Origin of the sequence: Anaerobiospirillum sp. NML120511, assembly GCF_023050955.1 — a bacterium.
Taxonomy (GTDB): Bacteria; Pseudomonadota; Gammaproteobacteria; order Enterobacterales; family Succinivibrionaceae; genus Anaerobiospirillum.
On sequence record NZ_JALKIK010000015.1, the window covers coordinates 1 to 105,779 of the forward strand.

At 51.6% G+C, this 105,779-nt stretch carries 53 protein-coding genes, 2 tRNA genes, 2 rRNA genes and 1 pseudogene; 32 read left to right on the forward strand and 26 right to left on the reverse strand.

Translation table 11 applies throughout. The features are described from left to right. Positions 1-64 precede the first annotated feature (64 nt). The 6 genes from rrf (MXE39_RS05840) (at position 65) to MXE39_RS05865 (ending at position 8,650) form a co-directional block, all read left to right on the forward strand. Positions 65-180 (forward strand): 5S ribosomal RNA (rrf, locus tag MXE39_RS05840). Between the two features lie 15 nt (positions 181-195). After that, a tRNA-Asp gene (locus MXE39_RS05845) sits at positions 196-272 on the forward strand. A gap of 41 nt (positions 273-313) precedes the next feature. Next, positions 314-429 (forward strand): 5S ribosomal RNA (rrf, locus tag MXE39_RS05850). Positions 430-1,156: 727 nt separating this feature from the next. Then, positions 1,157-2,710 carry a mannitol dehydrogenase gene (locus tag MXE39_RS05855; RefSeq protein ID WP_246977160.1) on the forward strand — a complete coding sequence of 518 codons (1,554 nt, stop codon included), beginning with the start codon at positions 1,157-1,159 and terminating at the stop codon, positions 2,708-2,710. Positions 2,711-4,143: 1,433 nt separating this feature from the next. Then, entirely contained in the window at positions 4,144-6,276 is a 2,133-nt protein-coding gene (locus MXE39_RS05860; RefSeq protein WP_246977161.1) for an MATE family efflux transporter, read from the forward strand. Positions 6,277-7,453: 1,177 nt separating this feature from the next. Continuing rightward, on the forward strand, positions 7,454-8,650 hold the full coding sequence (locus MXE39_RS05865) for an amino acid aminotransferase (RefSeq protein ID WP_246977162.1): 1,197 nt from the start codon (positions 7,454-7,456) through the stop codon (positions 8,648-8,650). A gap of 247 nt (positions 8,651-8,897) precedes the next feature. Here MXE39_RS05865 and MXE39_RS05870 read toward each other — a convergent pair whose 3' ends face one another. Then, on the reverse strand, positions 8,898-9,845 hold the full coding sequence (locus MXE39_RS05870) for a 1-phosphofructokinase family hexose kinase (protein WP_246977163.1): 948 nt from the start codon (positions 9,843-9,845) through the stop codon (positions 8,898-8,900). An 807-nt stretch (positions 9,846-10,652) separates the two neighbouring features. Next, entirely contained in the window at positions 10,653-11,954 is a 1,302-nt protein-coding gene (locus MXE39_RS05875) for a polyamine ABC transporter substrate-binding protein (protein WP_246977164.1), read from the reverse strand. A gap of 1,445 nt (positions 11,955-13,399) precedes the next feature. On the opposite strand from MXE39_RS05875, the gene MXE39_RS05880 reads away from it, so the two are divergent. Beyond that, positions 13,400-14,305: a DUF2333 family protein gene (locus tag MXE39_RS05880; protein ID WP_246977165.1), complete on the forward strand. Its 906-nt coding sequence runs from the start codon at positions 13,400-13,402 to the stop codon at positions 14,303-14,305. Between the two features lie 362 nt (positions 14,306-14,667). Here MXE39_RS05880 and MXE39_RS05885 read toward each other — a convergent pair whose 3' ends face one another. Together MXE39_RS05885 and MXE39_RS05890 are read right to left on the reverse strand one after the other, a co-directional pair. Then, entirely contained in the window at positions 14,668-16,848 is a 2,181-nt protein-coding gene (locus MXE39_RS05885) for a transposase (protein ID WP_247073854.1), read from the reverse strand. 594 nt (positions 16,849-17,442) lie between these two features. Continuing rightward, positions 17,443-18,362 (reverse strand): annotated as a pseudogene (locus tag MXE39_RS05890) (flagellin). A gap of 958 nt (positions 18,363-19,320) precedes the next feature. Between MXE39_RS05890 and MXE39_RS05895 the strand changes: the two are divergent. Continuing rightward, a complete protein-coding gene (locus MXE39_RS05895) occupies positions 19,321-21,159 on the forward strand; it encodes an ABC transporter ATP-binding protein (protein ID WP_246977167.1) in 1,839 nt (612 codons plus the stop codon). Positions 21,160-21,562: 403 nt separating this feature from the next. On the opposite strand, the gene MXE39_RS05900 is transcribed toward MXE39_RS05895, so the two are convergent. Beyond that, positions 21,563-22,069, reverse strand: a complete 507-nt coding sequence (locus tag MXE39_RS05900) for a phosphatidylglycerophosphatase A (RefSeq protein WP_246977168.1) — start codon at positions 22,067-22,069, stop codon at positions 21,563-21,565. Between the two features lie 1,082 nt (positions 22,070-23,151). Between MXE39_RS05900 and bioD the strand changes: the two genes are divergently transcribed. Then, positions 23,152-23,844, forward strand: coding sequence for a dethiobiotin synthase (gene bioD, locus MXE39_RS05905; protein ID WP_246977169.1), 693 nt, complete (start codon positions 23,152-23,154; stop codon positions 23,842-23,844). A 184-nt stretch (positions 23,845-24,028) separates the two neighbouring features. On the opposite strand, the gene MXE39_RS05910 is transcribed toward bioD, so the two are convergent. Next, positions 24,029-25,489, reverse strand: coding sequence for an aspartate aminotransferase family protein (locus tag MXE39_RS05910; RefSeq protein WP_246977170.1), 1,461 nt, complete (start codon positions 25,487-25,489; stop codon positions 24,029-24,031). 313 nt (positions 25,490-25,802) lie between these two features. Further along, entirely contained in the window at positions 25,803-27,146 is a 1,344-nt protein-coding gene (gene bioB / locus MXE39_RS05915) for a biotin synthase BioB (RefSeq protein WP_246977171.1), read from the reverse strand. Positions 27,147-28,115: 969 nt separating this feature from the next. Between bioB and MXE39_RS05920 the strand changes: the two genes are divergently transcribed. The 3 genes from MXE39_RS05920 (at position 28,116) to MXE39_RS05930 (ending at position 32,343) form a co-directional block, all read left to right on the forward strand. Beyond that, the gene (locus MXE39_RS05920; RefSeq protein WP_246977172.1) at positions 28,116-29,513 is read left to right on the forward strand and encodes an 8-amino-7-oxononanoate synthase; all 1,398 of its coding nucleotides are present in this window, start codon (positions 28,116-28,118) and stop codon (positions 29,511-29,513) included. A 220-nt stretch (positions 29,514-29,733) separates the two neighbouring features. Continuing rightward, entirely contained in the window at positions 29,734-30,858 is a 1,125-nt protein-coding gene (locus tag MXE39_RS05925; protein ID WP_246977173.1) for a pimeloyl-ACP methyl esterase BioG family protein, read from the forward strand. A gap of 312 nt (positions 30,859-31,170) precedes the next feature. Continuing rightward, complete coding sequence (locus tag MXE39_RS05930) at positions 31,171-32,343, forward strand: methyltransferase (protein ID WP_246977174.1); 1,173 nt, start codon at positions 31,171-31,173, stop codon at positions 32,341-32,343. 1,463 nt (positions 32,344-33,806) lie between these two features. On the opposite strand, the gene ilvN is transcribed toward MXE39_RS05930, so the two are convergent. From ilvN to MXE39_RS05950, 4 genes are all read right to left on the reverse strand, one after another. Continuing rightward, the gene (gene ilvN / locus MXE39_RS05935; RefSeq protein WP_246977175.1) at positions 33,807-34,337 is read right to left on the reverse strand and encodes an acetolactate synthase small subunit; all 531 of its coding nucleotides are present in this window, start codon (positions 34,335-34,337) and stop codon (positions 33,807-33,809) included. Between the two features lie 428 nt (positions 34,338-34,765). Further along, entirely contained in the window at positions 34,766-36,508 is a 1,743-nt protein-coding gene (gene ilvB, locus MXE39_RS05940; protein ID WP_246977176.1) for a biosynthetic-type acetolactate synthase large subunit, read from the reverse strand. A 1,258-nt stretch (positions 36,509-37,766) separates the two neighbouring features. Further along, positions 37,767-39,245 (reverse strand): ketol-acid reductoisomerase, encoded by a 1,479-nt coding sequence (ilvC, locus tag MXE39_RS05945; RefSeq protein WP_246977177.1) that lies wholly within the window; start codon positions 39,243-39,245, stop codon positions 37,767-37,769. A gap of 629 nt (positions 39,246-39,874) precedes the next feature. Next, positions 39,875-40,198: a hypothetical protein gene (locus MXE39_RS05950; protein ID WP_246977178.1), complete on the reverse strand. Its 324-nt coding sequence runs from the start codon at positions 40,196-40,198 to the stop codon at positions 39,875-39,877. Between the two features lie 1,028 nt (positions 40,199-41,226). Here MXE39_RS05950 and MXE39_RS05955 point away from each other — a divergent pair. The 3 genes from MXE39_RS05955 (at position 41,227) to MXE39_RS05965 (ending at position 43,554) form a co-directional block, all read left to right on the forward strand. Then, a complete protein-coding gene (locus tag MXE39_RS05955) occupies positions 41,227-41,595 on the forward strand; it encodes a DMT family protein (protein ID WP_246977179.1) in 369 nt (122 codons plus the stop codon). A 756-nt stretch (positions 41,596-42,351) separates the two neighbouring features. Next, positions 42,352-43,308 carry a dethiobiotin synthase gene (locus tag MXE39_RS05960; protein ID WP_246977180.1) on the forward strand — a complete coding sequence of 319 codons (957 nt, stop codon included), beginning with the start codon at positions 42,352-42,354 and terminating at the stop codon, positions 43,306-43,308. A gap of 169 nt (positions 43,309-43,477) precedes the next feature. After that, positions 43,478-43,554, forward strand: a tRNA-Pro gene (locus MXE39_RS05965). A 438-nt stretch (positions 43,555-43,992) separates the two neighbouring features. On the opposite strand, the gene MXE39_RS05970 is transcribed toward MXE39_RS05965, so the two are convergent. Then, positions 43,993-45,486, reverse strand: coding sequence for a hypothetical protein (locus MXE39_RS05970; protein ID WP_246977181.1), 1,494 nt, complete (start codon positions 45,484-45,486; stop codon positions 43,993-43,995). A 615-nt stretch (positions 45,487-46,101) separates the two neighbouring features. Here MXE39_RS05970 and MXE39_RS05975 point away from each other — a divergent pair. Then, positions 46,102-46,359 (forward strand): hypothetical protein, encoded by a 258-nt coding sequence (locus MXE39_RS05975; protein ID WP_246977182.1) that lies wholly within the window; start codon positions 46,102-46,104, stop codon positions 46,357-46,359. A 50-nt stretch (positions 46,360-46,409) separates the two neighbouring features. Continuing rightward, positions 46,410-46,883, forward strand: a complete 474-nt coding sequence (locus MXE39_RS05980; protein ID WP_246977183.1) for a hypothetical protein — start codon at positions 46,410-46,412, stop codon at positions 46,881-46,883. A gap of 62 nt (positions 46,884-46,945) precedes the next feature. Here MXE39_RS05980 and MXE39_RS05985 read toward each other — a convergent pair whose 3' ends face one another. The 3 genes from MXE39_RS05985 to MXE39_RS05995 all read right to left on the reverse strand — a co-directional run bounded on the left by MXE39_RS05985 (position 46,946) and on the right by MXE39_RS05995 (position 59,686). Continuing rightward, positions 46,946-48,961 carry a transposase gene (locus tag MXE39_RS05985; protein ID WP_247073857.1) on the reverse strand — a complete coding sequence of 672 codons (2,016 nt, stop codon included), beginning with the start codon at positions 48,959-48,961 and terminating at the stop codon, positions 46,946-46,948. A gap of 410 nt (positions 48,962-49,371) precedes the next feature. Continuing rightward, positions 49,372-54,258: an endopeptidase La gene (gene lon / locus MXE39_RS05990; protein WP_246977185.1), complete on the reverse strand. Its 4,887-nt coding sequence runs from the start codon at positions 54,256-54,258 to the stop codon at positions 49,372-49,374. A 733-nt stretch (positions 54,259-54,991) separates the two neighbouring features. After that, positions 54,992-59,686 carry a hypothetical protein gene (locus tag MXE39_RS05995; protein ID WP_246977186.1) on the reverse strand — a complete coding sequence of 1,565 codons (4,695 nt, stop codon included), beginning with the start codon at positions 59,684-59,686 and terminating at the stop codon, positions 54,992-54,994. Between the two features lie 3,593 nt (positions 59,687-63,279). Here MXE39_RS05995 and lpxK point away from each other — a divergent pair. The 9 genes from lpxK (at position 63,280) to rpoD (ending at position 84,003) form a co-directional block, all read left to right on the forward strand. Then, complete coding sequence (gene lpxK, locus MXE39_RS06000) at positions 63,280-65,145, forward strand: tetraacyldisaccharide 4'-kinase (protein WP_246977187.1); 1,866 nt, start codon at positions 63,280-63,282, stop codon at positions 65,143-65,145. A gap of 228 nt (positions 65,146-65,373) precedes the next feature. Next, the gene (kdsB, locus tag MXE39_RS06005) at positions 65,374-66,168 is read left to right on the forward strand and encodes a 3-deoxy-manno-octulosonate cytidylyltransferase (RefSeq protein WP_246977188.1); all 795 of its coding nucleotides are present in this window, start codon (positions 65,374-65,376) and stop codon (positions 66,166-66,168) included. Positions 66,169-67,200: 1,032 nt separating this feature from the next. Then, positions 67,201-68,142 carry a ProQ/FINO family protein gene (locus MXE39_RS06010; protein ID WP_246977189.1) on the forward strand — a complete coding sequence of 314 codons (942 nt, stop codon included), beginning with the start codon at positions 67,201-67,203 and terminating at the stop codon, positions 68,140-68,142. 828 nt (positions 68,143-68,970) lie between these two features. Then, positions 68,971-71,691 carry a carboxy terminal-processing peptidase gene (locus tag MXE39_RS06015; protein WP_247073858.1) on the forward strand — a complete coding sequence of 907 codons (2,721 nt, stop codon included), beginning with the start codon at positions 68,971-68,973 and terminating at the stop codon, positions 71,689-71,691. A 647-nt stretch (positions 71,692-72,338) separates the two neighbouring features. Further along, positions 72,339-75,146, forward strand: a complete 2,808-nt coding sequence (gene pepN / locus MXE39_RS06020) for an aminopeptidase N (protein WP_246977191.1) — start codon at positions 72,339-72,341, stop codon at positions 75,144-75,146. Positions 75,147-75,579: 433 nt separating this feature from the next. After that, complete coding sequence (locus tag MXE39_RS06025) at positions 75,580-75,807, forward strand: DUF2835 family protein (protein WP_246977192.1); 228 nt, start codon at positions 75,580-75,582, stop codon at positions 75,805-75,807. Between the two features lie 508 nt (positions 75,808-76,315). Further along, entirely contained in the window at positions 76,316-77,341 is a 1,026-nt protein-coding gene (pyrD, locus tag MXE39_RS06030) for a quinone-dependent dihydroorotate dehydrogenase (RefSeq protein WP_246977193.1), read from the forward strand. A 2,575-nt stretch (positions 77,342-79,916) separates the two neighbouring features. Then, positions 79,917-80,516, forward strand: a complete 600-nt coding sequence (locus tag MXE39_RS06035; protein ID WP_246977194.1) for a cell division protein ZapC domain-containing protein — start codon at positions 79,917-79,919, stop codon at positions 80,514-80,516. A 1,465-nt stretch (positions 80,517-81,981) separates the two neighbouring features. Next, entirely contained in the window at positions 81,982-84,003 is a 2,022-nt protein-coding gene (rpoD, locus tag MXE39_RS06040; RefSeq protein ID WP_246977195.1) for an RNA polymerase sigma factor RpoD, read from the forward strand. A gap of 573 nt (positions 84,004-84,576) precedes the next feature. Here the strand turns inward: rpoD and MXE39_RS06045 are convergent. Continuing rightward, entirely contained in the window at positions 84,577-85,236 is a 660-nt protein-coding gene (locus MXE39_RS06045; RefSeq protein WP_246977196.1) for an HAD family phosphatase, read from the reverse strand. 1,052 nt (positions 85,237-86,288) lie between these two features. On the opposite strand from MXE39_RS06045, the gene MXE39_RS06050 reads away from it, so the two are divergent. The 5 genes from MXE39_RS06050 to MXE39_RS06070 all read left to right on the forward strand — a co-directional run bounded on the left by MXE39_RS06050 (position 86,289) and on the right by MXE39_RS06070 (position 92,782). After that, positions 86,289-86,468: a hypothetical protein gene (locus MXE39_RS06050; RefSeq protein ID WP_247073860.1), complete on the forward strand. Its 180-nt coding sequence runs from the start codon at positions 86,289-86,291 to the stop codon at positions 86,466-86,468. Positions 86,469-86,629: 161 nt separating this feature from the next. Then, complete coding sequence (locus MXE39_RS06055; RefSeq protein WP_246977198.1) at positions 86,630-87,394, forward strand: basic amino acid ABC transporter substrate-binding protein; 765 nt, start codon at positions 86,630-86,632, stop codon at positions 87,392-87,394. 996 nt (positions 87,395-88,390) lie between these two features. Continuing rightward, entirely contained in the window at positions 88,391-89,047 is a 657-nt protein-coding gene (locus tag MXE39_RS06060; protein WP_246977199.1) for an amino acid ABC transporter permease, read from the forward strand. 402 nt (positions 89,048-89,449) lie between these two features. Further along, positions 89,450-90,169 carry an amino acid ABC transporter ATP-binding protein gene (locus MXE39_RS06065; RefSeq protein WP_246977233.1) on the forward strand — a complete coding sequence of 240 codons (720 nt, stop codon included), beginning with the start codon at positions 89,450-89,452 and terminating at the stop codon, positions 90,167-90,169. A gap of 1,233 nt (positions 90,170-91,402) precedes the next feature. Beyond that, a complete protein-coding gene (locus MXE39_RS06070) occupies positions 91,403-92,782 on the forward strand; it encodes a hypothetical protein (RefSeq protein WP_246977200.1) in 1,380 nt (459 codons plus the stop codon). A gap of 395 nt (positions 92,783-93,177) precedes the next feature. Here the strand turns inward: MXE39_RS06070 and MXE39_RS06075 are convergent, their stop codons facing one another. The 5 genes from MXE39_RS06075 to mltB all read right to left on the reverse strand — a co-directional run bounded on the left by MXE39_RS06075 (position 93,178) and on the right by mltB (position 100,489). Next, positions 93,178-94,143 carry an ElyC/SanA/YdcF family protein gene (locus MXE39_RS06075; RefSeq protein WP_246977201.1) on the reverse strand — a complete coding sequence of 322 codons (966 nt, stop codon included), beginning with the start codon at positions 94,141-94,143 and terminating at the stop codon, positions 93,178-93,180. A 957-nt stretch (positions 94,144-95,100) separates the two neighbouring features. Then, complete coding sequence (locus MXE39_RS06080; protein WP_246977202.1) at positions 95,101-95,382, reverse strand: DUF493 domain-containing protein; 282 nt, start codon at positions 95,380-95,382, stop codon at positions 95,101-95,103. 171 nt (positions 95,383-95,553) lie between these two features. Continuing rightward, positions 95,554-96,873: a D-alanyl-D-alanine carboxypeptidase family protein gene (locus MXE39_RS06085; protein WP_246977203.1), complete on the reverse strand. Its 1,320-nt coding sequence runs from the start codon at positions 96,871-96,873 to the stop codon at positions 95,554-95,556. 602 nt (positions 96,874-97,475) lie between these two features. Continuing rightward, entirely contained in the window at positions 97,476-98,720 is a 1,245-nt protein-coding gene (locus tag MXE39_RS12950) for a septal ring lytic transglycosylase RlpA family protein (RefSeq protein ID WP_281503373.1), read from the reverse strand. 704 nt (positions 98,721-99,424) lie between these two features. Then, positions 99,425-100,489 carry a lytic murein transglycosylase B gene (gene mltB, locus MXE39_RS06095; RefSeq protein ID WP_246977204.1) on the reverse strand — a complete coding sequence of 355 codons (1,065 nt, stop codon included), beginning with the start codon at positions 100,487-100,489 and terminating at the stop codon, positions 99,425-99,427. A gap of 165 nt (positions 100,490-100,654) precedes the next feature. Between mltB and MXE39_RS06100 the strand changes: the two genes are divergently transcribed. After that, complete coding sequence (locus MXE39_RS06100) at positions 100,655-100,804, forward strand: hypothetical protein (protein WP_247073862.1); 150 nt, start codon at positions 100,655-100,657, stop codon at positions 100,802-100,804. Positions 100,805-101,327: 523 nt separating this feature from the next. On the opposite strand, the gene MXE39_RS06105 is transcribed toward MXE39_RS06100, so the two are convergent. The 5 genes from MXE39_RS06105 to MXE39_RS06125 all read right to left on the reverse strand — a co-directional run bounded on the left by MXE39_RS06105 (position 101,328) and on the right by MXE39_RS06125 (position 105,642). Continuing rightward, positions 101,328-101,930, reverse strand: coding sequence for a GNAT family N-acetyltransferase (locus MXE39_RS06105; RefSeq protein WP_246977205.1), 603 nt, complete (start codon positions 101,928-101,930; stop codon positions 101,328-101,330). A 244-nt stretch (positions 101,931-102,174) separates the two neighbouring features. Further along, positions 102,175-103,086: a flagellin gene (locus MXE39_RS06110; RefSeq protein WP_246977206.1), complete on the reverse strand. Its 912-nt coding sequence runs from the start codon at positions 103,084-103,086 to the stop codon at positions 102,175-102,177. Between the two features lie 127 nt (positions 103,087-103,213). Next, positions 103,214-104,116: a flagellin gene (locus MXE39_RS06115; protein ID WP_246977207.1), complete on the reverse strand. Its 903-nt coding sequence runs from the start codon at positions 104,114-104,116 to the stop codon at positions 103,214-103,216. A gap of 126 nt (positions 104,117-104,242) precedes the next feature. Next, the gene (locus MXE39_RS06120) at positions 104,243-105,142 is read right to left on the reverse strand and encodes a flagellin (protein WP_246977208.1); all 900 of its coding nucleotides are present in this window, start codon (positions 105,140-105,142) and stop codon (positions 104,243-104,245) included. Positions 105,143-105,279: 137 nt separating this feature from the next. Beyond that, entirely contained in the window at positions 105,280-105,642 is a 363-nt protein-coding gene (locus MXE39_RS06125; protein ID WP_348647471.1) for a flagellin, read from the reverse strand. Positions 105,643-105,779: the final 137 nt, after the last annotated feature.

Genomic DNA, 105,779 nt, shown 5'->3' on the forward strand with positions numbered 1-105,779 from the left:
TAACCATTAGATAGAAAAGAGTTAAGCACAGAGCTTGTACTGAACATTTTTAAATACAGATTTGTCTGGCGACCATAGTGCTGTAGTCCCACCTGTCCCCATTCCGAACACAGAAGTGAAATGCAGTAACGCCGATGGTAGTGCAACGTACGATTGTGTGAGAGTAGGTCATCGCCAGACTTAATTTTTAAATGCGGAGCGGTAGTTCAGCCGGTTAGAATGCCTGCCTGTCACGCAGGAGGTCGCGGGTTCGATTCCCGTCCGTTCCGCCACTTATACTGATGTCAAGATTGCAATATAGTCCACCAGTTTTCCTGGCGACCATAGTGCTGTAGTCCCACCTGTCCCCATTCCGAACACAGAAGTGAAATGCAGTCACGCCGATGGTAGTGCAACGTACGATTGTGTGAGAGTAGGTCATCGCCAGGTTATGAATAAAAGAAGAAACCGCCCCAGAGGCGGTTTTTTCGTTTCTGCACCCCTCATTTTCATCTCTCCGGCCCGCCCGTACCACATTCGTGGTCCGGCCGGGCCAGGCGGCATCCGCCGCCGCTCAATACCTCCAAATCCCCGATTTTCTCAATAAATATCCGGCCTGCAGCCTCAAGAGCGCTGCCAGCCGCAAGACCTCGTCCGTCATACGCCGCAGCGCAACTTGCAGCTCACGGCGCAGCTTACACTTGCCAGATCGCAACAGGCTTCTGCCGCAGCGCAGCTGGCAGCTCCAATGGCTCTGAGTCTGCGGCTAATATCAACTGTGCGCCACGATGACGGCGGCAATGCACAGCTCAATCAACGCCATGGCCTGATTCCCTTCATCCCTGGAAGCTCAGGTAACGACAGGGCTCACAAACCGGGCATTGCATGGCTGTAAGAACCGTCTTTTTGATACCTTTGTCTTGTTCGCATGAGATGCGGGTCGTATCATTGATATGGTGCCCGCACGCTCAGGCGTGCCTTTGACTGACAGCCCCGACGGCCACATTCAGCCGCATAGCCAACAGCTGTCGCTGTGCAGATGCTGTTGATCTGCAGTTGCACTTCAGCTGCGCTGCAGCTGTGGCCTTGCTCTGGTTGCGCTGCAGCTGTGGCGACGGCCTGGCTGTGCTGCATTCAGTTGAAGAGGGTAATGAGGATTATCTGCTTTGAGGTATTTATGAAGAGTATCAGTTTCTCCATCAGACCTGACAAGAGGTCTCAGCTTCCGGTACGTGCTCTGGTATTTGGTGATGGCGGCAAGGCCCGTGGTCTGATCGACTGGCTCATTTTCAAAGCCAATAAGGAAGGTGTCTTTAATGGCCGTACCCTTACTGTCACTGATGATGTCAAAGGCGCAAGGGAAATGCCGGTACGCCGTGGACCGGCAGCTGCTGCAGCTGATGCCCAGCCTCAGGGACCCGTATGTCCTGTAGAGCTGCTCAAAAAGCAGGACTGCCTGTATACCACTTTGCTGCACGGCAGGGTGCAGGGCGGCCAGCTGGAGGAGGCTGCCGTCATTAACTCAATTGCCTCAGTGCTTAATCCTCGTGATAGCTGGGAGGCTGTCATGGGCGCTGCCATGGATGCCCAGGTAAAGTTTGTTTTCTCTGATACCACAGAAGCCGGCATTGTCTTCAAATCAGAGCAGCCTTTTAATACCGATGTCTGTCCTGATACCTTCTCAGGACAGTTGTGCGCCATTCTCTTTGAGCGCTTCAAGGCAGGTGCTGCTGGACTGTGGGTAATTCCATGTGAGTCTGTTGAGGACAATGGCAGCCGTCTTCGTGATCTGGTGCTGCGCCATGCTGCCGAGCAGAACTGCGGTGATTCTTTCACAGCCTGGCTCGACAGTGACTGCCGCTTTGTGAATACCTGTGCTGACCGTATTGTCAGTGGCTATCCTGAGCCTGTTGACTGCCAGTACTGGAATCAGCTGGGCTACGAAGATTTCAACATGGTTTGCGGTCAGACCGTGCATGAGCTCGTACTGCAGGGTGGAGAGGAAATTTTAAAGGAGCTGCCATTTGATCAGGTGGGTCTCAACGTCAAGACCACAGTTGATGTAACTCCATTTGCTCTGCGTCGCAGCCGTGTCATTGATGGCGGTATGATGGCTCTGGCCCCTGCCGGTCTGCTCAGCTCCATGGAGAATCTGTGCGATGTAATGGCCGACAAGGGACTGGGCAGCTATGGTCGAAGTGTCATTAAAGATGAAGTTGTTCCAGTGCTGACTACCGGCGCCGATCTGCCTGGTGCCTGGGTGGATGAGGCCATTGAGCGTCTTGCTGACAATGACCTCAAATATGCTCTGCCAGAGGTTCTTGAGCATGCCTCACTCAAGGTTAAGGAGCACCTGATACCTTCTCTGCTCGACGCCCGATCCCGTGGTGTAGTACCAAGAAAGCTGTGCTTTGCCCTGGCAGCCTGGACTGCGCTTTATCAGCATGCAGCTTCAAGCTGTGACATTGAGGTCAGATGCTCTGATGGCAGGTCAGTAAGCTTTAAGGATGATTCGGCACTGGCTGAGCGCATGCAGCAGGCCTGGAGCCACTATCAGAAGAGCGAGGCCACAGCCCGTTTCACTGTCAGCGCCGTACTGGGTGACACCACCCTATGGGGCTGCGATCTGTCAGCTGATATGGATGTAGTCTCCGTTACCGCCTGTCTGCTGCACGCCATTATTTCTGACGGCGTTGCCCTTACCGTTCAGGACCTGATGGAGCACGTCTAATCCCCAATCATGCCCCAGAGCTGTCCCAAGCCCCCTGGCTCATCCAGGCAGCCTCCAGAAGCAGGCATATGCCAGCATATGCCAGCATTCTTCCTGTGGAAGGAGCGCCCGTCAGGGCCGCCGCTGGGACAGCCGCTGGGGCAGCGGCAATGTGAATGTGCGGCACAAGTTCTGCCGGGCCGGCTCATCATGGTGAGCTTTAATCAGAGGCTCCTTGAGATCATCTCAAGGAGCCTCTGCTAATTTTGCAGTCCATGTTTTATCTGAGAGTTGTGCCTCGACTTAAACAGGACAATTTGTGGGCAGCCTCTTTTGTGTTCATTGCCCTGTGGCTGGCGCAGCATTGGCTCGTGACTTTTGTCGACTCCGGATCTGGAGGGCGTTATTGCAGGCATACGGGCATGAGACTGTGATTTTTGAGCTGCGGCGAGGCCGGATGTCATGGTGCTGATCCATCATGTGCTTTCTGTGCCCCAATTGTTGTTCGCATGTTAATACAGTAGAGCAATACAGTGTACTTTTTGAAGAATGCAAAAATTGCATACTGTTACCGGTTTTTTCATCTTTTACAGTGGGGGCATATTAATGAACATTGGCAAAATGGTGCGTAATCCCAGGCTTATTGGGAATGTCTGATAAAAAATGGCGTCCAATAGCCATTGGCAGTGCGGTTATTTCAGATTTGATTCCTGACGATGCACAAATATTGTGCGCCGTTTTCAGCCCCTGAAAGGTCAATAAAGAATATTTTTACGAAAACGTTATCGCTGTCATATTTGTGGCTATAATCACGCCAGAAACGAAGTCATTAACAGTGGAAATATGCCATGCCCGGGGCAGTGAAAGCCTGGGTTATGAGCCGATATTCGCGACTGTGCCACGTCGTGCTCGGAAGTGTTATTTATCCCCTTCTTCATACCACAGCCTTAAAAATACCGGGCTGCTCTCAAGTTTATATCCCATTGGTCTTGTGCCCTGAAGCCGGGCCAGCAACCAGAAAGCCAAAAGACTCATCATGTGCGCACTGTCCGTGCACGGGCCCGCATGCCTTTGTACGGTCATGCGGGCCGGCAGGACTGATAGTAACAGCATATGCGATCAGCGTCTGCGCTGGTTTGAGCCGTCAGGTGAGTATGCAGGTGGCTGCAGAATGTTATGCGGTCAGTGCAGGGCCTGACTGGGCCTGGCAGTACAGGCCGATAAGGGCTGACTGTTCAGCAAAGGGCAGGCAAGAGCGTAAAAGTGTATGAAGGTGCCAGCTGCGCAGAGGGCGCAGTGCGAAGGTCGGAGGGAGCCGGGCGCATGACCCGGTATCAATGGCATCCAGAACGTGCAGACAGTCTCAGTCGTTACAGATTTCTTTTCAGGAGCGCATCAGGCGCTGCAACAGTTTTAAGTTTTACTCTTCTTTTTTGAGTGTTTCGATAATGCATATGCAAGAGAAGCAACAGACCAGGGAAGAATCCGCACAGGATTTAACTGCTGTTTCCCCTGTACAGGCACAGGGCACATCCAGGTCAGACAAGGCAGGAGCAGATGGTCTGCATGCCCCGCTGACAGCAGCTGAAGAAAGGGTTATTGCCCATAGTATCTCTCAGGCATCAGATCTCAATGAGGCTCTGATGCTCAACGATCAGGCCCGCCTTAAGGACCTCGCTCAGGACTATGCTCAAAGTAATGATGCCGGTGTCGCACCGTCAGGTGCGGCAGCTGGCGCGGCAGGCGCAGCTGGAGCTGCAGCAGGCGCCGGTCAGGCTAATGAAGGGCAGGAGGGCTCCAGTGGCCCGCAGGGCTATCATGGCAGGGGCAGCTTTTACTATGATGCTGAGGAAGCCTCATGGCCAGCTGGCAGTGATGGAGCCGAGGTTAACTGGAATTTTGACCTTGATGAGGCTGCACGTGTAGGCGTGCAGGCTGCTGCTCCTATTGTGGTTGCATCCAATACTCAGGCTCTTGAGGCGGCCCGTATTGCGGCTGTGATGACAGCTGAGGCCGGTGGTAACCGCAAGCTTCAGGAGGCAGCGGCTGTTGCTGCAGCTGCAGCTGCCGCAGGTAACAGCAATATCAATGTTGATGTTTACAATCAGCAAAGTGAGCTGTCGGCCACAGCATCACCTGCTGAGGTTGAGCGCCTTGATGCCGAGCTGGACAAGAGTATTAACAAGCTCGACCTGCAGGAACCTAAGCGTTCGCTGCTGTCGCTCACCTGGCCAATTTTCATTGACCTGTCCCTGCACTTTGCCACCCTCATCATCAATACCATCATGGTGGGCATGGTTTCGGTAAAAGCTGTTGCTGAGCTGACCATTGGCAATCAGGTGTTTGACCTTGCCCTGATCATCTTCAACTTCTTTAATATCGGTGTGTGCGTAGTATGTGCCCAGGCTCTGGGTGCCAATAACAAACGACTGGCGCGCCGCATTATTCACGTGGGTCTGGGCGTCAACCTGATTATCGGTACGCTGGTATCTGCGGCTATCTTCTTCTCGACAGGACTGATAGTGGACATCATGCAGGTGCCTGAGGAGATTAAGGCCAGTTCGCACAACTATCTGCAGATTCTGTCACTGTCCTTCCTGCCACTGGCAATCTGTCTGGTAGGCTCAGCTATTCTGCGTGCTCATAACTGTACCCGTGATGCCATGTACGTTTCCATGCTGGTAAACGTGCTTACTGTGATTGGTAATACCCTTTTCCTCTTTGGCTATCTGGGGGTACCAGTGCTTGGCGTTGAGGGCGTGGCCATGAGTACTGTGATTGGACGTACCATCGGCTGTCTGGTCTTTATACCGCTGATTATTGCCCGTACCAATACCCGCATCATTCCACGCTTCATGTTTGTGTTCCGCCGCAATGTAATCAAATCTATCCTGAGCATTGGTCTGCCAGGAGCCGGTGAGAACCTGTCATGGCACACTCAGTACATGTTCATGACCGGTGTGATTGCCTCTATGGGCGCCATGCAGCTGGCAACCCACGGCATTTACTTCCAGATTGTGCAGGTGCTGATGCTCTTCAGCGCTTCCATTGGTATGGGTACTGAGCTGCTGGTGGCTCACTATACCGGCGCCATGAAGCTTGATCTGGCTAATCGCCAGCTCATTCGCAGCGTCAAGATTGGTGAGGTGGTAACCATTCTGCTCACCTTCTCCATGCCACTGGGCACAGGTGCGCTGCTGATCTCCCTCTTTACCAGTGATCCTGAGGTTATGGCCCTGGCCTCTACCCTCTTTATCATTACTGTGTTCCAGGAGCCGGGACGTATCTTAAACGTCATTATCATCAACTCGCTGCGTGCAACTGGTGATACCCGCTTCCCAATGATCATGGCCATTATTTCCATGTGGGGTATTTCAGTGCCGCTGGGCTGCTACCTGGGCCTGTACCTTGAGTGGGGCCTGATGGGCGTATGGATTGGCTTTACAGCTGATGAGTGGTTCCGTGGCATAGCCATGGTGCTGCGCTGGAAGTCACTTGCCTGGCAGAAGTCAGCAAAGCGCATTTACGAGCATACTCTGTCCATGGAGCGTGACCGCTCTAAAATCCATAATGCAGCTCATGCATGATGATCACAGACTGCCAGAAGGCAGCCTCGGAGCCAGATTGGCTTCTTAAACCAGGTATGCCTTAATTAATTGCAATCCAGCTTTCCGGACACAGTTTCGGGAGCTGGATTGCTGCTTTATGGATGCCTTACTTAAGCCTGCGCTGCTGTGGCCGGTGCCTGTGCCGGAGATCATTGCCTTGCTTGCGACGGCGCTCATGCCGGGGCCTGGACTGGTGCTCATGCCGGGGCCTGGACTGGTGCTCATGCCGGGGTATGGGCTGGTGCTCATGCCAGGGCCTGGACTGGTGCTCATGCCGGGACATTGCTCCATACTGTGCTGGGTAGTCAGAGCGGCCGTTATGCCGTCATGGCGTCATGTGACCGGGATGAGTAAGTCTGGCGACTGGGCTTAAGCTGCTGTCCCTGCATCTGCCTGCCCATGCCCGTGACCATGGTCCTGACTCTGACCTGGGCTCTGCGCTGAGTGACAGGGTGGGGATGGTGTTGTGTTGCTGGGGCGGAGCAGGGCCTGGGTGGCATGGTAATGAGGCATAACGCGCAATTTATGGGAAAGTGGTGGGATTTGAGGTGAGGTAAAGTCCGATATTGAACTAATTTGGTGCAGTGTTTTCTGGTATTTTATGGCTGTTTTTTGGGACTTTATGCGTGATATAGTCGCTGAACAGCGTGTTTATGAGATTTAAGCCCTTGTGCCTGCTTGAGGAGCATGCCTCATGGCTATGCCCAAATTTTGGGATAAAGGGCCTGAATATAGTAAGACTTGCATATAATAGACGCACTCGTGTGTGCACTGCCTGCACGGCTGTTGCAGCACACAGCTCACAGTGTTCCATATGCTGATTACAGGATGGAACCGGATATGAGCGCAGGACTGTCCACAGTTATACGCTGCAGCTTCAGCACTTGCTGTCTGCATGCGCCGTGTTGACTGGCTTACATAGCTTTTGTGACACATGACAGTCTTATTATCCTTGCACTGTGCAGGGCAAAGGCAAGAGCGGGACTGCAGTCCTGATATTTGCCGGCATGTTGCCACCCTCGAGTGCCGCTGACCTGTCTTAAAGCTTTGAGCTCATGGCAGTCAGGTTCATGGATAGGCGCTGTTTACAGGGCCACAGGCTCTGAATTTTGAATGATTGCAGCATCTTGAGATGCTCAATGTCAGGGATGTATATATGTTTTTTGATCACTTGGAATTAGCTCCTGCAGATCCAATTCTTGGCTTAACCGATGCTTTTAAGGCTGATACCAACCCTAAAAAAGTTAATCTGGGTGTAGGCGTCTACCAGGATGAGACCGGAGTTACTCCAGTCTTAAAGTGTGTTAAGGAAGCTGAAAAGATCCTCGTTGACACTGAAGTATCCAAGTCCTACCTGCCAATTTCCGGTCTGCCTGAGTACGGCCAGTTAACCCGTGAGTTATTATTTGGCCGTGACCACGCTCTGGTAAACGATGGCCGTGCCGTAACCTGCCACTGCCCTGGTGGTACCGGTGCCTTACGTATTGCCGCTGACTTTATCTACCAGAACCACGTTGCCAGCCGTGTATGGATCTCCGATCCTACCTGGGGCAACCACTTCCAGATCGTAGAGGCTGCCGGCCTTAAGACCGAGCGTTACCCATACTACGACCGTGCCGCTCACGCTCTGGCTTTCGACCGCATGCTCGATACCCTCGAGCAGGCCAGCGAGGGTGATGTTGTTATCATCCACGCCTGCTGCCACAACCCAACCGGTATCGACCCAACCAAAGAGCAGTGGGACGAGCTGGCTGCCTTCCTGGCCCGCAAGAAGCTCCTGCCATTAATTGACTTTGCCTACCAGGGCTTTGGTGAGGGTATTGATGAAGACGCTTACGGCTTACGCAAGATTGTTGAGCTCAACAGCGAAGTAATCATTGCCTCTTCTTACTCCAAGAACTTCGGCATGTACAACGAGCGTGTCGGTGCTTTAACCTGCGTAGCTGCTACCAAAGAGCAGGGCACTAACACCCTGTCACAGATCAAGCTGGCTATCCGCTGTGCTATCTCCAACCCTCCAGCCCACGGTGAGAAGGTAGTTATTACCGTTCTGTCCAACCCTGAGCTGCGCGCCATGTGGGAGAAGGAGCTGGCTGAAATGCGTGTCCGCATGCACCGCATGCGTACCCTGCTGGCCCAGAAGCTCAAGGATGCCGGTGCCGGTGACTTTGACTTCATCGTCAAGCAGAACGGCATGTTCTCCTTCTCCGGCCTTTCCAAGGAGCAGGTTGATAAGCTGCGTGCTGAGTACGGTATTTACATCGTAGGCTCAGGCCGTATGTGTGTAGCCGGTATCAACGACGATAACGTTGACTACCTGGCTGACGCAATCGCCAAGGTAGTAAAGGGCTAATTTTCAGCCCCTGCATATTCAGGACGTCGTCTCCAGTGCAATGGTCCTGATAACAGCCTGACCGGCTGCGTCCCCTCCTGCAGGGACACAAAAAAGCCCCGGCTCTCAATGATCCGGGGCTTTTTTGCGCTTTGAACAAATAAAATGATGTTTATAAATTTCCGGTCATGGCACGGCCGCTTCGGCAGGTCTGGTGGCTGAGCGTGCCTGGATCAGAGCGTACAGTCAAATTCTGGCTGGGTACGGTTCAGCTCAGAGACTCGCTCCAGTCGGCTGTAGTAGCTGTCATCTGAGAGCGCAGTTCCTGTACCATTTCTCTGGTCGCAATGCCGTCTGTGGTAGCCGTAGCTGAACCTGTGGCTACAGCCATATAGGCGGCGCTTTCAAGATTATGGTGCTCGATATAGTCTGACAGGAAGCCTGCAATCATGGAGTCACCGGCACCGGTACGGTCAATAAGCTCGCCACCTGGGGCTGCAATGCGCAGAGCGTTGTGGTGTTCATCCATGAAAATGGCGCCATGGCGACCCAGTGATACCAGGATATTGCGGGCACCTTCAGACTGCAGGCGCTGACAGGCCTCAAGGGCGCTGCGGGCATCGGTAATCTGCATATTCAGATAATCGCCCAGCTCCTTGAGATTAGGCTTGATTAAAAATGGCTGGTACTTGAGTACGTACTTGAGCTGATCTGCCGGGGCATCAACTATTACCTTAGGCTGAGAACCGTCCTTAAGGCTTTCAAAGAAGGTAGCGTAGATATCCTGAGGCAGTGATGGAGGTACCATGCCGGCCAGCACCAGATAGTCATCAGAGGTAAGGCCGGAGATCTTGCGCACCAGGTACTGAATATCATCGGCGCTGACCTCAGGACCAAGACCGTTGATGCTGGTCTGGGCAGGCTGCTCCTTGATACGCACATTGATACGGGTACGGCCACGACGGACGCGGATAAAGCCTGTCTTTACGCCGGTAGCGGCAGTAAGACGCATGAGCTCATCGCCTGAGAAACCGGCTACAAAGCCAAAGGCTGTAGAGGTAACTCCCAGGTTGTAGAGCATGATGGAGATGTTGATACCCTTACCACCAGGGCGCAGCTCTTCTTTAATCGCTCGATTATTCTGACCGACGCACAGTGGTGTCTGCAGCTGCATGAGCAGGTCCAGAGATGGAGAGGTGGTAACGGTATAAATCATGCGGGGTACCTCTGTGCCTGGGTCTGGCACTGTGAGCATAAGGCTTCGACAGTGAGGCAGGTAAACCTGAAAGGGTAACGCGTACTGGCCTGGCAGCTCATGCACGCTAAGACAGAGCGTGCCTGGCATGACAGGCGTGCCTGTCATGGCCGGGACTGGCCAGGCTTTTCCTGAATGAGCCTGTGAGCTCTCAAGGCCATGGTGCTGCAGGGACTGACATTTCAACTTACATGTCGGGGCTTGTTTGTGCCTGGCAGCTGGATAGGGCTGCAGCGGGCTGGAGCAGCTGTTGCCTTATGGCCGGCGCTGATATGTACAAGGCTTACTGGTCACTCATTAACCTGCAAAGATGAGATACATGCTTTGAGGGTTTATGGCCTGTAACGGACAGCTGGTGACAAGCAGCTGCCAGTGACTCCCGGTGCAGAATGGGGATTTTGGCCTTACAGAATATCTGTGAGTTCAGGTGAAGATCTTATGCTTATGGTCAGACGGGAAATAATGAAAAACCATAGCTGCAGGCGCTTTGAGGGCGGCTGCTGCATCGATGATAATGTAACATTGTTTGCATGATCTGTCCAAAAAAGGCCGGGTCTGCGCTCACTGACGCCCACAAACAAAGCAGCCCGCCAGCACAAAGATGCTCAGCGGGCTGCTCAATTGCCTGCCTGATGGTGGCCAGTCCTGGTAATGCTTGCAGGTGCCATGAGAGGGGCTGTCTCAGAACTGTGGCCAGAACAGTACCCAGGGGGCTGCCTGTCCTTAGCTTACCGTAGCGGGACAGGGCAGGGACTGTGGGCAGTGGAATTATTTTCCGGCAGAGGCGGAAACAACATTGTTCCAGGTGCGGGTCATGAGGCGCTCAACCTTGGCAGGAGGTACCACAATGTGCATACGCTTGAGAGTTTGGGCGTCATAGTAGATGCCTGGATTGGAGGTAATTTCCGGATCAATCAGAGGTGTGGCATCGGCATTGGCGTTGGCAAAGCGAACGTAGTTGGAGATTTTGGCAATGACCTCAGGACGCATGATGTAATTTAAGAACAGGTGAGCGTTTTTGACATTGGTGGCATCACGGGTGATGGCCAGCATGTCATAACCCATCAGGGCTCCCTCTTTAGGAATTACATAGACAATCTTATCCTTTTTGGCCTCAAGAGAGCGCTGATTGGCCAGCTGAGCATCACCGGCCCATGCCGGAGCAATACAGATTTCACCGGCAGCCAGATCGTTTGAATACTGGGCGCTGTGGAAGTAACGTACGTATTTGCCCATAACCTTGAGCAGCTCAGCGGCATCACGGTAGTCCTGCTTGTTCTGGGACTCAGGATCACGGCCCATGTAGATAAGAGCAGTACAGAGCATGTCTGACGGGCTGTCCAGGGATGCTACGCCACACTGGGAGAGCTTTTTGAGATTCTCTTCCTTAAAGAGCACGTCCCAGGAGTCAACTTTGAAGTCAGGGCCCATAATCTCGGCAACCTTACGCTCGTTATAGGCAAGACCGGTGGACAGCTCCATATAAGGAATGCCGTAGGTATTACCCTCATCAACTGTGGCTACCTTGGCCATCTTGCCTTTGTCCATGTGCTTGAGATTTGGCAGCTGCTTCTTATCAAGAGGCAGCAGCAGGTCAGCCTCGCCAAGGCGCTTTAAAACATGCAGGGAAGGGGCAATGATGTCATAGCCGCTCTTGCCTACCATGAGCTTGGCTTCAAGCACCTCATTGGAGTACATGACATCGTAGTGAACCTTGATGCCGTACTCTTTTTCAAAGTCAGTAATAACAGAAGGGTCGATATAGTCAGACCAGTTAAATACGTAAAGCTCAGTCTCGGCTTTGGCGGCGGTATCGCTTTTATCTGCAGCTGGAGCGGCTGAGGCACATACGCTTACGCTCATGAGGGCAGCGCCGCAAGTTATAATGGCGGCCATGCGCACGCTGCGCCAGACGCTGACGGCAGCCTGAGCCATGCTGTTTAACACTGAGCGGCCCTGTGGGCGGACAGAGGTGAGGGAGGCACGGTAAGAAGTACCGCAGAGCTGATGTTGATCCTGGAGCACCTGGTGCTCAACCATGTCACAGTTGTAGGGAAGTAAGTTATCCATAATTTTTGCCTGATTACAGCCGGACCTAAAAGTCCGAGCATGATGTTGTGCAAAATGAAGTTGCAGGGCCGGTTGTCTCCTGCACCATCTCTGATGGGTATCCTGCAGACAGCAATCCTGAAGTCTGCACGGGGCAGCACTGCTGCCACTGCACCCCTGCGCAGCTGTTGCCTCGTACAGCTGCAGCCTCATACGCAGCTGCTGACGCAGGTACAGCATCGTACAGCTGCAGTCCCATGCGCAGCTGCTGGCGCAGGTGCAGCCTTGTACAGCTGCAGTCCCATACGCAGCTGCAGACGCATGTGCAGATACGGGACATGTCTATATTAACCCAGGGCCGTACTGTGAAAGATAAGGTCTCCAAAAGGGGCACAAACGGCCACTTATGGCACAGCAAAGCTTATTCAAAGTGCATGAGCTCTGCCTGCATTGGCCAGTGCGCATGCAATGGTGCCACGAATTTCCTCATGGACCTGAACGCCCTTTGAGCAGGGTGGCGTGTCCTTAGCTGTCCTGTATGTCTGCTGGCCTGATGGTCAGCCCTGCAAGGCTGATGACCATGAATTGTAGGAGATAATTATACTGGCGCCAAAGATCTGCATCACAGTATTGCACCGTCAAAAGGCCTGCGCACCGGATGTGGCTTCACTTTCACCTTTAAGTCACAGTTATGCCGTACAGCAGTGTACTGCGTATGAGCAGCCTGCAGCGGCATCTTTATGACGTGCTGTGCGCCAGGTTAAGGCACTAATGACCATAGCCTGATCCCATTAAGACTAAGGTGCTGCACTGGGGCCGGCCCGTATACCGAGCCGTGGCCGGCATGCGGAGCACTATCCCGGATGCATAGTTCCGGTCTGAATGCGTAGCAATGGCCTGAATTCGTAGCACCGGTCTGAATGCGTAGCACTATCCCGGATGCATAGTTCCGGTCTGAATGCGTAGCAATGGCCGTTATGTCGCAAGGGGTGCCCGGGACGGGATTCAGCCGTGACCATGGCATGGGAAGAAACGATATTCTAATGATGGATACGCCCGTTAATACTGGCGGTCTGCCCCATGGTGATGCTGCTCTGGGCGGGAGCTATGACGGGAGACAGTGCCGGGAGTTTGGGGCTGTAGGGGCATTGGCGTGCCCGGGCATTTTCAGTTAGCTCATTATTTTCTAAGTATGCAGTGTTAATATATGAACAAGCATACATGCACAGTGCATGTAATATGCTGCATTTCTCGCCAGGTAATCAGCTTCTGCCTTATTCAAGCAACTGAAAGGCTGGACAGCTTATCTGATGTACCGGTTCTGCCCCGGTAAATATTTCTGCCAATGCAGCTGTCAGGAAAAGCATCAGGGCCCTTACTGTTTTGTTTGAGCGCCCGGCTCCATAGGAACAATATTTTTGCTGGTCCTTTTACATGCTTAAGGACCTTTATTCAGGGGTGATTTGATGGATAAGATTAAAACTGTACGCTATGGACTGGGCGGTATCGCAGGCCTGGTCTTATTATGGATCGTGGCTGTAGGCCTGTTCAGCACTGCTGGCAGCAAGCCATTCAATCCTGAGCCAGTAGATGGCACTGCAACTGAGCAGCAGCGCGCCACCATCATTGCTCAGGGCCTTACCTGGGCTCTTGATCAGGAGCTGTCCTCTTTCTTTGGCTTCCTGCCAAATGACCTGATTTCTCCATGGGTTATTGATAACACCACCAATTACCAGCGCGGTGTAATCTATGCAACCCGTCCAGCTTCCGATGTCATTGCCAAGGAAGTTGCCCGTTACGGTAACCGTGACACCATTGATCAACGTCTTGCTGATGCCACCTCCCGCTACTTCAGCTACTCAGAAAATGCCTGGGGCTTCCTCTTTGTCTATGACGCTGAGGGCAAGTACCGTCAGGGTATCAAGAACTGGGCTGACTGGGCTGCCTCTGTAGGTACCGACGCCAAGAACGCCGGTGTTTACAACATGAAGTCTGATGACGTATACAGCATAGTCAAGTACGCTATCCACATGACCGACTTTGCTCTGGGCATGCTCAATGACAACAACATCGGCCATTTCAACTCCGATAACAATATCTACTTTGCCAAGGGCGTATGTGCTGTAACCGGCAATCTCTTCCGTGCTCTGCTGGCCGTAGACGGCACTGTAGCCGAGCGTGGTGGTGCTGAGAACGTGCAGGAAGCCTTAAAGCGCTTTGAGTACATTGAGGAGTTCGATCCGCTGTACATCACCGCAGGTGGCAACAAGGTGGGCGACGCCATGATGCCTAACCACGTAGCCGCTCTGGCCCGTCATATCGACATCGCCAATAACCGTCTGACCGACATCCTTTCTGCTCTGGCCCGTTAATCGTAAGCTGCAGCAGCAGGAAAGAATAAACACACAAAATGCCGCTGCCACAGCGCAGCGGCATCATACACAAGACAAAAGGCCGGAACTGCCCAGCAGCACCGGCCTTTTTGTTTAGTAAAACCAGATGTCATCATTACCGCTGCTGTCGTATCACCTATACAACGATTTGATGTTTAAGGGCGAGGAATTACTTAAAATAGAGATCATCGCATAAGAACACGATAAACAGGCCGTTCGCTGAGAAGTGAACGGCCTTCATTTTTCTAGGCCGTCAATCTGAGGATGGTGGCCGTATAACATGCATTCATTATGAGGCCAACCTGCCTTGCAGCATGGGCTGTCACCTTTGCCCCTGTGTCTTAGAACTTATACTTTGGCGCAGACTTAATTGTGGATACAAAGTCACTAAGATTAAGTCCAGCAACTGCAAAAGCAGCTTGAGTTTTACCCGTACACTCAGAATAAATCTTGCCTTTGTACAGCTCGTTGTCATAGACATACACATTGAGGTTTCTACACTCGCGTAAAAGTCCAGGAATACTCCTCATGTGTTCTGGCACTGAACCTCCAAACTTCTTTGCTTCTTTTTTAAGATGGTTAGCCAGGTCACACTCTATGACTGCAGAACAAAATGCCACGAATGATCTGTAAACAACCCCACCATCGGTCTTTGCACCGAGTCTTCCAGACTTCAGATTGCCCTTCAGTCGTTGATTAGCTGTCTCAACAGGCGTTCTGTTCTGGTAGCAACGGTAAGCATCAGCAGCGCTCATACCAGCCTCATTGGTCACAAGAACCTGCAATCCAAAAAGAAGAACCGCTTCAGCCAATTTGGCGTCATCAATCTTCAAATTGGAGACAGCATCACTCTTAGGAGTGTGAGTATTGGGGTCAAAATTTGTGATACTGGTCAGTGCAATCCTTTCACGGTCAGTAAGCTCTCGACCTGCTTTAAGACCAGTGATTCCTGTTGAAGCCAGGTTAAGTAGACTCCTTTCTCGTTCAATGCAGATCTCGCGATCATAAAAAACATGACAATAAAGATTTGTCTTAGAGTCTTTAACTTTGCGCTTGTTGGTAACCGCAACTGAGTCATAACGATGCTCCATAACAACAAGCTTGTAGCCTATAAGTTTGTTCTCCTCATCGAAGTGAATCCAGCTGGACGGGGTTGTAATTGCAGAAGATTCCCTGGTCGATTTCAATGCCTCCAAGGCGGCCTCCCTGCCATAGGTACTGCTAGTATTCCAGTTCAAAAGGAAGCTCTGACCAGACCTGAGCAGCATGTCTACTACCTTGGCAGTACCGTAGGCGCGATCCGCCACATATAACAGCTTTACATCCAGGTTATGAATGCCCTCAATGCCGAACTCATTAATAGTTCGCTCTACCATTGAAATATCGTTACAGTTGCCATTTCCCAAGACATAGGTAATAGGAAGACCATCTTCACCAGTGGTCGTAAGAAGCTGAAAAACGATCTGCTCCCCATAGCCTCCGTCTTTGTGTTTACCGAGAACAACATACAGAAGGGAGTCATTCTCATTCTTAATCATGGAGCCATCGAGATTTACCTGAATAACCAGCTTCTCCCCTGATTCCGTCTGAATATTCATCACAGCAGGGCTGGATACAAGTGTGGCGCCTGCAAACTTGCTTAGTATCTTCTGTACCTTATCGTGGTCTACTTTCTTTAATGAGTTGATGCAGGCAGTTGATGTTATTCCACCAACGATCGGTACGTCGAACTGGTTCACAAAGTTATCAATGCCTTGAAGGTTAAGACTCCCTGTCAAAACAGTATTGGCAACAGCTGTCAATATATGACTTCCATGTCGCTTTCCTAAAACATTATAGATTGCGTCAGCTAAGCCAGTACGGCTTGCGCTGGCAAAAACTGCATGAGCACTGGCATTCTTCACAACTAAAGGATTGCCGCGTTTGCTGGTAGTTAAACATGCAGACATTCCAAACTTATCTGGAGTATCCATGCCTTGATTGGCAGGGTTCTGCCCCATTCTTGCGGATGCTGAAAGGATGCTCTTACCGGTCATTGACCTGGTCCCGTCAGGATAAGTATCTCCATTGCCGCTCACCCCGGTCTCACATGTAGCCTCTTCAGATGAGAGGTCATCCATCATTCTTGATGGTGCTGGCACACGTTCGCCGTCAACATCTACGCTGTCAACGCTAATCCCGTCCTTACCTTCAAGCAGGCTCTTCAGGAAGAAGTAGTTCTTGCTGCCTTTCCTGTACATCTCATAGAACTCGAGTTCAGGGTGGTTCCTGACAAACTCAGGGTCTCTCCATGCAACCCAGCCATCACGTTTACCGCCAGCAATATGTGCAACAACATGAAGGTTTTTCTGCCTTGCATGGCCCTTAATGATCTTACCGTCCTCGCCTACCTTTTCAGGGATCCACACGGAGTCATAGGAGCTGAGTACCCAGCCCTTTTTGCCGTTTCTGCGGACAGTGAGGTTCATTTGAGGTGGTGCAGGAGCCTTCATATTAAAATATCCAATAAATATCGCAATCATAGCTAGTCAAAGCCGGTCTCCATAATTATAGCATACTTTTTATTAAAAATAGGCGATGATTATGATATTTATCAGATAATTTTATCAGTTTTTCTGGGGATTACTAGGGGATTTGTTGTAAAGGTGGTCGTATCCCCGGCCAGCATTTAAGGCACCACTACTCCGCCCGTCCTCCACCATACTCCATGCTCCTTATTACTTCCTCTTTTCTTTTTGTCAGCATAAGCGAACACTGCTAATACACTACGCAATTCATACACTGAGCACGATTCATGCGCTGAAGAACTCCACGCCCTGTCAGCACGCTGTGCACAGTTCATTAATGCTCAATATCAGTATGTAAAAGGTAAGGTAAGGTAAGGTAAGGTAAGGTAAGATCAATTATAAATATTTTAGAAAGTGTCTCACTCAGGTGACCATAAAAAATACATGCACACATTTAAGTAATCTACAGTCTGAAGTCGGCGCATGCCTTTGAGCAATATTAAGCACTTGTGCAGTATCTGGAAATTATGCTTTATAAAACATAAAAAAGGCGGGGTGGTCCCCGCCTCTTGAAATGATAATGAGAGATAGAAATTAGTTGTTCAGCTGTTAGCCGAGCAGGCTCAGTGCGATAGTTGGACGCTGGTTAGCCTGAGCAAGAACAGACTGAGAGGCCTGCTGGATAATGTTATTCTGGGTCAGAGCTGCAGTCTCAGAGGCGAAGTCTGTGTCTCTTATGCGGCTGCGGGCATCAGACTGATTTTCTGAGATGTTTGCCTGATTTCGAATAGTGCTTTCCATTCTGTTTTGCAAAGCACCAAGGTTGGCACGCTTGGAGTCAACAGCCTGAATCAGGGCATCAATATTAGCAAGAGTAGCGGTAGCGCTTGATGCGGTAGATACAGTAAAGCGGATTGCATTATTGTTTCCGGCATCTTTAATCAGGCCCTTCTTTCCGTCTGCCTGGGCGGCTGCATTAAGGCCAGCCTGGTCGGCAATGCCGCTGAGGTGGAAAGCAACAGACCAGTTGAGGTTGAGGGTGTTACCGGCGTTGGCACCTACCTGGAAAGTGAGCTTGCCATCAGCAGGGATCAGTCCTTTATCCTTACCGAGCAGGATTTCCTGACCGGCGAATGTGGTCTGATTGGCAATACGGGTGATTTCCTGAGAAAGCTGAGTTACTTCTTCCTGAATTGCGTCGCGGTCTTTCTGAGAGTTGGTACCGTTGGCGGACTGAACAGCCAGCACACGGATACGCTGCAGCATATTGGTGGTTTCGTCCAGCGCACCCTCAATGGTCTGAGCTAATGCGATACCGTCATTGGTGTTTCTGTTACCCTGATTAAGACCATTTATCTGAGTGGTTAAACGGTCAGCGATCTGCAGTCCGGCAGCGTCATCCTTGGCGGAGTTGATGCGCAGGCCTGAGGACAGGCGCTGATAGGACACATTTAAGCTTAATGTGGCATTGCTCAGCTTTCTTTGCGCATTGTGATGGAGCTTACATTCGTATTGACATATAAAGCCATGTTCTTTCTCTCCCAGCTGTCTAATTGCTGCAGTCAGATCCCTAATCTGTCTGATGTGTGTGCAGGCTTAGTTGTTAATCAGAATAGTTGTATAACCTTGTAAGTTGCTACGCAGTAATTAGCATCCAATATGCCATTTCATGATATTTATGTATCTAAATTACGAATGTAATCCCGTATCTGTGGGCTTTTCAAGAAGCAAAGCATTACCTGGCAAAACACCTGATTTTTAGTGCGCATGATACATTTAGATATACCTGTGAAGCGGGTTTAAACGGGTTTAAATTCATGGATTTTACGTGGCAAATATTGCCCGTAAACTTACGGAGAGCAGTTCGATTATGTGTGGTGTGGCCTGAGGGCACTAATGACCGCCATCCCAGTGATGCCGGGCAGGGCATGCTAAGACCAAATGCCGTTCCTTTTTCAGCCCTTGGGCTGTCACTTGAGAGGGATAAGGTCCTGCCCATGGCTCATTTCAGGTAATACTCAGCATAATGTCAGGATGTGAGGCGGGGCACTGATACATTCGTCTCAGTCCGGGCGCTCATAATCGGAGCAAAAGAGTATTTTTATCGCGGCTGTCAGTGATCAGGGCATTCGTCATATAGCTGGTCCTGATATCATTCATGATGCCTGAACTGAGATTTCCTGGGGCCAGGTGATGGCTGAACCTGGGGCCATTGGGTCATGCTTATGCCTGAACTGAGGTCTTATGGGGTCATGCTTATGCTTTAAGTACCATGGCCATACTTACATAATGGTATTTTGGGAGTATCATGGCATGCCGGAATCGTGTACCAGCTGCCTGAGTTTTCAGGTTATGTATGGCCGGCGGAGATGCAAGGCGGCGGAGCTGGCCAGCTGTGCAGGCCTTGCTGGCTGGGCTGGTGCGGATGACGGTTTGGGTATGGGCTTTCAGGCCGAAGAGCTGTTCGGAGTTTTTTGATGGAGGTTGATGGTGGAAAGAGTATGGCGCTTTTTTGAGACGCTGGTCCCTCCTTTTCCCGAGGATATTAAGGGTGAGCCGCCTAAGGGCATTATCAGGTTCATTCTCTTTTATACCCGTGGTCTGTGGCCATTTCTCTTTTTCATTGCCATTCTGACTTCCCTGATGGCTGCCGGCGAAGCTCTGTTCTTTATCTGCCTTGGCCTGATAGTGGACTGGACCAGCAGCAGTCTGCCTTCTTTCTTTATCAATGAGTACGGCCGTCCCCTGGTCTTTATGCTGCTCATGGCCGGTTTTATTCTGCCGGCAGCCACCATTTTGCATTCGCTGCTGCTCCATCAGACCATTTCACCCAACTACCCCATGCAGATACGCTGGCAGGTACACCGCTATCTGCTGGGACAGTCACTGTCCTTTTTTACCGAGGAATTTGCCGGACGTGTAGCCAACAAGGTGATGCAGACAGCCATGGCTGTGCGCACCTCAGTGCTCAAGCTCATGGATGTGGTTATCCATCTGGTGGTTTATCTGGCCACCATGGCCTGGATGCTGGCTGACTCTGACCTCTATCTGGCTCTGCCTCTGATGGGCTGGCTGATACTGTACAGCTGCGCTATCTTCATCTTTATTCCCAAGCTGCGCCGTATGGCCCAGCGTCAGGCCGATACCCGCTCTGACATGGTGGGCCGCATAGTAGACAGCTATGTGAATATCTCCACAGTAAAGCTCTTTGGTGGCAGGGGCCGTGAAAGCCGTTATGCCCAGGATGCCATGAGCGAATATATACGCACTGAGTATAAGGCCCTGCGTATCCTCACTCTTTTTGATGTCTCAGTGCAGCTGATGAATTATGCACTGCTGATTTCCACTACTTCTCTGGCTCTGTTTTTGTGGGCCAAAATTCTGATTACCCCGGGCAGCATAGCCATTTCCATTGCCGTATCCATCCGTGTTATCAACATGTCACGCTGGATGATGTGGGAGATAGGCGCTATCTTTGAAAATATCGGTACTGTCTATGACGGCATCAACACCATTGCTCAGCCAAAGGCCATTGAGGATCCTGAGAACCCTGACAATCCAGGTGTCATCAAGGGTGATATTAAGTTTCGTGATGTCTGTTTTGCCTACCGCAAGGATAAGCCTGTATTAAACAGCCTGAGCCTGCATATAAGGCAGGGTGAAAAGGTAGGTCTGGTAGGGCCGTCAGGAGCGGGCAAGTCCACGCTGATAGCCCTGATGCTGCGTTTTTATGACACCAGCTCAGGTGAAGTGCTGGTCGACGGCATCAATGTGCGCAATATGCGTCAGGAAGATCTTCATGAAGGTTTTGCCATGGTGGCCCAGGATCCGGCGCTGCTGCACCGTACTGTAGGTGAAAACATTACCTACGGCTGCTCTGTGTATAACGAGGATGAGCTGCTGCGTGCGGCCACCCTGACTGACTCTCTGGACTTTATTACCAGTCTGTCTGACTTCAAGGGAGCCTCGGGCTTTGATGCCATGGTAGGCGATCGCGGCGTCAAGCTCTCAGGTGGCCAGAGACAGAAGATTGCGCTGGCCCGAGTAGTCATGAAGGGGGCGCCTGTGCTTATTCTTGACGAGGCCACCTCAGCTCTGGACTCAGAGTCTGAGGCTGTCATTCAGGAGAATCTGGACTCCATTATGGAGGGCAGAACAGTGGTAGCCATTGCTCACCGCCTGTCCACTCTGCTTAAAATGGACCGCATTCTGGTTCTGGACAAGGGCACCATAGTCGAAGAGGGCACCCACCAGCAGCTGCTTGAAAAGCGCGGCCTGTACTATCATCTGTGGCAGCAGCAGGCAGGCGGCTTCCTGGCAAGCTGACTGTCCGGATCCTGAGCCCGTACACACTGGTGCTGAGAAAAAAGAAAGGCCCCGTAATGTTCAGTCATTATGGGGCCTTTCTTTTGCGCGGGCGCTGGCAGCTGCTACTGAGCGCCTCGCCGCCCCGCTCCGTGCTGCACAGCACTGCCGTGCCGGGGCTGTAATTTACCTGGCATGATGCCAGGCGTTGCCGGGAACTTTTGGCCTGGGAACAGCCAGGTTCAGTCGGCATTGCTCTGCACAGTCATGCTGCGCATGGCCATTTTATGCCCTGCTTGCTGTCTGCTGCTCATTGCAAGGACACATGTGCCTTGCATGGCCGGGACAAAGTAGAGCTGTAATGCCGGGCGGCAGCATGTGGCGGCAGGTACTGGTTTATGGTCTGTGTTTATGGTCCCTGGGATTAGCTGAGCAGCAGCCAGTCTGAGAAGAAGTAGAGAATGATATGGCCGGCTGCCAGGGCATACAGGGCCGCAAGAACATCGTCTACCATTACACCAAGGCCGCTTTTGATATTGCGGTCAGCAATGTTGACCGGGAAAGGCTTGAGAATATCGAAGAAGCGAAAAAGTATAAAGGCCAGAATGGCAAGCTCCCAGTGGCCCTGAGGGAAGAAGGCTATGGAGATGAACATGCCGGCAAATTCATCAATCACCAGGCCGCCGTGATCGTGGGTTCCCATCGCCTTTTCAGCCTCGTTGCAGGCTTTGACGCCCAGCACAAAGGTTACGACGGCTGTAATAATGGTGACATACCATGGGCACATCAAAAGGCCCATGCAGAAAAACATGGCCAGAAATGAACCGGCTGTTCCCGGGGCCTTTGGCGACAGTCCTGAACCCAGGCCTACAGCCAGCAAATGCCATGGGTTGGCAAGGTTAAGCCTGCGTAATAAAGAGTAGTCAGCCATAAAAACCTCACTGGAAAACATGCAGTCCTTAGCAGGAGCTGCATATGCCTGTCATAGTGTCCCGGGTACCTGGTACCTGGTCCCGACGCCGGCAGCGCCTGCCATGACTGAAGTGCAGTCCCTAAGGTGGGCAGAGCCGGTTATGGCACAGCCCGTGATGGGGGGCATCGTGGGCTTTTGTACCATGGCATGAACCGAGGCGGATAGCAGGACAAATTGCGCTGTGCATTATATCAGGGCATTGGCCTTATTCAGCATGTCAGAATAAATGGCCTGGCAATGCCTGGCAAGACCCGCAGTCCTGCTGCTTGCCAAGCCTGCAGGGCCGTACCTGTCGGCGCTGTTCAAGGCTGTTCTGGGGCTGTGCCAGGAGGGCAAATGTCAGTCAGATCATGCCGGTCAGTGCATACCGGTTAGGTACGGGCCTGTCATGGGCATGGCGGTCAATGCAAGCTGGTCAGGTACGGGCCTGTCATGGGCATGGCGGTCAATGCAAGCTGGTCAGGTACGGGCCTGTCATGGGCATGGCGGTCAATGCAAGCTGGTCAGGTACGGGCCTGTCATGGGCATGGCGGTCAATGCAAGCTGGTCAGGTACGGGCCTGTCATGGGCATGGCGGTCAATGCATGCTGGTCAGGTACGGGCCTGTTATGGGCATGCCGGTCAGCGCATGCCGGTCAGGGACATGCCGGTCATGGCCATTATGGCCACTGTCTTAGAGTGCCTCCATTGCCTTTTCTCAGGAAGCATACGGAAAACATCATTCCAGTTGCATGCTCGTTATGTGTTGCCTTGTATATGGGGTACGGGCATGGCGGGCAATTGCAATGGCCTGAACGTTTACAGGGCAGCAAAGTCCCGGCTTTTCTGACCCTGATGGGGACAGCGATGCGCTTTGTTATTTGCGGCTGCAGCAGTGAATATGGCTATTGTGCGATCGGGGTGGCTTTTACTTGTCTGCAGCATAGGCTATTATTTAGGCAGCAAAGTCTGCCTGAAGTGTATGTGAGCCTGCTGGCAGACAGGGAGTATTTGTTTCGGTTAGTTTGTGCGCAAGCTTGAGTGCGCTTTTGGAGTATTTCATGAAGAGTGTGATTTTACTGGGAGCTGAGCCCAAGGTAGGCAAGACCTATATTGCATCCTTGCTTATTCAGGCGCTCAAACGCTCTGGACAGAATCCAGGATACTTCAAATTTGCTCAGGCCGGCATCAGCAGCATTGAAATGAGTGATGCAGCCGCTATTCAGAACAAGTGCAATGTAGGCCAGGAGCTCAGCGAAATGCTCCCTTATGTCTACTCCGAGAATCTGCCTGTCCATCTTGCAGCCCGCGAAAGCGGCAACTTCATCAATCCCCGTGTTATTCAGGAGCGCTTTGGCTGGAATGTGGCCACTCACCCTGTCATGGTAGTTGAGGGTACAGGAGAGGTTATCTGTCCGCTTATCATGGAGGACAACCAGGTACTGATGCAGGAGGATTTGATCTCAAGGCTCAAGCTCAATACCGTAGTAGTGCTGCGCATGTCCTCAAGCTCATTAAATCAGGCATCTCTGGCTGTCTATTACCTGAGAAACATTGGCTTTGCCCCTCAGGGCATTATTGTCAACGGCTTTGATGAGAGCAATTATGCCCATTGTGATGCCTGCAATCTTATTGAGCGCTTCACCCAGACCCGCATCATAGCCACAGTAGGCAAGAATCAGCGTTCGCTCAATCTGCGCTGCAATCTCAACGAGATTTTCAATCCACGCGCCCTGCACGGCCAGACCGTATAGTCCTGCCCGCAGCGCATAAAGCAAAAAGGAAGCCCCCCGGGCTTCCTTTTTGCGTTTAAGGACAGGCACCTGTGTGCCGGCCCTGATAAAAAGCGCAGCGGAGCCGCTGCGCTCAGCGCAGGCAGCGCCGGCGGCGGGCTGCCCGGCAGTTATGGTGCATGGGCGGGCGCTGCGTGTGTGGCGGTCAGATAAGGCTGTCGTTTACCGGCAGGGAGGTTGAGGCAATGGTGCCGTCGTCCATGGCGGCCACAATGGCCTTCATGGCTGAGCATATCTTCATCATTTCCTCATCAGTAGTAGTCAGCGGTGGCATGGCATAGAGCAGATTGCCCATTGGACGCAGCCATACTCCAAGCTTGAGACATTCCTTTTGAATGGCAGGGACATTGGCGCGTTCACTAAGTTCAATAACGCCAATAGCACCAAGAGCGCGGCCCTCAACAGCACATTTGAAGTCTCGGCACTGGTAAAGCTGCTCTTTGAAAATGCGTTCAATGGCGGCAGTGCGGCCTGCCCAGTCAAAGTTCATCAGGCTGTCAATGGCAGCACAGGCTACTGAGCAGGCCAGAGGATTGGCCATAAAGGTAGGGCCATGCATGAAGACATAAGGATCGGACTGGGAAACAGCCTGAGAAATATGGCTGCGGCACAGCACGGCTGACAGAGTCATATATCCGGCTGTCAGTCCCTTGCCCAGCAGCATGATGTCAGGCTCAATACCGGCATGCTCACAGGCAAACATGCGTCCGGTACGGCCAAAGCCGGTAGCGATTTCATCGGCAATGAGCACAATGTCATGACGATCGCACAGCTCACTTAAGCCCTTTAAGAACTCAGGATGATAAAAGAGCATGCCTCCTGCTCCCTGAACCACTGGCTCAAGAATAACGGCGGCGATTTCTGACTGGTGCGACTCCACCATGGCGGTAATGTCATCAAGGTCATGGCGGTCAAAAGCGCAGCCTGGCGCAGCAGCTGCCTGTACAGCGCCGGCTCCGGCTGCAGTTGCGCCTGCGGTGGCACCTGCAGGAGCGATGCTGCCTGTCGGGGCGGGGGCGTAGTGCGGACGCTTTTTGCTGAATACTGTGCTGCCCGGGAACGGGGTTTCAGGATTGGCGGCGAAGAGGCGCTGCTGCATGGCCTTGCCAAAGACAGTATGCATACCCTCAGGGTCACATACTGACATGGCATTCCAGGTGTCGCCATGATAGCCCGAGCGTACGGTCAGAAAGTTGGTGCGCTCCGGGCGCTGACGGGCGCGCTGATACTGCAGGGCCATTTTCAGGCTGACTTCAGTGGCCACTGATCCTGAATCGGCATAGAAGATATGCTCCATGTATGGCAGCAGCTTTAACAGTCTTTTACCCAGATTGATGGCCGGGTCATGCGTAAGGCCTGCAAACATGACATGAGGCAGCCTGTCGACCTGCTCCTTGAGCGCCATAGTAATGGCAGGGACCTGATAGCCAAGAGAGCAGCACCACCATGAGGACATGGCATCAATAAGCTCAGTACCATCACTTAAGGTAAGGGTACGCTCACGGGCGCTGACCACCTTCAGTGCCGGCAGCGGCTGCAGGGCCGAGGTATAAGGGTGCCACAGGTGTTGCTGGTCAAAGGTATCAATGAGATCGTTAAAACTCATTTGTCCTCCTGTCTATTTAGCTTTAAAAAGCACGCCACCGCTGTCAGAACCGTTTTAGCTCAGGTAATGACAATACGGTGGCGTCTGCAGTAATCTTGCACGGCCATAAGCTCAGGCCGGATCAGTATATTGGGCCATTATCTGCAAGGACCGCACAGCTGCCTGTGGGGCGGGCCGCCTGCATGCCCGCATGCGGGCATGAATGCCTGCAGAAGCGGACCGTCCGGGCGGGGTACGCCTCTGGACAGGTCCTGCAGGGAGGCCTGTAATGACAGGCCGTCAGGACGGGCCGTCAGGGCCGGCCAGATGGCTGTCAGTGGGCTGAGTCCAGAGCGGCCTGAACGCCGGCAGCGGCGGTGGCCGGGATTTCCGGCAGATCGTAGTGGTGGCGGGCAAAACGCTCGCGGTCTGAGTTGATATCAGAACCAAGGGTAGTGAGCAGATCGCCTACAATGGCGGCATTCATGCCACAGTAGATAGCCTTGTTGACCACCTCATCGCTCAGCAGGGCACGGCCGCCGGCAAAGCGCAGATGGGCATCAGGATTGATAAGGCGGAACATGCTGACAGCACGCAGCACTTCCTCATCGCTAAGAGGGGCTGAACCGTGCAGAGGAGTGCCCTCAATAGGGTGGAGCACATTTACCGGGATGGACTTGATGCCCAGCTCGCGCAGGGCCAGAGCCAGCTCCAGACGGTCAAGGCTGTTTTCACCCATGCCAATAATACCACCTGAGCACAGCTCCATGCCCACGAGTTCCGCTGCCTTTAAGGTATTGAGCTTGTCTTTGATGGTGTGGCGGGTTACCAGCCTGTCAAAATAGCTTGGGGCTGTTTCCAGATTGCAGTGGTAGCGCTCGATGCCATGAGCCTTGAGCTCAGTGAGCATGTCCTCATCAAGCAGGCCCAGGGAGGCGCACAGCTTGATTGGGACATTGGCGCGCAGGTAGTCAGCTACCTCAAGGAGCTTTTCAAAGTCCTGGCGGTTAGGCTTTTTGCCAGAGGCTACCAGGGAGAACATCTCCACGCCTTTTTCATAGCAGGCTCTGGCCTCAATAAGGCACTGCTCCTTGCTCTTGACGTCATAGACCTCAGCTCCGGTCTTAAAGTGCATGGACTGAGCGCACCACTTGCAGTCCTGAGGGCAGCGGCCGGATTTTACATTGGTAATGGAGCACAGGCTGACATGCTTTGAAGCTACGCTGGAGGTTACCTTGTGGCTAAGCTCCATCAGATCCTCAAGAGGCATCTGCTCCATACACCAGCGGGCCTCATTGGCTGTAATCTGACCGCCGCTCTTAAGGCGATCGAGAATTTCACTGCTGATTTGCTCCACGCTCATGCCGACAAAAACAGGCTCGTCAGTAAAGAGATCGGCACTGCTTTGATGTACCTGGTAATCTGAGGCACGGCAGCCACAGCTGTGGGCATGTTCAGTGGCACCACAGCAGCCATGGGCTGAATGAGATGAGCTTCCTTCAGGGGCGCTGTCAGTGCAGCTGCAACTGCAACCTGAGCTGGTCTCCTGCTCCTTCTCATTTAAAACGGCAGAAGAGTCAGGGCAGCAAGAAGAAGCAGCTTTGCTGTCCCCTTTCTGATCATGGCACTGGCAGGCGTGTACCTGCTCCATGTCTTTGGTGTCAGTGTTGGAAACCATCCAATAACATCCTTTTTGACGTGAAATAAACGGAACCCACATATTAGCACAGGCGCAAAAGTACGCCCGGCCCGCACGCCGCCTCCTGCATTTCCTTATCATTTCCCGGCCCCGTCCCCACATATGTCCGCAGAATCACTTATCTGCCCCATAACACCACGTCCCGTGCATATTCCCGTGCCTGTGTGCACATTCCAGAGAGCAGGTGTAAGACAGCACATGCCAGACAGCACATACAAGGCGCATGTACTACAGACGCGCTGTCATTATCGTGCGCGCCAGCTCCCCGGCCTGTAATAAGGGCACCTGGCATATGGGAGCTGCCTGGCAAGCTGCATGTACTGAGCACTGAGCAGGTCAAAAGATGGCTAAATTTCCTGATTTTGTTGAGTGCCTGGTCTATAAACCATATAATTTATGCGCCTGAATTTCGGGCGATTGCCGGTAACAAAATGCCTCATACCGGCATGAGCATAATATGGCCTCCATATGGGCAGACTGCAGGCTCTGGTAAGGCCATGGACAGGACTTACCGCAGGATTCTAATGCTCCATTGAGCATAAGATCAGCCTGGTCAGGCATTGCCTGCAACGACGGGCTCATTCTGGACAATGCGGGGCATTGCCCGCAAGGGCGGGCTCAGCCTGGACAGTGCGTGGCACTGCCCGCAAGGGTGGACTCAGCCTGGACAGTGCGGGGCATTGCCCGCAAGGGCGGGCTCAGCCTGGACAGTGCGTGGCGCTGCCCGCAAGGGCGGGCTCATACTGGTCAGGAATTGCCCGGCAGGGCACGGCCACCACTGGAGCATGCGTAGCAAGTCCAGGCAATGGATGGCCAGCAGGGCGATGCCGGGCAAAGGCGCACTGCAGAGGGCCTGGTATGCTGCTCTGTCATGTGGGCAGGGCATAAGGGGCAGGGTTAAATGACAGTCATGGTTCTTTTCAGATAAGGCAGGTGAATGCTGTGAGCATGCAATTTTACAAAAGACTGAGATCAGAGCTCAAAGCCCGTCAGGATGCGGGTAATCTGCGCGAACTGCCTCTTATCAATTTCCAGGATGACAATATCGTGGTTGACCACAGCCGCTATATTGATCTGTCGAGCAATGACTATCTGGGTATAGCCCGCGATACCAAATTTCTTTCATCTTTCATCAATACCATGATGGACAGCTCAGGTACTGGCAGCAATTACGCTACCCAGTTTATGCTGCGTACCCTGTGCTCGGGTGCCACCGGCTCACGCCTTCTTACCGGCAATCACCTGTCCTATGCCTATTTTGAAGATCTGGTAGCATCGCTGTTCAACGGCTGTGTACCATCCCTTCAGGGGGAGCTCAGCGGTGAAAGTCAGTCAGTATGGGGCAGAGAACTTGCCAGTAATGAGATGCGTCACCGCAGCGGCTGTGAGACTGATGACTATCAGGCCCTGGCTGAGCGTGAGTGCGCCATGGGCTATGAAGCTCCCAAGGAAAAAGAGCGCACCTGTCTGTACATAGGTTCAGGCTTTGATGCCAATACCGGTATTATCTCCACTCTTTTTACCCGCAATGATCTGCTGCTGGTAGACCGTCTGGCCCATGCCTCCATTATTGACGGCATGCTTCAGAGCAAGGCCCGCAGCATGCGCTTTGCCCACAATGACATGAAGCATCTTGAGATACTGCTTGAGAAGTATCACGACAAGTATGAAAACATAGTCATTGTTACCGAGTCCGTATTCAGCATGGATGGCGACCGTGCCCGTCTCAGAGAGATTGTGGCTCTCAAGGAGCGCTATGACAATGTGCTGGTCTATGTCGACGAGGCCCACAGTTTTGGTCTTTATGGCGATGACGGCCTTGGTCTGTGCAAGGAGCTCAACCTGGTGGACAAGGTGGACTTCATCATGGGCACCCTGAGCAAGGCCATAGGCTCCTTTGGAGCTTTTGTGCTGTGCTCCCGTGAGGTTAAGGACTATCTGGTCAATTTCATGAGGCCTCTTATCTATGCCACAGCGCTGCCGCCTTTTAATGTGACCTTCTCCCTTTATGTGGTAGGTCTGCTTGCCAGTGACGCCCTGCGCTACAAGCGCAATTACCTCAGGGAAATAACCCAGTATCTGCACAATAACCTCAAAGAGCTGGGACTGGCACCATCAGAAAGCCAGATTCAGCCTCTTATTACCGGTGACAGCCAGAAGGCTATTGAGGCCAGTGACATATTCAAGCGCTATGGCCTGCTGGCCATGCCAATACGTCATCCTACAGTACCGGCAAGTCAGGCCCGCCTGCGTCTTACCCTCAACTGTAATATCCGCATAGACGATATCGACCGCATCACCAAAGTCATCAGCCATCACCGACACTATTTTGTTGACAGCAATTAGCTCTCAGATGCACGGTGCGGGATCCACCCAAAGGCCGATCCCATCCCGTATTCCACAACAACCCGTATCTCACAATATCCATTAGCATTCCGGACGCTTTGCGATGTAAACCGCCTGTCCGTAAGGGCTTTGCCAGTACAGTTTAAATGCCGGGGCATGCTGCAGCTTCCGCAATTCGCGTTCCGTCGCCTTTCTTCTCCATTCTTTGCAAGGGTCAGTCATGGACATTTATCAGATCAGCTTCAGTGATAACAGCTGCCGTCTGCTCAGCTCTCAGCAGTCAGCTCAGATATCAGGCAGCCGTGCCCGCATGTTCTTTGCCGGCTTTGCTCAGGATGGCAAGACTTTAAGTGAGATTATGTGTGCTCATAAGGATGCTGCTGAGCCAGTGGCGGTTAAAAAGGTCTACGGTCAGGTGGCCCGTGTCCGGGCAACTGCCGCCAGCGCAACAGCAGCCGGCGCAGCAGCGGCAGGAGCAGCAGCGGCCGGAGCTGCATCCGGTGCCGTCAGTAACAGCGGCAAGGGAGCGGGCGGCGTACTGGACCTGTATATTATCTGCAACTACTCTCAGGGACTGGATGGCTATGCTGTTGCTCAGGGAGAGAGCTTTGATGTGACTGACATGGACTGCAGTGCTCTTGAGGCGCTGTGTGCTTCCTACCAGGAAATTGAGATTGTTGCCTGGAGTTTTGGAGTGCGTATTGCGCGGGCGCTGGCTGAGCACCTTGAGGTTCTGCGCAGCCGTATTGTCCATGCAGTTGCTGTCAATGGTACTGTGCTCAGTGTTGATATGAACTTTGGTATCGACCCGCCAGTTTATGATGCTACTCTGGATCGCTTCTCGGCCGTGATGCATAAGCACTTTGTCAAAAACATGTGCACCTACGCCAAAGCAGCTGAAATTGGTGTTGAGCAGGTTGAGGATGTAGACGATTCAGCAATTTACCGTGTTTCAGCCCAGTGCCGGGCTCTTGCCGATGCTGCCCGCAGCACCCGCAGCGTGGATGAATATCGCTGTGAGCTCAAGTTCATGCCTTTTGTAAAGCTTGACGATGCTCCTGATACCTGCCCTGTAAGTGATGACTTTTCCTCACTTGAGGCGGCGGCATTTTACTTTGATGAGGCATGGGTATCACTTGGCGATGTCATCATACCTCCTGCAGCCCAGTACCATTACTGGCACAGCTATGGCCTGATGCGCCTTGGAGGTCAGGCCCGTCCTGAGAGCGCACAGTCAAAGGCGGCCGGCTTTGCCTTGAAGCTGGTCCACGCTGCCCATCTGTGCCCGGAGCTCTTTGGCTTTATCATGGCAGCTCCAGAGCGCCATCGTCCAGCTGTGCTGTAGCATCAGCACTTTCAGAGCGCCAGCGTCCAGCTGCGCTGTAGCATCAGCACTTTCAGAGCGACAGCGTCCAGCTGTGCTGCAGCATCAGCACATCAAGGCACTGCCTGACGATAAGGCACTGCTCCATATGCCGCAGTGCCCCTTGCCCCGTGCCCGTTACTTTTTTGCCCTGAATGCTGCGAATTACCTGTGTATTGCTGCGGGCAACCAGCTGTTTATCCTTATGCTTTTCGATTCTGCCGACCTGCGCTGCAGGGCAGATTATCCTGTCCTGATCTCCGGCCTGTAAGAGCAGAATTAGTTTTTGGCCATATGAACATTGACCTTAACTTTCTGCAGCGTTCCTTTTCCCGTGCAGCACCAACCTATGAGCAGCATGCCCACATGCAAAATGCCATGGGTGCCCGCCTGTGCACACTGCTCAAATCTTTCCTGAGCACCAGATCCCGGCTGATACCAGCACTGACAGCTACCGGCTGCCAGGGCAGCCCGGCCACATGCAATGGTTACAGTCATGGCAGTTCTGACGCAGCGGCCCATGCAGCCGCAGCTGACTCAGCTTACTCAGCCGCCGCAGCTGGCGCCGCCGCTGCCGCCTGCTCAGCTGCTGCATGCGGCGAGGCTGGAGATAAGCATGACATGATGCCAATGGGGCATGCCGGAATGCGCGTGCTGGAGATTGGCTGTGGCCCGGGCAATTTCACAGCTCAGCTGCTCAATAATCTGCCTGTTTCCCAGCTGTGTCTTAATGACCTCAGCATGGCCATGATTGAGCATAATCTGCAGGCCATTGCCGGACGTCAGGCAGCCTCAGAGGCACAGCTGAGCAAGGAAAGCCTCAACTACCCTGTGCAGGCACATCCTGAGCTTAGCTATGTGTGCGGTAATGCCATGGAACTGAGCGCTGCTGACAGTGACGTTCTGGAGCAGCCTTTTGACCTTATCGTCAGCAATGCCGCTTTCCAGTGGTTCAGCTCACTGCCTGATGCCCTGCAGCATTGCTCAGTACTTGCTAAGGGCAGCTCCAGCCAGCCGGGCAGCAGCTCCAGCCAGTCTGGCATGGGTTGCCGCCAGTCGGGCTTCAGTTCAAGCCAGTCTGGCATGAGTTGCTGCCAGTCAAGTCGCAGCCAGGGGGCTACCGTTCTGGCATTCTCCTCATTTTATGAGGGCAACTTTGCCCAGATTCGTGATATGGCGGGCCTGAGCCTTGATTATCTCACTTGCCAGCAGATAGAACAGGCTGTGGCACAGGTTGCTCTGCCGGGCGAATATGAAATTGTCTTTGATGTGCAGCATCAGTATTTCCCTGGTGCCCTGGAGCTCTTCCGTTCTCTGCGGGACACGGGAGTAACAGCACTGAGCTCCACTCCTCTGAGTGCCGGACGGTTCCGCCAGCTGCTGGCGCGCTATGAGCAGCTCTATGCCAGTCAAAAGGGCGTATGCCTTACCTGGCACCCTTACTATGTAATTGCCATTCTGCGCTGATTCATCCCCAAAGCAGCAGGCCTCATGTTACTTTGATCACGTCCATCCAGCAATTCGCCATACAGTCATTCATTCATTCATTCATTCATTCATGCATGCATCTGCATGGCTTTCACCTGATGGCCATCCCTGGTCATTTGTAACGCCACTTGCTCATTAATTCCAGGCAAGGCCTGGAAGTAAATCCTTTTAGCTGGCTCGTTCGTCATGTCAGTGCCAGGTAATGCCGGGACAAATTAATACAGCCATCAGCGAAGTCTGTTCCATTACAACAGCTGGTCCCTGGCTGTCAAAGCGTTACCATCCCTTTCACTTTCCCCGTACGATGCACATTGCAGTGCCTCTTCAGTCACTCCCATGCATACAGTACCTCTCAAGTCTGTAAACTGATGTCCTAAATGAGTATAGCTGGCAACTCCCTTTAGTATCTCTTTACATAACATTATGTAATGAATATTCGTCAGGCTGTAATGAATTGCAGGGTATGGTATTTACATGAGCGACGGACAGGGCTCATGATGATAACTCTTATAGCAATAAGCTCTGGCACGAGCTCTTAACCAGTAGCTTCATGCCCTGGTGTTGCAACAGTACATGCGGCCATCAGCTGCAGTATTAAGTACATGAAGATATGTGGGGTATCACCTGACACAACAAAATATGCTTTACAAAACATATTATATTTATGAAATTGGGCGCATAATGGCCATGAGTTAAATGCATGACATGCATTACAACAGGGATATAAGTCACATGCAGGCAAGAGAGTACATGCGGAGCATATAGACTTAATGCATGGATGTTGGGACCATATATCCTGAGCATAGTCAGCAGCTGCAATCCTGGAAATTTCAGGGCAGACATGCAGTTTTGAACGGCTGATATGTTGGGTAAGTGAGACACAACGCAACAGTGGAGCTCTTCATTGATGATTAACAGGCCTGAGGCATGTTCAGGCATGAAGCATGAGTGAGATGGCTGTCAGTATGTATGTAAGGAAGGGCGTAAGTTAGCAAGGAAAGGGCGTGGGTATGGGCGTGATCAGGGATGTAAGTGAGTACAGCCGGATGCACTCAGGGAGGGGATTAAGTCAGTATGTCGGGCGGGCACGCTGCTGCAAAGACGGAGCAGCATTACGGGGATAAATACTGTGAGCAGAAGCTTTGTAATATATTTAGAAGAGTGTCATTGCTGATATCTGATTACCGGCGGCCTGGTAAGGGGATTTTCAGAGCGGTTTGGGGATCATGTTGGCCTGCAAAATAAAAATACCACTGGAGGTGAGTCCAGTGGTATTTGGCAGGGCATGGGCCCTGATTTAATTTTAGTCAGGTACAAATCTTTTTGGGACCCTCAGCGCGCCGGTAGAGTGCCGTACATGCCTTGCATGCCGTGCACAGCCGGTGCCATGCGCCTGCTGTGCACGTGGGCGCTGCTGCCAGGCGGAAGCAGCGGAGCCGGAATTAGTCGTCGTTGCCAGCGCTGCGGCGGTTGCCCAGGGCCTTGGAGCCACGGCTGATAGCTACGAGGCCGGAGCTTACCATCTCCAGAATTTCAGTCTGGTCCTGCAGGGCCTTGAGCAGGCGACGGGTCTTTGGGTGGCCGGCACTGAGGCATACAGTATAGGACTCACTGGAAACGTCAACAATGCGGGCATCAAAGATGTCGGCGGTGCGCTTGATGTTGTCGCGCATGGCATTGGTATTGGCCTTGACCTTGACGAACACCAGCTCGAGCACCATGTTCTCTTCGCTCTTGCCGTCGACCAGGGCTGATACTGTGTGCACATTTACCAGCTTGTGAATCTGCTTTTTAATCTGCTCAATGTCGATATCATCACCAATGGTGGAAATGGTGATGCGGGACATGCGCGGATTTTCTGTCGGAGCGGCAGAAATAGTTTCGATATTGTAGCCACGCTGAGAAAACAGACCTACCACACGGGACAAGGCACCAGTCTCATTTTCCAGCAGTATAGAGATCAAATGACGCATAGAATTATCCTTGCTTTGCCATTCCATACCTGAGGCTTTCACTTAAGCATTTTGTTGCACTTTCCTGTGACAGTCAGTGCCTGTCGCAGTTAACGGCTCTGTCAGTGCTGCGCCCTGGCGGCTTGTTGCACACGGCTGCAAGGCAGCATGCATAAGGCAATGTGCAGAAGGCAGCCGGTCATGAGTGCAGCTGCGTTGATGCTGCCGTGCACTCTGCCCTTGTAGCTCATGGCCTGCAGCCTGGTAATGGGCACTGGCTGTGAGCAGTAATGCCAGCCCTTTGCCTCTGGCCTGCGGGGCAGGTGAGGCATCATGCTCTGCATTTGCAGCGGCAGCTGCGCAGCAGGCGGGCTGGCCTGGGGGCCGGTACGGCCTGGAGGCGCATTAATTATGTTCAGTAAGTGCGCTGTGGTATGGAGGTGGTCTGGTTATTTGGCGGCTGAATCTTCGTTGTTAGGCAGTACCATTTCGTCCATGGCACCGGCAGTCTTCTGCATTGGCAGAACGTTGGCCGTTGTCTGACACATGATATCTACCACTACCAGTCTGTCCTTGATGGACAGGGCCTTTTCAATGGCAGGCTCAAGCTCTTCAGGCTTGCCTACTAAAATGCCGGTATGGCCATAGGCCTCGGCAACTTTGACAAAGTCAGGATTGAAGTTGAGGTTGGTCTGGGTAATGCGCTCCTGGTAGAACATGGTCTGCCACTGACGAACCATGCCCAGGGTATGGTTGTCGACAATGAAGATCTTTACCGGAACATTGTACTCAAGACAGGTGGACAGCTCCTGAATATTCATCTGGAATGAGCCGTCACCGGTAATGAGAATTACCTCAGCCTCAGGACGGGCAATCTTGGCACCTACTGCAGCCGGGAAGCCGTAACCCATGGTGCCCAGACCACCTGAGGTCAGGAAGGTACGTGGACGCTCAAAGTCATAGTACAGGGCTGTGAACATCTGGTGCTGACCTACGTCAGTGGCGATGATGACATCCTTGTCTCTGGTGGCGCGGGAAATAGCCTCAATAACCTGAGCAGGGTGACAGATATCAGGCTGGGCAGAGTACTGCAGGCAGTTTAACTGACGCAGGCTGTTGATGGTATCCCACCATGGCTTGAGGCGCTCGTTATCCTCAGCAGTTACGCCGATTTCATCAGCCATCTGCAGAATCTGATTGAGGATAGTGGATGCATCGCCCACGATAGGCAGATCGGCTTCAATAATCTTGGAGATGGCTGAAGGATCGATGTCGATGTGGATAATGCGGGCATCAGGGCAGAACTTCTTGACGTTGTTGGTGACGCGGTCATCAAAACGGGCACCGCAGCAGAAGATAAGATCGCTCTGTGCCATGGCATTGTTGGCAGCCCAGGTGCCATGCATGCCTACCATGCCCAGGAAGTGCCGGGATGACTTTGGAATGGCACCCAGACCCATGAGGGTACAGGCTACCGGCAGATCAAAGCGTTCTGCTACCTTCATGAGGTTATCGGTGGCATTGCCTACAATAGCGCCGCCGCCTGCCAGAATTACTGGACGCATGGCGCGGCTTAACTGTTTGACGGCACGGCGAATCTGACCCTTGTGACCACGGGTGGTAGGGTTATAGGTGACCATCTTGAGAGCATCTTCGCTCAGTGGAGGGAATACCGAGCCGTTGGAGGCAAAGCCTACGCAGTTTTTAGGAATATCTACTACTACAGGTCCTGGCTTGCCTGTGGAGGCAATATAGGCGGCCTGACGTACATACTTTGGAATGTCCTGAGGAGTTTTGCACAGGAAAGAGTGCTTGACTATAGGACGGGTAATACCGATGGTGTCCACTTCCTGGAAGGCGTCAGTACCAATAAGGTTTGTAGCCACCTGACCGGTAATCACCACCATTGGGACGGAGTCAGCATAGGCTGTGGCAATGGCAGTTACGGCATTGGTAGCGCCAGGACCTGAGGTCACAAGGCAAAAGCCGGTCTTGCCGGTTGCACGGGCATAGCCGTCAGCCATGTGGCAGGCACCCTGTTCGTGGCGGGCCAGCACATGCTTAATCTTTTCTGAGTGATGCAGTGCGTCGTAAATATCAATAACGGCGCCACCAGGGTAACCAAAGAGGTATTCGACACCTAAGTCTTCCAAAGTGCGCACTAATTGCTGTGCGCCCGACATTTTAGCCATGAGTGGAACTCCTGAAGTACCTCATGTGAAGTTGCTGTCCTGAAGAGCAGACCTGAAGCCCCGCAATAACAGGCCGACAATCATGAACCTGTACAGCACGTCACTGCCATCTCAGCAGGATGCATAAGCATCCAGACCGCAGCATAAGCATCCAGCCGACTGCATTTGCATCTGTCCAGGCATGCATGTCAGGCATGTATGCATGGCACTTATGCGGGGCGGCAGTGCCGCTGCTCATGGCGGCAGGCCATGGCGCTGACCTTGTGTGCCGTGGCCGGGCTCTGTGTATTTCACAGTGCAGCTGAGCAGTGCCTGCTGCAGTACAGTTGCAGGTCAGAGCAGATCTGACCTTGCCGGGATCATGCGGACAAAAGTCTGAGCATCAGGTAAATGGGGTAAGGGGACAGTACGGTCAGTCCCTATGATTATCAACAGTGCCGTAAGAATATATGCGCTGCCATCCACAATGGTTACAGGAAAGACAGGGCAAGGCAGTCTTATAAACACGCCAGGTGGGCTGTTATTCTGGCCTTATGGTCTAAGGCCTTAAAGACTGATACGGCTGATGGCTTTAACGTAACTGTCAGAGCTTACCGTCCTTAACAGCTAAGGACGCTCAGTTTCATTTGCGTGTCAGGGCGTGATTACTGCAGCCAGTCAGGCATGCGTTCAGACAGTTTTGCTGATGCTGCCGACAGGGGTACGGAGCCGATGCTCGCTACAGTGGGCTCAGCTGGGGCATTTTATGGACCGCCGGGGCTGGATTGGCTGCCGGGGCCGGATATCTCGCCGGGGCCGGATATCTCGCCGGGACCGGATAGCCCGCCGGGGCCGGATGGACTGCCGGGGGTGGCGGGGAGCCTGTGCGGCGCTGCGGAGGATGCGGCCTGTGGGCCTGCAGCGACACGATGCCCTGGTACGCAACAGTGTTAAAGCCTGGCTGCTGATAAGGCAGAAGGACAATAACCGGTTAAATCACATGATGGATGGAAATTGGCAATAGCGCAGGACGCTGCCTGATGGCCAGTAAGATCCTGACGTGCACCCCGGGCTGAGACTGATATGCTGCAGCCATATTGTTAAAGACATGTTCAGGACCTGGTTGGTCTGAAGCATAAGTACAGGGATAACGGGGTAAGCAGTCTTGTGACTGGTTGAAGGTGAGAGCGGCCTGATCATGACAAAAAAGCCCGATTTCTCGGGCTTTCTGGGGGGCCGCCTTTACAGGCGGCGGGCATTTGAGCCGGATATGTGGTGATTAGTCACCTACCGAGATTTCCTTCATATCGCTCATATAGCCTCTCAGGGTACGGCCCACCACCTCAATTGGGTGGTTGTAAATAGACTCGTTGACCTTTATAAGAGCCAGGTTGTCCACGCCGTTGTCGCCGGACAGGCCCTTACCCATAACATCAAGATCAAAGCTGTTGACGTAGTCGCGCAGGAGCGGAATGGCTGCATTGGCAAAGAGGTAGTTGCCGTACTCAGCGGTATCGGAGATAACTACGTTCATCTCGTATAAGCGACGACGTGCGATGGTGTTGGCAATTAAAGGCAGCTCATGCAGAGACTCATAGTAGGCAGACTCGGCGTAAATACCGCTTCTGGTCATGGTCTCAAAGGCAAGCTCAACGCCGGCCTTGACGAAAGCTACCATTAAAATACCCTTGTCGAAGTATTCCTGCTCGGAAATGGCAGTCTGGCACTCAGGTGCAGTCTCGAAGCCTGATTTGGCGTAGTTTTCACGCCAGGTGAGCAGATTGACATCATCATTGGCCCAGTCTTCCATCATGATACGGGAGAACTCGCCTGACTCGATGTCGTCCATATGCTTGTTGTAAAGATCAGTCATTCTGACCTTTAACTCTTCTGCAATAGCAGTGGCGCGCAGTTTGGCAGGGTTGGAAAGACGGTTCATCATATTGGTGATACCGCCCTGCTTGAGAGCTTCACAGATAGTTTCCCAGCCAAACTGGATGAGCTTGCAGGCATAGGCTGCATCAACACCCTTGGCGGTCATCATATCGAAAGTCAGAATGGAGGCAGCCTGTAAAACGCCGCATAAGATGGTCTGCTCGCCCATGAGGTCGGACTTTACTTCAGCCACAAAGGAAGAGCGCAGACATCCGGCGCGATCGCCACCGGTGCCGCTGGCCCATGCCTTGGCAATATCCCAGCCCTTGCCCTCAGGGTCATTTTCAGGGTGAACAGCTAACAGGGTAGGTACACCGAAGCCACGCTGATACTCGGCACGAACCTCAGTGCCTGGGCACTTTGGTGCGATCATGACTACGGTGATGTCCTTACGGATCTGCTGACCGACTTCAACGATGTTCAGGCCATGGGAGTAACCAAGGGCTGAACCCTGCTTCATTAAAGGCATAACAGCCTCAACAACCTTTGAGTGCTGCTTGTCAGGAGTAAGGTTAATAACGAGATCTGCAGAAGGGATTAATTCTTCATAGGTACCGACTTTGAAGCCATTTTCGGTGGCACGGACGAAAGACTGGCGCTTTTGCTCGATGGCTTCGGCACGAAGAGCATAGGACACGTCAAGACCTGAATCGCGCAGGTTAAGGCCCTGGTTGAGGCCCTGGGCACCACAGCCCACGATGACAATTTTCTTGCCCTTGAGGTAGTTGCAGCCATCAGAAAATTCGGAGCGATCCATAAACTGGCAACAGCCTAACTGAGCCAGCTGCTCGCGTAAATTCAGAGTATTAAAGTAATTCGCCATTTCAATTGTACCTTGATGAAAATAGAGGCTTATTGATTGTTCTTACTCACTGGAGGGATGAAATTTACTTGAGCCCGTGGCACTGTTCCTGAGGCTTGTCCGAGTCTGGCAGGAAAGGGAAAAAATATGAGGTACAGCCGGATAATCATTCGTAACTGAACAGGGCGCGTCGTTTTGATATGCGACATTAAGCGTTTTGATATGCGCTCCGACCTGGCAGCAGTGTGACCGTCTTTTTGAGATAAGAGGCACACAAACAGCTGTCCTTTTCTATTTTCCTCAAAACATGCTTTCCTGGAGGCCTGAAGTCAGGGTAGAAATTGGTAACCCTGAAGTGCCGGTACTGAAGACTTTACCAAGGTATGTAGTGTCCTTTCTGAAAAATCTCCGGTAAGAGATTTCCCAGCAGTTCAGTACTTGAGCCCGTGTTCTGAGTAAAAACCGCTGAAACATCCGGTCTGATGCCGGAAATTGCTGTGTTTCAGCAAGCCTGCTCCTTACGGTCTGATCAGCGTCTTCTGATCGATAGAACTCAAAATCAGAAGTTGGGTCATGGCAGAGCATTTGTGCCGGTCCGTAATAACTCCTCATGCTTTACATACTGTCCCTGAATATCGACAAAAGGGGAATCAGTAACTGGTCTCTGGAGTACTGCGGTGGCTGTCAGCCTGGCTGTCATGTCTGTAGGCGCTGCCCGCTGGAGCTTTATTGTTGTATTGGATTAATCTTAACTGAACACTTTCATCACTATGTTCAATGCACAATAAGTTACCGTGACTAAGGGCCCGTTGTGCAAAAACGGTGCGCATTTTACCCAGTTTTGCCTGCAAGGTGTGCACAGGCACAAAAATCACCAGCTCAAGGCATGCACATTCAGCTAAAAGCAGCTGACAAACGTCATGTTTTGGCTCTCCATTCTCTGCAATAGAAATAACAGAAATGGCACGCTGCATTTCACCTCAGCCATTTCTCCTCCAGTCAGGTGCAAAGGCCATTTATCCTGGATCCCAGTATTCCCGGAACAGGCACGCAAACATTCAGAGCCTCCCGGGCACCACAAAGTCCCCAGATTAGAGGTCATACTCCATCCCATGCATACCCCGGTACGAGTTACTTGCCCGTCAGAAATCAGCTCAGCAAGGGGACAACTAATGGGAAGCCACCAGGACATGGTGCTGCAGTAATGATTGCCATGGCAGGCACGCACCCAGGCACGTATGAGAAGGGCACATCAGATAACATAAGCTGACATGGCAGGGCATGTGACAGGGCTTGTAGAGGCAACAGAGGGGCGACAGGTCCAGGCAGGGATTGTGTCAGAGCCTGTAAAGGCAACATACGTGTGACAGGGCCTGTACTGGCAACACAGAGCGGCAGGTAGCGGTACCAGCCAGGATGATGCCATGCGAGCCGGTGTTAATCTCTATTGGTGTATGCAAACGGTATGGGCATAAAGCTCTGGAAAAGAGCATAGCTGGAGTGACAGACGGCGTACCGGATGAAGCGTAAGCACTGGCAGGTATAGAGTCAGGAATAGAGTACGGCAGGTAACCGGTCTGAGTGTTGGTAAGGGCTGCTTTTACAGGGAGATTAGCAGCAGTGTGAGGTATATATCGACAGATGTCATACAGGTTGACTCAAACAGGACAAAACCGGCGTAAACAGGGCAATGCAGGTGCAATGTGAGCTCTGATGCGTCCTGGAGAGAACAGCTGTTGAACAGGGGGTGAAAACGGTGTCTGAAACGCTTGCTAACGTCATGTTAAATAGATAATATTGTGAGCCCCCAAAATAAACCTCAAAATTTTGTGCAGTGCCCTTAAATATGGGAAATGCGGCCATACTGGCCATGCCTGTTTATCTTTTCCTGCAAACGTTTTCGAGGCCGGTCTGAACCGGCGTAATTGAGTGTTGTTCTTCGGGCACCAGCTGTCCTCTCAGCCTGTTATTCCATCAACTATTTTTCAGGAATGTTTTCCCTATGCAAGGCGTATATACAGTTCTTCTGCTTGTTGTTTCCAATGTCTTTATGACTCTGGCCTGGTATGGCCATCTGAAACTCTCTCAGACCGAGCTGGCCAAGGACTGGCCCTTACTGGCTATTATTCTGATTTCATGGTGCGTAGCATTCTTTGAGTACATATTCCTGATCCCGGCCAACCGCCTGGGCATCATAGACAATGGTGGTCCTTTCAACATTATTCAGCTGCGTGTTATTCAGGAAGTAGTATCACTCATTGTGTTCTCATTGATTGTTACCTTCTTGTTCAAGACCGCCACTTTCCAGTGGAACCACATCGCAGCCTTTATCTGTCTGGTTGCAGCCGTCTACTTCGTCTTCATGAAGTAAACCGGCGCTCCTGTGTTTACCTGGCATGTGAGCTGAGGGAGCCGGGATAATCCTGCAGAGATTTCCAGAGCGTAAAACATAGCAGTAATAACAACAGGGCCTGTTATCCTTTCGGATGCAGGCCCTGTTGCTTATCAGCCAGAGTGTCCCAGTCAGGCAAATCCTGCATGACGCTGCCGCCATGCCTCTGTGGCACTACAGCTGCCGCTATGCCTCTGCGGCACTTCAGCTGCCGTGATGCCTCTGCGGCACTTCAGCTGCCGTGATGTGGATGGCACCGTGCCGTTGCCGCGATGCCTGTGCTGAGCAGTTTTGAAATGCAATTGAGCCAATTATGCAGTGAGGTGTCAGGGGCTGCCATCAGGGTGTACCATAGTCCAGCCCGTGCCATAGTCAAGGCTGTAAGGGCGTTCTACCAGATGCCTGACATGAATGCAGGTCTCCACTCCTGAGGCTGACCTCAACAGTGCCTGGAGCCATGGGATTAGCGCCGTGCGGCATGACGTTCTTTACAGCATGCATAGCCTCACCTGGCTCGTTTGGCGCTACAGGTACTGCATAAGGCAGGATGGATGACTGGCAGTAGAGGTGACTGGGCCTCCATAAGTAAGGTGAGATTACTGGTCCTCCATAAGTAAGGTGAGATTACCGGTCCTCCCTAAGGAATATGGCGCGACAGTCTGGAGCATGTGCGGTAGAACAGAATGCAGTTTACAGTTAAGAGACAGAGAAGTTATTACTGGTTAAGGAGCTCCAATGAGCAGCAGGATTAATGCAGATATCGTAAATCCACTGGCAGGACTTTCAGCACAGAGCGCTTCAGCTGGAATGTTTCGCCCGGTGTTTGTTACCGGAACTGGTACCGATGTGGGTAAAACCTATGTGACCGCCTTGCTGTGCCGCAAGCTAAGGCAGAGCATTGAGCTGGCCTGTAGCAGTGATATCAGAGCAGTAGGGTATTACAAGGCAGCTATAAGCGGTGCTGACAGTATTGAAAGCTCTGATGCCGGTATGGTCAACTCCTTTGCCGGGCTTGGTCAGGAGCCTGGTGCTCTTACATCCTACCTGTATGCTGAGGCCGTATCCCCTCACCTGGCTCAGCAGCATGAGGGCTCTGCTCCTATAGACATAAAGACAGTAGGTGCAGGCTATAAGGCTGTGCATGACCAGGTAATGCTGACCGTGCTGGAGGGCAGTGGAGGTATTTACTGTCCACTGAGCTGGTCTTATGAGCGTCGTCCTTATCTGAACAGCAGGGATGAAAGTGAGCTCGCCGCTGACACTCATGCTGTGCCTGACACAAAGACCTTCTCCCGCAGCAACCCTGAAAGCTCACCTGTGCTTTGCGACCTCAACGACCGGTGTTTTACCATCAGCGACTTTATGGCTTGGATTAACAGCACCGTACCTCTGAACATAGTCGTTGTAGCCGATGCCTCCCTGGGCTGCATTAATAACACTGTAATGACCTTGACGTCACTTAAGGCAGAGGGCTTTGATCTGGCAAATGTCAGCGTAATTCTTAATAACTACGAACCGACCAGTGCCATGCATGTGGATAACTGCAGAATGATTGAGGCAATGACAGCAGTTCCTGTTGTGGCAACAGTAGAGCGCGGTGCACAGGACATAGAACTTCACCCACACTGGTTGAGCCGTATTCTTACCAGGGTACAGGCAGTCCAGCGGACACAGCCTGGCAGCAGCTTATGAACCATCAGCTGAGGCATCAATCAGGTAAAACACAGAAATGTAAACAGGCGCTGTAAGCGCCTGTTGACTGCAGTTTTGTTCAGTAAGCGTCAGGAGCCGGTGAAGTTTTTATAAAAAATCGAAATATTTTGTTGACAGCCTCAGTGACTGTGCTTATAATGAGCGCCGTCGGTGATTAGCGCAGTCCGGTAGCGCAACTGCTTTGGGAGCAGTGGGTCGTAGGTTCGAATCCTACATCACCGACCAGTTTCAAAGAGCACCATCAGGGTGCTTTTTTCGTTTCTGGGCCTCAAGAAACCCGGCCCCGCCTGAAAGACCAGCAAGTCTCATCTCATCTCATCTCATCTCGTTTTACATCAACTCACACCTTTCAATATCATCCTTTCTCTGCTTGGCCCATACCAGGCGCATATTCTCATTCAGCTCCTGTCATCAAGAATTCAAGTCTAAACTCAAGCTGACCATAAAGTACACAAACAGATGCTGGCAGCAGTGCACTCCAAAAGATAAAGCCGGGGCAATCTGGCTGCCTTGCTGCCGGGATACATACTTTCTCGATGGGGGTAGTGTACCCTCCAAAAAGCGAAGAGCCATCCAAAAGGATGGCTCTTTGCGTTATATGCCAGGAATAAGATCAGGCGCTCATACGCGTAGCACCGAACCAGGTTTCTGTTACCCTGCCACTTACTCAGGACGGTTGCTCAGAATATTTGTGACAGTGTAACCGGCTGCCCTGGCGGTCTGGTAGATAAGCTCAATCTGCTGAGCATCAGGCTCGTTGATAACAGTAAGCTTACGGCCGTTACGGATCAGCTGGACTTCACGAATGATGGCAATGGCCTCGTCAAACTCAATGTTGAAGTTGCGCAGTACTGGATAGAGTATATGGCGCATCTGGTATCTGATAATCAGGGCCATGAAGAAAACAAAGGCGCGGGCGCTCAGAGGACTGTCATTGAAGTTGGTGCAGCATGATGGGCGGATGTAGGCCTCCATACGGCTTAAGTGACGGGCAATGAGGTTTGCCTGATCAGTAGGGCCAATACCCTCTGCCTCATCTTCAATGGTCCATGGGGCACGACAGTGGGCCATAGCACGGATATCCTCAATAAGACGACAGGTCTCTGTATTCTTAAGGCCATCATCTGCAGCCAGCTGCAGGCACTCTTCAACGGCTGAAATATCAGCAACATCATTTTCCGGACGATGCCAGAAAACAGGGCTGAAGTCCTTCTTGGAGTAGAGCACTACCATTCGCTGTGGACTGTTGTCCTTACTGACAGCATTAGGGTCGGTAACAATATCGCAGGCCTTGAAATAACGGGTACAGGACTGGTTATTGTCCTTGGAGCGTGGAGCATGAGTAATACAGGCAATGACATGATCGTCTTTGCGTGGCTCGAGCCATAACTTCAGGAACTTGCGGGTATCGTCTTCGCTTACAGCGGAGAACATGCCGCGAATATCATCTTCCATCAGATTTGAGTGAGCCAGCAGTCCTGTAATACGGCCGAAGTTATAAAGCTCTCCCATGCCGCCTGGTGCGCCTGTTGCCATGAAAGAAGCGGTATCGAGCAGCTTTACTGCCATCTCCTCTTCAGCAGTCTCAAGCATCATATCAGTTAGTTTGCTGGTATTGCTTGCGGCATGAGCAAGGAACTTGTCACCACGGATAATATCCTCAGGCTGGATTTCAGGCAGAGCTGTCTTAAAGAAAATTCTTGGGAACGGAGGTTCAGCTACAGGGTTGTAGGCCAGCTCAATGAGAGCCGGGAAGTGGCTGAACATGCGTGGTACCTTAACAAGGCCCTCGTCCTTGCTGTTGATAATATATTCTTCAACAGGCTCAGGAAGAGGCAGTTTGTTGAGCAGGTAGTACTGCTCGTCAGGGTGAAATAACAGCTTGCCATTTTCATCTGTGCCACAGATACGGCCTACCAGAAAGCACTGATCATCATTGCTGTAAGAGGTACGGCAGCTGCAGCCTGAACCGCAGGCACAGCGATTCTCTTTACTGCCATCAGATTCATCACCACAGCAACCGCCGCTCTCTGATGAGCAGACAGTACTCTCTTCCCTGACAAAGTACAGGTAAGGCTCTCCTTCAGGACATAAGTCACGGGCGTGGTATTCACCGCCATTTTCAGGAACAGTCAGAGTAATGTGGTTGTAGATCATGGTTGAATTCCCTAAAACAGATTAAGGCTTAACCTTATCATTATACCGGCCGGTCCGAGTTCTATTAACTTCGATACCGTACCTGCGTCAAACTTTAGGAATAAATGGCCACATAATCGAACAAAAAGCACTCTCTGGCCCCGTGTTTTGGGTTTTAATTCCATATTTTTAAATACCTGGACAGACCAGGATGTCTTACCAGAACCATACAAATCCAGACCGCGTCAGAATCACATTGCATTAAATGCCCTGTAGCGGCACCAGTCGTAAAAGCGAAAAAGCCCCCAGCTCTTGCAAACCGGAGGCTTTGATCAGATGGTACAGTCAATTACAGCAGCTGTGGATTTATGCTGGATGGATTAGCCTGACAGGTATATGCCCAGTTGTGGACGGGGGTTAGCCTGCATCAGCATAGAGGTAGCAGCCAGCTCAATGATAGACTGCCGGGGCAGATTTGCTGACTCTTCGGCAAAGTCTTAATCATGAATCATAGCCCGGCATTTAAGGATCGCCTTCTTGACATATATTTTTTCACGTGTACGGACGATAATAGGCCGTACATGTGTTGATGGTATACTTAATACCTATGATAAGCGTGATAATGAGGCTTCAATTATGTCTAAGAAAAACGATGATTGCAAAATAGTTTTAGTTGCTCAGGTTTGGCAGGGGGGCAAGATAGTTTCATCTGACGAAGTTTCTTCCTTTCCTGCATGTTCTGCCCGTGAGCCAGAGTCTATGGACGATATATTGGACGCCCTCGACAAGACGGAAACCATTGTAGCTGATGCCCGTGAAGCAATGGCCGCATACACGTTCAAAAAGCTTACCTCCGGTGCTGAAGGACCAAAAAAAAAGACCTCAAGAAAGTAACTTTGTAGTGTCTCGAAGGTGAGTTCCAAGTCTTTATTGGGACATCCATTGTGCCGAACTACAACCCAAATTTGACGCTCAGATCTGTCCGTTTTAAAAATGCCGTTCTAAGTGAGCTCACCGACACATCATTCAGGCATGTTCATAAGAACCTTATAAACTACGGTCGTTGCGTTTTAGGTGTTTCGACCCTGAAGGACCTGGTTGAAACAACAGCTCAAGTAATTCATGAGTCTTATACCCATCAAAGAGACGAGATTCTCTCAGGTAATGGCTTTTGCCCAACAACTGGACTTCCGCTTGATTCTGACCAATGGACAGAGCGTTGCCGTCAAGCTCCGGCAGTTATGGACAAAAGCGATCTTGCCGGGAAAATCAAAGAGTTTAACGATTTAAATGGTCGTGCGTATGACCCTGGCAGTCTTATCCGCACAATTCGATTTGCTGAAACCATTGAGTCTTCAAAGGACTCAATGGTTCAGATTGATGCTGACGAAGTAATTAAAACTTTCCCAGAGTTTTGAACTATAAAAAGCTCTCTAATTAATAGATCTATGTAAATATGTACATAATTCTTAGTCAAGAGTTAGACATATGCCCTTGTAGTCTTGCTGCCCGGTGGCCTTCCTGGACGTCGTTTTGCAGGCATAGGTCCTACAAATGCAGCATGAAACTCTCTAGTATGTTTTCGAGAGTATTTTGCCCATGGCCAGATTTTAGATACGGGTAATGATGACTCCAAGGAAGTGGTGGTTCTCTTGTTTTTGGAGCCTGCTGGACGACCTGGCTTACGCTTTGCCGGCATTGGACCAACAAATGAGGCCTCAAACTCAACAAGCTTCCTGTTTCTACTGCCAGCAGGTCGGCCGCGTCCCCTTTTCTTAGGCATTGGTCCAACAAAGGCAGCTTCAAACTCAACAAGGCTACTGTTCCTACTGCCAGCAGGTCGACCCCGACCTCTTTTCTTAGGCATTGGTCCAACAAAAGACGCCTCTTGTAGTAGCGTCTTTTTGTTTTTACTTCCTTTAGGTCGGCCGGGGCCTCGTTTAATCGGCTTAAGATCCGTTACTGTCTCATTACATGCATAATCATCAGGCTTGTCAGCTGCCCTTGTTCTGGACTTTGGAGACCTTCCGTTTTTAGAAGATATACTCTCTAAATAACTTTGTGAAGCATCAGCAAGACCCAGCTTAACAAGCAGCTCAAATGCACTGTCTCTGGCTGGAACATTCCAGCAGCCATCATCAATGTGACCGCGAAAAGGTGCATCAACATTACGGTCAATGTCACTGAGATCTTCCAGTATGGTTCTGATTGAAAGTCGTGTTAATTCTCCGTCTTTCTCAAGCTTCTTGATGGGGGAAATGATCTTGCAAAGCATCAGCGTAGCAATAAAGTTTATAAACTCATTGCCAATAACAGCCTGCTTTGATTGAACCATGGCAATGTCCAGATCAAGGGTGTTTTTGTAGTGATCAAATTCGATTTCAAGAGGCCATCTGTTACTGTAATACTCAAGTACATCAAATGGATCAAGATCCATGTCTGAGAGAAATGTAATCGTTCCATGAATCCACATACTTTCCAGGAACTTATCACCATCCAGCGAGGCTGTATCGTCATTGATGCGGTTTAAGATTGCGTGCTTTTCGGCTTCTCCTCTTGTTACATCTCTTACGGTGTACATAAATGTACCATCAGCCAATTTAAGCTTCTTGTACATGACCATATGACCGTTGTTGAGTATGGCAGTACTGTCACAAGCCAGCATATTGTGCTCGGAAATGCGCTTGTCATTCCTCTTAATTGGAGCAATGTAGTGAAGATCAGGGTACCGTTCCAGAAGATCAGAAATCTTGCTGACAGGAAATCCCTTGTCACATACGATTGTGCCTCTGGTTATCTTGTTATCAAGAATAAAGTCACGGAAAGCCTTTGCATCGAGCATATTCCCCTGGTAGACCTTGGCGCATACCACCTCAGACATCTCCTGATTGTATGCATAGATCACAGAGATTTCTTTGTGACCTTTCAGATGGGTCTTTGCTGATGGCATTGACAGGGCGTTATCGCCAGTGTCCTGTTTGAGAACTCCATCCAAGATTAAGTTCTGATATTCTTTGACACGCTCAAGCCTTAGGGAGTAGTACTCCTTAAGCCTGGATGGTGCCTTACCAAGATTCTCGATAAGCGAGCTGACACTGTTTTTGGACAGTCCTATACAAGGGTAAAGTACGCTTATGAAGCTGATTTTAGCTTTGGAAGAGTAGCGATTACAGGCTATACCTGGATTGGTAACCCTTAGTGATGCGATAGTGAAAATCCGATTGGCATCCTCAACAGTAAAGCACTTGTTAAGATCTTCATAGACATCTTTACATACACTATGAACAAGAGCTGCTGCCCCATACTGAAGCATCTCTCTTCTGTTCTTTACTACATCTTGGTGGATGGAAGACTTGGGCACATAGCGACCGTTAACTATGTACCCAATAGTCTTACCGTTCCTTGGGCCTGCATTGTTATTGCAGGTCTTTTTGTAGCCGGAGCGCTCCCTGACAGCATAGCGTCGTGAGCTCTTGCTGCCAGTATCAACCACCACAGTATTCCTTGGCCTATCGACTTTCTTAATATCGTCAGGAACCATACAAAAATCCAAATTAAACACTGGAAATTACCTGACTGTATTATAGCCGATAGCTCTGAACAATGGAACTATTAACTCGGTTAACTTTGTAGCCCATTTAATATTGTCTATTGTTATTTGGCTTGTACAAGGGATTTTGTCTTATAGGTGGAGCAATTTCCCATATCACTCTACTAATGCGTCATGCACATAGTTCTAAATTTTGGTAAAGTTTTATTTTAGTTATAGAAATTAATGCGCCAGCCGCCATGTATCTGATGTGCAGGCGCAATCTGATTTTTGTTTTGCTTTCATGTCCAGAAAAGACAAAGCCTCCAGCTCTTGCGAGCCGGAGGCTTTGTTGTAATTGGCTTAATCAGCGCCTGTTATTTGGTGCCGCCCTTGTCAGAGCTGCCTTTCTTTTTGGCAGTGGTCTTTTTAACGGTGGCTTTCTTCTGCGCAGTGCCAGTCTGAGCCCTGGTGGCTGTTGTGGACTTTGCAGTGTTCTTTACAGGAGCCTTTTCTTTTACCTTAGCCTCGGTAGTAGCCTTTGCTGCAGTTCCAGTCCTGGCTTTTGAAGCAGGCTTTTTAGCTGCAGAAGCGGTGCTTGATGTTGCCTTTGCCGAGGTCTTAGCAGCTGACTTTACTGCAGCTTTAGCGGTTGCCTTTGCAGCTGGTTTTGCCTCTGCTTTTGCTGGTGCATTTGCAGCTGGTTTTGCCTCTGCTTTTGCCGGTGCATTTGCAGCTGGCTTTGCTTCAGCTTTTGCTGGTGCCTTTGCAGTAGATTTGGCAGATGGCTTTGGTTCAGCCTTTGCTTTTGCCTTTGCCTTTGCCTTGGTTGCTGGACCAGTTGAGGTCCCGGATTTAGCTCGGGTTGATTTTACCGGGGCTGCATTATCGGTGCTGGCAGAGTCAGCTGTTTGGGCTGAGGTGGCCTTTTTGGAGGCGCTGCCGGTTGCGGCACTGGTCTTGACTGACCTGGTGGCGCGGGCTGTGGTTTTTGCAGCAGGCTGGTCTTTCTTTGCGCTGTTCTCTGACAGGGCGTTGCCCTCGTCATCGAAAGTTACGCTGCGTGGGCCGGTGTAGCCAGCAAAGGCTTTGCTAATGGCCGGACGTACGCTTTCAAAGAGAATCCATGCGACATCCTTGTAGGTGTCAGCATAGTAGAAGGTGACATTGGAACGCACCTGCTCAGGAAGTTCCTTGACATCGCCCTCGTTGCCAACAGGAATGATGAGCTGCATTATGCCCATGCGGCGTGCCGCAATGGTCTTCTCACGCAGACCGCCAATAGGCAGAACATGACCGGTCAAGGTCAGCTCACCAGTCATGGCGTAGTTCTCGGCCGGAGCCTGGTTGAGAACCAGAGACAGCAAAGAGGTAGCCATGGTGACACCTGCTGATGGACCATCCTTAGGAATGGCGCCTTCAGGCACGTGTACGTGTACGGTCTTTTTCTTGAAGAAGCTGCGGCTGGAAGCGCTGCAGAATACCTCAAGATGAGACTGTACATAGCTGTAGGCAATGCTTGCAGACTCTTTCATCACGTCGCCCAGAGAACCTGTAAGCTTGAATCCATTGGTGTCGTGACTGGTGATGATGGATTCAACAGGCAGGGTTACACCGCCAGATGCAGTCCATGCAAGGCCGGTCATAATGCCCACGCCCTGGAGCATCTTCTCCTTCTTAAATGGAGCTGTGCCCAGGTAATCTTCAAGATCATCACTGCTGATGACTACCTTGCTCTCACCCTCAACCAGCTTTACAGCTGACTTTCTGATCAGTTTGGCAATGGCACGCTCCAGGGAACGTACGCCGCTTTCACGGGCATAGCCATCAATCAGGTCAGAAATGGTGGCATCAGGAATACGCAGTTTGGTGCTGTTCTTCTTGAGGCCGGCCTCATCAAGAGCTCGTGGCAGCAGATGCTTTTTGGCAATGGCAAACTTCTCACGTGCAATGTAGCCCGACAGACGGATAGGGTCCATACGGTCAAGCAGTGGTGCAGAAATAGTATCAGTGCCATTGGCAGTACAGATAAATAAACAGTTTGACAGATCCAGCTTTTCATCCAGATACACGTCAAGGAAGTTCTTGTTCTGCTCAGGATCAAGGGTTTCAAGCAGAGCTGAATCAGGATCACCGTGATAGGAGCGGCCCAGCTTGTCGATTTCGTCGAGCATGATCACAGGGTTCATAACCTTGGTCTCACGCAGGGCAGAAACAATTTTTCCCGGCATGGAGCCCACATAGGTTCTTCTGTGGCCCTTGATTTCAGACACATCATCAATACCGCCCAGAGACAGACGGTAGAAAGGACGGTTAAGAGCACGGGCAATGGACTTGCCAATAGAGGTCTTGCCTACACCTGGAGGGCCGACAAAGAGCATAATCTGACCACTGGTGTGACCCTTGAGGGCACCGACAGCCAGGAACTCAATAATGCGGTCCTTAACATCCTGCAGACCCTCATGATCCTCATCAAGGATACGACGGGCACGGTTGAGGTCGATACTGCTTTTGACTCCTTCCTTACCTTTGCTGTCCTTGTCATCTCTGGTGTTGCGGCCAAGCTTTTCTTTGGCCATCTTGCCCCATGGGATAGAGGTCAGAATATCGATGTAATTACGGGTCTGGCCATATTCAGGGCTGGCAGTCTCAAGCAGGGAAAGCTTGGTAATCTCGTCTTCAAAGCGCTCCTTGATGTGATCAGGAGGGGAGAGCTTCTTCATGCGCTCCTTGAACTTCTCGACATCAAGATCCTTTTCGTCAGCTGCAAGGCCAAGCTCCTTCTTGATTTCATTGAGCTGCTCACGCAGGAAGAAATCTTTCTGGCGCTTCTGAATCTTTTCAGCAACGGAAATCTTAATCTTGTCATGCAGACGGGCTGCAGACAGCTCACGGCTTATGAGCTCAAATACCAGGCGCAGACGAGGCAGAACAGGAATGGTATCCAGTACTTTCTGGAGGTCATCTGGCTTGGACTGGGTAAGAGATGCGCCACAGTCAGCAAGAACTGACGGATTGCTCATGTCAAAACGTGCCAGGTACTGGCGCATTTCATCAGTGATCAGAGGATTCAGCGGAATCAGTTCCTGCAGAGCAGCGCTGATACCAAGGCAGTAGGCACGCAGCTCTACATCATACTGGGCGCTGTTGCGGTCTTCCTTTACTGTGGAAACGCCAAAGATAACCTTGCCGCCGAGCAGGGCGGCCAGTTTGTTACGGATCATGGCAGCGCGCTGCAGTGCAGCCCACTTGCCTTTCTTGCCGTTCTGGCCCATTTCACTCTGAGCAATATCGGCAATATCCTTGCCCTGCATCAGGTAGTTGAGGAACTCCTTGAGCTCAGGGTTAAGGCGCTGATTGTCGCTGTTGACTGTAATACTGGTCTGAGTGCTGCCGTCTTCATTAAAGGTCTTGCCAAGAATGTTAAGACCGGCACCATCGTCGCCATCAAGCTCCTCGCTCCAGCTGGTCTGCTCCTGAGACTCGTCAGTATCACTGTCAAGAATGGCAGCTGTATCAGTTCCTGATGTCAGCTTGCCTTCTTCCTGGGCACGACGTGTCAGAGCCAGCTCATGTTCTTTCTGAATTTCATTCAGGCGCATGAGCAGGTCCTCTGATGCCTCGTGTCCAGGCATAAAGGTAATTACTGCGGTATCTTCGTTAACAAAGCCAAAGTTAGGACCAGTAGCTGATGCTTCAGCATTTTCAATGTCTTCCTTGTCACTTGGGCTGTTTTCCAGAATGGCGTTTAGAGCTTCTTTCTTAAAGCGTTTCTGAGCAAGGTCGTCTTCAAGCTCTTCACGACGATCAATAAGGCTCATCATCTTGAACAGACGCTCACTGGCGGTGCCCATGAGGTTGCCCTTTTCATCTACGCCAATATTCTTGTTGCTGGCGCTGTCAGCCCCCGGGGCTTTGCCATTGGCCTCATGAACTGCATAGTCATCAAGAATGAAGTTCATGCGGTCAATAAAGACCTGGTTGAGACTGCTGTCGCTGGCGCGGGCTTCCTCGTTGATCTTTGCCTGACGTGCATTGCTGCTGCCACCAACCAGCATCTTTGCGTCTGGGATGCTTTCCTTTTGGCTGGTACGGCTGCGCAGAGCATGAGTAAGCTCTTCGGCAAGATCCTTAAGTGATCGGTTAACTTCCTGACCAGGTTCAGATGAGCCACTTTCAGCGTTTACTGTTGCAGAGTCCGAGGTATCTGAAGAGTTGTCGACACCTGTGCCTGCAGTGGAGCCTGAAGTGGCGGCAGATGAATCTGAGCCAGGATCACCAGCAGATCGGTAGGCTTCCGTGGCAGCTGATGCGGCATCAGCAATTTTTCCGGTGACACGGGCAAGGCCGTCACGTATATAACCGGAGCGTTCCTTGATAACAGCTACAGCCTGCTGATAGTACTCGTTAAGACGGTCGATCTCCTCCTGGGAAGGACGTGCCAGATAGAGAGCGATCTGCTCTTTCTGCTCTTCTGGAATATCATTGATAGCCAGAAATTCAAGCAGGTCCTTGAACTTGCTGCGGGAAAGACGGCCGATTACACGCTCATCACTGTGGATGTAGTAATCAAAGTCAAAGCTGCCCTGCTTTTTGACCACGTCTATACCAATGGAGCGGGCATATTCCTTTTGCTCCTTAAGCAGGTTCTTGAGCTGGTTATCAAGAGCAGCAGTACGGTTAAGGCTCTCGCGCAGGCTGTCACGGCTGACAGTATCCTTGCCCTGGGTTTCAGCATTGGCAAGACGGTACTCAATTTCAGGATAGCGTACCTGAGCCAGATTCTTCTTGCTGTCTGATACCTCTATCAGGCTTACGCGGCGTACGCCCTCACAGACAATATCAATTTCCTCAGGACCGGTACGGGCTGAAAGCAGACGTACAACAGTACCTGTCTTAGGAAAGTCGTCGATATTGAGCTGGGCGCTAGCAGCCTTTTCGTTGTCCACACCAAACATGGCAAAAGTATGGTGGGAGGAGCTGATGACCTCGGTAATGATGTCCAGCCACTCAATGTTAAGCTGCATGGATGACAGCTGTGAAGGCAGTATAGGAGCGCCTGCAAGTGGAATAACGTGCAGTTTGTTTGGAAGACGGTTGCCCATCTCATCACGGTAAAGTGAGGTCAGCGCCAGAGGATTGTCATTGTCATAACCATCCTCAGCGTTATAGCCATCGTCACTTTTGCCTTTTTCCTGTTCGGCCGGCTCTCTTACCTTTAAAAGTGAGCTTAACATCATCTTGATGTCATCAAGTCTAGCCATGTTTATCTATCCTTCTATCGTGCCATTTCTGGCAGACATCACGCACTAAACAGTGCGCATATTATTTCGGCTGTAAACTCAAATCCCTGTTACCGAATGGTCCGGATATTATTTAAGTCAGCAACTGCGCTCTGATTGCAGTCAATATGAAACTGGTGTCTGGAATATCCATGGGGCTGCGTCTGCTTGAGTCAAAAGTCAGGCTAAGTGGTTTAATCCCTGTTTCATGATATACAGCAGTTGCTGCATAAGCATTTGAATGCAGTCATGGACATATTGCTCAATATTGCCCTGTACCCTGTACGGAGGCAATAAGGGACGTAATCAATAAATAGGGGCTAACTGGCCTCAGTTCAAGATCACAGGACACAATTTGCAAAAAAATAACTGATCTGACAGAAAAACATAACAGCCGGAAGTGGTCTGCGGGGCCATGACCTTACGCGCAAAGCTCCATAATTAACCGCATGGCAGGACAGAGTCATTCTATGGCAGTGAACTGCAGCAGGCCGTACATCAGCAAAAAATGGCCTTTTGCCGGTATTGCCTGGCAATCTGCCCCCTGTGTTGGCCGTATCCGAAGAGCGACATCCATATTTCAAAGCCAGTGTAATGCCGGCCTTGAAAAACAAAAGACCAAAACAGCTCAACTTGCAACCCATCAGTGCAGTTGAACCATTTCAGTCTTTTCTCTTAAGGTCATGGCCCCGGTTCGGGGCTTTGTGCCAGCAGCTTATTCTTTTGCCCTGGCCTTTGATCGTGAGCCTGCAGTTGCAGCAGCGTTGCGGCCAGTGCTTCTGGTACTGTCAGATGCGGCTGCAGAGGTCTTACGAGGTGCAGCTCGAGTAGCTTTTGATGCGCCGGTGGACGCAGCTTTGGCAGGGGAGCTGTCTTTGGCAGTGGAACTGGCCTTGCCTGCTACTCCCTTTGCGGCTGGAGCTTTTGCAGCCGGCCTGGCAGAGGCTGCCTTAGCAGCAGGACCTTTAGTTGCTCTTGCTGTTTTAGCGGCCTTTGCCGGGGCCTTTGCAGCAGCATCTTTTGCAGCAGCAGCCTTCGCAGCAGCTGGTTTGGCGGCCCTGGCTGGGGCCTTTGCCTGTGCGCTGGCTGCAGCTTTTTGGGCTGCTGGAGCTGATGCGGCACTGGCTCGTGAGCCTGAACGTGCTGCAGTCTTCCTGGATGCTGCTGATAAAGCTTTAGATCTGGCACCGGTCTTTAAGGCAGCGCTGCTCTTTGTGGCTGCGGCTGACTTTGAGCCAGTTCGAGCTTTGGAGCCTGCACTTGCCTTTGACTTGTGCGCAGCCGGATCTGCATCGCGGGCTGCGTTGAAGTCAGTATCGTTCAGCTCATCATCAAGGAACGATGCAGCTGCATACAGATCACTGTCATCAGCGTAATCTGCGTCATCCGATACATCCTCTGACTCATACTCCTCATCTTCTGAACTGTATTCATCCATATCTGCAGCGAAGTCAGCATCCTCATCATCAGAGTCAGACTCCTCGTCAGCATCAGCATCGGCTTCTTCGCTGGCATCCAGATCCTGATCTTCGTAATCAAGATTGCCGATGTCGTCTTCGGCATCCTCTGCATCGGCCTCGTGCTGTGCGTACTCGTCCTGATTTTCCGTGGCTGGGACCGGTTCATCTGCGCTGCTGGAGATCGATGATGCTGATTTCTTTTCAGAGGCAAGAAGAAGGTCATCATCATAATCAGCTGCAGATGACACGCCTGAAAAGGCCTGATCGTAGCTGCTGAGATCAATGTCAGCACCTGATGGATCCAGCTCATCTGGAAGCAGGGTCATACGGTCAAACTCAGCCTGAGTGCGGGCAAGCTTGTTCATAAGCTGGCGGCGCTTTTTCTCATCATCAGATGGCAGGCCGACAGATGAGAACTTGCTAAGTCCCGAAGATCGGCGATAGCCTGTACCTGCACCAACTCCGGCAATGCGGGTTGTTAAAGGAGTACCATTGCCGGCAGCGGCTGCATCTGCTTCAGAGGATTTGCTTTGACCGTCCCTGGACTGACTGACAGGCATACTGTGAGCATCCTGAGCCAGGGCCGCGCCAGGTGCGCTTCCATGTTGTGTTGCATGGTCTGCAAGATCAGCATTACGGTCTCGGTTGCCTTTTGACTTTGCTCTTTGAGATGGAACAGCTGCATGGAATCTGTTAATGACAGCCTGAGCACCAAGCTCATCAAACATGCCCGGAGGCGGGCCCATCAAAACAGGGCCTGACTGGGTATCCATATAAAGCATGCCGTCCTGATCCTGATAAATATCAGGGTCATTAAGGCTTACAGGATTGGCCTCATCAGGATAAAGAGTACCATCAGGAGCCATTAACATGCCCGGAGCCGGACCGGCAGGTACAGGACCTGCAGGACCTGTCTCATAGAGCATGCCGTCATGACCATAGAACATCATTGGTGCCGGACCTATCAGGGTGATACCACCTGGAGTGTCCTGATAGAGCATATGGTCAGGGCCGATAAACATACCAACCACAGGACCGGCAGGCACAATCATGTTTCCGGTATCAAGGTAAATCATACCGTCAACACCAAGGAACATGCCCGGAGCAGGGCCAACAGCCACAGGGCCATTGACAGTATCCTGATGAATCATGCCGTCAGGGGTACGGAAAATTTCCGGAGCGTTAAGCGGTACAGGACCGTCAAAGCCCAGAACCAGAGGCACGCCGCCAGCAAAGGCATCAGGCACAAAGTTGCCAATGCCCTGACCCATACCAGGCCCCATACCTGGACCAGTGCCCTGACCCATAGCTGGGCCCATGCCATGGCCCAGGGACGGACCATTGCCCGGTGCGGGCATCATGCCCTGATCAAAATATGGGGCCTTGCCGGCAGCATTTACGCCTTTACGCTGACGGTTGCGCTCAGCTTTAGCTGCCTTACGGCCCTGGCCTGAATCCTTAGATGACTGACCGTTTTCTTCAAGCATGCGGGAAAATGCCAGCGCAGCTGCAGCCTCAGCGGCCTGAGCTGCTGCCTCAGCAGCTTCAGCCTCTGCCTTTTGAGTAGCAGTAAGCTGGTTACGTTTTTTCTTCTTGCGGCCTTTGGCTGGGTGCTGCTGCTCCAGAATATTCTGGGCAACACTTCTGGTAATGCCCAGCTGCTCACTGGTTTCACGGCTTACGCCCAGAACAGGATCCTGAGCATAGACTATGGCTGCTGCACGCAGCAGTTCGCTGGAATCATCATGATCGCTTTCATTATCTGCATAAGTCTCATCAGCACCTTCGTAATTGTCAGTCTGATCAGACTCTTCACCTGCATTACGGGCAGCACTGGCAGAGTCAGAGCGCACGCTCAATGATGAGAGTGTCTTTGACTTGCCGGAAGCAGATGCCTCTGAAGCAGATGCATTTGCGACCTCGCCAGCTGTGGCAGTTGCTGGAACATTGGCTGCGTTAGCTGCAGCCTGGTCTGCTGCATTTGCAGCTGACTGGGCAGCATCGGATGTGCTGGCTGCATCGGCGGCAGCTGCACTGCTGTCCACAGTGTCAGACAGGGACTTGCTGCCGCTGTCGGCCTCGCTTAGCAGGGAGCGACGACGGCGCACCACGACCTTCACCTCAGACTTTGGCCGGTTGCTGCCTTTCTGGTGGATAACATTACCCAGCTCATCAATTTCATAGCTTGGGTAAGGTTCACTGACAGCAGGGGCCTCTGAGCCTTTTTGCATCAGACTCTTGAAGCGGCGCAGAATTTCTGCAGCCTCCTCAACTGAGCGCTCAGGAGCAGCATTTACCAGCTCAGGATCAAAGCCCGGATCAATTCCTCCAACTGGTGAAAACTCATTTGGATGATCCATAGGTCCGGTCATAACATTTGGTCCACCAGCTCCATAGGCCGCTCCCCTGCGGCTGTCGCTGTGACGACGGCGGGAAGAGCGGTGGCGCTGTGGTGGCTGACCCCAGGCATCATGGCCGCGATCAGCTGGTCCATGACGATCATTAAAACCGTAAGGACCTTCATCATAATATCCGTCATTACCTTGCATATGACCTGGCATGCCCTGAATGCCAGGCATTCCGCCGTGCATGCCTGCATAGCCGTAGCCCGGTAAGTTGCCTGCATCAGAGCCATTACCCATGCTGTTGTAATGATCAAAATGACCTGGGACGCCTGGGGCATCCATATAAGGATTTCCATTGGCGGAGTGAGGAGCATTAGATGATTGCCCGTGTCCGCCAGGACCGGCGTTCATGCGTCCCTGGGGACCAAAGCCATAAACATCATGATTAACTGACTGACCATCAGGGCCTGCAGAGCCGCGTGGGCCATTGCCATAAGGGCCGCTGCCCACAGGGCCATTGCCATAAGGGCCGCTGCCCACAGGGCCATTGCCATAAGGGCCGCTGCCCACAGGGCCATTGCCATAAGGGCCGTTGCCCACAGGGCCATTGGCGTGAGGGGCATCAGGCTGATATGGATATCCGCCGCCCTTGCCAAAGTGGTTATAACCAGAGGCCGGATCCTGGCCGTAAATTGCAGATGGTCCAAAGGCCTGACTGTCTTTGTGGGCGCCTGCTGCATAAGGAACGGCATGACCTGCAGAGGCAGCGCTGCCACGTCTGCGCACAGGAGCTGCCTTGCTCTTTTTGCTGCTGCGGGCACTGCCGGCAGCGGCAGCAGCTTCTTTGGCAGCGGCCTTGCGGGCTGCCTTTGACTTACTTCTGGTGCTGCTTTTACGGGAGGAACTGCCATCACCCCATACTGCAGCAGCTGCAGCGCGGGCATGGGACTCAGCCTCAGCGCGCAGTGCAGCCCTTAAATACTCATCACCATCATCAAAAGAAGCAGCTGCCTCTTCGGCACGTGCCTTTTTACGGGCTTTTGCAGATGCAGATGAGGCTGACCTGGATGATGTAAGGGCAGCAGCCTTTGAGGCAGCCTTGATGCCTGCTGCTGTCTTTCCCTCAGTTTTTTCCTGAGGTGATGCACTCCATGCATCAGCGGCCGATGCACGGTATGCCTTGCCGGCACTTTTACCTGAGCTCCTGCCTGCACTCTTGCTGGCAGTCTTACTCAATGCCTTACCAGCAGCAGATGCTGTCGCTGCCTTTGCAGCTGCGGCCTTGGCTGGTGCAGCCTTGCTGGCTGCAGCTTTAGCTGGTGCGGCTTTGGCGGCAGGCTTAGCGGCTGCTTTGGCGCTTGTACCCTTGGCTGCGCCAGCTTTTGTCCTGGCTGTTGCAGCTTTGGCCGTGGTTTTGGCGGAGGTGGCTGCAGCCTTGCTCTTACGAGCAGACGCAGCAGAACCTCCGGATGCAGCATCTGCACCGGATGACTTGCCTGCAGCTGCTGCAGAGCGGGGCTTGCGGCCTTTAGGCTCTGACAGTGAGGTGCGGGCATTACGGTAAGGTGAATTATCTGTTGTCTGTGACTTTTTGGCAGTTCTCATAGAAAAAACAGATTCCCACTTAAGAAAACAAAGTTCAGTCAGCCTCTGATGGCTGCTGCCCATGGAGTCTGTACCTCCATGGGACGGAAAAACCGGTAATATCAGCAATGTATGCTCAGATGCTAATGGCAAAGCGCTTGACCTGCATATGGTCTTGCTTTGTAAAGCATACTGCATCTGGCCTGAGGCCTGATCCTTACGCCCAGGCAACAGTCCTCATGCTCCGTGCATTGAGCCGTGTTTGCGCTGGAGGATCACAGTGCTGATAAAAGTGGCCGCCTGGCGCTGTTTGAGTGTTTGTACGCCTGCGGCAGAAATTCAGTTAAGGATAAGCATGATCCAGGTTCTGCATCCCAGGTTGCCTGGCAAAGTATTCCTTTATAAAAGTTAAGGTGACGCATCTTCTGTGCTGTAAGGTCACTGCAGTTTCACTTATGTCACAGCAGTGTCACAGCAGTGTCACAGCAGGGGCACTGCAGTGTTGCATCAGATGCTGTTTACCGTATCTGAGGGTCAGAACTAAATCGATTTATAAAGCATAAACACTGTCACCATGGTGTTACAGCTGACGTTGAGATAAACAGCTGATTTGCTGCATGTAAGGTGCAGTGAGAAAAACAGACGGTCAGTGACAGAGCTGTAAGTGCTTGCTGACTGGTACAGCAGTATTGTCATCAGTAATGAAAATAAAGCATCCTTACCTTAATCAACAGAGGGACTGGTAATGATCGTGTACAGGATGCCTTAAAGCCACTGCTGCTGGCGCCGCCGCCATTTCAATCGATGCATCCAATGGAGCTGCTGGTGCCATCGTAACCGGTGCCGCAAATGACTGGGACGCAGCCATCGCAACTGCCGCCTGCTTGTGTTTTGACTAGCAAGCCTGGGCGGCCGTACTGACGTCAGGTAAATTGTCAGGGTTGTGGCTGCTCAGTTTAAATGCAGACAGCTTCAGGCTCATTTATGTGTTTAGTGTTGTTATTGCTGCCAGGTTGCGGCAGCTGGCACTGATTCTTTAGCAGTCTGCGGGCTGGCAGATTAACTTTGTTTGTCAGGCTCCTCTTTGGGAGCAGGATTACATCAAAAATAAAACAGCGCAGTAAACAAATCATATGGCGGCAAATCAGCCTGCCTGTCAGATCTTAATACAGTCATACGAAATGGCATGGGATATAAAATCAGCCCTGGTTACAGGACAGACATGCCGGGTAAAGCAATAACGCTTTATAAAACAAAATACAAAATCATATGCCGCACTGAACACAACTTCGAATGGTGCGGCGGGTAATATTGCAGATAAAAATGTCTGTTAAAAAATAATGCAATACAGACGACTTTGTGTCAGTGCATGGGCACTGCTCACATATGGAAAATACTGGTGAAGGCAAAATAATTCTGCCTTGTTAAGTTTAAGGTTGCGAACTGCTGCCCTTGTTCTGGCAACTGCAGATCTGTGCTCATGCTGTAAACTCAGCGGGTCTGTTTCATGCGGGACAGTAAGCAGGGCTGTGTTCATGCTCAACTTAATACAGCTCAGCTCAATGCAGAAATTGCAGTGCCGCTCAATGCATATGGAGCTGGCTCCGCACTGTTTCTGCTGTGAACGAATTTATGGACAGTGTTATGTCACAGTCTGATCTGGCCGGCAGATATTAGACATGACACGGCATGACATTACACGGCACGGCATTACACAGCACAGCACGGCATGACATGACATGGCATTACACGGCACGGCATGACATCACACAGCATGGTATTACATGCCATTTTGACAAGCATTCATGACTTCAATCTGTCCGGTGGTGTTCAGGTTTATCCTGCATACTCTTAATGTCGAGTTCACCGGCACCTATTGTCAGTTGTCGGTGCTGACAGTTTGATCCATACCTGGTGGCATCGGGACTAATCCCGTGAAATAAACATTAACTCTCTTAGCTGCATATTAAGCCGGTCAAAGAGCTGGTCTGCCTGTGCATGCAGCAATAGATATGATGATGGCGCTCCTGCATTGCAGAGGCTGTGAGTGCAAATGGTACTGATTAAATTGTGTTCAGGGCAAGATTGAAGACAAATACAGTCAGCTGGGAACTGCAGCACTTTCAGGCCCTGTGTATATTGCTTATTGAAGCATGGGACGGCTGCCATTTAAGCGCCTGGCATAAGGAAGGTCTGGCAAACACAACCTGTGGTGGCATAGCGGCAGTCTGAAAAAAGAGCCCTGGTTCAGGCTCAGATTAAATTCATTTCCTGTTAAGAGGAATTTACTCATTCCAGGGAGGCAGTTGGACACTCAGGGGAATCAGGTATGAAAATCTAACTGTTAACTTATTGTTCCGCAGCAGTAAGGTCCGGACAATCAGAGTCGGACAGCGGAATATACATGTCTGTCAGGTAAATGTCGGATAGCCCGTATCAGATATGGACTCGATGACATTGTCAAATGCCTGAAGCTGATTTTAACTGTATCAGCCTTGCGGGACATAATGATACGCTCATAGTTGTTAAAAATTCAACCGCCTGACTTGATTGCCATTGGCTCGATACAGAGCTCAGTATGATCTGGCACAGCACATTTAACAGGTAATGCAGGGAAAAAGCGGGCTGTGATTATTGCACTCAAAGGGCCGTATCTGTCAGTTTCAGAGGGACATTTCCAGAGCCATATTATTTACGGACAAGGCAGGAAAATCGATTAAAAGGCTTAAATACGGCAAATCTTATTTGAAAAAATTGAGCGCAAAAAAATCCGCATTTTCGCTCCACAAAAGCGCATATACCCGCTTTCCCTGCATTAAATGAGCTGACGCGGCATCCAGCTGCACAAAATCCTGGAGCACAAAAATCTGATGACATCAGCCAATGACCTGAACATGCATGCATGCATACCTGCCTGCCTTGCTGACAAACAAGAACTCCCTCCAGAGATGATCATGAAGTAAATCCAGTGCTGCAAATGACTGCTGCAATATTCCAGGCAGCAATATTCCCTGAAGCGGTTTTGCTGGGACACAGCGGGGCTGACTGACGACCGTAAGCTCAGAGTACAACAAAATCTGGCTTGTAATTTAGTCAGTTGTACCGGTTACCTGTTATTCAGGCACCTGCATTATGAACTGCACAAAACTCCTGTTGCTCTGACACCTGATCCCTGCATGCGGTCAATAGCCTTTCCTGGTTCCCCGCCGGTAATGTCAGGACAAGGTTATTGCCTGGCCTGACAGGGCAGTGCATGGCAGAGCAGGGCCTGTCAGGGCTGGGGCTCATGTAATGGGCGATGATTCTTTATATCAGTGCCGCTGTCTGAGTCATTGCTTATGGGCAGAGGTCTGCGCTTTTGCTGGTACTGGCTGGGCTGATGATGGAGTAATCTTGACGTAAGTTCTCTCTGGCACGGAACTTATGCTGTCATGCTTTGTCATAATCTCAGACGGGGCCGCCGGGAATGCTTTTGCAGGGGCGCGGGGACAGGCGGGGAATGGCTGGGAATTTTTCGTCCGGTGCCAGGCATGGTCTGCTGTCCAATGCCGGGGTTCATGGTATAATCATGCCCTTTTATTAATCAGGTTCACGCTGTTTCCGGGGACAAGAGAGTGTCTTTTCTAAATAATATCTGGTACGGACGAAACATTACCTCATTTTTACTGCAGCTGCCGCTGCTGCCTTTTTCATCACTTTTTGGCGTGGTTGCTGCCGCAAGGCGTGCTTTTTATGCCAATGGTCTGTGTAAAACTGAAGGCCCTGTGGTCCCGGTAGTTGTAGTAGGTGGTATCACTGTCGGTGGCAGTGGCAAGACTCCTATCTGTATTGCCCTGGTAAAGGAGCTGCGTGCCCGTGGTTTCAATCCTGGTGTGCTCAGCCGTGGATACAAGGCCAAAGGTGCCCAGTTCCCGGCTCAGGTTCCACTGGATGCCGATCCTGTTATTTATGGTGATGAGCCATGTCTGATACGCCGTGAGACCGGTGCCCCTGTAGTTATCGATCCGCAGCGTAACCGTGGCGCTGACTACCTGGTCGGACTGGGGGTTGACCTCATCATTACCGATGATGGTCTGCAGCATTACGCTCTTGATCGTGATGTTGAGATTTGTGTGCTCGACGGTGCCCGTATGCTGGGTAACGGTCATCTGCTTCCAGCCGGTCCCCTGCGTGAGGCCCGCTGGCGTCTTAAAACCGTTGATACTGTAGTAGTATCCGGTGCTGTGGCCCACCTTGGCTATTTTCCTATGGTCCTCAAGCAGAGTTCCATAGTGCCGCTTAACCTCAAGTCACAGGAAGTACTGCAGCCAAAGAGCCGTGTGATTGCTCTTGCAGGTATTGGCAATCCTGACCGTTTCTACAAGACCCTTGAAGACTGCGGCTTTACTGTAGCCGAGCGTGTTGAAGTAGGCGATCATGACCGTATTGATTACGAGCGCCTTGCTGCTCTGGCCTCCAAAGGACCTGTTGTCATGACCTCCAAGGATGCCATCAAGTATCAGTCAGAGGCTGCACGTAACAATCTTTCCAATGTCTTTGTCCTCAACGTCAGTGCTCACCTGAGCAAACAGTTCTATGATGATGTAGTAGGCAAGGTAAAGCAGAGCCGCTCCCGTGTGGAAAAGCGCCTCAAGGAACGTGAAAAGGCCGGCTACATCAGACCTGAAATTGATCTGGTGGATTCTCTTGAGGAAGTAGCTGAGCACAATGCCCGCTGGGCGGCCATTCATGCCAATACCAATCCATCTCCAGCCGCTGCCCCAATGACGCCGGATACTACTCCTGCCATTGCACCTGAGGATCTGGAACGCGATGCTGACAATCCTGATGCACAGTATGACAATGGCGCTGAGTCCGTTCATTCCGAGTATTCAGCTCATCACTCATATGAGAGCAGCATGAGCAGCTCAACTGCAAACAGCGACAGTGCTAATGACGGTGCTCATGATGGAGCCCATCTGGGCGATGATGATAGCGAGGGCAAGGAGCACAAGTCCCTGAAAAAGAGCCTTAAGTCCAAGTCATCACGCTCAGGCGATGACGACAGCTCCGACTCCCCTGACACCGCTGAAGAACAGAATCTTACAGAGAGCAGCACAACTGGAGAAGCCGGCAACGCAACCGGAGAAGTCGGCAACGCAACCGGAGCAGCCAGCAACGCAACCGGAGCAGAGAGCAGCTCAGCCAGCAGTTCAGATTCCGCCAGGGTCGATGCCCCAGACGATAATCAGTCCGCTCGGACAGACAAGGACGATATGGCAGACAAGGACGATATGGCAGACAATGCCGGTCAGACTGACAATGCTGCCAGCTCAGCTGCAGGGGAAGCAAAAGGCAGGGACAGTTCTGTCTCTGAGAGCATCAATGACCACAGAAGCGTTAAGGCGCATGATGATGGCAAGGACATTTTTTCTTTGAAAAAGCAGCGTCGCGATTTCGATCCTGATGCACTGCCACGCGAGCTCAAGCGCCGTAAGTAGGCTGGCTGATACCTTATACAAAAGGTATATAAGAGCTGACCGGGCGGCATCAGTAACATGTTCAGGCTCAGCTGCACCCCACTGGTTTTAACTGGTTTGTACCTTCACTGAGGTTTGGTCTGAACGGTAAAGCCATCTGAGCTTAAGCACTTTGCTGTGACTTAGGCCAGCTGGTGGTGAGTACAGCATATTTTCAGCCTTTATGAGGCGGCACAGAGGACTAATATCATGAGCAAAAATGTCGACTACATGGTGGCTATTCCGGCACGCTATGCCTCCACACGCCTTGCAGGCAAGCCGCTTGCTGACGTTGGTGGCGCTCCTATGATTGTCAGAGTCTGTCAGAAGGCTCTGGAGTCTTCAGCAAGTGAAGTCGTAGCCTGCGTAGATCATGAGCTGGTGGCTCAGGCTCTGGAACCGCTCAGCCGTCAGGACAGCCGTCTTACCGTATTTATGACCTCTCAGAATCCACGTTCAGGTACAGAGCGAATTGCTGAGATGCTGCGTATTAGAAACATTGATCCTCAGACCATTGTGGTCAATGTTCAGGGCGATGAGCCTCTGATTACACGCGATCATATAGATGAGGTAGCTGCACTGCTGGCAAGCTCCGGTGCTCAGATGTCCACTCTTTGCAACCCAATCAGCAGCATTGATGATGTCTTTGACCCTAACTGCGTAAAGGTAGTTATGGACAAAGACAATTTTGCCCTGTACTTCAGCCGTACTCCTATTCCTTATGAGCGCGACAATTTTGCTCAGGGACAGCAGGCAGTCACCGAGCTCAAGTTCAAGCACTATCACCACATTGGCATTTATGGATATAGAGCTGCTACCATTCTGGACTATCTGCAAAAAGAGCCTGCTGCTATTGAAGTAGCCGAATCTCTTGAGCAGTTGCGTCTGCTGCATTACGGCATGAAGATAGCAGTTGCCACCACCGAACGTCCTCCAGAGACTGGTGTAGATACCGCAGCCGATCTCGAGCGCGTCAACCGAATTTTTGCATCCCAGGGCAAGTAGCCATACCCGGCAATCTCAATGACCAGGGTGCCAGCAATCTGAGCAAGTACACATCCGCAAATCTTCCTGCATACTGCAGTCGCAGGCCACTGCGCCTGCAGTATGCAGGCTGTAAGCAAAACAGCAAGGGTGCACTGAGCCTCTGTAAAGATTTGCAGAACTGTCCCGTCACCACACTTAGAGACGGGTTCAAGTCACAGCGTCATGAGCTCTGGTCACTTCCAGTACAGCCTTATGGCCTTTTGTCGGTCATTGCTGGATATGACCAGCGTGGCAAGACCAGCGTGACTGTCAGCTGATTCCTGCCTTGCATCACAATCACGATGGGCAGGTTAATCCTGGCGGGGCTTGCCAGGATGTACCAGGATGTACCAGGGCGGCCAAGGTGCTGTGCCGGGCGGGCGCATGCACCTTTAAGCCACAGTGCTGCCTGCTGTCTGTTGCCAGAGTCAAATGCGTGATGTATTTGAGGCAGGTACGGGAGCGCGGGGTATTGTTGTTGGGGGGCAATGACTGTCTGGTGCAGTAACAGAATCTGGACAAAATCGGCTGACAGACAGCCGATATGGTGCACGGGCCCGGCCAGTACGGGCAGCTGCAGCTTTTCATATATATGCAAGTCAGGATATCTTGCCTGTAACTACATATAAATGTTGATTTAGCTGCGGGAAAATTGCATCATGAGAGGTATTGGTTTTTCCTTTCAGACTCATAAGGGCCTTTTTATGGGCCGGTCAGCAGCTTTATGTGCCGTCATGGAGTGACGGAACCGCCGGTTACTGGCTTCAGCAGTCTGTTTTTTTTAGTCTCATGCTCAGCTCCGGGCGGCATGAAGGCACGTACTAAGAGCTTTACTTAACAGGGCGATATCGTTGGCGCCGGCTGTTCAGGTGCTTCAGGGTTCTTAGATTGTGTTAACGAGAGTTTTGCCGGGGACGATTGCTGCCCGTGGCCTGGCCATACAGCACAATCTGTTCTTATCAGGACTTTTTGGCTTTTTAGTCCATGGAACCAGCGATTTGGAGTTTTTTAGTGGAAAACAGAGATACTTTAGCTGACGGCTCAGCAGAGCTTGAAAACACTGCTGCTGCCCCTGCAGCTGATGAAAAGGTCGCAGCTGACAACCAGAGCGCTGATGGCGATAATGGCGGTACTCACCAGGAGCACATCAAGGAAGCCCTGGAGCTGCTTTATGTACACTTCCCAAAAGCCTTTATCAAAGAGGGCGACTGCAAGCCTTTAAAGATCGGTATTCTTGAGGATCTCAAGCCATTAGTTGCTGATATCGAGGGCCTGTCCATCTCCAAGGTGCGTGCTGCCGTACGTGTCTACACCACCCGTCTGCGCTATTTCTACAGTGTTCGTGAAGGCGCCATGCGTGTGGATCTCAATGGCAATGAGGTGGATGCGGTAAATGCCGAGCATGCAGAGTATGCCCGCACCCGCTTTACCGAGATCAACTCCAAGCGCCGTCCAGCCCGTCCTAAGAAGCCACAGGGCCGTCCTCAGGGTCGCGGTCCACGCCGTCCAGGTGAAGGTCAGGATGGTCAGCGCCGCTTCAGTCGTGATGGCCAGAACAACGGCCAGCGTCGCTTTAACAACCGTAACGGTGCTCCGCAGCGCACTTACGAGCCAGCCAAGGAATCAGATATCCGCCCAGGCCGCTATGTGTATATCTCCACAGAGCGCAGCTACGTCAAGGGCACTGTCAGTGAGCCACTCAAGGGCGATGTAGTAAGTATCACCCTGAACAACGGCATTCCAGCCTCTGTCCCATTAAACAGAGTATATCTGAGCACCGGTGGTGGCGCTCCACGTCCAAAGCGCAATGGTCAGGGTGGCCACTTTAACAGCCGTGGACCACGTCCAAACAACAACGGTCGTTATAACAACAATAACAACCGTCGTCCTGGCGGTGGCCATGGTCACTCCCAGTCTCAGGGCGGTCGTCCTGACGGTACTGCCCAGCAGTAGCCCTGACAGGCTGTCAGAATGCATTTGCCTGCTGACAGCGTATTGCAAAGGCTTACTTTCAGTTCAACAGCATGCCGGTATCCTCGCGGGTCCGGCATGTTTGTTTTTGCAGCCGCAAAAAACAACCCAAATCGCGCCTGCTCAGGGCTCACGCCCTCGTCGCTGGCCGTCATGGCAGGCAGGGGCGTGAGCCCTGGGCCTTAGCCTGCTTAGCGTAGCCTGACATGGTGCTTTTGCAGGTCATGAGCCGGGCGCTAAGAGTGGGCATGCATGCCAGCTGCATGCATGCCCGTCTGTCTGGATGCATGTCCATCTGTCTGGATGTATGCCTGTACGGCTGACACCTGTTTTGAGGGGAGGGTCGGGTGTGTGGGCACGGCTCAGAGCGTGCTTTGTCTGTCAGGCAGGAATGGCGCTGTTATGTGGCTCAGGGGCTGATCCGCTTTGGTGCTGTGTGCTGCGCGGCTTATTTGAGGGAGCTGGCTGAACAGTAATTTTCAGCTATACTAATTTGGTTCTAATTGCATCATGCTATTATAGCATGCGGGTTTTTACGCCCACTGGCCGCCATGGCCTGTCAAAAGGGTATATTCACCGTATTCAGGCAGAGTTTTCTCTGTCCTTAAACGGTGCATAAGCCAGTGCCGCAGCTCTTTGTGGAGAGCTTAAGCCAGCACTGTGACAGCTGGCAGTGTCAGCAATAGAATATTTTCTGCCTGCTCAGGCCTGCCTTGGTGCAGGAGGGCGGGATTATGGTTTTTACAGTCTGAAGGACATGAGGTCCCGATGACTGACATGTTTTTTTGGCACAAAGAGGTAGCTTGAGCTGTGCTTAAATTGTCCAGAATTGCATTAGGAGTAGCGGCCCTTGCCTGTTCGCTGACTGCTAATGCCAAATTATCGGTACCAACTTTTGAAGAACTGCCTGTCCTGGAGCCTGAGGGTATCCACCAGACAGCCTGTACCCGCACGGCCAACAGCTTCATTCGCGCTCACTATAAGGCCATTGATGTCGATAATGCTTTTGCTGACAAGGTCATCAAGCAGTATCTGTACTACATGGACTATAACAAGAGCATCTTTACACGTGCTGAAGTTGACGAGATTTACGCCAACCGCGACCGTATCGTCCGCGCTATTTTGCTGTGCGATCTGAGCTACCCTTACGAGATCTACAACAGCTCCATCAAAAAGCGCTTCAACAAGTACTCCTTCTTTGTGGACATGATCAAGAACAAAAAAATTGATCTGACCACCGATGACCAGGTTGAGTTCAACCGCAAGGATGCTGAGTTCCTGCCTGATGAGACTGCTCTTCAGAGACAGTGGATCAATGAGCTCAAGAATGACTATATTCTGCAGTTGCTCTCTGACAAGACTCCTGAAGAAGCCAGCAAGCGCCTCATGCGCCGCTACAATGCCGCACTGGCCAAGCTCTCCCAGATTCGTTCTGAGGACGTTTTCTCTGTATTTGAAAACAGCTTTGCTACAGCCATTGACCCTCACACCAGCTATCTAAGCCCTGAGGACAGCGAGAATTTCAACGATAACCTCAATCTTTCCCTCGAGGGTATAGGCGCCGTACTGACCTCCGAGGATGAGTACACAGTTATCAACTCCATTCTGCCAGGCTCTCCTGCCGAAATGTGCAAGAAGCTCAAGGCCAAGGACAAGATCGTAGGCGTACGTCAGGCTGACGGTTCCTATGAGGACATCATTGGCTGGCGTCTTAATGAGGTAGTCAAGAAGATTAAGGGCCCTAAGGGCACCAGGGTTACCCTGGACATCGAGCGTGGCGAGGGTTCCCAGATGACTACTTTCAGCGTGGATATTATCCGCGACAAGGTACGTCTGCAGGATTCTGAAGCCAAGATTGAGATGAAGGAAGTTGACGGCAAGAAGATTGCCGTGCTCAAGATCAAGAGCTTCTACACCAATCTGCATCAGGATATTGCCCGTGAAATTGCCCGCGTCAAGAAAGAGGGCAAGGTTGATGCTCTGATTGTCGACCTGCGTAACAACGGTGGCGGTCTGCTGCCTGAGGCTACACTGTCCTCCGGTCTGTTTATCAAGCAGGGTCCAATCGTTCTGGTTCGTGACGCCCGTGGCAACGTGATTCCACAGTTTGATACCGATCCGTCCGTAGCTTACGACGGTCCTCTGGTAGTGCTGATTAACCGTCTGTCCGCATCCAGTTCCGAGATTATGGCTGCTGCTCTGCGTGACTACGGCCGTGCTCTGGTAGTAGGCGACACCTCCTTTGGCAAGGGTACTGTACAGCAGTCCAAGCCTCTGGCCCGTGTCTATGACTTCAATGATGCCGAACTGGGCTCAATCCACTACACCATTGCCAAGTTCTACCGTATCAATGGCGGCTCTACCCAGCTTGAGGGTGTTTCACCTGATATCTTCCTGCCAGCCATTATTGACAACAAGGAATTTGGTGAGAGCTCTGAGGTCAATGCTCTGCCATGGGACAAGATCAATCCTGTAGCTTTTGACGGCTATCTGAACATTGCCGCCTACGTCCCTGAGCTGGCCCGCAGAAGCCAGGAGCGTATCAGCAAGAGCCGTGCTTTCAAGATTATCCAGGCCGACCTCGATCGTTACTATGCTCTCAAGGAGAAGAAAGTCATTTCTGTAAACCTTGATAAGCGTAAGAAAATGAAGAAGGAAGACGACGAGCATGCTCTTAAGAGCACCAATGAGCGTCTGGCTCTGATGGGCAAGGCCCCGGTCAAGAAGGTCAAGGATCTGCCTGATGACTTTGAGTTTGAGGATAATATCCTCAACGAGGCTCTGGCCATTGCCTCTGACTTTGCCGATGCCCAGAAGCTCAAGGTCTATGATGCCCAGCCTGTTCCTGTATTCAACCGCTACCAGGTAGAGCGTGATGAGCTCTCTGAGGGCAAGGGTACCCAGTCACCTCCAGGTGCTGCTGCCATGCCAGCCCGTCCTGAAGCTCAGCGCGTAATTGAAAACAAGATTACCTCCATCTCCCGCATGGACAGCCTCAATGACAGCGGCAAGGCTTCAGCTGCCCCTGACATGTCAACAGCCGCCGGCGCAGCCGATGCTCAGGCTGCCATGAACCGTACCGGCGGCGGTGCTGCCGGCGCAGCTTCAGCAGCTCACGACAAGGCAGCTCCAGCAGCCGCTGATGCTGCAGACAAGGCAATTCTTTCAGCTGCAGTTACTGACAGCAAGGAAAAGGCAGAAGCCCCGGCAATGGCAAGTGCTGCTGAGGATGAGGTTATTCACCACACTCTTGATGGCCAGCCGTACAGCCGTATTACCGCCACTGGCGAGATTAACAACATGGACGAGGATGGCGCCCTGCTTGGTCCATGGCGTACAGCCAATGAGGACGACACTTTTTTAAGAGTGTCTGACAGCGAGTTCAAGGCCCTGCTTGAAGACAGTGCCCGCAAGTCCACCTCAGTACACTTAAACGACAGTCTGTACCCAAGCGTATGGCCTCGCGATGAGGCGGTGGCCAGCAAGGACAACGCCGCCAGCGGCCATATCCGCCTGGCTCCACAGCATTAACAGCAAAGAGCAGAGTTCACAAAGGACTCTGCTTTTTTCATTTTCAGCCCGGCACAATCACATAAGCAAGGCCGATCCTGACCACAGGCAAGGCCATGCCCGGCCATGCCAGGCACGGCCCCAGCCCTCAATGCCTAAGGCCATGGCCCTGGGCACCGGTAGCAGAGCAGCCAGGGGCTGTGCGACATACATGGCCCTGGGCACCGGTGGCAGAGCAGCCAGGGGCTGTGCGCCATACCTGGCTGCCAGCAGCTGCAGGGCTGGACGGTGTGCAAAGAGTGTGGTGAATCGATTCTGAGGCAGATGCCCCAAGGCGGACTATGACAGGGGACAGGGCATTCAAAAAGGGCAGGGGGCCGGACAGATATTTACCTGACTTGACTGCTTTGAGCAGGAGCTGAGGCGGGCTGTGAGCTGCCTTGCAGTGGCGTGGGATACTGCGCTCTGGCCCTGGGTGCGCCTGGTGGGCAGAGCAGTGGTCGTGGGCATGGATTTTGTGGCTTTCAGGCAGGGTCTGGCAACAGGGAAAGTGCAGTTTAACCTGCACGGAAAGGGAGGTTTGACCTGCATGGAAGGTGCGGTTTGACTTATAGGGAAAGGCCGTTCTATAGTATGCGGACCGTTTGTTTTGATCAGAGGAGAATAGGATGGCAAACAGTAATTTCAAGGCCAAAAAAAGACTTGATTACAAAAAGCCTGAGTTTACAGCTACTGACATCGATCTGACTTTCCAGCTGGGCGATGATTATACAGTGGTACGTTCTACTGCCCACTATGTCCGTCAGACCTCTGACAGCAAGGCACCGCTGCGCCTTGACGGTGAGGACCTCAAGCTCAATGACGTACTGTTAAATGGTCAGCCATGCAAGTACAACGTCAATGAGAACGAGCTGGTGGTTTTTGAGGTCCCTGATGATTTCGAACTCACTACCGAGTGTGTGATTAATCCTGCTCAGAACACCTCCTTAATGGGCCTGTACAAGTCTTCAGGCTGCTTTTGTACCCAGTGTGAGCCTGAGGGCTTCCGCCGCATCACCTACTTCCTTGACCGTCCTGATGTTCTTGCCAGGTACCGTGTAACCATTATTGGTCCTGATTACGGCTGCGGCGTACTGTTAAGTAACGGTAACCTGGTAGACTCAGGTGTTAAGAACGGAAAGTACTACACCACCTGGGAAGATCCTTTCCCTAAGCCATCCTACCTCTTTGCTCTGGTTGCCGGTACTTTCGATATTATCGAGGACACCTTTGTAACCCGCTCCGGCCGTGAGGTTAAGCTCGGTCTGTATGTTGACCGTGGAGCCTATGACCGTGCCCTGTGGGCCATGCAGTCCATCAAGGATTCCATGGCATGGGATGAGTCCCGCTTCAATCTTGAGTATGACCTTGATAACTTCAAGGTAGTAGCTGTGGACTTCTTCAACTTCGGCGCCATGGAAAACAAGGGCCTGAATATCTTCAACTCCAGCTGCGTGCTCGTTGATCCTCAGACTGCTACCGATACCAATTACTACACAGTTCAGGGCGTTATCGGTCATGAGTACTTCCATAACTGGACCGGTGACCGTGTTACCCTGCGTGACTGGTTCCAGCTGTCCTTAAAGGAAAGTCTCACCGTATTCCGTGACCAGGAATTCTCAAGCGATGTTAACAGCCGTGTGCTGACCCGTCTTGATGCCATCAACGTTATCCGCTCCCGTCAGTTTGCCGAGGATGCAGGCCCAATGGCCCATCCGGTACGTCCAGAGCAGGTAATGGAGATGAACAACTTCTACACCGTCACTATCTACGACAAGGGTGCTGAAGTTATCCGTATGATTCATACCATTCTGGGCGAAGAAAAGTTCCAGAAGGGTATTGCTGATTATCTGTCTCGCTATGACGGTCAGGCTGCCACCATTGAGGACTTTATCCTCACCATGGAAACAGCCTCCATGACCGATCTGAGCCAGTTCCGTCGCTGGTACTCCCAGGCCGGTACCCCTGAGCTCTATGCCACCTGGGACTGGCAGTCTGACGAGGCCAATGCCGAAGGTAAGGACAGCGCCGCAGCTCAGTCACCTGAGGGCCAGTCCGGCACCAGTGCAGCCCAGGATGCCGCAGCAGGCGCCGCAGTTGAGGCCGCCGCAGAAGCTGCCACTGAAAGCGATGCCGGTCAGGGCGGAGCGCAGGGCGCATCCTGCACTGGCAAATGCAAGCTGGTACTTACCTTCAAGCAGAGCACCCCTCCAACTCCAAATCAAAATACCAAGGAGCCATTTGTTATTCCGGTACGCACTTCCTTTATTGCTCCGGATGGATCTGAGGTTGTTCCTCCAGAGCTGCCAGAAAATGGCGTGCTTATGTTTACTAAAGAGGAGCAGAGCTTTGAGTTTACAGGCCTGCCTGAGGGCACTTTGCCAGCCGTGCTGCGTGACTTCTCCGCTCCGGTAAAGCTCAAGGCCACCTATGAGACTGAGGACTACATCAGAATGCTGCAGCACTGTGATGATCCTTTCATCCGTGTTGACTCCTACATGTCCTTAATCAATGACTTTATCCACTCCAACATTGACAAGGTCATGAATGGCGATCTGCCTGAGCCTGAGGCCATTATACGTGCCATGCAGTATGTCATTAACGATGAGTCTATCGACATGCAGCTCAAGGCCAAGCTCATTACTGTGCCTGACCTTATTACTCTGATGGAGACCTTCAAGAAGATCGATCTGGACAGCCTGGCTGCCACCCGCGAGAAGCTGTGCTCTGCCATTGCCGCTGCTCTGGCAGTTGACTTCAAGGGTCTGGAGCACCGTACCCGCTCAACTGCCAAGTACAAGTATGATGCTCAGAGCGCTGCTCAGCGTGCCCTGCATAATGCAGCCATGTTCATGGTTGCTGTAGGCTACATTGCCGATGACGATGGTCTTAAGGCCGATGATCTCATCTCCAATGCCTATGAGAACGCCAACAACATGACCGATCGACTGGCTGCCCTCAAGGCTGCTGTTGATCTGGAGCTGCCTTGCAAGAGCAAGCTGCTGGACAGCTTTGAACAGAGTTACAGCGATGATCCTCTTACCTTTGACAAGTACTTCTCTGTTCAGGCCGCTGTTTCCAGTGAGGAAACTGTAAAGACTGTACGTCGTCTCATGGATCACCCACGCTTTGACATCACCAATCCAAACCGCGTGCGTGCCCTTATCGGTACCATGGGCTACAACAACCCTGTAGCTCTGCACCGTCGTGATGGCATGGGTTATCTGCTGATGCATGATGTGGTCAAGAAGCTCGATGGTATCAATCCGTCCGTTGCTGCCCGCATCATGGACGGTATGATTAACTATCACCGTCTGGACATTACCCGCATCAACAAGGCTGAGGAGTATCTCAACAAGATCAAGGCTCTGCCTGATCTCTCCCGTTCCGTATACGAGAAGATTAACTCCGCCCTTGAGAGCAACAAGCAGCAGTAATCTTCCCGGCGCAAGCGCGCCCCGGGAACTCTTACCTTAAATACTGACCCTGTCCCTCGCCGCCGCCAGCAACAGTCGCTGACTGCAGCTGACCCCGGCCGCCACTGCAGCTGGCTGCAGCTGCCCCGGCTGCCACTGCAGCTGGCTGCAGCTGCCCCGGCTGCCACTGCAGCTGACGCCAGCTCGCACCATACGGCAGCGGCGGGGGAGGCAGAGAGCGGCGCCATGGCGGCAGCAAAATAATCTGCTGCCGCATGGTGCTTCCAGGTCTGTCCCTGGATTAAGGCTCTAACATATGTACAGAGGCCGGGTCACGCCAGGTAAAAAATGCCTGAATTTATGGTCCTTAAGGACCCATGACTGCAGAGTCTCAGGACTCTGCAGTTTTTCGATCAGTATCTGTAAAAGCATTATTCTGTCTTAGGAACTCAGTATGAGTGGTGAGCGCTACTATCATTTCAATCTCAATATCGATCCCGAAGAGCTGATGCGCCTGTACCGTGGTTCAGTTCACAGGCTCAGAGCACGCTCCCTTGAGGGGGTTGTTGTTGATCTTGATGCCAATCACCTGCGCAGCTTTACCACTCGCTCAGGCATCCAGGGCAGATTCCGTCTGGTTGTAACTGCCCAGAACAAATTCATTCGCCTTGAGCGCATCTGAATACTGCCCTTATCCTGGATAACATACTGCCCCGGCACCAGGCTGTCCCCGGACCGGTACCACATCCGGCTGTACCAGCTGCAGCATCAACAGCGTCAACAGCCTGCGCCGTAATGGGCAATGAATGCTGGGACCATCCAGTAATGAGTGCTGCGCGGCATCATGCCCCGAAACTGAGCGTTCCCAAAACTAAATTGCCCGGCCACCTGCAGCTGCTCTTGTTTAAGCTGTAAGAGTATGCGGCAGCTGCCTGGAGCTGGCAGCGCCTGAGGTGTCACGCCTTGCAAGGCCACTGGTCTGTGATAACGCTGCAGCTGATGCTGAATCAATGGTCATGGTGGCCGTTTATGGCTGTAAGTGATGCAAAAGTTTCCATGCTGCCTGTTTTACACAGGAAAGATAATGGCGCTCAGGGGCTGGATGGCAGCGTCCGCGCAGTCATGCTGCCGGGAATTGCCAGGGCATGTGCAGCAAGCTCTGTGAGCTGCATGCAACAGTGGAGAAATTCATGTCAATTTATTCTGTCTACCCAAATCTGATTCGTCCTCTGCTCTTCAGCATGGACCCGGAGAATGCCCACGATCTGACCCTGAAAGTGGCTCATATGCTTTCATCTGAGCCTTTTACCAGATTCTTTGGTCAGCAGGTGCCTTCCCGTCCAGTAGAGGTAATGGGTCTGAAGTTTGATAACCCGCTGGGACTTGCTGCCGGTCTTGATAAAAATGGCGAGGCCATAGACTTTCTGGGAGCCCTTGGTTTTGGTCACCTCGAGCTTGGCACCGTAACTCCTTTGTCTCAGGCCGGAAATGCCCGTCCCCGTATGTTCCGTGTAAAGCAGGCCCATGGTCTGATTAACCGCATGGGCTTTAACAACAAGGGCGTCGATTTTCTGGTTCAGAACCTGCTAAAACGCAAATACAAGGGCATTGTGGGCGTTTCTATTGGCAAGAACGAAGTTACCCCTATTGAAAAGGCTGCTGATGACTATCTGCACTGTATGAACAAGGTTTATAACCACTGCGATTACATTGCTGTAAACATTTCCTGCCCAAATACCCGCGATCTAACAGCTCTGCAGGAGGCCGGCCCGCTGGTGGAGCTGCTGACCACCCTGAAAAACGAACAGGGCAAGCTGGCCTCTTCAAGTGGGCGCTATGTTCCACTGGTGGTCAAGATTGCCCCTGATCTTGATGATGTACAGCTCGAGGCCGTATGCGATGCCTGCATCAAACTCAAGGTTGACGGCATGACCTGCACTAACACCACCACCTCTCGCGAGGAGATTCATGGTCTGCCACACGCAAGTGAGTGGGGCGGCTTGTCAGGTGAGCCTCTGCGTCACAAGTCTACTGTGGTACTCAGAAAGGTAGCCGGTCACCTTAAAGGTCAGATCCCGATTATTGGTGTAGGCGGCATCAGCGGCGTTATTGCCGCCCGCGAAAAGCTCCAGGCTGGCGCCTCACTGCTGCAGGTTTACTCTGGCTTTGTATACCAGGGCCCATCCCTCATTCAGGACATAGTCTCCAACGTCTAAGCCCGGCAACCGGCCCATGCAACCATGCAAGGCAATCATGCCCGGCAACCGGCCCAGACAACCATGCAAGCCAACCATGCCCGGCAACCGGGCCATGCCCGTCAAGGCCACGCCATATCAGGCCTGGGCTCATACGATTTGCCGCATCTCGCGCCCGGAGCCGCGCCTTCTTATCTGACCATAAGCGCTGCAGCCAGTGGCCTCAGTGCTATGCGTCAAGCTGTAATGCTTGCAGCTCCGGCATTTGAGTGCCAGAAAATCAGATTTAATTTCCAGGAAACAGGCAGCACCTGCAGTACGTCAGGCTGTCTGTTTTTGTTTTGGGCCTGTGAAAACCAGATGAATAGCCACTCCTCAGGCAGAGCTAAATATGGACGCTCATTTCCGTCCGGCTGCCGAGTCAGTCCTCAGCACCTGATATCCTTCATTAGCTCCCTGAAAACTCTACTTTGACTGCAATCTCAATCCAGCACTGCGCCTCATTACTGATGATTTTGTCCCGGCAAAAATTTCGCCCGGAACTGTCCAGCCTCAAAGGTCCCGCAAATACTTAATACTCTGGAAGCAGTTCAGCATCCACAATCTGGCAAATACCTTTGCACATCCCGTATTTATGTCATACCTGGGTACAGCCCGTATTTAGCCCATATGAGGGCACTGCCATTCTCGACGTTATATCAGGCAGGCACATTAGACAAGGAGCTCTCAGCCTGCTGAGCAGGGAGCTCTGAAATCCCTGTATGCAGATACCGGGAAAATGACTTGCACCTGTAATGAATAACGCAATGAATCTTGCACTCATAGCGGACTACAGAAAATGCTCAGCCGGTAATAGTGGTTCTTTAATCAGAGAGTTGCTTTAAGCAGGGAGCTGTTTTAAATTTCGGCACTTCTCAGCACACTGTGCGCAGCACGTACGTAGGGAAGCAAATGGCAGGTCGTTGACACCTGGATGGTTGTAGCTGAATGTGGCTGGATGTAGCTGGATGTGGCTGGATGTGGCTGGATGTAGCTGGATGTGGGTGGCTGGATTTTTGTCAGGTATGGAGCATGGAAGAGGCTGCGAATGCTGAGCCTTTGACTCTGCTATGACTACAGCTCTGATGGGGACGAGCATGCCCGGGGCGGGCAGCTGGCAGCTGAACTTTATTGGCTTCCGGATATTGGCTGTGGAGGAGAGGCGGAGCTCGGGAATTATGAGCTGAATTGGGATTTTGCGGCCTGGTTTTTCTTCTGGCGGGGCTGGGGTCAGTTGTGATGTGTGCCTGGAATAAAAGGGAATTATTTTTATTCTTGTTTCCCGGCGATTCCCAGCTGTTCCCAGGAAAGTATGCATTTAGTTGATTAACTTGTCGGGATTGTCCCTGAAATTTAACAATGGCAGGGCATAATCATGATTATGGGGGCTGTAATGGCCTTGTGGCCGGTGTGCAGGGATAAACAGTGACCAGGATCCGGCATTTATCAGACACTGACACTGATTAATACGGCATGGGTGCACACGCACGACGTTGTTGAATGTATTCAGTTTCAGCCTGTTTGGATTTATCTAAATGAATGGATGGATGTGTTCGGAAAAGAGCAGATAAGACGAGTTACAAAATCGCCCTTAATCAGGGCACAGTCAAGTATGAATAAGGCAGTAATGGCAGATATATGGAATTTTCCCTGAGGGGTTATGTAGAAAAATAATGGTCGTAAAACCATCAATTTCATGCTGAAATATGGCACCGCGCTAATTTTGCGTTGGAAAATAAAATATATACACACATTTTTTGCCTGTTTGTGTTAGTCTAAATAAGGCAACGTTTGCTTTATGGCCCACCTGCCATCATCAGGGTCAGTAAGGTATTACGAAGCTTAATCAAGAATTGAAACTGGATATCTCCTGTTGTGATGGCCCGCCCTGCTCTCTTACCTCTGTAGAGTGCTGTGAGACTGATGAATGCGGAATTTTCGGGGATATCAAATACAGCTCATTATCCGGTCATGAGTGCAGACAACGGCGTTTGCTGAAGCACTCTCAGACATGGCAGGGACAGTGAGCTCAGGCGACAGTGTGTAAGGACTGTTATTTCAGTCGCAACTGCCCTCCAGTCAGTTTGACATGGACCATAATTATCAGGGACGCGTGCAAGTATCTGATAACCGGTCAGGCTGATATGACGAGTGCCGCTAGACCGGCCTGCAGGTGTAAACCTGACAGGATATGGTGCTGTGCGGTTAATGGTGGTTGGAGTATTATTGCGCGATATCGTCAAGGCGAATCGTGCTGCAGCGTTTAAGGCGTCTGCTGAGTATTACCAGGCAAGACCATGTTTTTGCATGGCTGTTTTGTGTGTGCTCTCAGAGCCTGTGCCGGATTGTACGGGTAATGATGCAATGAGCATTCCATGGCAGGATATTCCTGTTGTGGCGTGCTGTCTATGGTTATCCATGCTTTCATGGTTGTATAATTGCGTCATGTGTCTTCGCAAAACGGAGACTCCGTCGCACTGTGATCATGTGTGGCACTGATTAAAGCGCTGAGTGGACTGAGTAACTTATAGTTACGTCTGTCTAAGGAACTACGGGTATGCGGATAACTCCTGGCGAGTCATGGACCTGGTCGTACAAAAGTATCGATGACGGAAACTACCTTGGCCTGATCATCACCTCTGATGATGGCAACAGATACTTTTTCCGTACCAACTTCAAGGTACAGAAGCTTGCTGTCTTCCCTGAGAACGGCGCACCTTTCTGTGTGCTCGATGCTCAGCTGCTCAACGACTTCATGTCCGGATTGAATGAAATCGGTGTCTACGACAATGAGTCCGAACAGGATGTCTCCATCAATATGGAGCTGGCTCTCAATGCCGTAGCCTGCAACCGTTTCGTGGCAGCGCCACGTCGCGTGATTGAACACGCTTTCATTCCGTACATGGGAAATATCGAGCATATCAATCGTGGTCAGGTAGTTTCTCTGTACACCAAGGACAAGAAGGTATGTGACTTCATTGCCCTTGATGGTGACGATGAAGCCGTCGACGGTGCCTACCGTCTGATGTTCGTAAACCGCGAACTCAAGATAGGCAAACAGATTCTCTGCGTTGGTGCCCTTATCAAGGTGCCTCGTACCCTCATCTGCCCATTCCGTGCCTTAAGCAAGTCCATAGACAATATGGGCTATGCATAGCATGGGCAAAGGCTCTGCATGGCATGGACAAAGACCATGGACAGCATGAGCAAAGGCTCTGCACAGCATGGGCAAAGGCTCTGCACAGCATGAGCAAATGCCTTGTCTGCTCTTGCGATGCATGCTCACAGATTAAGAGCAGCCTCAAAACAGCCCAGCCTGCATGAATGGTTCAGGATTGCGGCTGACATGCATTGAAGCGGCGTAAAGCTGCTGTTGAGCTTAAGGCACAGGCAAGATTAAAGCCTCAGCAACTGCCAGGGCAGGCTGAGCTTACAGAATTCACCTCCTCAGGCCATGCTGCATAACAGCAACTGCAGCATGCAAAGGGGAAAATCAGGCTGAAGTTCTACTGCAGACTTCAGCCTGAATTATTTCCGGGCCATGGCAAATAGCCGATCCGGAAAGTGGGGATTAACTGACCGGTCAGTTGTTGCCCGGAGCAGGTCAGACCCGAAGTGCAGTAATGTTTTCAAAGGATTGAGTCTGCCATGCCGCCGCGGGCCTGGCAGTATCAGAGCAGGACGGACCGCTCAACTCCCGTAAGACAGGGAAGGTTGCACGCCGGGACCGTATCTGCCGTCCTCCTTATTCCGGCATACTGCCTGGCCGTCACCGGCCATACCTGTCCTTTGCGCAATCAAAAGCCAAACTGCCTGTAGGTGCAGAGCATCTGCAGCACATCTGCAGCGTATCCGCATAACAACTGCAGGGCAGTGCATGACAGGACAGGGCAGCTCTGCTGTTTCGCGGAACCAGCTGTAAGCCTTCTGAATGCGTACAGGCAGCTGAGCCGCCACGCCTCAGGCAGCATAATGCAGCTTTGCTGTCTGCTGACCTGCGTTGCCGGTCATAGCCGTACCTCATAGGCAGGCAGATGTTATCAGAGCCTGAAAACAGGGTATTCACCGGAAAGGATGCAAGGTCCTTAAGACAGTGGTGAAAAAGAGCAGGCTGAACAATCTGTCTCATTTCTGCTTGCTGCAGCTGGCAGTGAGCCTTTCACAATCTCCGTTTCACATGCAGGCATCTGACAGCTCAGAGCTGACAGGAGCAGAACACTTGCGCCCGCAGCCTGATGGCCGTGCGGCAGTCCCCCATATCTGCCCTGGCGTCATGCCAGCCCGGCCGCTCTGCATATAAGCCAGCGCCAGCGAGGCTGAGCGACAGCAGGGCATGGCCAGGGCCAGCGCCAGCGAGGCTGAGCGACAGCCAGGGCATGGCCAGGGCCAGCGTCAGCGAGGCTGAGCGACAGCCGGACAGGGTTGCCACAAAGGGGCAGGGTGTTTACCTGCAGGTCGTATGTATACCTGATTTGCTGTTGATGACGAGGGCTTAAAATGGCCTTGGAACGGGGTTTGATGGACAGGTGCATGTCCTTTTTGAGCTTGAAATACGACTCCGATCTTTTTATAATAGTAGATTGAGCCTTTTCTAAGCCATAGTATTAATTTGGGATCCATTAATGGAAAACAATTCCGCAAGTACCGAGTTCAAGCAGTTGATTGCCCAGGGTAAGGAGCACGGCTACCTTACTATTGAAGAAATCAATGACAGAATTTCTCCTGATCTCGTTTCAGGTGATCAGCTGTCGGTCTTAATACAGACCTTCATTGACATGGGTATTAACGTCTGTGAGACCCCGCCAGATCCTGATGAGATCTTATTAAACGAGAACTCTCAGTCAGTTGAGTCTGAAGACGTAGAAACAGTTGCCTCCCAGCTGGACAGCTCGGTGGAGATCGGTCGTACTACCGATCCTGTACGTATGTACATGCGTGAGATGGGTAATGTCTCACTGCTGACCCGTAAGGACGAAATCGAGATCTCCAAGCGTATTGAGCGTGGTACCAACGATGTACAGAAGTGCATTGTTGAGTTCCCTCTTGCCATGCGCGAACTGTTCAGAACTTTTGAGCAGGCCTGCGATCCTGAAAATGAAATCCGTCTTGCTGACATCGTTGTTGGCTTCAGCGATCCTTACATTGAAGAAGAGGAAAATGCTGAACTTCCAGACAGCTCTGATGACAGTGCAGAAAATGAATCCGGCCAGGAAGAGGATCTTGAGAATCTGGACAACATCGACTCCGTAGGCTCAGAAGTCGATGACCTTGAGGATATCGAAGAAGAGGCTGCTGCACCTGCCAAGAATGCCAAGGCTACTCCAGCCAAGCGTCGTGGCCGCAAGGCCAAGACCCAGGTCGAGGTCGAGATTGAGGATGAGGAAGAGGATGAGTCCGAGGACTCCAGCACCTCCAGCAACGATTCCGGTCCAGATCCAGAGATGGTAAAGCAGCGCTTTGCCGAACTGCGCGTGCAGTTTGACAAGGTAGAAGCTCAGCGTGCCAAGACCGGTGCTGTTGCCCGCCGCAAGTATGAAGAAGAATTAAAGCGTCTTACCGAGCTGTTCTCCACTTTCCGTCTGGTTCCACAGCAGCTTGAGGTTCTCCTCAACAGCATGCGTGACATGATGGAGCGCGTTAAGACCCAGGATCGTCGTATTCGTGAGATTGCCGTAAACCGTTGCGGCATGAAGATCGATGATCTGCGCAATTTCTACTCCGAGAGCAAGAACGAAGCCTCCATGGATTGGTTCGAGCGTGCTACCCGTCCACGCCGTGCCTACGCTACCCGCCTGAAGGAATACCGTCCTCAGGTGGAGCGCTGCGTTGAGGCTCTGCAGCAGATCGAGGTGGAAGCCGGTATTTCCATTTTCCGTCTGCGTGAACTGTCCCGTCGTATCATGATGGGCGATGCCATGGCCAAGAAGGCCAAGAAGGAGATGGTTGAGGCCAACCTCCGTCTGGTAATTTCCATTGCCAAGAAGTACACCAACCGTGGTCTGCAGTTCCTGGATCTCATTCAGGAAGGCAACATCGGTCTTATGAAGGCTGTGGACAAGTTCGAGTACCGCCGTGGTTACAAGTTCTCCACTTATGCCACCTGGTGGATTCGTCAGGCCATTACCCGCTCCATTGCTGACCAGGCACGTACCATCCGTATCCCTGTGCACATGATTGAGACTATTAACAAGCTCAATCGTATCTCCCGTCAGATGCTCCAGGAGAAGGGCCGTGAGCCTACCCCTGAAGAGCTGGCCTCCAAGATGGGCCTGCCTGAGGAGAAGATCCGCAAGGTTATGAAGATTGCCAAGGAGCCTATCTCTCTTGAAACTCCTGTAGGCGATGATGATGATTCACATCTTGGCGACTTCATTGAGGACAGCTCTATTGCCGTACCAGCTGATGCTGCTACTGCCGAGTCCCTCAAGAACGCCATTAATACCGTTCTGGACGACATGCCTCCAAGGGAAGCTCAGGTTCTGCGTATGCGCTTTGGCATCGGCATGACCTCTGACCACACCCTCGAGGAAGTTGGTCGCCAGTTTGGTGTTACCCGTGAGCGTATCCGTCAGATCGAAGCCAAGGCTCTGCGCAAGCTGCGTCACCCTTGCCGCTCTGCCGGGCTCAAGGGCTTCCTTGACTGATATTTGGTTCCAGGACAGGCACCGGGCGTGCTGTCCTGACCACCAGCCTGTGCAGCCAGTGCTGCACAGGCTATGCAACAGGAATACTGTCTCAGGCGGTATTCCTGTTGTGCTTTTCAGGGCACTGGTTTTGTCCCCAACGAACAAAGGGCGAACAGACATTTCGCCTGCCAGCACGTCTGCTCTCCCGTCTGCCGGGAAGCCTGCTGGACTGGTTACCGGCTGTTGCCCGGGCAGCAGCACTGGGCGCAGCCTTGGTCCCGGTACTGGGACTGGACGGGGCCGCTGCACTGGCAGCAGCCCTGGTAACCCAATGACCGGCCACTGGCGGTATAGCAGTGGCAGGAGCAGTGCGTCCAGGGGCGCCCCAGGGCAGGGAATTCATGGAATGGTGCAGGCTGCCGGTCAAACTGGAGTGACTATGTTACAAATGGAAAAAGCGGCCCATGGGCCGCTTTTTCCTTTGTTGCCGGATGATTTATGTCCGGCATGTCTTTCTGCTCTGCAGACTGACTGTGCAGTCATGGTGACCTGGGTCAGATAATTAACTGCAGTTAAAGCCCGGTGCGGGCATCAGTTGTATTCGTGGTTGTGAGGGACTGCTTCGTCCTCTGGAGTCTCCGGCTCTTCAAGTGCAGCAATAATCTGCTCATAAACCTCATCAGGATTATGCTGCCATAAGATGCCCTTGATACCAACCTTGTTAGCCATATCAATGTTGGCCTGGTTGTCGTCGATAAAGACGCAATTGCTGGCCTTTAAGTGGTAGCGCTCGAGCAGGGTGTAGTAAATACGCTTGTCCGGCTTGTTCATATGCTCTTCACCGGAAACTACAATGCCCTCGAAGTCGTCAAGGAAGCGGTACTTGGTGAAAACAGGCGGGAAGGTTTCGGCAGACCAGTTGGTAAGACCAAAAGCTTTGAAGCGTCCGTCAGCCATAATTTTCTTGAACAGACCTACGCCATCTGCAAGTTCACCCTTGAGCATCTTTGACCAGCCAGTGTGGTACAGCTCAATTTCCTTTTTCCACTCAGGGAATTTTTCGGAAAGCTCCTTAACTCCCTCGGCAAAAGGCTTGCCTGCATCCATCTGTGCGTTCCACTCGCTGTTGGCAACTTCAGTCAGGAATTTCTCCATGCGCTCGTCGTCATTGAAGTACTCACGGTACAGGTAGCGAGGGTTCCAGTCAAATAAGACACCACCAAAGTCAAAAATAATGTTGCTTCTAGCCACAACTCGACTCCACTTCAGATAGCCGGAAGATACATCCGGCAGGATAGTACATGATTAGCATAGCGCACCTGCAGGCTCATTAAAATACATAGGCCTCATAATATTTGATGCATGTGATCCAGGCGCTGTTTTTGTCTCAGGGCCGGAAAGATCCCGTCGCAATGCCTGTACTAACGCCATTCTCATCTTACCAGCTGCCCGAATCTTAATCACATTCCTGCCTGATTTGAGAGACATAACCCGTGACTGTAAGCCCGGCTTGAGTACACCCCTTCAGGGCACATTTTCAGGGAAACCATTAAGAGTACCAGGGGGCAGATCAATCTTCACTTCATTGTACCCCTGCACTTTCTTAACAAATAATTTCATCGGCTCCATCGATCCATCCATGCCGACCGCAGCAGAGCCCCCCACTGTCATCATAACTGTCCATGCTCCTCACACAATAGCCAACTGCGGGCAGTTATCCAGCCTGTCCACACGGCAGTATTAGTGCCTGTCCGCAAGGCAGTATCAGTGCTGAAACGGAGCCCGAACACTCACAATTCCATGCAGCAGCCAGTATGGCCATATAGCAGACCAGATCAGGCTTGCTCTCAAATCCATTGAGCTGTCAGCAGCGGCTTATGAACGCTCTGTACTGATCAGGCGCTGCACAGGCGTGGTCACCTCATTCAGGTCTTGCTCCGTTGCTTCAGGAGCCTTGTGTCTGGCCAATCATAGCTTGCCTTACATGCTCATAGAGCCAGTAGTCATGCTGCAGCTGATGTACGAGCGAGGTCTTGCGCATCGGTGAGCTGGTCCTGAGCGCGGCCTTTTTAAATGAGCAGCAGTGGGGAGTTGTGAGGGAGCCATGCTGCAGCCTTACTATAGGAGCTGATGGGGCGGCTGCCGTTGCAATTACTGGCCAGAGGTGTGGAGGTGTCCATGGTCATGGGCATGGCTATTATGGAGAGAATTTGCTGTGCTATGGTGCACGGAACGCACCAACATCTTTCAATGTCAGTACTATCCGCTGAATTATGGTGCACTGCGTGGCTGCGCCAGGTGACATGGCTATGATGTCTGTGGCTGAAAAAGGCTTATTCATGACATTTGTAATGTCATTTGTCAGTCAGAACTTTCTTAATCAGGGCACTGCTGCAGCGTGTTTGCAAGTTGTCAATGCAGTGCTCACTGGCACTGATATTCATACAGAACTCTCCGGACATGTTGCGGAGCATTTAATTTAACGATCAGTTTGCAATTGAGCTTGACTGTCCGGCTTTGCCTTGCGGCTATGGGCTGTGCCCTGGTATGCCAGGCATTGCATGGCCAGGTTTTGCAGGTGCCCGGTTTTGCGGGGCCTGGCAGGGGCTATTCTGATCATACAGTCACTCAGCAGGAGTAAATTATGGCTTTATCAAAGTTAAAGGCAGTGCTGTGCAGTGCAGCTCTGGTGTTCTCATCTGTGGGCGCAGGTTCAGCTCAGGCAGCTGACGTTCTGCGAGTAGGTACTGAGTCCGCCTATGCTCCTTTTGAGTTCACTGATGCACAGGGCAAGCTCGTAGGCTTTGATATTGACCTTACCGAGGCCGTAGCAAAGCACATGGGTACCAGCGTTGAGTGGGTGCAGATGCCTTTTGACGGTCTGATTCCTGCCCTGATAACCTCTCAGGTCGACATGGCTGTAGCTTCCTTTACCGTTACTGAAGAGCGCAAGAAGCGTGTTAACTTCTCCGAGCCTTACTATCGTTCCGGTCTTTCTCTGGTAATCAGAAAGGAAGATCAGGGCAAGTACAAGACTGTTGACTCACTCAAGGGTCAGAAGCTCTGTGCTCAGATGGGCTCAGTATCTGCCAAGAAGGCTCAGGCCTTTTCCCCTGACAAGGTAACTAATTTCAACGATATTTCTCCAGCTTACATGGAGCTCAAGGCAGGTGGCTGTGAGGCTGTGGTTAACGATCGCGCTGCAAACCAGTACTTTATGGCCTCCCGTCAGTCTGAAGGCTTTGTTGAGATCGACGAAGTGATTGATGCCGAGGATATGGCCATGGTAGTGCCAAAGAGCAATGACAAACTCCTGACCGATGTTAACAAGGCCCTCAAGGAGCTCAAGGACAACGGCACCTACCAGAAGATTCATGACAAGTGGTTCAAGGCCGAGGCAGCAAAGTAAGAGCACTTCCCTGCAGCCTGGAGCCCGTAGTCTGCAGCCATGCAGCAAGGATTAACACCCACTCAGGGGCTTTGCATTTTCTTGACTGAGACAGCAGTGCAGACTCTATGTGACCATAACTTCAGGTGCTGCCCGTCAGGTGCTGCCAGTCAGTTACTGTCCAGCCCTGCCGACTTATGATGTGCAGTACCCGTATGGGCTTGTCTCTGACAATTTAGAACCCAAGGACAAAGGCCAGTCAGAAACACGTTTCTGATCCTGGCCTTTGTCCTTTTGTATGCAGCTGCGGCAGGCAGGTTTACGATTTCGGTGGCAATCAGCTGCTGCAGGGATGTATGACGGCCTGGTGGCAATCAGCTTCTTCAGTAATGAGCTCTTATGCCGTTATGGGCTGAGTCTGCCTTGAGGGGGCCTGAGCTTATATGTCAGGAAAGGGTACAGGGCGATCAGCTGAAAATCTTTCCTGCAGAGGGCAGCCGTGTGGGCTTTTTGCCGGGGATGAGGTTGCGAAAATATACTTACGACCGGCATTTTGTTGTACAATGTCGTGTTTCAGCTCGCAGCGTCCCTGGGACGCATATATATGCCGTGCATTAAAGGTCTGACGGCCTCTGTGTGGCGGGTCTGAATGAACTGCCGCAGTGGTGTTTTTCAATCGGTGGCAGGAGTAAGGGCAGGATGCCCGACCAATGATTATGCAGAGAGAGGCAGGTAGTGCCTCAAAGCCATGTTCTGGCCTGTTTATGGCTTTACCACAGCTTGCTCCTGCACCAGTACATTGGCAGGTGAGATGAGGGACCGACAGATATTTCAGACAGCAGTGAGCTGTCGTCTGTCAGGCAGTTCCGGTCTCACGCTTTGCAGAGGATATGACACTGACGTGCATATCGCAGGCGGGGCAGCATTTGCAGCTGCCTTATTTTGTAACTCGTGCCCGGGCCTTTCCTGAGAAGGAATGGCGGGGGTACATGGTCAACAGTTTTAAGAGCTTAAAACATGTCGATACCATTTGACTTTTCATTAATCGTAGACAGCCTGCCGCTTCTTGGCATTGGTGCGCTGGTCACCATTCAAATTACCGCCATGTCGGTATTTATTGGTACCTGTATCGGCTTATTTGTCGGTATTGCCGAGCTGGCCCGCTACGCATGGCTGCGTATTCCTGCCAAGATTTATGTGGACTTTATCCGTGGCACCCCGCTGCTGGTTCAGATCTTCATTATCTACTTTACTCTGCCGGTTATTCTGGGCACCCGTATCGATCCTTTCGTTGCTGCCGTAGCTGCCTGTTCCATTAACTCCGGCGCTTACGTAGCAGAAATTTTCCGTGCCGGTATTCAGTCTATCGACAAGGGTCAGATGGAAGCCGGTCGCTCTCTGGGCATGTCCTGGACTCAGACCATGCGTTATATCGTTATCCCACAGGCATTCCGCCGCACCATTCCTCAGCTGGGTAACGAATTTATCGCCATGTTAAAGGACTCCTCACTGGTATCCGTAATCGGCTTTGAAGAGCTTACCCGTAAAGGCCAGCTTATCATCGCCTCCACCTACGGTTCTCTTGAGATCTGGTCAGCAGTAGCCATCATCTACTTAATCATGACCTTAACCATTACCCGCTTCGTAGCCTACCTGGAAAAGCGCTTCAAGTAGCATCCAGGCAGATCTCTGCAAGGCAGCATAAGCGGCTGCGCCGCACAGCTGCCAGGCTGCAATGCAGCCATGCCGCTGCAGCGCCCTTGATGGGGCACATGCAGCGCAGGCGCAGCCCACACCACAAAAGCAGAGATCGGGTTTGCAGCAGCGCAGCCACCAGGGCCGCACTCTTACTTTGTGCCAGCATGCGCAGCATGTGCCAGCAGCTTCGTAAGTCCATATCTCTCTTACATAGTATGCCTGCCATACAAAGGGCCAGTGCCCGTCCGGCAGGGCTTGAGGGGCATGGGCAGGGGCTAAGGGCCTGATATAACAGCTGAGTGCATGGGGGTAATTAACTTACAGGACCTGGCGGTTGCTGATACTGACTTAGATTATTAAGGTTTTACGATGAGCTCCATGATTAAAATCCGCAATTTGCACAAGACCTACGGCAAGAATGAGATCTTAAAAGGCATTGATCTTGACGTCGCCAAGAGCGAAGTAGTGGTTGTTATCGGCCCTTCAGGTTCCGGTAAGAGTACTCTGCTGCGCTGTGTTAACTATCTTGAGGTTCCAACTGACGGCGTCATTTCCATTGATGGTCATGACATCGACCGCAAGACCAATATCAATACCATTCGCGCTGAAGTAGGCATGGTATTCCAGCACTTCAATCTCTTCCCTCACAAAAGTGTGATCGACAATATCACCATGGCTCCTATCAAGGTACGTGGCAAGTCACAGCAGGAAGCTGAGCAGATTGGTCTTGATCTGCTGGATAAGGTAGGCCTCAAGGACAAGGCTCACTCCTTCCCTTCCCAGCTGTCCGGTGGTCAGCAGCAGCGTGTTGCCATTGCCCGTGCTCTGGCCATGCATCCAAAGATCATGTTATTTGATGAGCCAACTTCAGCTCTTGACCCTGAGATGGTTAAGGAAGTACTGGAGGTAATGAAGACCCTGGCCAAGTCCGGTATGACCATGATGGTAGTAACTCACGAAATGGGCTTTGCCCGTGAGGTAGCTGACCGTGTGATCTTTGTTGACGGCGGCAAGATCCTTGAGATGGGCCCGCCTGATGAGGTGTTCAGTCATCCAAAGGAGCGTCGTACTCAAGAATTCTTAAACAAGATTCTCTAGTACGCAAAGGCTCCGCCACTGCCATGCCTCGTGCATGCCTCCACAGGGAGGAGCTCTCACCAGGGCTCTGGCAGCGCCGGCACTGCTTACTTTGAAACAGGCTCTGTGCTGTCATGCACAGGGCCTGTTGCATCTTTGCGACAGCAAAACGGCTGCTGACATAAGTAAGGCCCGCCTGCAATGCCAGAAAGACTTTGCGGCCTGCAAGAGCGGTCATGCAGTCTGGCGCAGCCCAGTCTGTGGCACCGATACGATATCGGCCATGAGTGCACCGTATGTCGCTTAATGTGCCGCAGAGCAATATCAGCCAGGATCTCAACGCGCAACAGCGCACGACAGTACGCTGCAGCGCATTGCCTGGCTATGTTGCAGCGGGGAAGAATTTGGGGGCGCTAAGGAGCCTTATTCGTGAGCTTATGTGCTGATTGCAGAGAGCGGGCTGAAATTGAGTGGAACCTGCGGGGCGGGCGTGCTCCAGCGCGGTTTCTGGAGATATTATTGGCCTAAATGCCATCACTGCCTTATGCTATAATTTCAGATTGTGCACCGGTATGGGGCAGCTGTTTTCTGCTTTGTTTGTCAGTAACAGTGACCATATGGCTGCAATTTACTGAATACGGGGCTGTACCCCATGCTTTTTGAAAAGACCGGACGATATTTTTACAACAGGCCATCAGGAGAGACGGTCTGATTCCCGGCAGTCTGATTGAGGCTTGAGGTGAGGTCATCAGATAAAATTGCCAGCGCTGCTTGTGCGTACCCCACCATCTGATGTGATCAGATGAAATGGGGGTTCAGATGTGGTACCTGGGCCTGCAGCAGATGCTGATCCGGCAAGGGGGATACTGCCCCGGCTGGAACACCATGCTAAGGGCAACTGGCAGGCTGGCTTCTTTGAGGAATCAGGCATACATCACTACAGACTGCCCAGGTTGCGGCATGTGAACGGAGTTTTCCCTTGTGGTTTGCTGCTGGGTACAGCCAGGTTGATGCTGCAGGTATAAACGACCATTCACAGTCATGTCCGGCGTGCTGTGATGGCATGGCAGGACCGAGCCTTGCAGCGCCGTGCCGTGCTGTGATGGCATAGCAGGATCGTGCCTTGCAGCGCCGTGCCGTGCTGTGGTCTGAGGGCTTGTCAGAGCTGCGCCGTGGCACAGGTCTGGATGATTTGTGAGATTTTAGTCTGGTACATGGTAGTTCGGGGCTTAAGTTCCCCTTATTGAGGTTGTTATGGGCGATTGCAAAAAGACTTTAAATCAGGATAAGACTGATGACGTCGTAATTGACAATGCAGGCTATGACCCTCATCAATGGCGGCAGCTGCTGGGACCAAAACACTGGGGTTCCTGGGCAGTGCTGGGACTGCTTTTTTTACTGGCTATGATTCCCAACCGTATCCGTGATGGTATTGCCTGGCTTCTTTCATGGCCTGCCAGCATGATTAGCATGCGCTTCAGGGACGTCACCATGGCCAGCCTCAATACTGCTTTCTATGGCCGTCCTCAAGCTGAAATCAGGCAGCTGTACCGTCGCATGCTCATGCATGCCATTATTTCCGGCTTCAGTTATGGAGAGGGTATGTTTCTGTCACGTGCGCTGCTGCAGCGCCGCTGGGTGGTCACTAACCCTGACGTGCTTTGTGAAGCCGTAGAAAACACCCGTCCTATTATTTTCTGCGTCCCTCATACCTTTGCCATTGACCGTAGTGGCCTGTACCTTTCGTGCAATGGCCTGCCTATGTTTGCTGTGGTCAATGAGCAAAAAAATCCTGTATTTAACTGGTTTTTAAACCGCCAGCGTATCCGTTTTGGCGGCACTATTCACACCCGCAGTGCCGGTTTCCGCTCTATTGTCAGAGCCTTGAAAAATGGCCGTAACTGCTATTTTCTTTGTGATGAGGATCTGGGACCTGAACATACCACTACCTTCGTAAACTTCTTCGGTACTCCAAAGTCCATGGTGGGCTCTCTGCCTAAACTTGCCCGCATGACCAAATCTCAGGTACTGGTGCTCAATACCTTCTACGATATTAAAACAGCCAGTTATGTGCTGGAGTTTAACCGTGTGGACCTTGAGCAGGGTGAAAGTAACGAAGATTACTTACAGCGTGTCAGTGCTGCTTTGGAGGCTGGTATCAGCCGTCACCCTGAGCAGTATATGTGGTTTTTACGTGTCTTTAAGACCGTACCGGATCCACGCTACTTCTCTGACAGCTATATCAACTGCAATAAGGTTAAATTCGACTACGAGCCCGATTACGAACACCGCCGTGTGCCATACACCACTCAGGTAGCGGTACACACAGGCTGGCAGCCGGTAGTAGTCGACTACGAGCCAATTATGAAAGCCCGCCTCGAGGCCGAGGCCAAGGCAAAGGCCGAAGGCCAGGGTGCCCAGTCTGATGACAAAGGCAAGCCAGATGCCCATGCTGAAAGCAATGGCAAGGCAGGCGACCCAGCTGAGAGCAACGGCAAGGCAGATACCCATGCTGATGCCGGTGCCGCAGCTCAGGCTGCCCCATCAGCCGCTCATATCCCGGAAGCTTCCCTTGCTTCGGCACCAGACAGTGGCTCTGCAGAGGGCGCCTATGCCGGGCAGGCTGAAAAATAGTGTAACCGTAGCATAGGCACTGTCATGCATGACCGCAGGCCTATGGGCCGGGCCGTCATGCTGCAGGTGGCGGCTGTGAGAGCCCGGTGGGCATTTTGCAGGCCGGTACAGACAATAAAGGCAGATCTCCTTGCGGGGATCTGCCTTTACTGTTTATTGCAGGACCAGAAGTGCTGGTCGGGACTGTTGCTCTTCATATTGACAGCCTGGCCATGCCTTAATTGCTGCAGGCTTTGTCCGTGCCTGCAGTAGGGATGGAAAGGCATGTGGGGACAGGAAGTGCAGGAGTGCCGGTATGGCTGGCATGGCTGGGCAGCACGGTGCTGCAGCATTATGTCATGACAGATCCCGGTCAGCACCTGCCTGCACTTGCAGGCAGGTGCCGGGGCCTGATATCAGTTCTGTGCCTCTACGGACGGTGCAGCCGGCTCGGTCTGGTCAGGGCTGTCCTGACTCTCCAGATCGCGCTTGAGAGTCTGCTCAAGGCGCTGACGGGCAAGACGCTTTTGCTTGAGGAATGATGAGGCGTCGGTCTGCTCCTTGGAATTTACAGCCTGAGCACTGATGATATTGTGCAGGGCTGATGCTGACATGCCAGGCTGCTTAGGCCTGGAGGTGGCACGCTTTGGCTTGTTGCTTGGCTGCTTTGGCATAGGGCTGGAGCCAATCTGCACCGGAGCGCCAAGATAAGTAGGCTGGGTATCAAAGAAGTAGATATCAAGTACGCATTTGACGCGGGCAAAGAACTCTCTTACATAGACTATGTAGTGTGACAGTTTGGAGGCCGGATCAGAGGCATTAAAGCCAATGGCACTCATGCCTTCGTTATTGGCAATAAAGAGGGCACGCTCATTCTGAAACTCCTGGGAAATAACAGTAACGTTCTTGAGCATGAATACGCGGTGCGCACGGGCAACAGAGTCGATAGTGGAGAAACCTGCATAGTCGGCAATGATATTTTCCTTAGGCACACCGGCTCTGATAAGAGCCAGAGTCATCTGACGTGGCTCATTGTATGAGGCATGCATATTGTCGCCTGATACCAGCACATACTTAATCTTGCCCTTTTTGTAGAGCAGTGCGGCTGCGCGTATACGGTTGACAAAGAAAGGATTGGTATTGCCATCAGACATGAGTGAAGACGTGCCCAGAAGCAGTCCTACCTCATTGTAAGGGATGTTATTGAGGGAATCGTAGGTGTTGAAGGCAAAGCTGGAGATGCGGAACATGGCCAGTACCATAAAAATGATAAAGGCAAGCAGGGTGGTTACCACCAGATAACAGAGGGCGCTGAAGAAGTTTCCGAACTCGTGTTCAAATCCGTTGGAGGACTCGTGAGTTTTTCTTTTTAAGCCTAGCATGGTTCCAGGATCTCAAAACAAATACGGTAAGCACAGTTCCTACCGCTTCCAAAGAATTTTACGGCCGCTGCACCGGCCGGCAGGAGCAAACCTGCTTTACAAAACGGCAGACCCGCTGTACGCAACGCTGTACGCAACAGTGGGCCATAAACTACTCCCGGCGGTTGCAGGAGCAGGAAATCACAAATAGTCAGTCAGGCTGTCAGCCAGCCATCCTGTGCCATGCACTGTCCGTCTCCGTCTGTCAGCCAGCCATCTTGTGCCATGCACTGTCCGTCTCCGTCTGTCACTGTACGGCTTCACATTGCACTGTCCCTTTACGCTTCTGAACTGAGCAGGGCAACCATCAGGCAAACCTCAAGCAGCTTTCAATCAGCATTGCGAGCTGAGAGCAGCGTAATTGGTAACCAGGTGCTCTGGATGCTCACTTGGCAAGCATTGGCTTTACAGTCAGGCGGACCTGGACTTTCACATGGTCCTAAGGCACTTGCCATGGGGGCTGGAAGTGCACTTAGCATCACCTCAAATGTGGCCATGCCTTTGCCTCAGGCTTTGACTTTATCCTGATTGTGAATACTTCCTGAGAGCATGTAGCTCAGGCAGCCCTGAATAGTCAGTCTTATCATGATCCCTGCAGAACATGGCTATTACCTGTGACAGTACCGGCCAGTTTCTGACTTGAGGTGCCCTTATTAAGAGGCTGGCGCGAGGAGCCCGTATTCAGGAGCTTGCGCGGGGGCCCGTATTCAGGGGCTTGCGCGGGTGCCCGTATTCAGGGTGCTTGCGCGGGTGCCCTTATGCGGTTGCTTGCGCGAGGGCTCATCTTCAGGGGATTGCCAGTTGGTTTCAGGACTGATCCATATTCGGGATCACAGGGGCAGTGTCAGCCACAATGGTGCCAGGTTCATGGTACAAGCTGCCAGACCTTTGCATGTTAGGTGGGCTGTATGCCGTGACTCAGAGCAGGTGCTTGACGAAGTCGCTCTTTGGGAGCTTTTCGTAGAGCAGCTCCATCTTCTCTGCAGAGTCAAAGCGTACTCTGAGAGTGTAGGAGACATATTTGCCATTGGCACTCAGACGGGAGTCAATTACGCCGTCTACAGAAGTGCTCTCAGGCAGGATTGAATTTACCTGATCGACAAGGCGCTGTGGCTGGCTGTCTTCATTGAGCACGATAATGCGCATGTGCTGGTCGCAGGGAAAATCCAGAGCCTCATTAAACTTGTATTTTAAAGACATATTAAATTGTCCGTGATCAAAAAAAGCCTCTTAATTCTATCAGGAGCTAAGAGGCAAGGCGCTGTCATGATAAGTCAGCAGGGCATTTACAGGCTGTTTTCACCAAAAGCGGGCAAAGTATGACGCTGCAGCAGCACCATCATTTGCCCTCCTGTCTGCCTTTGATTGCTGTTAGCCGCTGATGGCCATAATGATGCGGTCCCACATGCGGGACATGAAGCTGCCTTCTTCAATGGAGTTGGTGGCGGTAAGCGGGTACTTGGCCAGCACCTTGTCCTTGAGCTTGAACTCGATTACACCCAGCTGATCGCCTTCCTTGATAGGGGCGACAAAGGTGGCCTGATTAAGGGCGTAGGAGATCTTGATGCCTGGCTGGGAGCCGCGCGGAATCATGATATTTACAGGAGTGGTCACAGCAAGGTTGACCTTGTCCTGCTTGCCCATGCGAACCTCGCGGGTAAGCAGGGTCTTGCCTGCAGGGAATGGTTCATAGGTCTCGTAGTAGCGGAAACCGTAGGTAAGCATCTGCTTTGAGATGGCGGATCGATCAGACTCGCTCTTGGCACCGATAATGGTACTGATAAGGCGCATATTGCCCTCAACAGATGAAGATACGAGGTTATAGCCTACAGCTGAGAGGTGACCGGTCTTGATGCCGTCTACATTCATGGTCTTGTCCCAGAGCAGACGGTTGCGGTTAACCTGCTTGATACCATTGAAGGTAAACTCCTTCTGGCTGTAGAGCTTGTACTCTTCAGGAAGGTCACGGATCAGAGCACGGCCCAGGATGGCCATGTCATAGGCTGTAGAGTAGTTCTGCTCATCAAACAGACCGTGAACATTGGCAAAATGGGTGCCCTTAAGACCAAGCTTAGCTGCATAGGTGTTCATCACGGAAACGAAGCCGTCCTCGGAGCCGGCCAGCACAATGGCCATGGCTACGCAGGCGTCATTACCAGACTGAATAACAATACCCTTGTTAAGGTCGCTGACCTTTACTTTCTTGCCTACCTCAATAAACATCTTGGAGGAGTCGGCATACTTGTCCAGCGCAGCCCATGCACTCTCAGGAATGGTTACATAGCTTTCAGGATCAAGACGGCCGGCTTTGATTTCCATACCGATGACATAGGAGGTCATCATCTTGGTAAGGGAGGCAGGCCAGATGCGCTTGTGCATGTCGCGCTCAAAGAGAACCTGACCGGTGGCATAGTCCATCAGTACCCAGGACTCGGCATTGAATACAGGAGGCTCTGGAATGATGATAGGGGCACTGGCTGCGCTGTTGGCAGGATCGACAGTGGCTGGACCCTGAGCAGCCGGATTTACGGACTGCTGGGCACGCACAGCTGCAAATGGATCGGGAATGGCTTCAGCAGAGGCCGGGGCTGTGCTAACCAGTGTGCAACCCACAGCGGCTGCCAGACACCAGCGCTTTAAGCTTTTGTCAGACTGAAACTTACGTGAGCTCAGACCATTTTTCTGATCCATTCTAATCTCCACAATAAATACTCCGATTAGGCCGCAATAGCCCATCAGCAAAGCAATAAACAGTGCTGGCCAGATCTGACTCCTGGCAGATCTGATACCAGGGGCAGGGCCACTGCTGCACGGCATTGGCTCGAGCACCCGTTCCGCCCTCTGCACAGGGCAGAAGTAATTGTTCTGAAAAACTGCCTGTAAAGCCGTAAATCCCGTCCTTACAGGTGCGCACAGGCGCGACCGCCGGGCCGCGCCTGAAAAAACATATAATGCAGTGCCGAACACCTGGCATCTGCTACAGCGCATGGAAGTCACTGTGCCCCACATGTTTAAACATTGTGAGGAACTCTTTGTGTCAAACACGAAAATAAGACGGCCAACTGCAGGAAAAAGTTCCTGCAACCATCTCAGTCAGGCATTAGTGATCAGCGCCGTGCTGACCTGATAACAGAACATGCTCTGTCATGGCAGATAAGGCATTCTGAGTCAGAACTTGCCAGCTGATACAGCACCTTCACGTTGTGAGGTCACCTGACTGCTGATACAGAACCTTCATGTTGTGCCGTCACCTGCCTGCTGTGACAGCAGCAGCGCGCTGTGTGAATGACTTTTTAAAGGCGCTTGATAAAGGCGTCGCTGTGACCGAGCTGTCTCATGTACTCAAGTGTAGTGTTGAGATCGCCTTCATTTAATGGTCCGACACGAACGCGGAACAATCCGTCTTCAGGCATTACTACCACCTGGTGAGGAGTCTGCTGCTGGAGCTTCCAGCGCTGCTTGGCGGCACCTTCCTGGGTATTGGAGCTGAATACCTGAACATAGCTGGCATTAAATGATGGAGCAGCTACAGGATTGGCATAATCAATAGTGTATTTGGTTTCAGGCTGCTTTGGAGGAGCACCATAGTTGATGGTATCAATCTGCTCATCAACAATGTTTTTCTGGCCATCCGGGCCTGAGGTAGTGGTAGTAATGGTGCGGGTAACGCTGGAACCGGCAGTATCACCGGCTCTGGTGTCCTTGAAGTTGTCAGCCTTGCTCAGGATCTGTCCTGCTATGGACACACCGGCGCCAATGGCAGCGCTGGTAGTGGCTGAACTGGCCTGACCGTTCTTGCTTACCTCATGAATGAATTGACCAATACTGCTAAGGTTGCTCTGGTTTTTGGAGCTGACTTTATCTTTTACCACAGCTCCAATTACACCGGCCAGGACCTGGCCGCCTGCGCTCTGGGTACGGTCGGACACGTTGCCGCCACGGATATCAACGAGCTCAAGCTTGACCTTGGCCGTGCCCTTGCGGGTCATATCAATAGCTTTGGCTGCACCCTCTGACAGGTCGATGATACGGCTGCCATGGAAAGGACCACGGTCGTTGACGCGAACAATAACAGTTCTGCCATTTTCAAGGTTGGTAACTTTCACAAAGGATGGCAGAGGCAGATTTTTGTGGGCAGCGGTAAAGCCTTTCTGATTATAGACTTCACCGTTTGATGTCTTGTTGCCATGGAAACCAGGGCCATACCAGGAGGCTGTTCCTACTTCCTGATAAGAATTACATCCGGCCCAGACCATATAGTTCTGGCCAAGTACAGTGTAGTCCTTGTTGCCGCCACGGGAAACAGGCTCATATTTTGGAGTGGCACCGCTAACACCCTTGATGACTACCTTTTCAGTCTGAGGGTAAGGTCGGGTCTTGTTAGGACCGGTACCGTAGGTGTAGCCGTCACCGGCCTTGGAGCCGTGAGTCGTGGTTACCACATCAGAAGTACTTTCACAGCCATTGATCAGGAGGGTAGAGCAGCCCATCACAACTGCCAGTATTGCTCCGGTGAGCTTAATTTTTGAAATTCTCATCAACTTCAGAAAATATAAATTACAAAGCCGCGTCGCATGACGCCGACCGGGATCGCCTGTAGCTGAACCGCCGGACCATACCGGCTGACATTACAGGGCATATGATGCAGCATTTGTACGGCGGCCTCACCACCGCATCAGACTGATCAGGAGCAGATGCGCCATCGGCAGCATCAGCTGTGGGAGGCTGACAGCCTCTGGAAGCTGGCAACCTGTGGAAGCTCACGGCCTTGCTGTAAACTCATACAGCTCAGAGCCATGGCATCAGTCTGAGGCTTACAGGCACCTGCCTTCAGGTAATAACCTCAACAGGCAGCGGCTCTGACATAAGCTGTCAGATCCTGTGACAGCCGCCTCACTGGCTGTCATTGCGTGTAAGCTAACCGGCCTTATTGCCGGCTGCTCTCCCGGGAAAATTATTTCTCACAAAGGTTCTGACTTAAGGCCGTCAGAAAGCCTTGTGCCCCATGCGTTACATAACTGATAAGAGAACTTTCAGCTATGACAGGATCACGGGGCATGGTTTCCGCCTTTAAAGTGGAAAACCTGACCAGGCAAATCAGCTTGCCTCTGACAGATTATGATTCCCAAAAAGATTATGGGAATCATAAAAATTACTGGTCCTGCTGATTACATCTTCCATAAGGAATACGGCCCAGTAAAAGGTCGTGACCACACCAGAGAGTGTGGTACCCCATAAAAGATTACGGGTTGCGGCCACCCTTGCCAACATACTGACCCTGCAGCAGCTTGGCTTCCTGGTAGCCTGCAGCAATGGCCTCAGAGAGCTCAAATACTGCACGTGCGTACAGAGGGCTCTTGTTATAGCGGGTAATGGTGTTGAAATTGTTCAGACCAACCATGTACTCAAAGGAGCCGTTTTCCAGCTCAAAGGAGAACAGGCGGACATTCTGATCGGCGCTTAAGGCAACCTTGGTGGTAATGCCGGCACGGGTAAGATCAGCTGGCTTGAGGTTCCACTCTTTCTTCATCAGCTGGTCAATAGTGGCCTTGGAGACAGGCTTGCCCTTGACGCCCTTGAGGTGAGCTGGGTAAACCACACCGGCGCCATAAATCCAGCCATGACCCTTGAAGTAATTGGCAACAGAGCCAATGGCATCGAGGGTGTTGTTAAACAGATTGACATGCTGGTCGCCGTCAAAATCGATGGCAAAGTTAAGGTAAGAGCTTGGCATGAACTGGCCCATACCCATAGCACCTGCATAGGAGCCCAGAGTATCGGTAAGTACCCAGCCCTCACGGGTGGCCAGCTTAACGTAATTGGCAAACTCCTTTGAGAAGTAGGCCGAACGCTTTGGATAATGGAAGCCCAGGGTGTACAGAGCATCAAGCACCTTCCAGGTACCCATGTTGGCACCATAGAAAGTTTCAACGCCGATAATGGCGCAGATGATTTCAGGAGCTACACCAAGCTCAGTCTGAGCGCGCTGCAGCTCAGCTTCGTGCTTGAGGTAGAAATCAATACCGCCATTGATGCGCTTGTCAGTAATAAAGAGCTTGCGGTACTGATGCCATGGCTTACCCTCGTAAGGGCGGTTCATGGTGTCGATAATCTTCTGCTGGTAAGTGGCCTGAGTTATGGCGCTGTCCAGCAGGGCGCGGTCGATGGAGGCGTAGCGTGCCAGCTCGTTTAAGTCAGGACCGTTGTCGGCAGCCTGTACGGCAGTACAGTTAAATGCCCCAAAGGCCAGGCCCACTCCCAGGCTCAGGCTTAAAGCGGTTTTGGATAAGGAACTGCTAAGTCTCATAAAAAATACTCGATACTGAAAAAGATTCCGACGAAGTGCCATGACTTCCCGGTAAGGACAGGACATCAGGCATAAGTACTGAACTTAACTTCAGTCCATGCACATACTTCCTGCATGCAGTGGCGCTGTATCCATGGCATACGGGACAGCCTGCAAGCCGATCCCTTGAAAATCGATAAATCGACCCGTGCCAGTTACAATGCTCCCGGAACTTTAAACAGCTCCGGCAAAGCTCAAAAAGATAGCACAAATGCCATGACCATTACAGTACAGCAATATCTTTTTTGTCTTTTTTCAGGAAAAATCAGCACCTGATTGTATCACCTCACTATTAGGCAAAAGACAGAAAGCACCACTACTGAACATCTCAAGACCAACTCAACACCCGGCAAGACCACCTCAGGCCGCTGCATACGCACAGCTAAGGCAAAAACTCTGACCAGTACACAGTAAGCTTCAGCCATACCCCGCACGTAAAGCAGAAAACGGGAAAACACAAATCTGCACACTGTGCACCAGAGAGTTTAAGAGCAGGCATGGTCCTGCATAGCAGAAGAAAAGACAGGGGCATGCCACCGACAGACAGCATGCCCCTTTGTAAAACTGTTTCGTAACTGTCACAGGTGCTGTATATCACCTGACAAAGGTGCAGAGCATAACCTGTTAACACTGCAGCATATAAGTTGTTGCTGGCTGCACAGCGCCACCTGTCACAGGTGCACAGCACCACCTGTCACAGGTGCATTGCATCACCAGTTAATGGCTGCACAGCCACGCTGCTGCATCGGTTAAACCATTGAACCGCCAGATCAGTTCATTACAGTAAACATGACGAAACTCAGACGTGATGGTGAGGTGGTCCCTTGCGTTCAGGAGCATGACCGTCTCGATGCTCTCCAATGACCTTTTCCATCCAGATCATGGAATAGAAGTGATTGAATTTGTAGCCACAGCGGTCAAAGGTGCCCACAGTTTTAAAGCCCATATGCTCATGGAACTGAGAGCTGTTGTAGTTGAGGTATTCGTCCTCAATTTCGGCAGGGATGCCAACACAGGCATACAGATTTAACAGTCCCATATCCTTGAGTATGACCTCAAGGGCATCGTAGAGCTTGCGTCCCAGACCAGCATGGCGCAGTTCAGGATCTATGTAAATGGTGAGCTCAGCACTCCAGTTATAAGCCTCACCACGACCAAATCCGTTGGCATAGGCAAATCCGACTACCTTGCCCTCATGCTCAGCTACCAGGAAAGGATATTGGTGTCTGATAGTGGCAACATGCTCACGGTACTCCTCAAGGGAAGGAGCTTTATGCATGAAGGTCACAGCTGTATTGTTTACATACCAGGTAAAAATCTCATGGACACGCTCAACATCGCCTGGTCTGATATCTCTTATGCTGCTTTCATCGGCAATCTTGTCCAGATTAACCTTGCTCATAACGAAGTTCCTCATATAACAAAGATAATATGTTTATGCCTATCCTATTCCAGTATCGGGCATGGGAGCAAGGACCGGCTTACGCATTCAAATGTCTGATATAACAACAGCTGAGCCTGATGCCAGAATCAGCGCAGACCACAAATAAAAAAGCCCAGGGCTTTTGAGAGCTCGGGGCTTTATGAAGGCTGTATTTAGCCTTGCTAAATAAGAGAGACAAAGGTTATAACAAATTAAAAGGGGCTTAGCCTAACAGGGCCAGACCGAGCTGAGGGCGGGTATTAGCCTGCATCAGCATGGAGGTGGCAGCCTGCTGAATAATAGACTGCTGCGACAGGTTTGCAGACTCTTCGGCAAAGTCTGCGTCGCGAATTCTGCTACGGGCATCAGCCTGATTGGCAGAAACGTTGGCCTGGTTGCGAATAGATGATTCTAAACGGTTTTGTAAAGCGCCCAGGTTTGCACGCTCGCCGTCATACTTTGCAATTACACTGTCAATTACAGCAAGTATCTTATCAGGAGCCATTTTGGCATCATTAAAGTCAAATGTAATTGCACCATTGGTACCAATACCAAATGCTTCTTTATTAGCATCAGTAACTATTTTAGATAGTGCAAAGTTCTTCATCTCAAAAGTGATGGTGTCGCCACTGTTTGCACCTACCTGGAAAGATATTTTAGCATCCTTGTTGACGTCAGCGGTTGCTGCTTTACCGTAAAGAGCATTTTCTTGCTGACCGTTTAGGATGCTCTTACCGCCGTAGGTTGTTTTCTTTACTACACGCTGAACTTCCTCAAGCAATGACTGTACTTCTGAGCTTAATGCGGTCTTGTCATCAGCAGTGTTGGTACCGTTGTTTGCCTGAACTGCCAGGGTACGAACTTTCTGAAGCATGCCAGTAATTTCGTCCATGGCGCCTTCAGCTGTCTGGGCAAAGGCAATACCATCATTGGCATTACGGTTACCCTGATTAAGACCGTTAATCTGAGTTGTCAGACGTGAGCTGATCTGCAGGCCAGCGGCATCGTCCTTAGCACTGTTAATTCTCAGACCTGAACTCAGTCTCTGGTAGGTCGTAGTAAGCTGATTCTGGACGTTATTCAGATACCTGCGTCCGTTTAACGAGCTTACGTTCGTATTAACGTAAATAGCCATCTTCCTTTCCTTCTTCTCAAGCAGTGGTCATAAACATGTGAGTATATGGCCTGCAAACAATACCTGTGTATCAGTACTCGCACTGGAGTGAGTACTAAACAATGGCTAAATTATTTTATAAAGTATATTAACCTAACAGTGCAAGACCTAACTGAGGGCGGGTATTAGCCTGCATAAGCATGGAAGCCGCTGCTTGCTGGATAATGGATTGCTGAGTAAGGTTTGCAGATTCTTCGGCGAAGTCTGCGTCGCGAATTCTGCTGCGGGCATCGGCCTGGTTTGCAGAAACGTTAGCCTGATTGCGGATAGATGATTCTAAACGGTTTTGTAAAGCGCCCAGGTTTGCACGCTCGCCGTCGTACTTGCCAATCAGTGCGTCGATCTTAGATAAAAGCTTATCCGGAGCCATCGCTGCATCATTGAAGTCGAAAGCAATAGCGCCATTTGCCCCAATGCCAAAAATAGTTTTGTCATTGGCATCTACCATCTTGGAAAGTGCCAGGTTTTTAAGAGTAAACTGAATAGTATCACCACTGTTAGCACCTACCTGGAAAGTTATTTTTCCATCATCGTGAGCTGCACCATCTGTATAAATACTGTTATCCTGCTTACCGTTAAGAATGGTTTTACCGCCAAAAGTGGTCTTACCGACAACGCGCTGAACCTCTTCAAGAAGTGAGTCTACCTCGGCACTAAGAGCTTTCTTATCTTCAGCAGTGTTGGTACCGTTGTTAGCCTGAACTGCAAGGGTACGTACTTTCTGCAGCATGCCAGTGATTTCGTCCATTGCGCCTTCTGCTGTCTGAGCAAAAGCAATTGCGTCATTGGAATTACGGTTACCCTGATTCAGACCGTTAATCTGAGTTGTCAGACGTGAGCTGATCTGCAGGCCTGCAGCATCGTCCTTGGCACTGTTAATTCTCAGGCCAGAGCTCAGTCTCTGGTAGGTAGTAGCAAGCTGATTCTGTACGTTATTAAGATAGCGACGCCCATTGAGTGAGCTTATATTGGTATTTACGTAAATAGCCATTTTGTTTCCCTTTATTCCCACGGCAGGACCTTCTGCAATTGACAGTTAGTCCTGCTCATTTCTGTTAACTCAGCCATATGTGAGATTATGGCTGATACTTATTGGCTAAATTATTTTGTAAAGGATTTAGCCTAACAGAGCAAGGCCAAGCATAGGTCTGGTATTAGCCTGCATCAGCATGGAGGTTGCAGCCTGCTGGATGATGGACTGCTGGGAAAGGTTTGCGGACTCTTCGGCGAAGTCTGCGTCGCGAATTCTGCTGCGGGCATCAGCCTGGTTAGCTGAAACGTTAGCCTGATTGCGGATAGATGATTCTAAACGGTTTTGGAAAGCGCCAAGGGCGGCGCGCTCACTGTCAAAACTCTGAATTACTGCATCAATGCCGGCAAGAATCTTATCAGGAGCTGTATCTGCACCATTGAGGTCAATCTTTGCAGAGCCATCAGTCTGAATTCCAAAAATTTTGCCGTTATCTGCAACAATCTTTGAAAGTGCAAAGTTCTTCATGGTCATAGCAATGGTATCACCACTGTTTGCACCTACCTGAAAAGTGATACTTGCATCAGCGTGTTTGTTATCAACTTTATAAAGACTGTTATCCTGCTGGCCATTGAGTATAGTTTTGCCGCCATAAGTAGTCTTGGTAACGACACGCTGAACTTCATTAATGAGGGAGTTCATTTCGGCACCTAGAGCTTTCTTGTCGTCGGCAGTGTTGGTACCGTTGTTGGCCTGTACTGCAAGGGTACGCACTTTCTGCAGCATGCCAGTGATTTCGTCCATTGCGCCTTCAGCTGTCTGAGCAAAAGCAATGGCGTCGTTTGAGTTACGGTTGCCCTGATTTAAACCGTTAATCTGAGTAGTCAGACGGGAGCTGATCTGCAGGCCGGCAGCGTCGTCCTTGGCGCTGTTAATTCTCAGACCTGAACTGAGTCGCTGGTAGGTCGTTGTAAGCTGGTTCTGTACGTTATTGAGATAGCGACGGCCGTTGAGCGAGCTTATGTTGGTGTTAACGTAGATAGCCATGTTTGTTTCCTTCTTCTCGCATGAGGGCTGATAAAAGCACTAATCAGCTCTTCTATGTTTCCTTATGTGCTCAGTCATCTAGCATAGCTTATGACTGAACTGATAATGGCTAAAATGTTTTGTAGATTAGATTAGGTTTAACCTAAGAGTGCAAGGCCGAGCATAGGGCGGGTATTAGCCTGCATCAGCATGGAGGTTGCAGCCTGCTGGATAATGGACTGCTGGGAAAGGTTTGCGGACTCTTCTGCGAAGTCTGCGTCGCGAATTCTGCTACGGGCATCTGCCTGGTTGGCAGAAACGTTGGCCTGATTGCGGATAGATGATTCTAAACGGTTTTGGAAAGCACCAAGGGTAGCGCGCTCACCGTCATACAGCGCAATGAGGCCATCAATCTTTTCTAAAACTTTATCTGGAGCGGAGTCAGCCTTAGTAAAGCTGAAATCGATAGTGCCGTTTGCGTTTCCAATGCCAAAAACCTTCAGATCATTAGTGGCAACCACTTTGGACAGACTGTTATCGGAATTATAAAAATGATGATCTCGGCTTGCCAATCTGCGTACTACTTTTATGTCTCAAGCAGTATATGCGGAAGAGTAAAAAGGAAAAGTTCGGAACGTTTCAGCACACGTAAAAAAAG

Excerpts from the sequence above, each read along its gene's own strand:
- MXE39_RS05960 (WP_246977180.1), top strand. The coding sequence starts at position 42,352 with ATGAGCAGCAGGATTAATGCAGATATCGTAAATCCACTGGCAGGACTT.
- MXE39_RS05900 (WP_246977168.1), bottom strand. The coding sequence starts at position 22,069 with ATGGCTGACTACTCTTTATTACGCAGGCTTAACCTTGCCAACCCATGG.
- MXE39_RS06110 (WP_246977206.1), bottom strand. The coding sequence starts at position 103,086 with ATGGCTATTTACGTTAATACGAACGTAAGCTCGTTAAACGGACGCAGG.
- pyrD (WP_246977193.1), top strand. The coding sequence starts at position 76,316 with ATGTCAATTTATTCTGTCTACCCAAATCTGATTCGTCCTCTGCTCTTC.
- ilvC (WP_246977177.1), bottom strand. The coding sequence starts at position 39,245 with ATGGCGAATTACTTTAATACTCTGAATTTACGCGAGCAGCTGGCTCAG.
- MXE39_RS05910 (WP_246977170.1), bottom strand. The coding sequence starts at position 25,489 with ATGAGTTTTAACGATCTCATTGATACCTTTGACCAGCAACACCTGTGG.
- MXE39_RS05950 (WP_246977178.1), bottom strand. The coding sequence starts at position 40,198 with ATGCAGCGTGCCATTTCTGTTATTTCTATTGCAGAGAATGGAGAGCCA.
- MXE39_RS05930 (WP_246977174.1), top strand. The coding sequence starts at position 31,171 with ATGAACATTGACCTTAACTTTCTGCAGCGTTCCTTTTCCCGTGCAGCA.
- MXE39_RS05955 (WP_246977179.1), top strand. The coding sequence starts at position 41,227 with ATGCAAGGCGTATATACAGTTCTTCTGCTTGTTGTTTCCAATGTCTTT.
- MXE39_RS06105 (WP_246977205.1), bottom strand. The coding sequence starts at position 101,930 with ATGAGCAAGGTTAATCTGGACAAGATTGCCGATGAAAGCAGCATAAGA.
- MXE39_RS06080 (WP_246977202.1), bottom strand. The coding sequence starts at position 95,382 with ATGTCTTTAAAATACAAGTTTAATGAGGCTCTGGATTTTCCCTGCGAC.
- kdsB (WP_246977188.1), top strand. The coding sequence starts at position 65,374 with ATGAGCAAAAATGTCGACTACATGGTGGCTATTCCGGCACGCTATGCC.
- MXE39_RS06055 (WP_246977198.1), top strand. The coding sequence starts at position 86,630 with ATGGCTTTATCAAAGTTAAAGGCAGTGCTGTGCAGTGCAGCTCTGGTG.
- MXE39_RS06075 (WP_246977201.1), bottom strand. The coding sequence starts at position 94,143 with ATGCTAGGCTTAAAAAGAAAAACTCACGAGTCCTCCAACGGATTTGAA.
- MXE39_RS05920 (WP_246977172.1), top strand. The coding sequence starts at position 28,116 with ATGCAATTTTACAAAAGACTGAGATCAGAGCTCAAAGCCCGTCAGGAT.
- bioD (WP_246977169.1), top strand. The coding sequence starts at position 23,152 with ATGAAGAGTGTGATTTTACTGGGAGCTGAGCCCAAGGTAGGCAAGACC.
- MXE39_RS06035 (WP_246977194.1), top strand. The coding sequence starts at position 79,917 with ATGCGGATAACTCCTGGCGAGTCATGGACCTGGTCGTACAAAAGTATC.
- MXE39_RS05975 (WP_246977182.1), top strand. The coding sequence starts at position 46,102 with ATGTCTAAGAAAAACGATGATTGCAAAATAGTTTTAGTTGCTCAGGTT.
- MXE39_RS06065 (WP_246977233.1), top strand. The coding sequence starts at position 89,450 with ATGATTAAAATCCGCAATTTGCACAAGACCTACGGCAAGAATGAGATC.
- ilvN (WP_246977175.1), bottom strand. The coding sequence starts at position 34,337 with ATGCGTCATTTGATCTCTATACTGCTGGAAAATGAGACTGGTGCCTTG.
- MXE39_RS12950 (WP_281503373.1), bottom strand. The coding sequence starts at position 98,720 with ATGAGAATTTCAAAAATTAAGCTCACCGGAGCAATACTGGCAGTTGTG.
- MXE39_RS06060 (WP_246977199.1), top strand. The coding sequence starts at position 88,391 with ATGTCGATACCATTTGACTTTTCATTAATCGTAGACAGCCTGCCGCTT.
- MXE39_RS06070 (WP_246977200.1), top strand. The coding sequence starts at position 91,403 with ATGGGCGATTGCAAAAAGACTTTAAATCAGGATAAGACTGATGACGTC.
- MXE39_RS05865 (WP_246977162.1), top strand. The coding sequence starts at position 7,454 with ATGTTTTTTGATCACTTGGAATTAGCTCCTGCAGATCCAATTCTTGGC.
- MXE39_RS05875 (WP_246977164.1), bottom strand. The coding sequence starts at position 11,954 with ATGGATAACTTACTTCCCTACAACTGTGACATGGTTGAGCACCAGGTG.
- MXE39_RS05885 (WP_247073854.1), bottom strand. The coding sequence starts at position 16,848 with ATGATTGCGATATTTATTGGATATTTTAATATGAAGGCTCCTGCACCA.
- MXE39_RS06085 (WP_246977203.1), bottom strand. The coding sequence starts at position 96,873 with ATGGATCAGAAAAATGGTCTGAGCTCACGTAAGTTTCAGTCTGACAAA.
- MXE39_RS05870 (WP_246977163.1), bottom strand. The coding sequence starts at position 9,845 with ATGATTTATACCGTTACCACCTCTCCATCTCTGGACCTGCTCATGCAG.
- MXE39_RS05925 (WP_246977173.1), top strand. The coding sequence starts at position 29,734 with ATGGACATTTATCAGATCAGCTTCAGTGATAACAGCTGCCGTCTGCTC.
- MXE39_RS05970 (WP_246977181.1), bottom strand. The coding sequence starts at position 45,486 with ATGATCTACAACCACATTACTCTGACTGTTCCTGAAAATGGCGGTGAA.
- MXE39_RS05855 (WP_246977160.1), top strand. The coding sequence starts at position 1,157 with ATGAAGAGTATCAGTTTCTCCATCAGACCTGACAAGAGGTCTCAGCTT.
- MXE39_RS06050 (WP_247073860.1), top strand. The coding sequence starts at position 86,289 with ATGGCTATGATGTCTGTGGCTGAAAAAGGCTTATTCATGACATTTGTA.
- lon (WP_246977185.1), bottom strand. The coding sequence starts at position 54,258 with ATGGCTAGACTTGATGACATCAAGATGATGTTAAGCTCACTTTTAAAG.
- pepN (WP_246977191.1), top strand. The coding sequence starts at position 72,339 with ATGGCAAACAGTAATTTCAAGGCCAAAAAAAGACTTGATTACAAAAAG.
- rpoD (WP_246977195.1), top strand. The coding sequence starts at position 81,982 with ATGGAAAACAATTCCGCAAGTACCGAGTTCAAGCAGTTGATTGCCCAG.
- MXE39_RS06120 (WP_246977208.1), bottom strand. The coding sequence starts at position 105,142 with ATGGCTATCTACGTTAACACCAACATAAGCTCGCTCAACGGCCGTCGC.
- MXE39_RS06115 (WP_246977207.1), bottom strand. The coding sequence starts at position 104,116 with ATGGCTATTTACGTAAATACCAATATAAGCTCACTCAATGGGCGTCGC.
- bioB (WP_246977171.1), bottom strand. The coding sequence starts at position 27,146 with ATGGTTTCCAACACTGACACCAAAGACATGGAGCAGGTACACGCCTGC.
- MXE39_RS05895 (WP_246977167.1), top strand. The coding sequence starts at position 19,321 with ATGGTGGAAAGAGTATGGCGCTTTTTTGAGACGCTGGTCCCTCCTTTT.
- mltB (WP_246977204.1), bottom strand. The coding sequence starts at position 100,489 with ATGAGACTTAGCAGTTCCTTATCCAAAACCGCTTTAAGCCTGAGCCTG.
- MXE39_RS05995 (WP_246977186.1), bottom strand. The coding sequence starts at position 59,686 with ATGAGAACTGCCAAAAAGTCACAGACAACAGATAATTCACCTTACCGT.
- ilvB (WP_246977176.1), bottom strand. The coding sequence starts at position 36,508 with ATGGCTAAAATGTCGGGCGCACAGCAATTAGTGCGCACTTTGGAAGAC.
- MXE39_RS05860 (WP_246977161.1), top strand. The coding sequence starts at position 4,144 with ATGCAAGAGAAGCAACAGACCAGGGAAGAATCCGCACAGGATTTAACT.
- MXE39_RS06025 (WP_246977192.1), top strand. The coding sequence starts at position 75,580 with ATGAGTGGTGAGCGCTACTATCATTTCAATCTCAATATCGATCCCGAA.
- MXE39_RS05880 (WP_246977165.1), top strand. The coding sequence starts at position 13,400 with ATGGATAAGATTAAAACTGTACGCTATGGACTGGGCGGTATCGCAGGC.